At 63.8% G+C, this 115,343-nt stretch carries 79 protein-coding genes and 4 pseudogenes (2 of these 83 cut by a window edge); 42 read left to right on the forward strand and 41 right to left on the reverse strand.

Annotated features, from left to right (window positions below):
• Positions 1-1,740: the 5' portion of an efflux RND transporter permease subunit gene (locus LOY45_RS12070; RefSeq protein ID WP_115086430.1), read on the reverse strand. Its footprint begins 1,440 nt before the window's first position; only the first 1,740 of its 3,180 coding nucleotides appear in the window; the start codon lies at positions 1,738-1,740; its stop codon lies off the left edge, out of view.
• Positions 1,741-1,752: 12 nt separating this feature from the next.
• A complete protein-coding gene (gene mexE / locus LOY45_RS12075; protein ID WP_115086431.1) occupies positions 1,753-2,994 on the reverse strand; it encodes a multidrug efflux RND transporter periplasmic adaptor subunit MexE in 1,242 nt (413 codons plus the stop codon).
• 181 nt (positions 2,995-3,175) lie between these two features.
• Here mexE and LOY45_RS12080 point away from each other — a divergent pair, with 181 nt between their 5' ends.
• Both LOY45_RS12080 and LOY45_RS12085 read left to right on the forward strand, forming a co-directional pair.
• A complete protein-coding gene (locus LOY45_RS12080) occupies positions 3,176-5,419 on the forward strand; it encodes a KAP family P-loop NTPase fold protein (RefSeq protein WP_258579191.1) in 2,244 nt (747 codons plus the stop codon).
• A 79-nt stretch (positions 5,420-5,498) separates the two neighbouring features.
• Positions 5,499-6,584: a hypothetical protein gene (locus LOY45_RS12085; protein ID WP_134062426.1), complete on the forward strand. Its 1,086-nt coding sequence runs from the start codon at positions 5,499-5,501 to the stop codon at positions 6,582-6,584.
• 26 nt (positions 6,585-6,610) lie between these two features.
• Here the strand turns inward: LOY45_RS12085 and LOY45_RS12090 are convergent, their stop codons facing one another.
• The 8 genes from LOY45_RS12090 to LOY45_RS12125 all read right to left on the reverse strand — a co-directional run bounded on the left by LOY45_RS12090 (position 6,611) and on the right by LOY45_RS12125 (position 16,018).
• Positions 6,611-7,942, reverse strand: coding sequence for a di-heme oxidoreductase family protein (locus tag LOY45_RS12090; protein WP_258579192.1), 1,332 nt, complete (start codon positions 7,940-7,942; stop codon positions 6,611-6,613).
• Complete coding sequence (locus LOY45_RS12095) at positions 7,939-9,240, reverse strand: ABC transporter substrate-binding protein (protein ID WP_258579193.1); 1,302 nt, start codon at positions 9,238-9,240, stop codon at positions 7,939-7,941. Before LOY45_RS12095 ends, LOY45_RS12090 begins: the two co-directional genes overlap by 4 nt.
• Positions 9,227-11,269: a TonB-dependent receptor plug domain-containing protein gene (locus LOY45_RS12100; protein WP_258579194.1), complete on the reverse strand. Its 2,043-nt coding sequence runs from the start codon at positions 11,267-11,269 to the stop codon at positions 9,227-9,229. The genes LOY45_RS12095 and LOY45_RS12100 overlap by 14 nt, the downstream gene beginning before the upstream one ends.
• 201 nt (positions 11,270-11,470) lie before the next feature.
• The gene (locus tag LOY45_RS12105) at positions 11,471-11,746 is read right to left on the reverse strand and encodes a hypothetical protein (protein WP_115086434.1); all 276 of its coding nucleotides are present in this window, start codon (positions 11,744-11,746) and stop codon (positions 11,471-11,473) included.
• Between the two features lie 123 nt (positions 11,747-11,869).
• Positions 11,870-13,267: an isochorismate synthase gene (locus LOY45_RS12110; protein WP_115086435.1), complete on the reverse strand. Its 1,398-nt coding sequence runs from the start codon at positions 13,265-13,267 to the stop codon at positions 11,870-11,872.
• Positions 13,264-13,569, reverse strand: coding sequence for an isochorismate lyase (locus LOY45_RS12115; RefSeq protein ID WP_115086436.1), 306 nt, complete (start codon positions 13,567-13,569; stop codon positions 13,264-13,266). Before LOY45_RS12115 ends, LOY45_RS12110 begins: the two co-directional genes overlap by 4 nt.
• A complete protein-coding gene (locus tag LOY45_RS12120; protein WP_275670882.1) occupies positions 13,569-14,360 on the reverse strand; it encodes a thioesterase II family protein in 792 nt (263 codons plus the stop codon). Before LOY45_RS12120 ends, LOY45_RS12115 begins: the two co-directional genes overlap by 1 nt.
• On the reverse strand, positions 14,357-16,018 hold the full coding sequence (locus LOY45_RS12125) for a (2,3-dihydroxybenzoyl)adenylate synthase (protein WP_276543184.1): 1,662 nt from the start codon (positions 16,016-16,018) through the stop codon (positions 14,357-14,359). The genes LOY45_RS12120 and LOY45_RS12125 overlap by 4 nt, the downstream gene beginning before the upstream one ends.
• 227 nt (positions 16,019-16,245) lie before the next feature.
• On the opposite strand from LOY45_RS12125, the gene LOY45_RS12130 reads away from it, so the two are divergent.
• The 10 genes from LOY45_RS12130 to LOY45_RS12175 all read left to right on the forward strand — a co-directional run bounded on the left by LOY45_RS12130 (position 16,246) and on the right by LOY45_RS12175 (position 36,753).
• Positions 16,246-17,139 (forward strand): helix-turn-helix transcriptional regulator, encoded by an 894-nt coding sequence (locus tag LOY45_RS12130; protein ID WP_115086438.1) that lies wholly within the window; start codon positions 16,246-16,248, stop codon positions 17,137-17,139.
• Positions 17,140-17,293: 154 nt separating this feature from the next.
• The gene (locus tag LOY45_RS12135) at positions 17,294-21,616 is read left to right on the forward strand and encodes a non-ribosomal peptide synthetase (RefSeq protein ID WP_258579196.1); all 4,323 of its coding nucleotides are present in this window, start codon (positions 17,294-17,296) and stop codon (positions 21,614-21,616) included.
• A complete protein-coding gene (locus LOY45_RS12140) occupies positions 21,613-27,018 on the forward strand; it encodes a non-ribosomal peptide synthetase (RefSeq protein WP_258579197.1) in 5,406 nt (1,801 codons plus the stop codon). The genes LOY45_RS12135 and LOY45_RS12140 overlap by 4 nt, the downstream gene beginning before the upstream one ends.
• A complete protein-coding gene (locus LOY45_RS12145) occupies positions 27,015-28,052 on the forward strand; it encodes a Gfo/Idh/MocA family oxidoreductase (protein ID WP_258579198.1) in 1,038 nt (345 codons plus the stop codon). Before LOY45_RS12140 ends, LOY45_RS12145 begins: the two co-directional genes overlap by 4 nt.
• Complete coding sequence (locus LOY45_RS12150) at positions 28,049-29,788, forward strand: ABC transporter ATP-binding protein (protein ID WP_115086442.1); 1,740 nt, start codon at positions 28,049-28,051, stop codon at positions 29,786-29,788. Before LOY45_RS12145 ends, LOY45_RS12150 begins: the two co-directional genes overlap by 4 nt.
• Positions 29,785-31,482 (forward strand): ABC transporter ATP-binding protein, encoded by a 1,698-nt coding sequence (locus LOY45_RS12155; protein WP_258579199.1) that lies wholly within the window; start codon positions 29,785-29,787, stop codon positions 31,480-31,482. Before LOY45_RS12150 ends, LOY45_RS12155 begins: the two co-directional genes overlap by 4 nt.
• 167 nt (positions 31,483-31,649) lie before the next feature.
• Positions 31,650-33,743, forward strand: a complete 2,094-nt coding sequence (locus LOY45_RS12160) for a TonB-dependent siderophore receptor (protein ID WP_115086444.1) — start codon at positions 31,650-31,652, stop codon at positions 33,741-33,743.
• Complete coding sequence (locus LOY45_RS12165; protein ID WP_258579200.1) at positions 33,743-34,024, forward strand: hypothetical protein; 282 nt, start codon at positions 33,743-33,745, stop codon at positions 34,022-34,024. Before LOY45_RS12160 ends, LOY45_RS12165 begins: the two co-directional genes overlap by 1 nt.
• A complete protein-coding gene (locus tag LOY45_RS12170) occupies positions 34,021-35,523 on the forward strand; it encodes a PepSY-associated TM helix domain-containing protein (RefSeq protein ID WP_167458883.1) in 1,503 nt (500 codons plus the stop codon). Before LOY45_RS12165 ends, LOY45_RS12170 begins: the two co-directional genes overlap by 4 nt.
• A gap of 12 nt (positions 35,524-35,535) precedes the next feature.
• Positions 35,536-36,753, forward strand: coding sequence for a RhtX/FptX family siderophore transporter (locus LOY45_RS12175; RefSeq protein WP_115086447.1), 1,218 nt, complete (start codon positions 35,536-35,538; stop codon positions 36,751-36,753).
• Positions 36,754-37,042: 289 nt separating this feature from the next.
• Here the strand turns inward: LOY45_RS12175 and LOY45_RS12180 are convergent, their stop codons facing one another.
• Positions 37,043-37,507, reverse strand: a complete 465-nt coding sequence (locus LOY45_RS12180; protein ID WP_115086450.1) for a hypothetical protein — start codon at positions 37,505-37,507, stop codon at positions 37,043-37,045.
• 236 nt (positions 37,508-37,743) lie between these two features.
• Positions 37,744-38,364 carry a DcrB/PsbP domain-containing protein gene (locus tag LOY45_RS12185; protein WP_258579201.1) on the reverse strand — a complete coding sequence of 207 codons (621 nt, stop codon included), beginning with the start codon at positions 38,362-38,364 and terminating at the stop codon, positions 37,744-37,746.
• A gap of 164 nt (positions 38,365-38,528) precedes the next feature.
• On the opposite strand from LOY45_RS12185, the gene LOY45_RS12190 reads away from it, so the two are divergent.
• Positions 38,529-39,242, forward strand: a complete 714-nt coding sequence (locus LOY45_RS12190) for a tellurite resistance TerB family protein (protein WP_258579202.1) — start codon at positions 38,529-38,531, stop codon at positions 39,240-39,242.
• A 142-nt stretch (positions 39,243-39,384) separates the two neighbouring features.
• Positions 39,385-39,939, forward strand: coding sequence for a YdeI/OmpD-associated family protein (locus LOY45_RS12195; RefSeq protein WP_115086453.1), 555 nt, complete (start codon positions 39,385-39,387; stop codon positions 39,937-39,939).
• A 183-nt stretch (positions 39,940-40,122) separates the two neighbouring features.
• Here the strand turns inward: LOY45_RS12195 and LOY45_RS26985 are convergent.
• The 3 genes and pseudogenes from LOY45_RS26985 to LOY45_RS12210 form a co-directional block, all read right to left on the reverse strand.
• A pseudogene (locus tag LOY45_RS26985) lies at positions 40,123-40,285 on the reverse strand (ANT(3'') family aminoglycoside nucleotidyltransferase); the annotation flags it as partial.
• A 90-nt stretch (positions 40,286-40,375) separates the two neighbouring features.
• Positions 40,376-41,764: a hypothetical protein gene (locus LOY45_RS12205; RefSeq protein WP_258579203.1), complete on the reverse strand. Its 1,389-nt coding sequence runs from the start codon at positions 41,762-41,764 to the stop codon at positions 40,376-40,378.
• Between the two features lie 55 nt (positions 41,765-41,819).
• Entirely contained in the window at positions 41,820-42,392 is a 573-nt protein-coding gene (locus tag LOY45_RS12210; protein WP_010223563.1) for a LuxR C-terminal-related transcriptional regulator, read from the reverse strand.
• A gap of 137 nt (positions 42,393-42,529) precedes the next feature.
• Here LOY45_RS12210 and LOY45_RS12215 point away from each other — a divergent pair, with 137 nt between their 5' ends.
• The 3 genes from LOY45_RS12215 to LOY45_RS12225 are packed head-to-tail and all read left to right on the forward strand — an operon-like array spanning position 42,530 to position 46,636.
• Entirely contained in the window at positions 42,530-43,708 is a 1,179-nt protein-coding gene (locus LOY45_RS12215; RefSeq protein WP_115086455.1) for an acetyl-CoA acetyltransferase, read from the forward strand.
• 2 nt (positions 43,709-43,710) lie between these two features.
• On the forward strand, positions 43,711-45,252 hold the full coding sequence (locus LOY45_RS12220) for a class I adenylate-forming enzyme family protein (RefSeq protein ID WP_258579204.1): 1,542 nt from the start codon (positions 43,711-43,713) through the stop codon (positions 45,250-45,252).
• Positions 45,253-45,295: 43 nt separating this feature from the next.
• Positions 45,296-46,636: an MFS transporter gene (locus LOY45_RS12225; RefSeq protein ID WP_134062464.1), complete on the forward strand. Its 1,341-nt coding sequence runs from the start codon at positions 45,296-45,298 to the stop codon at positions 46,634-46,636.
• A gap of 70 nt (positions 46,637-46,706) precedes the next feature.
• On the opposite strand, the gene LOY45_RS12230 is transcribed toward LOY45_RS12225, so the two are convergent.
• Positions 46,707-47,423 carry a CPBP family intramembrane glutamic endopeptidase gene (locus LOY45_RS12230; protein WP_134062466.1) on the reverse strand — a complete coding sequence of 239 codons (717 nt, stop codon included), beginning with the start codon at positions 47,421-47,423 and terminating at the stop codon, positions 46,707-46,709.
• A 208-nt stretch (positions 47,424-47,631) separates the two neighbouring features.
• On the opposite strand from LOY45_RS12230, the gene LOY45_RS12235 reads away from it, so the two are divergent.
• Positions 47,632-48,312 carry a phytanoyl-CoA dioxygenase family protein gene (locus LOY45_RS12235; RefSeq protein ID WP_258579205.1) on the forward strand — a complete coding sequence of 227 codons (681 nt, stop codon included), beginning with the start codon at positions 47,632-47,634 and terminating at the stop codon, positions 48,310-48,312.
• 184 nt (positions 48,313-48,496) lie between these two features.
• On the opposite strand, the gene LOY45_RS12240 is transcribed toward LOY45_RS12235, so the two are convergent.
• The 4 genes from LOY45_RS12240 to LOY45_RS12255 all read right to left on the reverse strand — a co-directional run bounded on the left by LOY45_RS12240 (position 48,497) and on the right by LOY45_RS12255 (position 53,601).
• Positions 48,497-49,939, reverse strand: a complete 1,443-nt coding sequence (locus LOY45_RS12240) for a purine-cytosine permease family protein (protein ID WP_233673459.1) — start codon at positions 49,937-49,939, stop codon at positions 48,497-48,499.
• Positions 49,940-50,224: 285 nt separating this feature from the next.
• Positions 50,225-51,634: an amidase gene (locus LOY45_RS12245; RefSeq protein ID WP_134062472.1), complete on the reverse strand. Its 1,410-nt coding sequence runs from the start codon at positions 51,632-51,634 to the stop codon at positions 50,225-50,227.
• Positions 51,634-52,227 carry a transcriptional regulator BetI gene (betI, locus tag LOY45_RS12250; protein WP_134062514.1) on the reverse strand — a complete coding sequence of 198 codons (594 nt, stop codon included), beginning with the start codon at positions 52,225-52,227 and terminating at the stop codon, positions 51,634-51,636. Before betI ends, LOY45_RS12245 begins: the two co-directional genes overlap by 1 nt.
• Positions 52,228-52,686: 459 nt before the next feature.
• Positions 52,687-53,601 (reverse strand): LysR family transcriptional regulator, encoded by a 915-nt coding sequence (locus LOY45_RS12255; protein ID WP_115086461.1) that lies wholly within the window; start codon positions 53,599-53,601, stop codon positions 52,687-52,689.
• Positions 53,602-53,800: 199 nt separating this feature from the next.
• On the opposite strand from LOY45_RS12255, the gene LOY45_RS12260 reads away from it, so the two are divergent.
• The 6 genes from LOY45_RS12260 to pgm all read left to right on the forward strand — a co-directional run bounded on the left by LOY45_RS12260 (position 53,801) and on the right by pgm (position 63,936).
• Positions 53,801-54,826 carry a zinc-dependent alcohol dehydrogenase family protein gene (locus tag LOY45_RS12260; protein ID WP_115086462.1) on the forward strand — a complete coding sequence of 342 codons (1,026 nt, stop codon included), beginning with the start codon at positions 53,801-53,803 and terminating at the stop codon, positions 54,824-54,826.
• Between the two features lie 518 nt (positions 54,827-55,344).
• Positions 55,345-56,814: a hypothetical protein gene (locus LOY45_RS12265; protein ID WP_233673452.1), complete on the forward strand. Its 1,470-nt coding sequence runs from the start codon at positions 55,345-55,347 to the stop codon at positions 56,812-56,814.
• Positions 56,814-58,217 (forward strand): aminotransferase-like domain-containing protein, encoded by a 1,404-nt coding sequence (locus LOY45_RS12270; RefSeq protein ID WP_115086465.1) that lies wholly within the window; start codon positions 56,814-56,816, stop codon positions 58,215-58,217. Before LOY45_RS12265 ends, LOY45_RS12270 begins: the two co-directional genes overlap by 1 nt.
• Before the next feature lie 84 nt (positions 58,218-58,301).
• On the forward strand, positions 58,302-59,945 hold the full coding sequence (locus LOY45_RS12275) for a VRR-NUC domain-containing protein (protein ID WP_276543182.1): 1,644 nt from the start codon (positions 58,302-58,304) through the stop codon (positions 59,943-59,945).
• Positions 59,942-62,203 carry an ATP-dependent DNA helicase gene (locus tag LOY45_RS12280; RefSeq protein WP_258579206.1) on the forward strand — a complete coding sequence of 754 codons (2,262 nt, stop codon included), beginning with the start codon at positions 59,942-59,944 and terminating at the stop codon, positions 62,201-62,203. The genes LOY45_RS12275 and LOY45_RS12280 overlap by 4 nt, the downstream gene beginning before the upstream one ends.
• Before the next feature lie 95 nt (positions 62,204-62,298).
• Positions 62,299-63,936 carry a phosphoglucomutase (alpha-D-glucose-1,6-bisphosphate-dependent) gene (pgm, locus tag LOY45_RS12285; protein WP_115086467.1) on the forward strand — a complete coding sequence of 546 codons (1,638 nt, stop codon included), beginning with the start codon at positions 62,299-62,301 and terminating at the stop codon, positions 63,934-63,936.
• Positions 63,937-64,046: 110 nt separating this feature from the next.
• Here pgm and LOY45_RS12290 read toward each other — a convergent pair whose 3' ends face one another.
• On the reverse strand, positions 64,047-64,745 hold the full coding sequence (locus tag LOY45_RS12290; RefSeq protein ID WP_115086468.1) for a pirin family protein: 699 nt from the start codon (positions 64,743-64,745) through the stop codon (positions 64,047-64,049).
• Positions 64,746-64,934: 189 nt separating this feature from the next.
• Here LOY45_RS12290 and LOY45_RS12295 point away from each other — a divergent pair, with 189 nt between their 5' ends.
• A complete protein-coding gene (locus tag LOY45_RS12295) occupies positions 64,935-67,445 on the forward strand; it encodes a UvrD-helicase domain-containing protein (protein WP_134062482.1) in 2,511 nt (836 codons plus the stop codon).
• A 118-nt stretch (positions 67,446-67,563) separates the two neighbouring features.
• Here LOY45_RS12295 and LOY45_RS12300 read toward each other — a convergent pair whose 3' ends face one another.
• Positions 67,564-67,776: a cbb3-type cytochrome c oxidase subunit 3 gene (locus LOY45_RS12300; protein ID WP_233673448.1), complete on the reverse strand. Its 213-nt coding sequence runs from the start codon at positions 67,774-67,776 to the stop codon at positions 67,564-67,566.
• An 11-nt stretch (positions 67,777-67,787) separates the two neighbouring features.
• Positions 67,788-69,215, reverse strand: coding sequence for a cytochrome-c oxidase, cbb3-type subunit I (gene ccoN / locus LOY45_RS12305; protein ID WP_115086470.1), 1,428 nt, complete (start codon positions 69,213-69,215; stop codon positions 67,788-67,790).
• A gap of 452 nt (positions 69,216-69,667) precedes the next feature.
• On the opposite strand from ccoN, the gene LOY45_RS12310 reads away from it, so the two are divergent.
• Genes LOY45_RS12310 through LOY45_RS12335 form a run of 6 tightly spaced genes read left to right on the forward strand, consistent with a single transcriptional unit; the run spans position 69,668 to position 76,039 of the window.
• A complete protein-coding gene (locus LOY45_RS12310; protein ID WP_115086471.1) occupies positions 69,668-71,266 on the forward strand; it encodes a phosphopantetheine-binding protein in 1,599 nt (532 codons plus the stop codon).
• Positions 71,253-72,830: a class I adenylate-forming enzyme family protein gene (locus tag LOY45_RS12315; RefSeq protein WP_258579207.1), complete on the forward strand. Its 1,578-nt coding sequence runs from the start codon at positions 71,253-71,255 to the stop codon at positions 72,828-72,830. The genes LOY45_RS12310 and LOY45_RS12315 overlap by 14 nt, the downstream gene beginning before the upstream one ends.
• Before the next feature lie 44 nt (positions 72,831-72,874).
• Entirely contained in the window at positions 72,875-73,801 is a 927-nt protein-coding gene (locus tag LOY45_RS12320; protein WP_115086473.1) for an alpha/beta fold hydrolase, read from the forward strand.
• A gap of 12 nt (positions 73,802-73,813) precedes the next feature.
• Entirely contained in the window at positions 73,814-74,497 is a 684-nt protein-coding gene (rpe, locus tag LOY45_RS12325; protein WP_115086474.1) for a ribulose-phosphate 3-epimerase, read from the forward strand.
• A 44-nt stretch (positions 74,498-74,541) separates the two neighbouring features.
• A complete protein-coding gene (hemE, locus tag LOY45_RS12330; protein WP_115087102.1) occupies positions 74,542-75,618 on the forward strand; it encodes a uroporphyrinogen decarboxylase in 1,077 nt (358 codons plus the stop codon).
• Positions 75,611-76,039 carry a MarR family winged helix-turn-helix transcriptional regulator gene (locus LOY45_RS12335; RefSeq protein ID WP_115086475.1) on the forward strand — a complete coding sequence of 143 codons (429 nt, stop codon included), beginning with the start codon at positions 75,611-75,613 and terminating at the stop codon, positions 76,037-76,039. Before hemE ends, LOY45_RS12335 begins: the two co-directional genes overlap by 8 nt.
• Positions 76,040-76,116: 77 nt before the next feature.
• Here the strand turns inward: LOY45_RS12335 and mobA are convergent, their stop codons facing one another.
• From mobA to LOY45_RS12350, 3 genes are all read right to left on the reverse strand, one after another.
• Entirely contained in the window at positions 76,117-76,692 is a 576-nt protein-coding gene (gene mobA / locus LOY45_RS12340; RefSeq protein WP_115086476.1) for a molybdenum cofactor guanylyltransferase MobA, read from the reverse strand.
• Positions 76,693-76,753: 61 nt separating this feature from the next.
• Positions 76,754-79,882, reverse strand: coding sequence for an efflux RND transporter permease subunit (locus tag LOY45_RS12345; protein WP_134062488.1), 3,129 nt, complete (start codon positions 79,880-79,882; stop codon positions 76,754-76,756).
• Positions 79,883-79,893: 11 nt separating this feature from the next.
• Positions 79,894-81,072 carry an efflux RND transporter periplasmic adaptor subunit gene (locus tag LOY45_RS12350; RefSeq protein ID WP_233673446.1) on the reverse strand — a complete coding sequence of 393 codons (1,179 nt, stop codon included), beginning with the start codon at positions 81,070-81,072 and terminating at the stop codon, positions 79,894-79,896.
• A gap of 156 nt (positions 81,073-81,228) precedes the next feature.
• Between LOY45_RS12350 and LOY45_RS12355 the strand changes: the two genes are divergently transcribed.
• Both LOY45_RS12355 and LOY45_RS12360 read left to right on the forward strand, forming a co-directional pair.
• A complete protein-coding gene (locus tag LOY45_RS12355; protein WP_115086479.1) occupies positions 81,229-81,930 on the forward strand; it encodes a response regulator in 702 nt (233 codons plus the stop codon).
• A 6-nt stretch (positions 81,931-81,936) separates the two neighbouring features.
• On the forward strand, positions 81,937-83,235 hold the full coding sequence (locus LOY45_RS12360) for an ATP-binding protein (RefSeq protein WP_115086480.1): 1,299 nt from the start codon (positions 81,937-81,939) through the stop codon (positions 83,233-83,235).
• 15 nt (positions 83,236-83,250) lie between these two features.
• Here LOY45_RS12360 and LOY45_RS12365 read toward each other — a convergent pair whose 3' ends face one another.
• The 3 genes and pseudogenes from LOY45_RS12365 to LOY45_RS12375 form a co-directional block, all read right to left on the reverse strand.
• Positions 83,251-83,973 (reverse strand): DUF4434 domain-containing protein, encoded by a 723-nt coding sequence (locus LOY45_RS12365; RefSeq protein WP_233673444.1) that lies wholly within the window; start codon positions 83,971-83,973, stop codon positions 83,251-83,253.
• Positions 83,973-85,646, reverse strand: a pseudogene (locus tag LOY45_RS12370) (NfrA family protein); the annotation flags it as partial. The gene LOY45_RS12365 and the pseudogene LOY45_RS12370, both read right to left, overlap by 1 nt.
• Before the next feature lie 233 nt (positions 85,647-85,879).
• Positions 85,880-86,773: a LysR substrate-binding domain-containing protein gene (locus LOY45_RS12375; protein ID WP_233673443.1), complete on the reverse strand. Its 894-nt coding sequence runs from the start codon at positions 86,771-86,773 to the stop codon at positions 85,880-85,882.
• A 98-nt stretch (positions 86,774-86,871) separates the two neighbouring features.
• On the opposite strand from LOY45_RS12375, the gene LOY45_RS12380 reads away from it, so the two are divergent.
• The 3 genes from LOY45_RS12380 (at position 86,872) to yiaY (ending at position 90,263) form a co-directional block, all read left to right on the forward strand.
• Positions 86,872-87,300 (forward strand): PACE efflux transporter, encoded by a 429-nt coding sequence (locus tag LOY45_RS12380; protein WP_115086484.1) that lies wholly within the window; start codon positions 86,872-86,874, stop codon positions 87,298-87,300.
• 180 nt (positions 87,301-87,480) lie between these two features.
• Positions 87,481-89,043 (forward strand): threonine ammonia-lyase, biosynthetic, encoded by a 1,563-nt coding sequence (gene ilvA, locus LOY45_RS12385; RefSeq protein WP_258579209.1) that lies wholly within the window; start codon positions 87,481-87,483, stop codon positions 89,041-89,043.
• 71 nt (positions 89,044-89,114) lie between these two features.
• Positions 89,115-90,263, forward strand: coding sequence for an L-threonine dehydrogenase (yiaY, locus tag LOY45_RS12390; protein ID WP_115086486.1), 1,149 nt, complete (start codon positions 89,115-89,117; stop codon positions 90,261-90,263).
• Between the two features lie 109 nt (positions 90,264-90,372).
• On the opposite strand, the gene LOY45_RS12395 is transcribed toward yiaY, so the two are convergent.
• The gene (locus LOY45_RS12395) at positions 90,373-91,725 is read right to left on the reverse strand and encodes a GntP family permease (protein WP_134062498.1); all 1,353 of its coding nucleotides are present in this window, start codon (positions 91,723-91,725) and stop codon (positions 90,373-90,375) included.
• Positions 91,726-91,824: 99 nt separating this feature from the next.
• Positions 91,825-92,364: a gluconokinase gene (locus tag LOY45_RS12400; RefSeq protein WP_115086487.1), complete on the reverse strand. Its 540-nt coding sequence runs from the start codon at positions 92,362-92,364 to the stop codon at positions 91,825-91,827.
• Between the two features lie 206 nt (positions 92,365-92,570).
• Between LOY45_RS12400 and gntR the strand changes: the two genes are divergently transcribed.
• From gntR to LOY45_RS26995, 3 genes and pseudogenes are all read left to right on the forward strand, one after another.
• Positions 92,571-93,590: an HTH-type transcriptional regulator GntR gene (gene gntR / locus LOY45_RS12405; protein WP_258579210.1), complete on the forward strand. Its 1,020-nt coding sequence runs from the start codon at positions 92,571-92,573 to the stop codon at positions 93,588-93,590.
• A gap of 198 nt (positions 93,591-93,788) precedes the next feature.
• A pseudogene (locus LOY45_RS26990) lies at positions 93,789-94,472 on the forward strand (PAS domain-containing protein); the annotation flags it as partial.
• Positions 94,473-94,577: 105 nt separating this feature from the next.
• A pseudogene (locus LOY45_RS26995) lies at positions 94,578-95,009 on the forward strand (methyl-accepting chemotaxis protein); the annotation flags it as partial.
• On the opposite strand, the gene LOY45_RS12415 reads toward LOY45_RS26995, so the two are convergent.
• The 10 genes from LOY45_RS12415 to LOY45_RS12460 all read right to left on the reverse strand — a co-directional run bounded on the left by LOY45_RS12415 (position 94,984) and on the right by LOY45_RS12460 (position 111,845).
• Entirely contained in the window at positions 94,984-98,295 is a 3,312-nt protein-coding gene (locus LOY45_RS12415) for a transporter substrate-binding domain-containing protein (RefSeq protein WP_258579211.1), read from the reverse strand. The pseudogene LOY45_RS26995 and the gene LOY45_RS12415 overlap by 26 nt on opposite strands.
• Positions 98,296-98,302: 7 nt before the next feature.
• Positions 98,303-98,917 (reverse strand): response regulator, encoded by a 615-nt coding sequence (locus LOY45_RS12420; RefSeq protein ID WP_258579212.1) that lies wholly within the window; start codon positions 98,915-98,917, stop codon positions 98,303-98,305.
• A 291-nt stretch (positions 98,918-99,208) separates the two neighbouring features.
• Complete coding sequence (locus tag LOY45_RS12425; protein ID WP_258579213.1) at positions 99,209-101,455, reverse strand: TonB-dependent siderophore receptor; 2,247 nt, start codon at positions 101,453-101,455, stop codon at positions 99,209-99,211.
• Between the two features lie 183 nt (positions 101,456-101,638).
• On the reverse strand, positions 101,639-104,563 hold the full coding sequence (locus tag LOY45_RS12430; RefSeq protein WP_258579214.1) for a TonB-dependent receptor: 2,925 nt from the start codon (positions 104,561-104,563) through the stop codon (positions 101,639-101,641).
• Between the two features lie 115 nt (positions 104,564-104,678).
• Entirely contained in the window at positions 104,679-105,623 is a 945-nt protein-coding gene (locus LOY45_RS12435; protein ID WP_115086494.1) for a FecR domain-containing protein, read from the reverse strand.
• Positions 105,620-106,132 carry a sigma-70 family RNA polymerase sigma factor gene (locus LOY45_RS12440; protein WP_233673436.1) on the reverse strand — a complete coding sequence of 171 codons (513 nt, stop codon included), beginning with the start codon at positions 106,130-106,132 and terminating at the stop codon, positions 105,620-105,622. The genes LOY45_RS12435 and LOY45_RS12440 overlap by 4 nt, the downstream gene beginning before the upstream one ends.
• A gap of 216 nt (positions 106,133-106,348) precedes the next feature.
• Entirely contained in the window at positions 106,349-107,728 is a 1,380-nt protein-coding gene (locus LOY45_RS12445; protein WP_233673435.1) for a curlin, read from the reverse strand.
• A gap of 16 nt (positions 107,729-107,744) precedes the next feature.
• The gene (locus LOY45_RS12450) at positions 107,745-108,215 is read right to left on the reverse strand and encodes a curlin (protein ID WP_115086497.1); all 471 of its coding nucleotides are present in this window, start codon (positions 108,213-108,215) and stop codon (positions 107,745-107,747) included.
• A gap of 16 nt (positions 108,216-108,231) precedes the next feature.
• Positions 108,232-110,463: an Ig-like domain-containing protein gene (locus LOY45_RS12455; RefSeq protein ID WP_134062526.1), complete on the reverse strand. Its 2,232-nt coding sequence runs from the start codon at positions 110,461-110,463 to the stop codon at positions 108,232-108,234.
• A 35-nt stretch (positions 110,464-110,498) separates the two neighbouring features.
• Complete coding sequence (locus LOY45_RS12460) at positions 110,499-111,845, reverse strand: hypothetical protein (protein WP_115086499.1); 1,347 nt, start codon at positions 111,843-111,845, stop codon at positions 110,499-110,501.
• Between the two features lie 249 nt (positions 111,846-112,094).
• Here LOY45_RS12460 and LOY45_RS12465 point away from each other — a divergent pair, with 249 nt between their 5' ends.
• From LOY45_RS12465 to LOY45_RS12475, 3 genes are all read left to right on the forward strand, one after another.
• Entirely contained in the window at positions 112,095-113,567 is a 1,473-nt protein-coding gene (locus LOY45_RS12465; RefSeq protein WP_115086500.1) for a sensor histidine kinase, read from the forward strand.
• Positions 113,568-113,693: 126 nt separating this feature from the next.
• On the forward strand, positions 113,694-115,190 hold the full coding sequence (locus LOY45_RS12470) for a sensor histidine kinase (RefSeq protein ID WP_115086501.1): 1,497 nt from the start codon (positions 113,694-113,696) through the stop codon (positions 115,188-115,190).
• Positions 115,159-115,343, forward strand: partial view of a sigma-54-dependent transcriptional regulator gene (locus LOY45_RS12475; protein WP_115086502.1) — the beginning only. Its footprint extends 1,243 nt past the window's final position; only the first 185 of its 1,428 coding nucleotides appear in the window; the start codon lies at positions 115,159-115,161; its stop codon lies off the right edge, out of view. The genes LOY45_RS12470 and LOY45_RS12475 overlap by 32 nt, the downstream gene beginning before the upstream one ends.

Raw genomic sequence — 115,343 nt, forward strand, 5'->3', positions numbered from 1 at the left:
GTACTGCTTGTCTTGCGCCGGCACGAAACCGGTCGGCGTCGAAGAAAAGCCCAGCCAGGTCATGATGATCAGGCCACCGTAGACGAACAGGGCGATGCCGCTGCTGCGGATGACCCGGCCGACCGCGCCGACGTAGCCATGGCTGGCCCGGTCGAAGAAGCGGTTGAACGGGCCGAACAGCCAGCCACCGAGCAGGCGCTCAAGCACTTTCGAGAAGCGGTCTTTCGGGGCGTGGTGCTCTTTGAGCAGTACGGCGGCCAGGGCCGGCGACAGGGTCAGGGAGTTGAACGCCGAGATCACCGTCGAGATGGCAATGGTCAGGGCGAACTGCTTGTAGAACTGCCCGGTAAGGCCGGAAATGAACGCGGCTGGCACGAACACTGCGCACAGTACCAGCGCCGTGGCGATGATCGGCCCGGTCACTTCGCCCATGGCCTTTTGCGTGGCTTCCAGCGGCTTGAGGCCCAGGCCGATATTACGCTCGACGTTCTCCACCACGACGATGGCGTCGTCCACCACGATCCCGATGGCCAGTACCAGGCCGAACAGCGACAGGGCGTTGAGCGAGAAGCCGAACAGGTGCATCACCGCAAAGGTGCCGATCAGCGACACTGGTACGGCCACCAGCGGAATGATCGAGGCGCGCCAGGTCTGCAGGAACAGGATAACGACCAGTACCACCAGGATCAGTGCTTCGAACAGGGTATGTACCACGGCTTCGATCGAACCGCGGACGAACACCGTCGGGTCATAGACAATGCTGTAGTCCATGCCTTCGGGGAAGTCCTTCTTCAGCTCGGCCATTTTCCCACGGACCTCATCGGAGATCTCAATGGCGTTGGAACCTGGGCGCTGGAAGATCGGGATGGCCACGGCCGGCTGGTTGTTGAGCAGCGAACGCAGGGCGTACTGGCTGGAGCCGAGCTCGACCCGGGCAATGTCCTTCAGGCGAGTGATTTCGCCATCGGCGCCTGAGCGGATGATGATGTTCTCGAACTCTTCTTCACTGACCAGGCGGCCCTGGGTGTTCACCGACAACTGGAAGCTGGTGGTCCCCGGTGCGGGTGGGGCACCGAGTTGACCGGCAGCCACCTGACGGTTCTGCTCGCGAATGGCCGCAACCACGTCGCTGGCCGTCAGGTTGCGCGATGCGGTCTTGTTTGGATCAAGCCAGACCCGCAGCGAATAGTCGCCCATGCCGAACAGCTGCACGTCACCGACGCCGCCCAGGCGGGCCAGTTCGTCCTTGATGTTAAGGATGGCGTAGTTGGACAGGTAGAGCATGTCGTAGCGGTTGTCCGGCGAGGTCAGGTGCACGACCATGGTCAGGTCGGGTGAAGCCTTGTCGACGGTGATGCCGATCCGCGTCACTTCCTCGGGCAGCTTGGGCTGGGTCCGGGTCACACGGTTCTGCACCTGCACCTGAGCGTTGTCCAGGTCGGTGCCCAGGGCAAAGGTGATGGTCAGGGTCAGCTTGCCATCCGCGGTGGACTGGGAGGACATGTAAAGCATGTTCTCCACCCCGGTAATCGCTTGCTCAAGCGGTGCGGCGACGGTTTCGCCGATCACTTTCGGGTTGGCACCGGGGAAGTTGGCGCGCACCACCACGGTGGGCGGTACCACTTCCGGGTATTCGCTGATCGGCAGCTGGAACAGCGAGATGCTGCCGGCGATCAGGATCAACAACGACAGCACCGCGGCGAAGATCGGCCGGGTAATAAAAAACTTGGAAAAATTCATCGGACTGATCCCTTAACCGCGCGGTGCCGAGGCACTGGCGAGTTTTACGCTGGGGGTGGCCACGGCTTTGCCCTGGACACTGGCCTCGAGCACCTGGCGTTGTTGGGCGAGGGCGGCGATGGTCGCTTCACTGGCCATCGGCGTGTCCTGCGGGTCGACCGGCGAGCCCGGGCGCACCCGTTGCAGGCCCTTGACGACGATGCGGTCATCCTTGCTCAGGCCATTGCGCACGATACGCAGGCCTTCGAGTTTCGGCCCCAGTTCAACGGCGCGATACGCGGCCTTGTTGTCCTTGTCCATGACCAGCACGAACTTCTTGCCAAGGTCGGTGCCCACCGCTTCGTCGTTGATCAGCACCGCCGAGTAGGTGGCGCTGCCGACCAGTTTCAGGCGTGCATACAGACCCGGGGTGAACTGGCCGTCGGTGTTGTCGAACACTGCGCGGCCACGGATGGTGCCGGTCTTGGGGTTGACCTGGTTGTCGACGAAGTTCATCTGGCCCAGGTGCGGGTTGCCGCTTTCGTTCGACAGGCCCAGGTACACCGGGGTGCTCTGGCCGCGCTGGCCGTCGCGCGCCAGCTGGGTGTACTTGAGGTACACGCGCTCGTCGGCGTCGAAGTAGGCGTAGACCTTGTCGGTGGAGACCACGCTGGTCAGCGGCGTCACATCGGCGGTGACGATGTTGCCGGCGGTGAACTGGGCGCGGCTGACCCGGCCGCTGATCGGTGCGGTAACGCGGGTGAAGCTCAGGTTCAGGCGTGCCAGATCGAGTTGGGCCTGGATCGCGGCGACACCGGCACGCGCTTCGGCGGCGGCGCTGGTGCGCGATTCGGCCAGCTCGGCGGAAATCGCGTTGCTGCTGCGCAGGCGCTCGCCGCGCTGGGCTTCGTTTTCGCTGCGGATGGCGGTGGCGCGGGCTTGTTGCAGCTGGGCTTCGAGGCGGCGGACCTCAGCCTGGAACGGACGTGGGTCGATCTGGAACAGCAGATCGCCTTTTTTCACCTGGGCGCCTTCGGTGAAGGCCACCTGGTCGATCTGCCCGGAGACGCGCGGGCGCACCTCGACGGTTTCCGGTGCCTCCAGGCGGCCGGTGAACTCGTCCCATTCGTTGATCGGTTGTTCCAGTACCTTGGCCACGCTGACCTTGGTCGCCGCCGGCGCCTGCACGGCCTCCGGGGTGCGACCGCAGGCACTCATCACCAATACAGCCAATAGAGCAAGGGGGTAACGCAAAGGTTTGAGTGACTGTTCCATGGGGAGTCCGCCAATTTATTGATAGTGGGCGGATTCTGCGATTTGTAACTATTAACAACGAATCGAATGGGGCGAAGGTTATTATCATCGGGAATGATATGAGGGATGTGAGGGCAGCGTTTCGAGGGTATGCTGCTGGATTGATGGCCAGAGGCCATGCAGGGATACCGCCGGAGTAAGAATGCTAGCGCGTGAAGTACAAGTTGCAGTCGAAGGTCACGACAGAGCTGCGCAACAACGCGACGACGATCTGCTCGATCGTTGGAGCATCGCCCGATCGGTTTTGCGCGCCGCCAGTGCAACACCCGCATGGTCGACGCGAATTGCCCTGTGCGGCAGGTGGGGCAGTGGCAAGACCAGTGTGCTGAATTTCATCGAGCGCCAGGCCGAGGAAGAGAATCACCGGCGTTGTCAGGCAGATCGACATTGGGTGGTTGTGCGGTTTTCAGCCTGGAGCGCAACCGAGCAAGGTGGGATAGAAAGTTTTTACCGGGCATTGCTCGGCCAATTGGGCAAACAGCAGATCAAAGTACCCAGGCTGGCCCGATGGGCCAAGGACGCCGCGGCGAAGCTGGGCAGCATGGCCGATGTGGTGAAGGTCGTTGTCGACGAGGGGCTGAAGCTTCTGCCTGGCGCGCCACTGGCGACTACCGCAGCAGGGGGCATGCACAGGTTGTTCGCCTGGCTACCAAAACGGCTAAAAGCAGGTGCCGAAGATTTGCGTGCTTTGCAGGCTGAGCTGCATTCGGTTCAGGTGCTGGTATTTATCGACGACCTCGACCGCATTGACCCCAAATTGATCCCCAGCGTACTGATGAGCCTGAAAGAGTTGCTGGACTGGCCAAGGTTCGTCTTCGTCCTGGCATTTGACCTGGAAGTTGTCAGCAAAGCGCTCAAGGACCATTCGCAAGCCTTCGGCCCTGATGCCCAGCGGTTTCTGGAAAAGATCATTGATATTCGCTTCCACTTGCCGGAACCCGAGGCCGAGCAGGCAGCCAGCCTGGCCTGGTCATTGTATGAGCAGAATTTGGCGTTCATACCCAGGCCGGCCTTTGCCAGGGTCGTCGACTGTATGCCGGGTAATCCGCGGTTGGCTAAAGCGATTGTCCGGGAACTCTGTTTGTACAAGGAGGTGGCCGGAAGGCATGTTAGCCACGAGCTTCGCTGGGAAGTCATTGTTTTGCAGACCATCTTGCGCCATGAAGCGCCGGCAACCGAGGGTGCGCTCACAAGGGCTTTGCAATCCTCAGAAATTGGTCTGAAAGCAAAAACAGACAGCTTTGTAGCTGAATCCATCAAGGCAGGCGAGGTGGGTTTCGAGGCATTACAGCACAAGGTTCAAGAATTCCTTTTGCTGTGTGAGCGCGTGCCCGCAAAGTTGATTGCAAAACAGGCAAAGCTGCTGATCAGCGAGCCCGTTTTCACTGAAAAGGAATACCAGGAATTTCTTCGGTCCTGGAACAAGCAAGAAGACGCCAAGCAGGTGTCTGCATTTATCAGACAGTGCGTTGACATTGCCTTCAAGCGTCCTGGTGATGTGGGCCGTGAGTTTCTGGACCGGGTGCTGACTGACTACGAGGATGCTTCACGGAAAATGATCGATCAGGGCAGTGAAGGGTTGCGCCGGTCGTTTACCGATGCTGCTCATAAGCAGCTTTCGTTACTTGAAACTGCTTGGCGCATGAGTGATCCGGCCATCCAGGAGAGTTGCCAGAGCTTCGACGCCTTCAAGCGCCTGTGGAATCATACGTTGTTGAGCAGAATGCCCTTCCTGTCGGCATCGGTGCCTCGGGACTTTTTGCAACGCGAAGAGCAGTTGCTCGAACGTGCGCTTGAGTTGTGCCGTAGCAAGATCGAGCTGTTCGAGTGGATGCAGGAGATGCTCTATCGACATCCGCTGGAAAAAAGGACGGGTCAACGCCACCTTAAGTTCATCGATAAATTGGCACACTCATTAGCCTCGGTGGCCATTGACAGTACCCTTGAGGCGTTTACCCCAGCCAGAGGCATACAACAAGCGAAAGATCTATCAAGCCGTCAACAGGGTTCGCTGTATTGGCGGATGTTTTCGGTAGATTCGCCACTCTACAGTCAGGCGGGCTTCCAGCGCTTGCTTGAACTGATCAATGCTGTGCCATCCGGCGTAACAGCTCGGGCCGACTTTACCGAAAACGTTGCTGATTATCTGCACACGCTGGCAGGTTATGTAATGACCACCGAGAAAATGGCCACCTACACGACGCAGCATTGCCCCCGCTTGGAGAAGATTGCCGCAGCGGCTTGGGAGGCCTTGCTGGAGACGGCACGAGACTATCAAGATCCTGGTCGGTTGATGGAGAACCACAAATACCTGGCGTGTTACCTTGACCCTGAGCTTATCCCTATACCTGAATGGCTATCACAATGGCACGCAAGTACCTGCTAGTGTTTAGTTTGGTAATATATAGCAATATATACCGCTGCTGATGGGGTGAGGAGTGTATGGGGCTTGGAAGGGTATGGTGATGGATTTGTTGTTGAATGGTATTCGTGGCGTTCTTGAGCTGGGCTATGTTGCAATTGTGCTGCAGTACGCCGGTTTTATGTGTATCGCCGCAATCATTGGTTTTTTGTGGGTGACTCATCGGGTCAAAGCGAACAAGGTCCCGCTCACCGAGAATAGCTTCCAAGCGCTTTATTGGGTCAATCGGCGAGACGTTTTCTTTGTCATCATACTGCTGTCGATTTTTAGTTTTTTAAATGCGACTGTTATTGTCTGTTCCGGAGAGGGCAGCGAGTTTCATAAAAACCTGTCCGCGCACCCAGCAGTTTTGTTGTGCTCGACGGTTATTGTGTTATTGATGGTCATTTTCATGCGCGGGCAGGGGTTTGCCCTTCCCTTGGGCGGCGGGGTGTCGCTGGGTGTCGATGCGACAGAGCTTCAGGCTGGCAAGCCAGTCAAGCGCGTCATGAGTTTTCACCTGAGTTGCGACTTTAAAAAACACCGGTCGTTTGTGCTGGGGAAAGTCCAAAAGGCGGTCAGTGACATTCAAGGGGGCGCCCCTGGGTTCGAGGTGGTATTGAAAAGCTGGTTCCTGGCCAGCAAGCACGGAATGGATGACGCCTTGGTCAGGCAGTTACGACAGCATATGCGCGGCACGCGATCTGCTGTGTTGTCAATTGCTACTGCACTGACATCTCTGATTGTGGCGATGGCTATATATGAACTAGTCAATACCGTTGCTGCGGAGCAGTGTGTTGAGTGGCAGTGTGTGTCGTACGTAAATTTTATTGTATACGTCTGTGGCTGCGTAACGCTGATCGGTATGCTTGACGTGCTTTCCGAGCTGTTTAACGCCCGTAGAAAGATGAAGGAAATAATCAGTAGCTACCAAAAATCGCCTTCACTGGTTAACAACCGCACGGCGTTCAAGAACGGTAATTGTGGCGTCGTCGCAAAGCGAGTGCAGCGTAAAGCCGCTGTGCAGTGTCGGTTCATTGAGCCTGAACCGATGAGCCTGAGAAACTTTCTTTCCATCAGTGTTTTGATGCCCAACGTTATGAACACCTGTGTCGGGGCGGAGGCTGGCGTAATTTTTACCAGACGATGAGAGGGCCTGTAGGGCCCTGCATCAATCTAAAGTGAACGTAAGAACTCCAGTAACATCTGGCGATCTTGCATCGAATAGCCTGCAAATCGCTCCCGCGCCACGGCCCCTTCACCCCCATGCCACAACACCGCCTCCTCAAGCGTACGCGCCCGGCCGTCATGCAGGTACCCGGCGCCGGGGTTGATCCGCTCGATCAGCCCCAGCCCCCACAGCGGCGCGGTACGCCACTCGCGGCCGCTGGCCAGGTAGTCGTCGCGCCCATCGGCCAGGCCCGGCCCCATGTCATGCAGCAACAGGTCGCTGTAAGGTTCGATCTGCCGCGCTGATAACAGCGGGTACAGCGGATGCTGGCCCGTGGTCAGGCGCGGGCGATGGCACTGGGCGCATCCCGCTTCATTGAACAGCCGCTCGCCACGCTGCACCTCGGGATTGTCCAGGCCTCGCCGCGGCGGTGGCGCCAGATGCGCCAGGTAGAAGTGCAGGTCACCCAGTTGCAGGGCATCGAGCTCCGGCGCACCGCCACTGACCGCCTGGCGACAGTCCTGTTGCATCGACGTGCAGTTCTGTTCAGGGTACAGCGGCGAAGTAATCCCCAGGTCGCCGTGCAGGGCGCTGGCAATCTGCTGACGCAGGTCCGGCTGGTTCGATTTGAGGCCGAAGCGCCCGGCCTCAAGGCGCTGGCGCTCGACGCTCCACACCTGGTTGACGCGGCCTTTCACGCCATCAGGTTTAGGCGCGTCGGCCAGCGCTTGCAGGGTGCTGGCCTCGATGGCTTCGAGCAGGCCCAGGCCGAACACCGGTGAGCCAACCCGCATCGAGGTGTGCACGTTATCCAATGGACCATAGTTCAGCTCGCTGAAGCTCAGCCGTGGCGAACGCAGGTCGATGCGCTCAGCATCCGCCAGGGTCACAAACTGCTCTTGCCAGCGGACATGCGCCCGGCCTTCGCCGGCCACGCCGGGAATGGCCGATTCGTTGAGCTGATCACCATAGGCCGGATGCGGCAGTGGCCCGCCATGGGCATCGCGTCCGGGCCGCGACAGCCGCACCAGTAGCGTGCGCAGGGGCTCGTGGTCGCTGGCCGGGGCCTGGCCACGGCCATTTTTCGGGTGGCAGGCAATGCAACTGATGCGGTTGTACAGCGGCCCCAGGCCATCGACCGCTTCGTCCCGCGAGGGCGCGACCACCCAGGCCTGGCGGAACAGACTGCGGCCGTGGAAGAAGCGCTCCCGTTGCAGGTCGTCATCCAGCCCCGGCAAGGGCTGGGCGAAGGCTTCACGGTTGACGGCGGCGTGCTCGGCGCTGGCGGGCAGGCTCACCAGCATGCCGAGCAACAGCCAAAGGCCATAGCGCTTCACAGGCCCATGGCCGCAAGCAGGCGCTCGGCTTGCGCCTGTTGCCTGGCGCTATGGAACTGCCAGGCGATCTCCTCGCGGCCCAGGGCGTCCTGGTCGCTGGCCGGCTGACGTTGCATGCCCTGGTCCTGACGTTGAGCAAACAGCGCCAGCAACGGCGCCGACATGGCTTGCTCCTCGTCGATGGGCGGCACGCTGAGGAACTCGCGCACGGCGGTCAGGTCCCGGCCCTGTGCTTCACCGGCATGCACCCGCGCCCACAACGCGCCGAGGCGCTCATGGGGTTGGCCAAGCCATTGCTCGAACAATGAGGTGATCAGCGCCAGGCGCTCGCGCGAACTGTCGTCGGTGTAGGCATAGGCACCCTGGCGGGCGGCGGCAAAGGGGTCGTGATAGCCCGCTGGCAGATCGGCATAAACGCTGGGGCGCACCGGCAGTTTGCGGATGTCCGGGTCGGCCAGCAGGCGTTGCCCTTCAGGCGACAACACGAAGCGCACAAAGGCCCGCGCGCCCTCGACCTGCCTGGCCTGGCGGGGGATGGCAATATGCGCCGGGTTGAGCCCGCCATGGGCGGGATAGATGAACTCGACCGCTTCGCCATTGCTCACCGCCGAGGCAACGAAGAAGTCGATCGATACGCCCACCGCCGAGCGCCCGCTGGCCACCTCGTCACTGACCAGGGTGCCACCACGGCTGACCAGCCGCGATTGCCCGGCAAGCTCGCTCCACAGGGCCCAGCCCTTGTCCCAGCCGTAGGCCTGCAGGACGATATCCAGCAGTACCGGGGCAAAGCCGACCCGCGCCGGGGCGGGCAGGGCGATGCGCCCGCGCAGGCGGGCATCGAGCAGGTCCGGCCAGTCTCGCGGGGCGGGCATGTTCAGCTTGGCCAGTTCGACCGGATTGATGGCAAAGCCGTAACCGGCAAGCTCGGTGGCCTGATAGCGAGCCGCGCGATCGCGCAGGGCGATGGCGCCAATGCGCGGCGGCAAACCGTCCAGGTCGACACCCAGCGGCTGCCAGCCGGCGTCCCGGGCCAAACGCTTGAAGTTGCCCGGTGACGGCGCCCAGTAGACATCGACCCCGCCCTGATCGGCCTGACGCAAATAGGGCAGGGCATCGAAGCCCTGGCGCCAGAGGATCTGCAGGCGATAGCCGGGGTTGGCGCGCTCGAAGGCTTCTTCGAAGCGCGTCATCATCTCCTCGGGGTAGCTGGTCAACACCACCACCGGCTGCGGCGCTGCCGCCTGGACGCTGGCCGCGCCCAGCAGCAGGGCCAGCAGCCAGGCCTTAGAGCGGCACATTGAACTGTACGAAGTAGCTGCGGCCACTTTCCGGGTACCCCTCGCTGTATGCATAAAGGCGATCGAACAGGTTGCGGATGCCCGCTTCGATGCGTACGTCGTTGCTGAAGCGGTAGCCGCTCTTGAGGTTGTATACCGCGTAGCCGCCGCTCATCTGGCTGCCATCGGACATGTTGTAGCGCCGCGACGCGGCTTCGACGCCGGCGGTGTGGCGCCAGGCATCAAGGTTCAAGCTGGCCGAGGCAAACAGGTTGTGGCGCGGTGTGTCGATCGGGTGCAGCTCGGGGTTGCTGCGGTTTTTCCGGTCCAGGTAGGTGTAGCTGGTGTTGAATTCCCAGGTGCCCAGGTCACCGCGCAGGCCCAGTTCAACGCCCTGGTTACGTGCCTTGGCGATGTTCTGGTACTGGCCGCACGGCGCCGCGCAACCGGCTACCGGGGCGACGGTGACCTGCTGGATGGAGTCTTCGATATTGCTGACGAACAGCGCCGTGTCCAGGGTCCATTGCTGGTTGACCGCGCCGCTGTACCCCAGCTCGTAGTGGGTGGCACGTTCGGATTTCAGGTCGGGGCTGGGGATCACCGTGCCAAAGCGGGTCGAGTAGCGGTCCTTGATGGTCGCAAAGCGGCTCTTGCGGGCCACCGTCAGGCGCACCTGGCCGTTGTGATCGATGTTCAGCAGCGGCCCGGTGTTCATGAACAGGCCCAACTGGCTGTTGACCGCATCATCGCTGCCGGTGGGCTCGTCATACAGGGTCTTGACCCTCGGCGAGGCGGCGCTGGTGCCGAAGTTCTCGGCCTCAAGGCTCTTGCGGTAGTTGTACGACACGCCGCCGACCACGCTGAAAATCTCGTTCAGGCGCAGGGTGTCTTCCACGGCGATGGACTGGGTCTGATCGCGAAAGTGGGTTTGCGGGTCGCTGCCATCGCGCGAGCGGTGCACGTCTTCCTTGAAGTGGTAGGCGATGCCCAGGCGGTTGCCCTCGCTCAGGGCCAGGTCGCCTTCGACCGAGAAACCCGTGGACTCATCATCGTACTTGCTCGGGAAACCAGGCTGCATCGCGCCGGGGATGCCATTGTTGTAGACGAAGCTTTCCAGCGAGTTCTTGAAGGTATCGCGGTACACCCGGGTCTTCAGGCCGTGCTCGCCGAAGCGGGTATTGGTGGCCAGGAACAGGCTGGTCTTGTCCCATTGCGGCCATTGCCACCAGCGCTTGCGCTGGCCGGTGGCGGGCAGGTCGCCGGCGTAGGGCGGCTGGCCCTTGCGGCCTTGCTGCTGGACATAGCCGAGGACGTACTCGTCGGTGTCGTTGGGGGTAAAGCCAAGCTTGAAGCTGAACTTGCCGTCACGCTTGTTGCTGTTTTCCCGGCGACCCTCGCCTTGCTGGTTGTTGGTCGGCTCGAAGTCGTCCGGCAGCATCGTGTAGTCATAGTCGACATAGGACACGCCGCCCTGCATCCACCAATTGCCCTGGTTGGAGCCGAGGTTGGCATAGCTGCGATAAGCGTTGACGTTGCCGTGGTCGGTCAGCTCCAGGCCGCCGCCCACTTCACCTTCGAAGGCCTCGGTGGGCCGTCGGGTGATCAGGTTGATCGCCCCGCCCAGGGTGTTGGGGCCGTACAGCAACGAGGCGAAGCCCTTGGCCACTTCAATGCGCGACAGGTCGTAGGTGGTGAAGCGTCCCAGGTCGATATTGCCGTCGTAGGGTACGTAGGTGGGAATGCCATCGATATAGACCGGCACCTGCAGACGGTCGAAGCCACGCACGTACACCACCTGTTCGGCACGCGCGCCCATGTAGGCGAGATTCACCCCGGGGGCCAGGGCCAGGGCGCGGTCGACGGTCTCGCGGTCGTGCAGGCGCATGTCATCCAGCTCGACGACGCTGCTGCCGGTTGCCAGGGCATCATCCTGCGGTGCGGAAATCTGGATTTCACCCAGGCTGAAGGTTTTTTTCTGCTCGGCCACGGCGGCCTCGGCACTGATCGCGGCCAGGGCGAGCAGCAGGGTACGGGGGGCGAACGGCGTCATGACGCTCCTTTGTTGGCATCGTTATATATTTTATTATATAGCGCGTGGCGCAAAACGGCCGACAGCACCCTCCCCAGGGGCTATCAGGTCGAATCGATCAAGCGAACACGCGCACCGGCAGAACGCCGCAGATACTAGAGCCAGGCGCGGAAATTGACAACGCTATATATAAATTTATATAGCGAATGAATTACAGAATGGCTAGCGCTTGCACTCGGCCAGCACCACTTTGCAGGTGTTGGGCAGGCCGCCGGAACGCCCGGCATAGCGGATGCAGTTGTTCATGGATTTTTGCCGGGCGATCTGCAGGGTCGCGCCCCAGGCCAGGCCGCCTTCGCCGGCAGTGGGGACGGCTTTGGCGTGGCAGTTGGAACCGGCGTTGGCCGCCAGGTAACGTGCTTTGGGTTTGCTCGAACAACCGGCTGTCAGCGCCAGGCAGAGGGCGAGCAGGCAGGTGGTTATGGCGGTGCTGTTCATATCAAAGGCTGTCCGGATCGCCGAAGAGGGCTGTACCCGGGTTGGCCCCCGGTCCACCCAATTATAGGCAGTGGGCAACAATCCCTGTCGGCTATTTTGGCCTGGCAGGGATTGTTGCCACGCTCACGCCTGCAAGGCCAACTGCATGCCGGCCAGCTTGATGCAGGTTTCCTCGTATTCGCTGGCAGGCTCCGAGCAGTGCACGATGCCGCAACCGGCGAACAAACGGGCGTGCTTGCCATTCACCAGTGCCGAGCGCAGGCCGACGATGAATTCGCCGTTGCCCCGGGCATCCAGCCAGCCCAGCGGCGCGGCGTACCAGCCACGGTCGAAACCCTCGAAGCGGCGAATATGCTCCATGGCCTGGCGACGTTCGTGGCCGCCGACGGCGGGTGTCGGGTGCAGCGTCGCGACCACTTGCAGCAGGCCTGCTTGCGGGCGCAGGCGGCCTTCAATCAGCGTGCTCAGGTGCTGGACCCGGCTCAGGCGCTGTATAGCGGGCGTCGACGGTACCTGTAACTGGCTTGCCCACGGGGCCAGGCCACTCTGGATGATCTGCACCACCAGCGCATGCTCGTGGCGGTTCTTCTCGCAGTCCATCAGCGCTTGCGCCAGCTGGGCGTCTTGCTGCGGGTCCGGGTCGCGGCGGATGGTACCGGCCAATGCCTGGGTTTGCAGGCGGCCGTCGTGTAGTTTTACCAGGCGCTCCGGCGAAGCACCGAGGAAGCAGCTCTGCTGCCGGCGAAAGGCGAACAGGTACGCCGAGGGATCGTTGCTGGCCAGGCGTACCAGGGTTCGGCCAGGGCTGATGGCATGGGAGTACTCGCTGATTACTTCACGGGCCAGCACCACCTTTTTCATCGGGCTGTCGCGCAGTACGTCCAGGGCATGGGCGATTTTGCTTTCCCAGCATGCCCGCGGCAGGCACTGGTCACGGGTATGCTGCGGCGGCGCCAAGGTGACCGGCGGCGACAGATAGCGATCCATCAGGCCGTTCCATTCATTGAGCACATGCTCGCAGCGGCTGTCGGCATTGTCCGAGGGGCCGATCCGCTGCTGGCACACCAGCCAGCATTGATCGCCGTCGCGTATCAGCAGCAAGGTCATCAACAGCATCGATGCATCGCCGAAACCTTGCCAGGCGCTGCTGGCCTCGACCTGATGATCGAATCGAAAGCCGCCGCAGAGCGCTGGAGGCTGTGGGCCATGGATCACCGCGCTGTGCAGCCATTGCTGCCATTGCTGCTCCACCATGGCGAAGCGCTGCCCGCCAGCGCCGCTCAGTTCTGCCGCCACGCCCCAGCCGAACAGGCTCTTGCCGCCATCGGCCGCGCGCCAGAACAGGCTCTCGGCGTCGGGCTGGTCGACGCGGCAAAACAGCTCCAGCAGGTCCAGCTCGACGATCGCCAGGGCGTAGCTGGCCAGCACCGGCGCGCCTTGCACGGCGGCGCGCTGGCGAGCCTGTTCGAACACCTGGGTCAGCCCCGCGGTGTGTTCTTCCAGCCGGGTAAAGGCCCTCATGCCGGGACTCTCATGGTGCGCCAGTGCCGTACTTGCTGGGCGATGTACCAGTGGATGATCTGGGCGAACAGGGTTTCGACAAAATGCGCATCCAGCCCGGCTTCTTCGGCCCACTGGCGCCGTTGCGGGAGCATCTGGGCGACGCGCTCGGGTGCGGCGATGCTGCTTTCGGTCGGCTTGAACCGGGCAGCGGCTTTGACGTAAGCCATGCGTTGGCGCATGAGTTCGATGATCTGGTGGTCCAGTGAATCGATGGCGATCCGGATGTCCGGGAGGCCTTCGCAAGCGTCAGGGGATTTCATCAGAGGGATTCCTCAAGGGCGGGCGATGTGAGCGGGCGACGGCCAAGCAGCGTGGCCGCCAGGGCATCGAGCAACGCCTGGCGCTGCTCGATCAGGTAGAAGTGTTCGCCTTGCCAGCGCTGCAGGTGCAGTGGCTGGAGGCTCGCGGCTTGCCAGGCCAAGGCTTCGTCGAGGTCGATCTCCGGATCCTGCTCGGGGTAGAACACCGCGATCCGGCTGCTCAGCGGTTGCGGCGCAGCGCAGCCGTAGGTTTCGACAATGCGGTAGTCATTGCGCAGGCTGGGCATGAACATCTCGCGCAGGGCCGGGTCTTCCAGCAGCGGATTGGGCCGGCTGGACAGGCGCTGTACATCGTCCAGCAGCGCTTGGTCCGGCCCGCTGTGCAACTGCCCGCCACGCTGGCGCTGCGGAGCCGGGTGGGCGGAAACGAACAGGTGGCCGACGGCGATTGCCTGTTGCTCCAAGCGCGTCGCCACCTCATACGCCACCACGGCACCGAGGCTATGGCCGAACAGGGCCAGGGGGCGATCGGCGTAACCGCGCAACGCTTGGCTGGCGGCCTCGGCGAGGCTGTGCATGTCGGTCAGGCAGGGTTCGCTGAAGCGGTCTTCGCGCCCCGGGTACTGGATCGCCAACAGGTCGATATCGGCGGGCAGGGTGCAGGCCCAGTCGCGGAAAAAACTCGCACTGCCGCCGGCATGGGCGAAGCACACCAGGCGCCAGCGCGGCATCGGCGACAATCGATAGGGGCGCACCCAGCGCTCGGTCTGGGTCAGCAGGTCAGCGATCACGAGGCGCTGCTCCCGCGGTTGGCGTCGAGCCAGGCCAGGCGCAGGCTTTCGCGCAGGTCCTTGCGGCTGACCTTGCCGACCCCGGTCTGCGGGAACTGCGGCACAAACTCGATGCGGTCCGGCACCTTGAATGCGGCCAGGCCCTGGCTGCACAGATGCTGCTTGAGAGCAAACGTCGACGGCGCCGGATTGCGGGCGACGATGAAGGCACAGGTGGATTCGCCCAACAGCGCATCGGGCATCGCCACCAGGGCCGCGTCATGCACCTGGGGATGATTGATCAGCAGGTTTTCCACTTCTTCGGCGGCGACTTTCTCGCCGCCGCGGTTGATCTGGTCCTTGTCCCGCCCCTCGACCACCAGGTAACCCTCGGCGGTACGCCGCACCCGGTCGCCGCTGCAATAGAAACCGTCGTCGGTGAAGGCCTTGGCATTGTGTGCCGGTAGGCGGTAATAGCCGCGAATGGTGTAAGGCCCACGCACTTGCAGTTCGCCGACTTCACCGTCGGGCACCGCTTGCCCCTGTTCGTCGACGATGCGCACTTCGTCATCGGCGCTCAGCGGCCGGCCCTGGGTGTGCAGGATCAGCTCCTGGCGGTCATCCAGGCGCGTGTAGCAGAGCAGCCCCTCAGCCATGCCCAGCACTTGTTGCAAGGTGCAGCCGAGTATCGGCGTGACCCGCGCCGCCGCGGTGCTCAGCAGCTTCGCCCCGCCGACCTGGAGCACACGCAGGCTCGACAGATCGGCCTGGCGCTGGGCCTGGGCGTCGAGCCAGAGCATTGCCAGCGGTGGCACCAACGCGGTGACGGTCACCCGCTCTGCGCTGATCAGGGCGAAGCAGGTGTCCGGGTCGGGGCGCCGGCTGCACACCACCCGGCCACCCGCCAGCAAGGTACCGATCACGCCGGGGCAGCACAGGGTGAAGTTGTGCGCCATGGGCAGGGCGGCAAGGTACACGGTGTGCTGGTCCAGGCCGCAGACGGCGCTGCTGGCGCGCACGTTGTAGAGGTATTCAGCGTGCCGGCGCGGAATCAGCTTGGGGGTGCCGGTGGTGCCGCCCGACAGCTGGAAGCAGGCCACTGCCTCGGCCTGACCGGCGTCATGCTCCAGTGCTTCGCTGCGGTACAGCTCGTCTAGGGCGGTGAATTCCTCGGCGACACCCTCGATCACCACGTGTTGCAGGTAGGGGTTGGCGGCGCGCAACTGGCGCGCCATCTGCCGACAGTCGAAGCCTTCCAGCTGATCGCAGCCGATGTAGGCCGTGGCCTGGGCAAAGCTGCAGAAGCCGCCGATCTCATGCTGGCGGTGGGCGGGCAGGGCGAGGATCGGCCGCGCGCCCAGGCGAAACAGGGCAAAACACACTTCGACAAAGGCGCTGCCGTTGGGCAGGTGCACGACCACATTGTCACCGGCCTGCAGGCCAAGGGCACGCAAGCCACCGGCCAGGCGCCGGCAGCGGTCCGCGAGGCTGGCATAACTCAGGTGCAAGGGGCCGTCGGTAATTGCGATTGCTGCAGGGTTGCGGGCAGCGGCAGCGTCGAGGGCCTGGGCGAACGTCTGCTCTTGCCAGTAGCCGGCCTGGCGGTAGCGTTCGGCAAATGCGGCCGGCCAGTCGGGGGCGTCGTCGGAGGCATCTGGCACAGGGATGGAGGTACTCAATGACATGGAATCTCCTATTTGCAGAAATAATTGGCTACAAATGGCTAAATGAGATCTATTATCATTGTCTTTTGCCGAGGGCATCTCAACGCCAAGGCTTTCGGTACCGCGACTTTTTCATTAGATGAAATGCGCAGTGGCTTCAAACAGGGAGGCTCAAGGCTTACAAGCCTCCCGTTACTTCAGGTCAGGCCCCACGTAATGGCCTCAGGAAAAGGGAAAACCCAATGACTATTACGATCATCGCCCCAACTCACCCAGAGAAGCAGGCCGCCCCCAAGGGCAACCAACCCGGAACGGTCTACCTGGAACCGCACATGACCCTGGTCACCGGCACCCTGTGGTCGGAGAGCGAGGCCTGGGTCGAAGACCCGCTGGAGCGTGGTCTCAAGCTGATCCTGGTGCAGAGTGGCGAGTTGTCCTGCCGGATCCCCGGGCACGCCGAGCAATCGATCCGCGGCCCGAGCCTGTGCACCATCGTCAATGACGGCGAGTTCACCTCTTCGCAGATCTACGGCACCTCGACGCCGCTGCGCTACACCATCGTGCAGCTGGACCTGGAGTCTCTCGACCGGCACCTGGGCATGGCCCCGCGCAAGCTGCTGGCCGCCAGGGGGGGCGATCCCTACATGATGGTGCGCCCGGCGCCCCGGGCGATGCAGGCGCTGGCGACGCAGATTGCCACCTGTCCGATGCAGGGCCCCAGCCGCTCGCTGTACCTGGGCGGCAAGGCCCTGGAATTGACCGCCCTGAGTGCGCAGTTCCTGCTGGACGAACGCGCGCAGCCGGAACAGAAGCTGCGCATCACCTCATCGGATGTCGAGCGCGTGCACGCGGCGCGCGATCGGCTGGTGCGCTCGCTGCTGGAGCCGCCAAGCCTGAATGCCCTGGCCGCCCATGTCGGCATGAGCCCACGCAAACTCACCGCAGGGTTTCGCAAGGTGTTTGGCACCAGCGTGTTTGGCTACCTGCACGAACATCGCCTGAGTGAAGCGCACCGCATGCTCAGCGATGAAGAGAGCAACGTCTCGACCGTCGCCTATGGCGTGGGTTACAGCCCGGCGCATTTTTCCATCGCCTTTCGCAAACGCTACGGCGTATCGCCCAGCGAGATCCGCTGACGGCTCGCTGACTCTGAATCGAATGAAAAGGCCTGTGCATCTAAAGCCTTGAGCGCTTCCTGAAAACCTGCTTGCGATAAAGTCTCATTTGATAATGGCTTGCATCTTTGTGAGCCGCGCAGACTTTATTTTCAAGGGTCACAGGAAGCTTTTCATGAGCGAGCTGACAACAGCAGACACCCCCCCGGCCAACCCGCTGCGCCCCTGGCTGATCGAACACCTCGCCCAGTTGCTGGGTGCCACCGTGGATGAAATCGACAGCCTGGGCGACGAGGAAAACCTGCTCGGCTGCGGGCTGGATTCAATTCGCCTGATGTATCTGCAAGAGCGCCTGCGCAGCCACGGGCTACAGGTCGATTTTGCCCAGTTGAGTGCCGAGCCGAGCGTGGCTGCCTGGCTGGCGCTGTTGCGCGGGCAAACCTTGCAACCTACGCTGGCGCCTGCCGTTGCACCTGCATCAGCAGGCGCGGAGAGCTTCGAACTCAGTGCCGTGCAACAGGCCTACTGGCTGGGCCGTGGCGCCGCTGAAGTGCTGGGCAATATCAGTTGTCACGCTTGGCTCGAGTTCGACTGCCAGGGCATCGAACCGCGACGCCTTGAAGCCGCTGTGAGCCTGGTGCAGGCCCGGCACCCGATGCTGCGGGCCAGTTTCAACGAGGGCCGCCAACGCATCCTGGCGTCGCCGACACAGCCAGTGTTTGACCATCAGGACTGGCGCCAACATTCACCACAAGCGGCGCAACCAGCCTGGGCCGAACTGCGCCGCTGGCGCTCGCACCAATGCCTGGCGGTGGAGGCTGGGCAAGTGATGCTGGTGGGCCTGGTGCAGATGCCCGACGGCCGTGACCGGGTCTGGCTGAGTGTCGACCTGCTGGCGGTCGACGTGGAAAGCCTGCGCCTGTTGATGGCGGACCTGGGCCAGGCCTACCAGGCGCCAGCGTTGTTGCCGGCGCCGCCGACCCTGCACTTTGCCGACTATCTGAAGCGCCGTCAGCTACGCCGCGCCGAAGCTTATGCCCGTGACCGCGAGTACTGGTGCCAACGCCTGGCGCAGTTGCCCGATGGCCCGGCGCTGCCGCTGGCCTGCGCGCCCGAGTCGATCCGCGAACCGCGCTTCAGCCGCCAGGCGTTTGTCCTCAGCGGCGCGGAAGCCGAGCGCTTGCAGCGCCAGGCTACCGGCCACGGCCTGACCTTGTCCTGCGTGTTCGCCACCGCCTTCAATGCGGTGTTGGCGCGCTGGAGCGGGCAGTCGAACTTCCTGCTCAACGTGCCGTTGTTCGACCGTCACGATGATCAGCCCGGCATCGATCAGGTAATAGCCGACTTCACCACTTTGCTGCTGGTGGAGTGTCAGGACGCACCGCAATTGCCCTTCGCCGAAGCGGTGCGGCAGTTCCAGCGCAGCCTCCATGGCACCATCGACCGCTCGGCGTTTCCCGCACTGGAAGTGCTGCGCGAAGGCCGGCGCCAGGGCCATCCGCGTTCGGCGCCGGTGGTGTTTTCCAGCAACCTGAGCGAGTCGGGGTTTGTCCCGGCGAGCTTTCGCGAAGTGTTTGGCGACCTGCACGATATGCTCTCGCAAACCCCGCAGGTGTGGCTCGACCACCAGCTGTACCGGGTCGAAGACGGCCTGTTGCTGGCCTGGGACAGCATCAGTGAACTGTTCGCCGACGGCGTGCTCGAGGCGATGTTCCAGGCCTACATCGAGCTGCTGCTGCGCCTTGCCGACAGCGACTGGAGCCTGCCGCAACCGGTACTCCTGCCGCTGGCGCAACAGGCCCGGCGCGCGCGCCAGAACAGCGTCCCGGCGCTCGCCCCGGGGCGTAGCTTGCTGGAAGATTTCTTCCGCCACAGCGGGCAGCGGCCGGAAGACCTGGCGCTGATCTGTGGCGCCCAACGCTGCACCTACGGTGAACTGGCCACGCGTTCGCTACGGGTGGCCGCCGGCTTGCTGGAAGCCGGCATGCGCCAGGGCGAGGCGGTGGAAGTCTGCCTGCCGCGCGGGCTCGGGCAGATCGTCGCGGTGTTCGGCGTGCTGGCGGCCGGTGGCTGCTACGTCCCCGTCGATACTGCGCAACCGCCAGCGCGCCGTAGCCTGATCGAGTCGGCAGCGGGCATAAGCCTGGTGATTGCCGAGGCGCCGCCGACGCTTACGCCTGATAGCCCGTCGTTGCGCTGGCTGGACCTGGCGCGCCTGGAGCAGTCCGCGCCCCTGGCTGCGCCATGCGTGCAGGCGCCGCAGGCCAGCGCCTATGTGATCTACACCTCCGGCTCCACCGGCGTGCCCAAGGGGGTCGAGGTGAGTCATGGCGCGGCAATGAATACCATCGACGCGTTGCAGGCCGAGCTCGGAATCGACCGCGATGACTGCTTGCTGGCGGTGTCGGCGCTGGATTTCGACCTGTCGGTGTTCGACCTGTTCGGCGTGCTGGGGCAGGGCGCCCGCCTGGTGCTGCTGCAACCCGAGGAAACCCGCGACGCGGCGCGCTGGGCGCAATTGATTGCCGAGCACCGGGTGAGCCTGTGGAACTCGGCGCCGGCGCTGCTGGAAATGGCCCTGGGCATTGCTGCGGGCGACTGTCACTACCAGAGCCTGCGGGCGGTGTTGCTGTCGGGCGACTGGATTGCCCTGGACCTCGCCGCACGCTTGCGCCGACAGGCCACAGCGCAGTGCCGGGTGTATGGCCTGGGCGGCGCCACCGAGGCCGGGATCTGGTCGAACCTGCACAGCATCGACGAAGTGCCGGGCCACTGGACCTCGATCCCCTATGGCAAGCCCCTGGCCGGCCAGGCCTATCGGGTGGTCGATGACAGCGGTCGGGATGTGCCCGACCAGGTGGTGGGACAATTGCTGATTGGCGGTGGCAGCCTAGCGCGAGGCTACCGCAACGATCCGCAACTGACCGCGCAACGTTTTCGCAGCGACGAGCGCGGGCGCTGGTACCACACCGGGGATCGCGGGCGCTTCTGGGGCGACGGCACTATCGAGTTTCTCGGCCGTATCGACCAGCAGGTGAAGGTTCGCGGGCAACGTATCGAACTGGGCGAAATCGAGGCAGCGCTGAGCGCCCATCCGCTGATCGACAGCGCCTGCGCGGCGGTATTGCCGGGGACGGTGGCCAGCCTCGGCGCGGTGCTGGTGCTGAACGCAGCGCCGGTCAAGGTCGCCGCGGATGCATGGCAAGGCCGGTCATTGCTGGACGACACGCCGCAAGCTGAAGCCCGGGTTACCGCTGAACTGCTGCAACGTCTGCTGCACGGGCAAGCGTTGCCGGCGCTGCCACTGCTGGACACCTGGCGCCAGTGGTTGCGCGGGCAACCCGCCGAGTCGCTGAGCCTCGGTGATGCATTGGCACAACTGGGCTGGCGGGAGGCCGACCTGCAGGCCATGGTCGGCGCGCTGCAGTCGCTGTTGTGCAGCGAAGGCGGCGCCACGCAGGTGTTGTTCGATCCGTTGTTGGCCCCCCAGGCCATGGCCCTCAACCTGCCGGCCGGGCGCCAGTTGCTGGATGCCATGAGCCAGGCTGTGCAGCAGCAGTGCAGTGCCCAGGCCGGGCCGCTGAGGGTCGCGGTGCTGGATGTGCGCGGCGGGCAGTTGCTCGAGCAATGGCTCGATCACCTGAGCCACTGCGACCTGCAAGTGACCCTGTTCGAAACCAGCCCCGGCCTGCTGGCTGCCACCGCCGGCAAGCGCCAGGGTGCTGCCAGCCAACTGCTGCTGGACAGCCTGTTGCCCGTTGAGCATTGCTGCCAATACGACCTGGTGATCAGCTTCGCCGCCTTGCACGGCTATGCCCAGCCCGCCGACTGCCTGAACCTGGCCCAGGCGCTGCTCAAGCCAGGCGGCCGCCTGCTGCTGGCCGAGCTGTTGCGCGATTCGCCGCTACGCCTGGTCAGCGCGGCACTGCTCGACAGCCGCACACCGGTGTTGGCCGACGCCGTGCAGATCGCGCGCATGCTCGGGCACAGCGGCTTTGCCGACCTGCACTGCCTGTGGCAGAACCCGGCGATGCTGCTGGTCAGCGCCACGGCCGCGGCCGACGCCTTGACCGGCGACAGCCTGCAGCACTGGCTGCAACAGCGCTTGCCGCAAGCGATGCGCCCCGAACACCTCTGGTGCCTGCCGCGTCTGGCGCTCAATGCCAACGCCAAGATCGACCGCAGCCGCCTGCAGGCCTGCATGACTCAGGCGTTGCAACGCCGCCAGCCGGCCAGCAGCGAAGAGGGCGAGCTGAGCCCGGCATTGCAACCTTTGGCCGTGTGCTGGGAGGCGGTGCTGGGACGCCCGGTGCGCAATGCCCAAGGCAGCTTTTTCAGCCTGGGTGGCGACAGCCTGCTGGCTACCCGTCTGTTGGCCAGCGTGCGCGAGCAGATGGGTGTCAGCCTGCGCATGAGTGATTTCTACCTGCAGCCGACATTGGCGGGCATGGCCGCGCTGCTGGCGAGCAGTGCTGCCATTGAGGAGGGCGTGCTATGAGCCTGGATGACCTGTTGCACATCTGTCGTGAACGCCAGATCGAACTCTGGGCCACTGAAGGCCAGCTGCGTTTTCGCGCGCCGCAAGGGGCGCTGGACCCGGCCCTGGCCGAGCGCATCCGCGCCCAGCGTGAAGCACTGATGGTCCATCTGTCGCCACGCGCGCAGTGGCGCTCGCAACCCGGGCAGGCGCTGCAACCTTTTGCCTTGAGCGCGGTGCAGGGCGCCTATGTGCTGGGGCGCAACCCGGCGTTCGACTATGGCGGCAATGCCTGCCACCTGTACGTCGAGTACCCCTGGCCGGCCAATGTCGACATCGAGCAACTGAACCAGGCCTGGAACGCCCTGGTACAGCGCCACCCGATGTTGCGCGCGGTGGTGCACGACAACAGCCGCCAGTGCGTGCAGGCCCAGGTGCCCTGGCAACGCTTGCCGCTGCATGACCTGCGCCAGGCCTCGCCGCTGGCGTTCGAAGCGCATCTGCAGCAGGTGCGCGAGCGCCTGGATCATGCCTGCCATGCCCTCGACCAATGGCCGATCCTGTTGCCGGAAGTGAGCCTGGGCGCGGAACGGGCGATCCTGCATTGTTCGGTGGATTTCACCTTGCTCGATTACGCCAGCCTGCAACTGTTGCTGGTGGAACTGACCCAGCGCTACCTGGAGCCGACGCGGCATTGGCCGGTGCTGGAGGCGACCTATCGCGACTACCTGCAGCATGAACATGAGGTGCGTGAAAGCGCCGCCTGGCAACGGGACAAGGCCTGGTGGCTGGCGCGCCTCGATAGCCTACCCGGGCGTCCGGACCTGCCCCTGAGCGATGACGCCGGGATCGCCTCGCGCCGCTTCGAGCACCACCATGGCGCATTGAGCGCGGCCCAGTGGAACGCCCTCTGTGCCCTGGCCAGCGCCCAGGGCTTAAGCGCTGCGGGCGTCACCCTGGCGGCGTTCGCCGAGGTAATCGGGCGCTGGAGCCAGAGCGCCGATTTCTGCCTGAACCTCACCGTACTCAACCGGCCGGACCTGCACCCGCAACTGGGCCAGGTGCTGGGCGACTTCACCGCCCTGAGCCTGCTGGCGGTGCACGGCGCCAGCGGCGCGAACTTTGTCCAGCGGGCGCGGCGTATCGGCGCGCAGTTGTTCGATGACCTGGATCACAGCCGCTTTACCGGGGTCGAGGTATTGCGCGAGCTGGCACGGGTCCAGGGGCGTGGCGCCGACCTGATGCCGGTGGTGTTCACCAGCGGCATTGGCAGCGTCGAGCGCCTGCTGGGGGATTGCGGACGCTTGTTGCAGCCGCCGAGCTACATGATCAGCCAGACGCCCCAGGTGTGGATCGATTGCCAGGTCAGCGACCAGTACGGTGGTTTGCAGATCGGCTGGGACGTGCGCGTCGGCGTGCTGCCGCAAGGCATGGCCGCGCAGATGTTCGACGCTTATGTCGACCTGCTGCAGCGCCTGTCCGCAGATGCGCAGCTGTGGCAAGTGCGCGGCGACATCGTGTTGACCCAACAACGGCCGCCGCGGCTCTCCGCGCACAAGGCCCTGGACCGCAACATCGCCAGCGGCTTTGCCCGCCAGGCGCTGCGCACCCCGGACGCGCCGGTGATCAGCGACCGCGCCGGGCATTACAGCTACCGTCAGGTTGCCCAGCACGCCGACGCCGTACGCGCGGCGCTGGAGGCGCTTGAGGTAGCGCCCGGCGCGCGGGTGGCGGTGATGCTGCCCAAGAGCGCCTGGCAACTGATGGCGGTGCTGGGTATCAACCAGATGGGCGCCGCCTATGTACCCATTGATATCCGGCAACCGGCCCTGCGCCGCGAAGCCATTTTGCGCGACGCCGGGATTGCCGCCGTCATCAGCCTGGAGGCCGAGGCCTTGCCGGCGGGCCTTGAGCTGCCGCGTATCGCCATCGACAGCCTCGCCGCCGCCAGCCACTGGCCGCCGCGCGAACCGCTGGCGGTGCAAGCCGGTGACCTGGCCTACATCATCTACACCTCCGGCTCCACCGGTACGCCCAAGGGCGTGATGCTCAGCCATGGCGCGGTGGTCAACACCCTCGACGACATCAACCAGCGCTACGGCGTCAACGCCCAGGACCGGGTGCTGGGGCTGGCGGAGCTGAGTTTCGACCTGTCGGTGTATGACTTCTTCGGGGCTACGGCGGTCGGCGCGCAGGTGGTGCTGCCAGACCCCGAACGCGGCGCCGATCCCTCCCACTGGGCACAACTGATGCGTGAGCACGGCGTGACCTTGTGGAACTCGGTGCCGGCCCAGGGCCAGATGCTGATCGATTACCTGGAGACCGAGCCGGCTGTGATTCCCGGGCCGCGTTGCGTGATGTGGTCCGGCGACTGGATCCCCACCACCTTGCCGACCCGCTGGTGGCAGCGCTGGCCCGACAGCCAGCTGTTCAGCCTGGGTGGCGCGACCGAGGCGGCCATCTGGTCGGTAGAGCATCCCATCCGTCCCGCCGACACGGCCTTGCCGAGCATCCCTTATGGCCGCGCCCTCAACGGCCAGACCCTGGAAGTGCTCGACAGCCTCGGCAGGCAATGCCCGCCGGGGGTACGCGGCGAGATTCATATCGGTGGCCTTGGCCTGGCCCTCGGCTACGCCGAAGACCCGCAGCGTACCGCCGAACGCTTCATCATCCATGCCAGCGGACGGCGCCTGTATCGTACCGGGGACCTGGGACGTTACCTGGATGAGGACGGCCTGATCGAGTTTCTCGGACGCCAGGACGATCAGGTGAAGATCCGTGGTCATCGCATCGAACTGGCGGAAATCGACGCCGGCTGGCTGGCCCATCCACAGATTGCAGCCAGCACCACGGTACTGCTGGGCGAGCGCCACGAGCGTTCGTTGTGCAGCTTTGTCACCTTGCAGGCTTCGGCCAGCGATACCCAGCGGGTGGGCGAGGAACTGGCCCGGGTTGTGGCCAAGGCGCGCGACACCCTGGAGCAGGCCGATTTCGGCCCCCGTGAGGAAATTCAGGCCGCCCTGGCGGCGCTGGACCGGGCGGCAGATGCATCGCTGCTGCACTGGCTGGCCGGCAGTGGTTTGCTGGCGTTGGCGCAGGACGTAGAGTTTGCCCCGCTGTGTCAGGCCCTGAAACTGGAGCCAGGCCAGCAACGCCTGTTGCGCCATTGGCTGACCCTGTTGACCGACAGCGGCTTTCTGCAACGCCAGGGCACGGGCTGGCGCTGCGCCGTGGACCCGGGCGAGGTCGATCAAGCAGCAGCCTGGGCGCACTTCGCTGAACGGGCGCCGGCGGGGCTTTGGCCGGTGGAACTGGTGGATTACCTGCGGGGCAGCGCCATGCGCCTGGCCGAGCAACTGGACGGCCGGCTGAGCCCGGCGAGCCTGATGTTCCCGCAAGGCTCGGCACATATTGCCGAAGCCATGTACAGCCGCGGCTTGCATGCACAGGTGCTGCACCAGGCCATGGCCGAGGCGGTGAGCGCGATTGTTGCCCGTGAAGGGCAGCGTAGCTGGCGCATTCTTGAAGTCGGTGCTGGCACTGGCGCGGCCAGTGCCTCGGTCATTCCGGCGCTGGCACCGTTGGTGGCGGCCGGTGTGCAGATCGACTACCTGTTCTCCGATGTTTCCAGCTACTTCCTCAATGCAGCACGGGAACGCTTTGCCGAGTACCCATGGGTGCGCTTCATGCACTTTGACATGAACAAGCCCGCCTGCGAGCAGGGCCTGCATGCAGGCTCGGTGGACCTTGTGCTCAGTTCCGGGGCCTTGAACAATGCCCTCGATACCCCACGCCTGCTGGCCGGCCTGCGCCAGTTGTTGCAAGCCGATGCCTGGCTGGTGATCCAGGAGCTGACCCGCGAGCACCGGGAAATCAGTATCAGCCAAAGCCTGATGATGGAGACGCCCGAGGACTTGCGCGTGGCCAACGGGCAGTTGTTCGTGCACCGGCAACAGTGGCTGGATTGGCTCAACGGTGAAGCAGGGGACCATGCCCAGGCCCTGGCTTCACCGGCCAGTGTGCTGGCGGTGCTGGGCTATGACCTGTTGGTGGCGCGGATGAAAACCGACCGGCCACTGTTGCCTGCCCAGACCTTGCTGACGTTTATTGCCGAGCGGGTGCCGCGTTACATGGTGCCGGCCCAGGTGCGAGTGCTGGACCGCCTGCCGGTGACCGCCAACGGCAAGATCGACCGCCGCGCCCTGACCACGCAGGCGCAGCAGCGCCAATTGGAACCGGTGCGCCAGGTACGGGCCGAGGTGGGTGATGAGCTGGTGCAGCGCCTGATCGGTCACTGGCAGCGAGTGCTCGACTGCAGCGACCTGTCGGCCGAGCAGGATTTCTTCGCCGCCGGTGGTGACTCGCTGCTGATCGCCCAATTGATCGCCGGCGTGCGCGAACAGGAACCCCTGGCCCGTGCGCACCCCTTCGACCGCCTGCTGCGCTGGGCCCTCAGCCAGCCGACCCCGGCCGGCCTGGCGCAGCGCCTGCGCAGCGAATCGTGCACTGAGGCGCCGGCCCCGGAACAACCGGCAACGCCCGCCCTGGATACGACCCGAGCGCCGTTGACCGGGCGCGTGCGGCTGGATGCCCTGAGCGAACTGGCCGCTGGCGAGGGCGTTGCCCGGGTGCTGGTGCATGAGGGCCTCGGCACGTTGCTGCCTTATCGCGGGTTGATCGCGGAACTGGCGGGCAGCGGCCCGCTGCTGGGGCTCGCGGTGCACGACAGCGAGGGCTACCTGCGCCTGCCTGCGCAACACGTGAATGCGACCCTCGGCAAACGCTATGCCCAGGCCTTGTGGGACAGCGGCCGGCGCAGCTTCGACCTGCTGGGGTACTGCTCCGGCGGGCTGGTGACCCTGGAACTGGCCAAGGCATTGCTGCAACTGGGGGCCGAGGTGCGCCAGGTGGACATTGTCTCCAGCTACCGCATTCCCTATCGGGTGGACGATGAGCTGCTGATTCTCTACAGCTTCGCCGCCACCCTTGGCCTGGATGCGCAGGCGCTGGGCTTGCCGTCTGCCGAACAACTGCACGCCGCACTGGCCCAGGGGCTGAAGGATTCGCCGCAGCACCTGGCCGCGGGCAGCCTGAGTGAGGGCCTGCCACATTTCGACGCAGCGCAGCTCAAGTCCCGGGTGCTGGCCGCCGCCCGTGGCATCGCCGATGAGCAGCTGTACCGGGTGTTCGCCCATTCGGTGCGGGCCAGTCACTACAGCGACAGCGCGCCTTATGTCGGCGCCGTGCGCCTGTTCGTGCCGAGCGTCAGCAACCCCTTGATCGCCAATCACCAGGCCAGCCTGCAGGCCTGGTGGCAGGCGGCATCGCTGGCGCCGCTCACCGTGCAGACCCTGCGCGGCAATCACTTCGATTGCCTGAGCGCCGGGCTCAGTCGTCACTTGCTGGAGGAACACCGTCCATGAACAACCCCGTCAAAACCCTGGTGGTGGGCTCGCGCTTCGGCCAGTTCTATGCCGCCGGTGTCGCTGCCGCCGACAACCTCGAACTGGTGGGCGTGCTGGGGCAGGGCAGTCGTCGCTCACAGGCCCTGGCCCGGCACCTGCAGGTGCCGTGTTTCGACGCCCTCGAACAGGTGCCCGACGATACCCGCCTGGCCTGCGTGGCGGTGGGCGGCGCGGCACGCGGCGAGCAGGGCCCGGCCCTGGCGCAAGCGTTGATGGCGCGTGGCATGGATGTGCTGATCGAACACCCGCTGTTGCCCCAGGAGTTGCACGAGCTGTTGCGTACTGCGGCGCGCTTGCAGCGGCGTTGCCTGCTCAACAGCTTCTATCCGCAATTGCCGTGGGTGGCGCGCTTTATCGAGCTCGGCCGGCAGTTGCACCGCCAGCAGGGGATTCGCCACATCGAGGCCAACTGCGCGGTGCAGGTCAGCTACGCGACCCTGGATTTGCTGGCGGCGCTACTGGAGTCGGTGGGGCCGTGGTCGCTGGACAATCTGGCGCCGGCGCTGTCGCCGTGGCGCGATATCAGCCTGGTCATGGCTGAGGTGCCGGTGTCGTTACGCGTGCTCAACGAACTGGCGGCGGCCGATGACGGGCGCATGCAGATGCTCCAGCGCATCAGCCTCGCCACCGACAGCGGCACTCTGCTGCTGGCCTCGCCCCATGGGCCGCTGCTGTGGATGCCGGCGGTACGTGCGCCGAGCGAGGATGTGCACGGGTTGTTCGATCTGACTGGCGCCGCCTTGCCGTGTGTCGAAGTGCTGCAGGACGCCGCCACCGATTGGGGGCAGGTCTATCGCCAGGTCTGGCCACAGGCGGCGGCCAGTGCCCTGCAACCGTTGCTCGACGGCGTCGGCCTGGTGCGTCGGCAACAGCGCAGCCTGGAAGTGGTCGGGCTCTGGCAGCAGGTGACGGCGGCCATCGGCTTTCCCGAAACGCCACCCCAGGCGCTGCCGGCGGCAAGCCTGGCGCAGGCCCTGGAGGGTTGCCGATGAACTTTCTGGGGCCCGAATTGCGGGCATTGTTGCAGCCTTTTCGCGCGCGCTTGTGGCTAGCGGTGGCGGTGCAGGCCATCGCCGGGATCAGTTCGCTGGTGCCGTTGATAGCCCTGGCGCATCTGGCCGACGGCCTGCACCAGGCGCCGCCGTTGGCGCCTGGGGTGATGGGCTGGGTGCTGCTGGCGGTGTTCGGCTCGGCCCTGTGGCTGTGTGGTCAGACCCTGGCACTGCACCTCACCCACAGCGTGGATGCCGACCTGTGCAACCGCTTGCGGGTGCGCCTGGCCGAGCATCTGCAACGCTTGCCCCTGGGCTGGTTCGCGCGGCTGGGGGCCGACGGCGTCACCCGTTATGCCGAACAGGATGTGCGGGCGCTGCACCAACTGGTCGGCCATGCCCCGACCGATCTGGTCAACCTGCTGCTGATTCCTCTGGCCACCCTGAGCTACCTGCTGTGGAGCGACAGCGGTTTGGCGCTCTGGTGCCTGCTACCACTGGGGTTGGGAGTGCTGGGTTACTGGCGGCTGGGCTCGGCGCATTACCGCGAAGATGTCGAACGGCGTAATGCTGCGATCCAGCAGTTGTTCAGCGCTTACAGTCAGTTTGCCGCGAACCTGGGACTGGTGCGCCAGTTTCCGGGTGCGGGCATCCACCGCAGCCTGCAACAGGCGGTGCACCAATTCGACCAACGCTTCAGCCACTGGGTGAGCCGCGCCGGTCATCTCGCTGCGCTGATCCAGGTGCTGCTCGGCGCACCCTGGCTGCTGGCCTGGGTGGTGCTCGGGGCTTTGCTGGCGGGACTGACCGAGGTGGGCGCGGCGCAGTTGTGCGCCTTCCTGTTGCTGGTACGGGCCATGGCCGCGCCAGTGTTGGCGATGGGGCACGGCCTCGATGCCCTCAACAGTGCGCGGGTCAGCGCGCAGCGCCTGCAGGCGGTGTTGAGTACGCCGCCGTTGGCCGAACCCGACGCGCCGCAAGTGCCCAGGGACGCCAGCGTGGAAATGCGTGAGGTGTACTTCGCCCATGGCTCGGTCCCGGTGCTGGCGGCGATCAACCTGCGCCTGGAACCGGGCACCACCACGGCGCTGGTGGGGCCGTCGGGCGCGGGCAAAAGCACCCTGGCCGGGTTGATTGCACGGTTCATGGACGTCGACAGCGGGCAGGTGCTGGTGGGCGGGGTGGATGTTCGCCAGGTCGCCAGCCAGCAACTGCAACGTCATCTGGCGCTGGTGTTCCAGCACGCCGGCGCGCTGCGTTTGTCCCTGGCGCAGAACATCGCCCTGTACCAGCCCGACGCGAGCCTGGCGCAGATTCGCCAGGCCGCGCGGGCGGCGTGCCTGGACAGCCGGATCATGGCCTTGCCCAAGGGCTACGCGAGCATCGCTGGTGACGACGTAAGGCTCTCTGGCGGCGAGCTGCAACGCCTGGCCATCGCCCGCGCGCTGCTCTCGAGCGCGCCGATCATGCTCTTGGACGAGCCGACCTCGGCGACCGATCCGCAAACCGAGCGGGCCTTGCGCACTGCCTTGCATGAGGGGGCGGCCGGGCGTACCCGGCTGATCGTTGCCCACCGGTTGCAGAGCATCTGCCATGCCGAGCAGATCCTGGTGCTGAACGAAGGCCGGATTGTGCAGCGCGGCTGTCACCAGCAGTTGCTGGCCACGGACGGCCTTTACCGTCAGTTGTGGCGTGAACAAATGTCGAGCGCCGATCAAATGGAGCCTGTGTCATGAGTGTTTTTTCGTCCCTGCGCCAACTGCCACTGCGCACCTGGCAAACCCTGCGCGGGGCCTTGATCTGGATGGTGCTGGCCGCCGTGCTCGATGGCCTGGCCGGGCTGGCACTGGTGCCGCTGATGCTGGCCTGGTTCGACCCTGCGGCTACTGATGTGCTGCAGCCTGTGTGGCTATTGCTCGGCCTGACGCTGCTGCACGCCCTGGTCAGCTACATCGCCCAGCGTCGCGGTTACCTGGCCGGGGCGGGGCTGGCGGCGGGGCTGGTGTCGCGTCTGCTGGCGCATTTGCCACGGCTGCCGCTGGGCCGGCAACGTCATCTTGAGGACCTGGTTCGCGGGCCGGTGTTCAATAGCATGAGTATCCCGGCGCACCTGTTGGCGCCCTTGATAACCGCGTTGGTCACGCCGACGGTGGTGGTCCTCGGCCTGTTCGCCATCGCGCCTCGGCTGGCGCTGCTGCTGGCGCTGGCCTACCTGCCGTTGTTCGGCCTGCTGCGCTGGGCCGGGCGGCGCAGCCTGGAGCTGGAGCAACAGCGCCAGGCGGTGGATCGTCATGCCGGGCAACTGCTGCAAGCCTTCGCCGAGCAGCAGCCGCTGATGCGCAGCAGTGCTGATGCCAGTCAGGGCCAGGTAGCCCTGCGCGAGGCCCTGCAGCAACAACATCAGGCGACCCGTTCGCTCAATCGCCGGGCACTGCCCGCCAGCCTGGGCTTTGCCAGCGCAGTGCAACTGGTGTTTTCGGCGGTGCTCGCCGGCGGGGTGCTGGCGGTGGCTGCCGGGCACTTGCCGGGGGCGCTGCTGGTGGCAGTGCTGGTCTTGCTGGTGCGCTTTGTCGAGCCGCTGTCGCAGCTGGCGCAACTGGACCAGGCCTTGCGCATGGCCTGGCAGGCCTTGGCGCAGGTGCTGGGGGTGCTGGGCGAACCAACACTGTTCAGCCCGCAACCCGGCCTGCAACCACGGGATGCCAGCCTTCAGGGCCAGGGTCTGAACAGCTACGGCGAACACGGCGAGCACCTGCTCAAGGACCTCGACCTGCACTGCGCGCCCGGCACTTTCACGGCTATTGTCGGGCCTTCGGGGGCCGGTAAAAGCACGCTGCTGGCCTTGCTTGGCCGCGGGATGGATGCCCAGGCCGGCGAAGTGCGCCTGGGCCAGGTGGACATTCGCCAGTTGAGCGAGCAGACCCTCGCCGCGCAGTTGACCCAGGTGTTCCAGGACAGCGGCCTGTTCGCCGGCAGCCTGCTGTGGAATGTCAGCATGGCGCGGCCACAGGCGACACCGGCGCAACTGCAGCAGGCCGCCGAAGCGGCTGCGCTGGATGAGGTGCTCGCCAGCCTGGCGGATGGCTGGCACAGCGAAGTCGGCCCGGGCGGTGCCTTGCTGTCGGGTGGTCAGCGCCAGCGAGTGGGCCTGGCGCGGGCGCTGCTGTCCGAAGCGCCGATCGTGTTGCTCGACGAACCCACCGCCAGTCTCGATGCGCGCAGCGAGGCGCGGGTCAATCGCAGCCTGCGGGCGTTGCGTGGCCGGCGCACACTGGTGCTGGTGTCGCACAACCCGGCGCTGGTGCGTGACGCCGATCAGATCCTGGTGCTTGAGGCCGGACGCTTGAGCGGCTGCGGCAGCCACGAACAGTTGCTCGCCACCCACCCGTGGTATGCGCAGTTCATCGAGCAGCAGCGTGTCGACGGCTAAGGGCATTGGTGCCGGGCATCAATTGAAAAAGTCACTAAATCGAAAAGTTCGCCCACTCGTTTGAAGGATACTAATGAGAATTATTATCGAAATGGGGCGGGGCAATGTTACATCTGGGAGTCGCAAAGGCAGGACGGGGTGGCCAGCATCGCCGGGCGCATCTGGGGATGGTGCTGGTGCTGGGCTTGAATCCCCTGGCGCTGGCCATTGCTGCAGAGAGTGGCAGCGGGACGCTGCAGCTGGGCAACATCGAGATCACCGGCAAGGACAGCGCAAGTAGCGTGACCGCACCCGGTGTCACCACCATTGGCAAGATGCCGCTCAAGTTGCGCGAGACCCCGCAATCGGTGAGCGTGATCGACCACGAGCGAATCGAGCAACAGAACCTGTTCAGCCTCGATGAAGTGATGCAGCAGGCCACCGGGGTCACTGTGCAGCCGTTCCAGTTGCTGACCACCGCCTATTACGTGCGCGGCTTCAAGATCAACTCCTTCGAGCTCGATGGGGTGCCGGCCTTGCTCGGCGACACCGCCAGTTCACCGCAGGACATGGCGGTGTATGAACGGGTCGAGATCCTGCGCGGCTCCAACGGCCTGCTGCATGGCAGTGGCAACCCGGCAGCCACCGTCAACCTGGTGCGCAAGCGCCCGCAAAAGGACTTTGCCGCCAGCACTACCTTGAGTGGCGGTAGCTGGGACCGTTACCGCGGCGAGATCGACGTCGGCGGGCCGTTGACCGACTCCGGCAATGTGCGTGGGCGGATGGTTGCGGCCTACGAGGACCGTGACTACTTCTACGATATCGGCAAGCAGGACACCCAGCTGCTCTACGGCATCAGCGAGTTCGACCTGAGCCCGGACACCCTGCTGACCCTGGGCGCGCAGTACCAGACCATCGATTCGGTGACCAACATGGCCGGCGTGCCGATGGCCAAGGATGGGTCGAGCCTGAACCTGCCGCGCTCCACTTACCTGGATGTCGACTGGGATCGCTTCAAGTGGACCACGCGCCGGGTGTTCGGCTCGCTGGAACAGCAACTGGACCACGACTGGAAAGCCAAAATCGCTGCCGAGTACCAGGACGCAGATTCCAGCCTGCGCTATGCCGGGGCCTTTGGTGCAATCGATCCGCTTACCGGCGACGGCGGGCATCTGATGGGCGCCGCATACAAGTTCGAGAGTACCCAGAAGAGCGTTGATGCATCGCTCAACGGGCCGTTTACGTTGTTCGGCCGCAGCCATGAGTTGCTGCTGGGCAGCAACTACAGCCAGGGTGAAACCGAACAGCGCATGGCGAACTTCACCACGCCGCTGAACGTGCCGGTGAACGTCTATCGCTGGGACCCGCACAGCGTGCCCAAGCCGGGTATCGGCGCCTATACCTCGCCGGGCTCGACCACGACCACGTCCAAGGGCGTCTACGCGCTGACCCGTTTCAAGCTGCTCGATCCGCTGACCCTGGTGGTCGGCGCCCGGGCCAGCTGGTGGGACCAGGACGCGCCGGGCGATCACTTCAAACCCGGGCGCGAGATCACCCCCTACGGCGGGCTGATCTGGGACTTCGCCCAGGACTGGTCGTGGTACGCCAGCTATGCCGAAGTCTTCCAGCCGCAGACCGGGCAGACCTGGAGCGGTGAACTGCTCAAGCCGGTGGAAGGCAAGACCTATGAGACCGGGATCAAGGGCGAGTTGCTGGAGGGGCGCCTGAACGTTTCCCTGGCAGCGTTTCGCATCGACCTGGAAAACAATCCGCAGGTTGACCCCGAACACCCAGGTGCCGGGCCAAACACCTATTACATCAGCGGCGGCAAGGTGCGCAGCCAGGGCTTCGAGCTGGAAAGTACCGGCTACATCACCCCGGACTGGAGCCTGTTCGCCGGCTATACCTACACCACCACCGAGTACCTTAAAGACACCCGCAGCACTTCGGGCGACCGCTATGCCGAGTTCACTCCCCGGCACATGCTGCGACTCTGGAGCCAGTACGAGCTGCCGTGGCAGGACCGGCGCTGGAGTGTTGGTGCCGGGGTGCAGGCGCAAAGTGATTTCTCTGCGCAATCGGGCGCCGTGTCGATGGAGCAGGGCGGTTATGCGTTGCTCAACGCGCGGGTTGCCTATCGCATCGACGAGCACTGGACGGCCTCGCTCAATGGCAACAACCTGGCCGACCGCAAGTACTACCAGAGCCTGTCCACCCCCAACTGGAACAACCGCTACGGTGAGCCGCGCAGCCTCAACATGACCCTGCGAGGCACGTTCTGATGGCAACCCCCGGCCTCGGGCCATGGCCACTGCGCATCTGTCTTGCGCTGGCCGGCAGTGTGCTGAGCAGCCTGCAACTGGCGGTGCTGCTGGCCCGGCACTATCCCTGGGGCGGCGGGCTTGAGCGGCTCTACGCCGGGATTTTTCTCGGCTTGGGCTTTCTCGTGACGGTGCTGCTGTGGGCGTTACTGGCGCCAGATCGCCAGCGTGTGGTCTATCGCTCCGGCGTCTGGCTGTTGCTGTTCACCCCATGGCTGTTGTGGGAAGGGACCCGGACATGATGGGGGCACCGCGGGCGCTGGTGCAGCGCGTGCATTCCGGCGCTGGAGGCGTGTTTGGCCTGCTGCTGTTCGTGATTCTGCTCAGCGGGGCCTGGAGCATGGCCCATGAAGACTTGCGCACCTGGTTTCGCGGCCCGGCAGCCTTGGCACCAGGGCCAACACTGCCCCTGACGCAGTGGCTGGAGGTGGCGAGCCGGCATGGCCTGACGCCGGAGGCGTTGCACATCCGCTTGCCCGATGGTCAGCGTGCGGTGGTTGAACTATGCGCTTCAGCCAACCAGTGCACTCTGGAACTGGACCCGGCCACTGGCCGGGAGTTGGCGCCGGTAAATGCAGCCGACATCCTCTTCAACCTGCACAAGAGCCTGTTTAGCGGGTTCCCCGGGCGGATCCTGATCAGCCTGCTGGGCGTGGTGTTGTTGCTGATGATCTGGGCGGGCAGCGCGCTGCACAGCGGGCGTTTGCAGGACCTCAAGCGCTTGCGCCGCGACCGCGGCCTGCGGGTGCTGGCCCATGACCTGCACAGCCTGATCGGCCGCTGGGCCGGGCCGTGGCTGCTGTTGTTCGGGGTCACCGGGGCGCTGTCCGGCCTCGGCGCCCTCGGCACGGTGGCCCTGGCTGGGCAGGCGTTTCCCGGGGCCCCGCAGCAAGCGTTCATGCAGTTGCTCGGCGCCCCGCCGCAGGTCGAGCCGCAGGCCGCCACGACCCAGGCGCTCGATCTCGATCAACTGCTGCACAACGACGCGGCGGCGCACCCAGGCTTTGCCGCCCAGAGCGTCACGCTGCATCGCTGGGGTGAACCCGGGGCCTGGGTGGAAGTGGCCGGCATCGAGCAGGGGCTGCCCAGTACCGCCGTGTTCGAGCGGCATGCCTACCGCGGCGATGACGGCCAGCCCCTGGGCACCAGCAGCGCGAGTGGGCGTGGGTTCTGGTTGCAGGCGTTCATTGCGGTGCAGCCGCTGCACTTTGCCGACTATCGCTGGCTGCCCCACGCGGGGCCGCTGTTGCGCGCGGTGCATTTCGGCATGGCATTGGCGGCGGCGGTGCTGGTCCTCAGCGGCCTGTACCTGTGGCTGGAGCGCCGGCGGCTCAAGGCAGGCGCGGGTTGGCAAGTGCTGCTGCGAATGGTCGTCGGTGGCGGCGGCGGGCTGCTGGCTGCCAGCGCTGTACTGCTGTGCGCCGGAGCGCTGGCCAATCTGGGGCTGTTGCCGCCCAGCGTGCTGCCGGGGTGCTTCTGGGGCAGCTGGACCGCCAGCCTGCTGCTGGCGGCGCTCATGCCGCCTCAGCGGCAACCGTTGCGCCTGCTGTTGAGCGTGGCCGGCCTGGCTTACCTGAGCGCCGGCGCCTTGCACCTGGCTGGCAGCCTGGTGCACGCCAACCTGGTCGTCTGGCCGATCGACCTGGTGCTGCTGCTCGGTGGCGCCAGTGCCCTGTGGGCGGTGCGCCGCCTGACTCTTTTTACGCGTACGGCACGGGCTGCCGACGCCAACGCTGTTTGATTGGAGACTCAAATGCTGGATCTGTTGAAACATTGGCGCATGGTGCTGACGTTCGCCCTGTTGTACCTCTCCCAGGGCATTTGCTTCGGCATCGCCATGGATGCCTTGCCCACGCTGTTGCGCCACGACGGTGCTGCACTTGATGCCCTGGCCTTCCTGCCGCTGGTGGGCCTGCCGTGGGTGGTGAAATTCATCTGGGCACCGCAAGTGGACAACCTCTGGAACCCGCGCCTGGGGCGGCGGCGCAGCTGGATCATGCCGATGCAGATCCTGGTGCTGCTGTGCCTGGTGACCCTGGCGAGCATTGGCCTGAGTGTCGACACCGCAGGCTGGGCCGTGGGCCTGCTGATCCTTGCCTCGTTCGCCAGCGCCACCCAGGACATCGCCACCGACGGCATGGCCGCCGAGTATTTCAGTGAGAACATGCTGGCGCGGATCAACGCGATCCAGGTCGGCGGCACCATGTTCGGCTTCTTCGTCGGTGGTGCCGGGGCGCTGTTGCTCAGTGGCCACTTCGGGCAAACCACGGCCTTTGGCCTGTTGGCGCTGGTGCCGTTGGCGAGCCTGTGCTGCGTAGCCTGGCTGCACGTAGCACCCGCGAAGAAAAAACAGCCGGACGTAGCGCACGCGAGCCTGCTGCGCTTTATCAAACGGCCCAAGGCCGTGTCGCTGGTGGTGCTGGCGCTGCTCTCGGCCATGACCGCGGTCTCCGGGTTCGGCTTGTCGAAACTGTTCCTCAACGATGCCGGCTGGTCCTTGCAGGCCATCGGCCAACTGGGCATGAGCGGCGGGGTGGTGACCATCGTCCTGGGTTGCGGCGGTGGTGCCTGGCTGATCCGCGTGCTGGGCTTGTGGCCGGCGTTCATGCTGGCGGTGGCCATGGCCGGGGTGGCCGCACTGGTCTGGCTGCTGCAGGCCAGCGGGGTAGTGGCGACCCAGGTCGGGTTGATCTGGCTGGCGGTAGGGCTGGGCTCGTTTGCCACCGGCGCTAGCTCGGTGGCGATCATGACCGCATCGATGGCGTTTGCCGGGCAAAGCGACCAGGCCGGCACCGACATGACCGCCGTGCAAAGCACCCGCGACCTGGGCGAGATGCTGTCATCCTCGCTGTTGCTGGGGTTGACCGCGCAGGCCGGTTACAGCGGCGGGTTTCTGGCAGGGGCGCTGATGGCGATGGTGGCGTTGCTGGTTGCGCTGAATCTGGCGCGGTATCGGGTTATCGCTGAGTAGGGGGAAGACGGTGGGAGCGGGCTTGCCCCGCGATAGGGTCATGGCCGCGTGATAGACAATGCCCATGGCCCGGATCGCGGGGCAAGCCCGCTCCCACCTGGATGCCATACACCGGCAGCTGAGGGTTGAACTAATGGCCGCTATCGACCCAAAGCGGAAGTAGCTGTATCCCGAGAGCAGACGTTGAGAAAGCCTGTCGACGCGGCGGCTAACGCGTCCGTGCGGGTACCGGATCCCAGTTTTCGCTAGACACTCAAGTCGGTGATTCCGCCTCTTTCAGGCGAGCTGTCTAGAGGGGCCAGTGTGTTCGTAGTCTGGCTAGCTCTCGCCCTAATGCACACAACTCTTTGTTGAACGCGGCCAACTCCGCAAGGCTGTATTCAAAGCATTGCTGCACACCGGAGGGAAGTCCAATGACATTGACGATCTTGTGACGGTGGGCCTCGACACCCCATCGGCCGTGGACCATCTGATTGCGCTGCAGCCGAGCTGCATGCACACGCTCAATCCAGCGTTCATAGGCCGCACGATGTTCGGAGCCGGCCGGTAACCTCTCTGTGACTCGCTTCGAAAGCGTTTCGAGTTTCGTATGGATATTCTGTCCTTCGATCGAATTCGATGTTATTTCCAATTTGTTGCCGTTGTCCAACCACACTAAACAGAGCCCTAGATTCATATCCATGGAAGAGAATGCGAAGAGCATCTGTCCGAGTAACGATGCCGCCTCAGCCTGCATCGCCTCTTGACGGGACATCAGTTGTCCAGCTGTTTCGACCGGGTCAGGCGTTGAAATAGGGTCCAAAGCATTTCTCGCATTCGTAGTCTGGGTGGTGCAGCGTTCAGCACATTATTCCGAAGGCCGCTTTTGGCTGTGGATTCAACCGGTGGATTCAACCCCAGAGCCCTTCGAAACCTGGGGCGATTCTCCGTGCCGAGAGGCCTTGGTTCCGAGCGCTGCCTAAGCATTGCAAGCCTTAGGGCGCTTGCATGCTATTTACCCTGATTTTTGCGAGATTCCGAAACTGGCATCGAGGATTCACCCGCGATTCGCTTGACCAGCGCAGCATGACCGCTGGCTTCGTCGCTGCGGGAAATGACCTGGATGACGGCCATGCGATCGCCGGAGCCTGCGATAAAGGTGCTGTTCAACGTTTTGCCGCCGCCCAGGGTCGCCGTACTGTCGATTTGTCGCACACCCAGGCCGTTGCGGTTAAGGCGCGATTCGCCGGTTTGTCGAAAGTCCGACAGCCCGGCGCTCTGGCGGTCGACGAAACCACTGACGGCGCCGTCGAGGAAGGCATCGTCGTTGTCGCCAGTGCGAGACGCTTCGGGGAGGGGTTTCTCGATCACCATGACCACACGCTTTTCCTGCGCATTGGCATACAGGGTACCCACGGCCCCGGCGCCTTCGCTGTTCTGTTCGTCAGCGCTCAGGGGGCTGGCGATGAAGCCTGCCGGCAGGTTGAAGCTGAACTTGCCGCCGAGCACCGCGACCTTTATTTCAGGTTTCGGCTGGGTGCTGGGTTTGCTGGCGGCATGCAGATTCGACAGGCCCAACAGGCCGACAACGGCCAGGGTCAGCGTCAGGGTTGTTTTGTTGAAAATCGACATACAGCCTCTCGTGGGGCATGGGGCAGGGCGGGGTGGATATGCTCACATAAACCTGCCTGCTCGGTAAGCCCCGGGGTCCCCGTCGGCCAGACGGTCATGGCGGATCGCCTTGAGGGGGCTATCGTTGCTTGTCTGGGCAACAACTACCGACCGAGGGCGGTGCCATGAACACCAGTGATTTACTCGAGCAGTTACTTCGGGCCGGGCAGGGCTCGCAAGCGCAACAAGGGCGCGGCGGCATGTCAGCGCAAGACGGCCTGGGCGGTTTGGGCGGCTTGCTGGGCGGTCTGCTTGGCGGCGGCAGTGCAACGGGTGGCGGTAATGGCCTGGGTGGTTTACTGGGCGGCCTGTTGGGTGGCAGCGCGGGTGGCTCCACCCAGGGGCGCTCCGCTGGTGGCACCAATTACGCGGCCCTGGCGTCGTTGGGCATGATGGCGTTCCAGGCTTATCAAAGCTGGCAGCGCAGCCAGGCGGCAGCCCCGCAACAGGCGCTGCGTACTGTCGATCAATTGTCCGGCCCCGAGGCCGAGGATCACAGCCATGCAATCTTGCGCGCGCTGATTGCGGCAGCCAAGGCTGACGGTCGCATCGACAAGCAAGAAGAAACTTTGATTTACGCTGAAATCAAACGTCACACCAGCGACCCGCAACTGCAGCAATGGCTGGATGAGGAAGTCAGCAAGCCACTCGATGCTGCCCAGGTGGCTCAGTCGGCCCAGGACCCGGCCGTGGCTGCGGAAATGTACCTGGCCAGCGTGATGCTGGTGGATGACCAGCAGGACGCAGAGCGGGCCTACCTTGATGAACTGGCCGGCGCACTGCAAATCGATCCGACATTGCAGGTGCACCTGGAACAGCAGGCCAAGGGCGTCGCCTGACCGGGCTGAGATGCCTGCGCTCTTCATCAATCAGGTGGGAGCGGGCTTGCCCCGCGATTCTGACCATGAAAATTGTCTGTCATGCTGCCATGACCCTATCGCGGGACAAGCCCGTTCCCACCGACTCACGAAGAACGTTGCAATGACAACAATCGATGTGAAATCCCGATTCGAAGCAAAGCTTCTTCGTCCGGCAAAGCCTGGTAATGATACGTCGTGGGCGTTCGTAGTACTGCCAAGAGACGCGAGTGAACAGCTTCCGAGGCGAGGAAGGACGACAGTTGAAGGCACAATCAATGGACACCACTTTCAGGCAACCCTTGAACCGGATGGTCAGCTGAGCCATTGGTTGCAGGTAAGTACAGAGTTACTCGAAGCCGCAGGTGTGGCCGTTGGGGATATCGTTACACTAGCGCTGACCCCAGTGAAGAGTGAACCCGAGCCTGACATCCCGGCAGATTTTCAGGAGGCACTGGTAGCCACTCCTGAGGCTCGTATAGCCTGGAACAATACGACGACCCTCGCACGAGTAGACTGGATACACTGGATTACTTCAGCCAAGCAACTGAAGACGCGCGCAAAACGAATTGGCAGTGCCTGCGATATGCTTGCATCCGGCAAGAAGCAGGTTTGCTGTTTCGACCCGTCCGGCTACTACAGTAAGGCCTTCTGTGCGCCCGAGGCAGAAAGTTTGTAAATGGAACATTCCGTTGAATATGCCTGACAACTATCGACCCGAGGCGGCCTCTCGCTTGGCGCAAAGTCAAAGCCAATAGGACGTTTTTCTCGTCCCCATTCCAGTCTGACTGCGCTTTCCACTGAGCAAAGGTGTCGGTCAATGCCGTCACGAAGTCGGCCGCTGGCACGGCCTCGAAAAGGCACACGGCTTCGGGGCCGTGCAAGGGCGTGCTGTGAAGCCGAAGCTTGCTCATCAGGATAGCGAGGTCGGGGGCGACCATGGCCGATTCAAAGCGGCCGGCCTCTATGTCGTTGCGCAGCCATTCCCCAAACTGCATTTCGCGCTTCGGGGGGTAGCGCCAAGGCCTGAGTTCGCTGAGGAGTGAGGACTCCCTAAATGGAATAGTCCGCACTCTATCACAGGCACTGGTAGGCGCTTTTGACCGACAGCTGTCCTAGCGGACCGACTCCACTCGCCATGTCCAGCGCCCCAACGGGCTGTTCTGCGCCGCCTGCACAAACACCCCGTAGTCTTCGAGATAGTGGTAGCCCTCGGTCCATTCAGAAGTAGCCGTTTTGTGCTTGGAGCAGCTCAGCGGCTTGGCCATGCCTTGCAAGGCGGGGTTTATCTGACTGGCTGGCAGCGCGGCGCCGACCTTGCAGGTGACGGTAGTGGTGAAAGGCCCCGTGGTGGTGGCCTGGACCAGGTCATAGGCCACTTCGCTGTGTTCCGGCAGGCGTTGCCAGTCGCCTGTGAAGCTCAAGCCGATGACGTGCAAGGAGTCTTCTACCTGGTTGCCGTTGTTGCGGTCGAACGAGCGGTTGGCCAGCTCGATCAGGCCGCGGAAAGTCAGCAGCAGCTTGGTGCCCAGCACCGAATCCACTGGCTGCAGCAGCAACTGGCCGCTCTGCGGGTCACGGCTGAAGATGTCCTTGCGCTGCACGCCGGTGATCTTCATGCCGTTGAGCACCAAGGCGTCGTAGCGATAGTGCAAAGCCTGTAGCGTCAAGCGCGGTTCGGGCAGTTGCAGGGTATTGATCGCCGCCAGCACGGCTGGCGCCGTCTTGGGTGTATCCAGCTGTGGCGGCAGTGGCGTGCGCACAGGGGGCATCGCCATCTGGGCCCAGGTGGCAGCGGGCTGGCAGGCAGCTTCGATCAGGCGTTGTTGTCCGCTGTCGGCCTGTGCCTGCGGCATCATTGGGGTGTCCAGATTGACCTTGCCGTTGTACACCCGGCCATTGTCGTCCACCTTGAAGTCGCTCAACGGCTTGAAAGTGCGCTGCTTGCAGTCGATGGCCAGGCGCTCATGCAGTTGTGCAATCTGGCCGTACCCTTTGACTGCTTGATAGTTGGCAAGTTGAATGCTCGTCCAGATCTTGAGTACGCCATCCTCGTGAATCGCGCTGTTACGGTCCAACACCAGCCAGTCTTGAACTGGCGCGGTGTCCAGCGCTCGCCAGTCAGGCACGGCGCGATAGGCGCAGGCATTTTTGAGTTGTTCGCTGCGCTGCAGCACCTGCAACTGTGGTTGCGGAAGGTTGCTGGAATCGTCGTTGTCAGAAAACGCCTGCATGCCCCGTTTGGTGGGATAGAACATGCTGCCGCTGGGCTGGCTGCAGGAGGCGTCAAAGCGGGTGACCCAGGGGTTGCTCGCGGAGGGCGCGATCATGTAGGTGATCTGGTCGCCTTGACGGATGATCGAATCGGGCGCGGCCGGTTCGTCGATCACTTTCTCGAACACTTCAAGGCCAGGGTGCTTGGCCGGTGGTTGCGGCTTGGGCGGGGTGCTGCAGGCGGCGAGGGCGAGCGGCAGGGCTAATGAAAGCGAGAAACGGGCATCCATGCAAAAAAGCTCTTGGTCAAAAAAAAGCGCGATTTTACCTGACCTGCACTGGTGCTCAACTGATGAAGATAATTTTCGACACCAGCTCTGCGCTGTTCTTGGCCTGAAGCTTCTTCATCAGCCGGGCGCGGTGGACCTCCACGGTGCGGTGGGAAATGCCCAGCTTGCGCGCCACTTCCTTGCAGGTCAGGCCATTGACGATATGCAGCGAAATCTCCCGTTCGCGCGGAGTCAGCTGGATGGTCGGCGCCGGCTGGCGATCCAGGCGCTCGAAATGCCAGACCATCAGTTTGAACGGGTCTTCCACCGTCAGGGAAAACCCGTGGGCCCGGGCCCAGAACACCTCGCCGTTGCGATGCTGCATGAAGCGCTCGTCGGAGTAGAAGGCGCCGGGGCCGTTGCGCAGCCAGTGCTCGCTGCGCTCGCCAATGCTCTGGTAGTCGGCTTGGGAGGGATACAGCAGCAGGGTCAGGTGGCCCTGCAAATGCTCGCGCTCGTAGCCGAACAGGCGGACGAACGCCTGGTTGCAGTCGAGCATCCGCCGATGGCCGGTGATCATCTGCGGCGCGGGGGAAACCTGGAAGGCCAGGCGCTCGAGGTCCTGGAAGTGCTGGGCATCTACGGTCATCAGGCATCCTGCCTCGGATTTATCGGCGCGCCCCCTGGGTACTACTTACTGGCGTAAGTAGTTGCCCCAACTAGCGTGTGATTCGGGCGCTGAATCATTGTATGGAATACGCGCTTCAAGGACAGAAGAAAATCACCATGACTCACGACTCCGTATCCATCGTCGCTGCCGCCCACAGCCCTTTCGGTCGCCTGGACGGCCTGAACCTCGAGGACCTGATCGTCAAGGTTACCCGCGAGGTCCTGGCGGACGCTGAGATCGACGCCGCACAAATCGACGCGCTGTTTCTCGGTCACTTCAACTCCGGCCTGGTGGCCGATGGTTTCCCCGCCTCGCTGATGCTCCAGGCCGACCCGCAACTGCGCTTCAAGCCTGCCACGCGCTGCGAGAATGCCTGCGCCTCGGGATCTGCGGCGATCCAGGCCGGGATCAACGCGATCCGCAGCGGTGCCGCCGAGCTGGTACTGGTGGTCGGCGCGGAGAAAATGACCGGCAACAGCACCGTCGAAGTCACCCGCGCCCTGGCCGGCGCCGGCTACCAGAACGCCATGCAGGAGGCCGGCCTGAGCTTCGCCCAGCTGTTCGGCCAGGTGGCGCAACAGTACGCCGAGCGCTACCACAGCCCCTTGGCCTCGATGGCCGCGATCGCGGTGAAGAACCACGCCAACGCCATGGCCAACCCCCTGGCGCAGATGCACCGGGTGATGGACTTCGAGCACTGCAACAACGTGTCCCAGGGCAACCCGCTGATCGCACCGCCACTGCGCCTGACCGACTGCTCGCTGATCAGTGACGGGGCGGCGGCGATCATTCTGGCCTCGCCGCAGCGCGCCCGTTCGATGCGGCGCCAGGTGGCGATCCGCGCCATGACCCAGGTGAACGATTTCCTGCCCTTGTCGCGCCGCGACGTGCTGGCCTTCGAGGGACCGCAACGGGCCATCCAGGGCGCCCTGCGCGAGGCCGGCGTGACCCTGGGCGACCTGAGTTTTGCCGAGGTCCACGACTGCTTCACCATCGCCGAACTGCTGATCTACGAAGCCATGGGCCTGGCGCCCAGGGGCGAGGGGCACCGGGCCCTGGACGAGGGCATCGTGCGCCAGGGCGGGCGCCTGCCGGTGAACCTGTCCGGCGGGCTCAAGGCCAAGGGGCATCCGGTGGGGGCCACCGGGGTCTCGATGCATGCCCTGGGCTTTGCCCAACTGGTCGGTGAACCCATTGGCCTGGGCGTGCCCGGTGCCGAGTTCGGCTTGCTGTTCAACATGGGCGGCATGGCCGTGGCCAACTACGCCAGCGTCCTGCAAGCAGTCAAGGCCTGAGGATGAACATCGCCCATTGGCTGCGCGATGCGGCCCAGCGCTGGCCGCGGCGGCCGGCGCTGTTCGAGGGGTACCGCCAGGTCGCCGACTACCAGGCGTTCGCCGCACAGGCGCGGGCACGCGCCCTGCAACTGCGCGACGAGTACGGCATCGTGCCGGGCGACCGGGTGGCGCTGCTGATGAAGAACAGCTGCGCTTATCTCGAACTGTTGTACGCCATCTGGTGGAGCGGGGCGGTGGCGGTGCCGATCAACAGCAAGCTGCACGCACTGGAAGCCGCCTGGATTGCTGACAACGCCGGGGCCCGGCTGGTCTATACCGATGAGGGCCGGGTGTTCGACAGCGCGTCGCTGCCGGTCGGCTGCCGCGAACTGACCGCACCCGGGGCGGCCGATCAAGGCCCGGTGCCGGGCGATGAACTGCTGGAGCCGCATCCGCGGCAAGACAGCGACCTGGCCTGGTTGTTCTACACCTCCGGTACCACCGGGCGTTCGAAGGGCGTGATGCTGTCCCATGGCAACCTGATCGCCATGTCCTTGTGCTATCCGCTGGACGTGGACCCGGTGACCGCTGAAGACGCGGTGGTTTATGCCGCGCCGATGTCTCACGGTGCCGGCCTGTACAATTTCATCCATGTGCGCTGTGGCGCCCGCCACGTGGTGCCGGCGTCGCGGGGCTTCCAGGCGGCGGAGCTGTTCGAGCTGGCGCAGGCGCTGGGCCAGGTCAGCCTGTTTGCCGCGCCGACCATGGTCAAGCGCATGGTCGACCAGGCCCGGCAGCAGGGCTATGGCGGCGAAGGGATCAAGACCATCGTCTACGGCGGGGCGCCGATGTACCTGGCTGACCTCACCCAGGCCCTGGACACCTTCGGCCCGCGCCTGGTGCAAATCTACGGCCAGGGCGAATGCCCGATGACCATAAGCGCGCTGTCGCGGGAGGCCATCGCCGACCGTGGGCATCCCGACTGGCCGCTGATCGCCGCGTCGGTTGGGCGTGCCCACGCCTGCGTCGAGGTGCGCGTGGTGGATGCGCAAGGCCAGCCCCTGACCCCTGGCGAACCTGGGCAGATCGCCGTGCGCGGGGCGGCGGTGATGCAGGGCTACTGGGACAACCCGCAAGCCACCCGGGAGGCCCTGGTGGACGGCTGGCTGCTTACCGGCGACATCGGTTTCCTCAACGAGCGGGGCTACCTGACCCTTACCGATCGCAGCAAGGATGTGATCATCTCCGGCGGCAGCAATATCTACCCGCGCGAAGTCGAGGAAGTGCTGATGCAGCACCCCGAGGTATTCGAAGTGTGCGTGGTGGGGGAGGCTGACGCTGAGTGGGGCGAGTCGGTGGTGGCCTTCGTGGTCTTGCGCACGCCCCACAGCCTCGATGCGCAGGCGCTCAACCACTGGTTCCTGGCGCGCATGGCCTCGTTCAAGAAACCGAAAAAATACCTGTTTTGCGCCGAGCTGCCGAAGAACAGCTATGGCAAGATTCTCAAGACCCGGCTGCGCCAGTGGTTGCAGGATCCCACCGGGCCCTTGAACAACCTCTGAAGCGCTGCATTACATGGATAGCACCACGACAGGAGTCCCCACTATGGGCGTGTCACCTTCCAACTCCCAGCGCCAGCGGCGCCGGGCCTTCATCGGCGCCACTTCCGGCCACTTGATCGAGTGGTACGACTATGGCGTCTACGGCTTTTTGGCCGTGTACATCGGCAAGGCCTTTTTCGTCTCTGACGATCCCACCAGCAGCCTGCTGGCGAGCTTCGCGGCCTTTGCCCTGAGCTTCTTCATCCGGCCCCTGGGCGGCCTGTTCTTCGGCCCCCTGGCCGACAAGATCGGCCGGCGCAAAACCCTGATCACCGTGCTGGTGATGATGGCCGGCTCCACCTTCCTGCTGGGGCTGCTGCCAACCTACGCCAGCATCGGCATCGCCGCGCCGGTGATCCTGGTGCTGATCCGCTGTGTGCAGGGCTTCTCCGCCGGCGGCGAGATCGGCACCATCACCAGCTTCATTTCTGAATACGCCGGGCCCGGGCGTCGGGGCTTTGCTACCTGTTGGCTGATGGTTACCGCCGTGCTCGGCCTGCTGCTGGGCGGCGCCGTGGCCAACGGCATGACCTGGGCCCTGGGCGCCGAGCTGATGCAGGAGTGGGGTTGGCGCATTCCGTTCCTGATCGCCGGGCCCCTGGGCTTCATCTCGATGTACATCCGCCTGAAGCTTGAAGACAGCCCGGAGTTCCTCGCCCTGGTCGAGGCCGGGCAGACCTCCAAGGCGCCGCTGCGCGAGGTCTGGCAGTGGAAGCGCTCGATCGCCCTGGTGTTCTTCATCATTACCCTGCACAGCTCGATCTTCTACCTGGTGCTGACCTTCGCCTCGACCTACATGTCCAACACCCTCAAGTTCGACAGCGGCACCACCTTGCTCTACGTATTCGTCGCCAGCCTCTCGGCGGCGCTGGTCATGCCCCTGGGCGGCGCCTTCACAGATCGTTACGGGCGCAAGCCGTTCCTGATGGTCATCGGCACCCTGGCGACCCTGGCCATGTACTGGTTCTTCAAGACCGCGCCCGGCGCCACCCCGGCCACCTTGTTCTGGCCGTTGATGGCCGTGGCGATTCTGTTCGGGCTGTACGCATCCTCGACCTACGCGCTGATGAGCGAGCTGCTGCCCACTCGCATCCGCTCCACCGGCATCGCCGTGGCCTACAACATCCCGGTGGCGGTGTTTGGCGGCAGCGCGCCGCTGATCTCCACCTGGCTGATCAAGGTGACCGGGGACATTACTGCGCCCTGGTATTTCTATGTGGCGACCGGGGTTGCGTCGCTGCTGGCGTTGGTGGTGTTGCGCAAGGAGGATTTTGTTGCCTGTGGGCATGAGGTCAGGCGGGAGGAGAGTGCGCCTGGGCTGCGGTTGGTTGATCCGCGGTCTTGAGTCTGCCAGGCGAGGTCGGCCCAGGCCGCCTTGCCCAAGCAAGGCGGCCTTTTCATTGCGTTGTTGGGCTTCAACCAGGAATCTGGATGTAGTTGAGGATCAACGCGATAACCTCGGTCGACGCGTGCAGTAGTACCGGCACGATCAACCCGCCACTGAGTACGCGGCTGATACCAAACACCAGGCTGGCGGTCAGCAGGGTAAACCCCGTCACGTAGTTGTCGTACTGGATATGCGAGGCCGTGAACAGCAGCGTGCTGACCACGATCGCCGCCCATTGCCAGCCTGGCCCGCGGTCGAGTGGGAACAGGCGCATCAGGTAGTGGCGGAACAGCAGTTCTTCGGCAACCGGCGGGAACAGGATCAAGGTGGCGCACAACAGGGCGATCTGGCCGGGGGCGAGGTCGTCGAAGAAGTGCACCAAGAAGCTTTCGCGGGGGACGTTGAGCAGGTACATCCATGCGGCGCAAAGGCCGTAGATGATCACGATGGCGCCAAGGCCATACAGGTACGGGCGCAGGAACTGTTGGCCCATGATCACTTCGCGCAGGCCTTGTTTGCGATGTTGCAGGTACAGTAGGGCGATCAGGCCTATACCGGCCAGGCCCAGGGAGTTGATGTTCTGTTGGTTGGTGGGCATGTTGGGAAAGGACTGGAGCACGATGACCATGATACCCAGGCTGACGATGAGCAGGGCCAGGAGCAGCATGCCGACGCGCTTGAAGATATTGTAGGGCGCAGCGGTGGGCGTGGAGGGTGTTGGGTAGGTGGGCGCGGAGGAATGCACGGGACGGTCCTTGTGTAGGCAATTCGGCGCGCATAATGCTCGGCCTGCAATTGGGTATCAATGGCCTGACCCAGAAATAAAGTATTTGCGCAGCGCGTGGCGACGCCCTTGACCAGCTCCACAACATTCTCCGATCCGTTGATCGCTACAATGTCGCGACAGCCGCACTTCTGCAAGACGCATGGGTGGTAAGGGAATTGAGGACGCTATGACTGACCGCGAACAACTCCATCGAGAGGGCTATGTGCTGCTCCGTCGAGCTATCCCGGCCGAGTGGCTGGGTGACCTTCGTGCCGTGTTCGATGCGGGGGTGAAACCATCGGGCCAATGGCCAGTGCCGCGTGGCATGGGCTGGCGCCATTCGCTGTTGGACTCTGATTCGAGGGTTCAGGCTGTGTGTCGTCTGCCGGAGGTGCTGGCGGCGGTTGGTGAGCTGATCGGAGAACGGTTCTTTCTCTCGCAGGTGGAGGGGCGCGAACCCCTTGCAGGTGGCGGTCATCAGCAGCTGCACCGCGACTTGTCGGCCCAACGGCTGGGCGACATGGTGAGCGCTCTGGCTTATTTCGACGATTATGGTCCCGAGAACGGCGCGACACGTATCGTCCCCGGCAGCCATCGCCCTGAGCAGGGACAGCCGCCATTCGACTTCAGTGACGAGTCCCGGTCTGTGCAGCTTTCGGGCTCCGCTGGCGACATCTTGGTGTTTGATGTCGATTTAGTGCATGCGGGCAGTCTGAACTCAATCGGCGCACGCCGTCGCTCCCTTCTGATTAGCTACTTTTCTGAGTCTCTATACGCGTCACACCTGGAAACAGTGGGCATGCGAAGTGTTCGGATGGACACGACCGATCGGTTCGATCCCTCGGATTTTGCCTTTGGGGCTCTATAACCCGACCTACCTGACGCAAAAGCCGGTTATCCCTGGCAACACAGCCGGCCCGATGCGCTTGGCTATTGCTCCAGCCAACCTGGCGTCGAAGCATCAGGAGCGGCTGAAGTCGACCTCAACCGCTCTAGCGCATCAAAAGCGGGTTCGTCAGCCAAGCACAAGGCCTGCGAGGGACATTCGATTATCAGTGAGCAGTGCCATTTTCCAGGTTGATGTCCAAGGCTCGCACCTGAGTAAGCTCAGACTGGATATTCTGTGAGCGACAAAGCCACAGATACACCAGGGCCGAGACGGCAAGACCTATTGGCATACTGATATCAGCGCCTCCCAACTGCTCTGCGAAATAACCGGTGTACAACCCCGTATTCGAGAATGGCAGCATCACTGCGAAACCAACGATGTACGAGCCAATCCCTCTCCAGTTCCATCGCCCATAAATACCGTTTGGGTTGAATATTTCGCTGATCGAATATTTACCGTGCCGAACAGCGTAGAAATCAACCAGGTTAATCGCCGTCCAGGGCGTGAAGAGATAAAGCAGTACCGCAAGGAAGTCGCCAAACTCCTTAACGAAATTTTCATCGGCCACGTAGGCCAGCAGCATAGCCGAGCTACCGACCACAACCATTGCCAGAATTCTTTTAAGCAGCGTAGAGGTTTGCGTTTTGATCGTATCGATGATGCTTAAAAGCGTGATTGAAGCACCGTAGAAATTCTGAGCCGCACTGGTAATCAAAATGAGCACGGAAATCACCACGAGCGTTTTGCCGAAGCCAGAAAACACCATGTCCCCAACCATGATTAAGCCAGCTGCAAGGTTTTGACCAGGGCTCAGTGCCGCAGCGGCTGCACCAATTAGCATCATCCAAACACCCCCGATCATCGCGCCGAGATACGTCCACCAGAACGAGGCGCGAACACTGACATCCGCTGGTAAATAACGGGAATAATCAGAGACGTAGATTGCCCAGCTCAGTTGATAAGCGGCGGCCACGAAGAATTGGGCAAGGAACGCATTCAAGTTGAAGTCACTTAATGCCAGTTGCCCGCCGGGCACGTCCATAAAAATGACAAGCCCGATCGTCAATGCCAGCATCATCGCGACCATTACGAAAGCTAGCCCGCGCTGAATCTTATGGAAAGAGTTGTAGCCAACGATAGCCATGAAAATTGCCAGCAACGAAAAAGCCATTGCCGAACCTGTTTCAGATACCCCTATTAACTCATGCAGCGTTTGTCCCACCAATAACTGGTTGAATGCGTTATATCCAATGTATGTAACGATCGCGACCAAGTACACTAACAAAGCGCCCAGATAGCCGAACTGGGGGCGGGACTGAATGAGCTGCGGCAATCCCATCTGGGGTCCTTGAGTGGAATGGCCCGCCATGAAGAGCGTACCGAAGGCGCATCCGAGCACGATGGCGATGGCGGACCAGATGAGGTTTGCCCCCATCCCGATACCAATGATCCCGACAGCGAGCGTAGTCAGCTGTGCGCCACCACAAAACCAAATGGGCCACAGATGCCATGCTTTACCGTGTCGCTCCGAGAGTGGAACATGATCGATGGAGCGTACTTCAAAACTGAGTCGTCCAGCTGATGGGGCGTTTTCTTTGGCTAACATGATTACAGTACCTGTTTTTTTTGTGTAGTACAGTTGTTAGGCAGAAAAGTAAATTAGTGGATCTCATCTCAGGCTGCAGGCATTAGCTTCACTGCCATACTGTGAATTCCATTAGTAATATTCTATGCGTTGTGCTGCCAGCGCCCACTAGTTGACTTGTATGCAGAGTTACACACGGATAGAGCGACGACTATCTACCGGCTGAATCTGTGCGGATCACCTTTGGAAAGATCTGATTTATAGCGTTAAAGGTCTCCTATGAAATGGCTTCTCGCAAACCGCACCCTAAAGCGTTGATCCAAAGCTTTTTTCGATTTCGGCCGCAAGCCTCAAGATGGTTTCCTCATCCCCGTACTGGCCAATGATTTGCAACCCGATGGGAATGCCATTGCGCATCACTCCAACCGGAATGCTGATTGCCGGTTGTCCCGTGAGGTTGAAAATCTCGGTGAAGGGCGAAAATGCGTACGCATTGTCGTACCAAACTTGTAATTCCTGCTCTTTTGCCGCAGTGAAACCACCGATAAGAGGGGGCGCTAGAGCAACAGTTGGCGTGATGAGGACATCAATGTCGCGGAACAACCCCGCCATGTTTCGGGACATGCGGTTTTGGACAGCTCTCGCGTTGTGGACATCCAGTGCCGAGCGCGCCTTCGATTGCTCGTACATGGCGTAGGTAACCCATTCAACGTCATTTTTCTCCAAGGGTCGCCCGAGATCCAAAGAGCGCTGGGTCATGAGCGCTTCAATCTCAAGCTGCCAGAACACAGCTGCTGCATCGCCAGCGCCGGTGATATCTGGCCATTTGAAGTCCTGGAGTCGATGACCATCCGCCCCCAGAAAATCGATCACTGCCAAGACAGCACTGTGGATGGAGTCATCAATTTCCGATCCATCAGGTCTTGTGGTAGTGAAGGCGATCTTGAGTGGCGCCGATTTCGCTTGAAGGCTCTCAAGCCAGGAGTTTGGGCCGCAGGGGGCAGCATATGGGGCACCGGCTTCATAGCCCGCCAGCACGTCTAACATGAGCGCAGTGTCACGAACCGTCCGGGTGAGCACATGCTCACAATCCAACCCCCCGACAAATTCTCCGACATGAGGTCCTACTGGGTTGCGGCCACGAGAGGGCTTCAATCCCACCACTCCGCAGACTGAAGCCGGTACTCGGATCGATCCACCACAATCAGTGCCATGTGCAATCGGCACCATCCCGGCGGCAACCGCACAGGCCGACCCGCCACTTGACCCACCTGAAGCGTACTGTGGATTTCGCGGATTTCGGCAGGGGCCGAAATATTCCGGTTCGGTTACGAAATCTCCAGCGAATTCGGGGGTTTTCGTTTTCCCAAGAATGACGGCGCCGGCCTGGCGCAAGCGTCTAACAAATTCGCTATCGATTGTTGCAGGAGGAGCGTCTTTGTACAGACGCGACCCATGCTGGGTGGGAAAACCGCAGACATCGATATTGGTGTCTTTAATCAAGACAGGAAGACCGGCCAACGCACCGACTTTGCGCTGCTGTGCCGATTTGCGAGCGCCCTCGGCATCGACTGAAACCAACGCTCCGAGTTCTGGATCCTGCGATTCAATTTCAGAGATCGCCAAATCCACAAGTTCTGAGGAGGTGACCTGGCCCGAGCCAATTAATTGAACAAGGCTAACCGCATCATTGTTTTTGTATTCATCGCGAGTCATTACTGCACCTTCAGATTGTACCCAAGCAAATTGTTGAGAAACTCGTATGAAAGCTGCCGAGATTCGTTGAGGGTTACCTCGGTTGGATCAACAGCGGCCCGTAGCCAGATGCCATCGATAAAAACCGCGATCATCCTTGCCTTGGATCGAGCCGCAGCAGGGGCCATCGTCTTGGCCAGGGCATGGAACAAAAGCGAGTGGCTTCGCCGAGCCACGATATTTTGAATGCGTTGAAATTGGGCGTGTTGTGGCACCTGAGCCCAGAACGCCAGCCAGGCTGCGACGTTTTCGCGGGTGAGATTCAGCGCACTGACGTTACCGAGTACAAAGGCCTGGACGCGCTCATCGGGCGTGCGAGCTTCGCGTAAGTGATTGAATATCTCGGCGTTAATCCGCTTGTTCAGTTCGCGCAAGGTGGCTTCAAGTAGTGCATTTTTGTCAGAAAAGTAGTGGTGCACTATCCCGTTCGACATCCCGGAGCGGGCACTGACCTGAGCCATACTCGTTCCTGCGAGCCCCTGTTCACCGATCAAGCTCAGCGTTGCTTCAACCAGCTGCTTTTTTCGGATTTCCTGCATTCCTACCTTTGGCATGGCCTGGTCCTTTTTTTTTCATTGGTCGCTCAATGAAAAAAAATTAGCATCACCTTTCCGGGTGGATCAAGAAAAAAAAGGCCCACCAGACCAAACAGCATGGTGATGACGGTTACGCCATTGTGAATGTCGTTTTTACGAATCCGTTGGGGATGGGTGGGAAGATCACCCCATGCAACAGAGAGCAGCAGGCCTTCGCCAGGCCTTGCTTGCGCAGCTTCGGTGATTGATCCAAGTGGTTTACTGTTGAGCTATCGCTGGCTTTCCAGGGAACTCTGCGCAATCCATCGGACAAATGTTGTCAAAGGCTTAATAACGCTCATCGCGTTCAGGAACGCTGGCGCTAGCCGTTAGGTTGCCCGACTCATGTGTCAGAGCTGGTTGCCTTTGTCCGAGCGCCCCAAGCAGCGGAACGCGCAAGAAGGGAGAGCGCTCGAAGGACAGCCTGCGCGACGACGCCTAAAGACTTTCAGGGTCGCCGAAAAACATCTGAATCCGCGACCGCAACCAGCGCTCCCCGGGATCATTATCCTGCGACCCGCGCCAGGCCATGTGCAGCTCGAAGGTCTGCACCTCCAGCGGCGGATCCTCGGCGCGCAGGCCGCCGGCGGCGGTCAGTACTTCGGCGGTGTAGTCGGGCACGGTGGCGATGATGTCGGTGCCGGTCAGCAGGCTGCCCAGGCCGTTGAATTGCGGCACGGCCAGGACCACATGGCGCTTGCGCCCGACCTTTTCCAGGATCTCGTCCATGAACCCGCCCAGGTCGCCGGCAAACGATACCAGCGCGTGGGGGCGGGCGCAGAAGTCGTCCAGGCTCAGGCTCCCCGGCATGCTGTCGGCCCGCAGCACCTTGGGTTTGCTGCGCCGTAGCACCTTGCGCTTGGCGTTGGCCGGCAGGTCGTTGGTCCAGCTCACGCCCACGGAGATTTCCCCCGAGGCCAGCAGCGCCGGCATCAGCAGGTAGTTGACCCGGCGCACCACCAGGACGATGCCCGGGGCTTCGGCGCGCACGCGCTTGAGCAATTGCGGCAGCAGGGCGAATTCGGCGTCGTCCGACAGGCCGATGCGAAACACCGCGGTGCTGGTGGCTGGATCGAAGTCGGCAGCGCGGCTGACCGCGGTGGAGATCGAATCCAGCGCTGGCGAGAGCAGGGCGAAGATCTCCACCGCCCGCGCCGACGGTTCCATGCTGCGCCCGGTACGCACGAACAACGGGTCGTCGAACAGGTTGCGCAGGCGCGACAGGGCGGCGCTGATGGCCGGCTGGCCAAGAAACAGTTTCTCCGCCGCACGGGTCACGCTACGCTCGTGCATCAGGGTCTCGAAGACGATCAGCAGGTTCAGGTCGACGCGACGCAAGTCGTTACGGTTCATCGGCTCGGCTTCACAAGGCGGTTGGGGCAGGGGTGAATCTTACGGGTAAAGGCTGGTACCCTGCACCGCATAAATTGATGGAGGCTTCATTACCATCAATCAATGACAGGCATGTTGACTATTAATGGCCACTGATGGTCTAACCATCAAAGCCCGGATAGAGTTCAGGGCATTAGAGGTTCAATTGGCGAGGTTTGCGATGTCCCGCATGATCCGTTTCCACAAGTTCGGCCCGGCCGAGGTGCTCAAGATCGAAGAGCAGGCCCAGGCGCAACCGGCGGCTGGCGAGGTGCAGATTCGCGTTGAAGCGATCGGCATCAGCTGGTACGACGTGCTCTGGCGGCAGAACCTGGCACCGTCACAGGCACGCCTGCCTGCCGGTATCGGACACGAGATGGCGGGCGTGGTCACGGCCGTGGGCGAGGGTGTCGACGATCTTGCAGTCGGTGACAAGGTCGCCAGCTTCCCGGCCAGCAGTGCCAATGAGCACCCGGTCTACGGTGAAGTCATCGTCATGCCGCGCAACGCCCTGACCCGTTACCCGGAGATTCTTTCGCCGGTCGAGGCCAGTGTGCACTACACGCCGCTGCTGATCGCCTATTTCGCCTTCGTCGACCTGGCGCGGGCCAAGGCCGGGCAAACGGCGCTGATCACCGATGCCAGCCATTGCGCCGGCCCCGCCTTCGTGCAATTGGGTAAAGCCCTGGGTCTGAAGGTCATTGCCGCGACCAAAGAGGCCGATCAGCGCGACTACCTGATCAAGCTCGGCGCCGACCGGGTGATCGTCACCGAAGAGCAGGACCTGCTCATGCAGATCAACAAGTACACCGACAACCGTGGTGTCGACATGGTCCTCGACGGCCTCGGCGGCCCGCAAATGGCCCTGCTCGGTGATGCCCTGGCGCCGCGTGGCAGCCTGGTGCTGTATGGCCTGCAAGGCGGCAACCAAACGCCGTTCCCGGCCTGCGCGGCGTTCCAGAAGAACATCCAGTTCTTCGTCCATTGCATCGGCAACTTCACCGGCAAGCCGGAGCTGGGTATCAGCCAGGACCAGGTGGCGCTGCAGCGTGCCTTGCGTGATATCAACCAGTTCACCGCCGACAAGCTGCTGACCCCGCTGATCATCAAGACCTATCCGTTCGAGAAGGTGGTCGAGGCGCACCGCTACATGGACGAATGCCCTTGCGGCGGCAGGCTGGTACTGGACCTGTCGCTGCCGGCGTAACGCCCGGTCAAATAAGCCACAGCCGCCAAGCCCGAGCATTGACTCGGGCTTTTTTGTGGGTATTTCCCAGGCCTGTTTAGGATGTTTCCGGGGTAACTTTTCCCGATGCGTCCGGCATGCTTGCGCTATGTTTGTGCAATAGGAAAAACAAGAACTGCCTGTCTGATTGGCGACTTTATGTTGGTCGAACCTGAATGGTTTTTTTACCCTGATCTGTATCTTTTATTCGCTGGGCAACGCCCGATAATAGTTCGTCAACTGTCGTCTCACGGAGCGAGGCAAGATGGGTCGTAAGCCAGGGGTTAAAGGTGTCGTGCTGCCAGGCTGGAGGAGGGAAGGACGATGATCAGCAAAAGCTTCTGAAGTGGTTTTTCGTAGGAAGTTGTAGGAAGTTTCTTAGGATTAACTCTGTTTGTCCTTACTTTGCTGATTGAAAGTTCTTCAAAGGAATATTTTTCTTTCAGGTGGCCGTTTCTGAATATCGGGTACGCGTTATGAGCAGCATTCACGACCAAGCCATGCAATACATTTATCAGCAAGTCCTGCAACGCTTGCTGGATCACTTGTCACAAGCCCAAAAGGCGTCCTTGCAGTTGCTGATACAGCGCTTGATAGTCGCCGCCGGCGGTATCGAACGCATCAACGGTTTCAAGTTGATGTTCGCCCATGATGGTAGCCAGAACGCCAGCCATGCACTGGCTTGCTTGCGGGCGGCACAACTGAGCATCGCCGCCCGTACGCCGGGCACTTTTCAGCTGCGTGTCGCGGTGGTGCGCCAGCCCGGCATGAGCACCACGGCGCTGAGCAACCTCGAATACGGGTTTTCCGCATTGTTCCTGCATGATGATCCGCGGGTTGAACTGCTGATGCTCGATGACCAGCAGTTGCTGCCCTTCGACAGCCGTCACAGCCCTTCGCCGAACCAGCAACAAGCCGAGCGTCACGAGCTGCTGTTGTTCGGTCACTTGCTGGCCGGATTGCCGCGCGCCGGCTTTGGCAGCCATGGCTACCTGCGCCTGGCCGATCTGTGCCGCCAAGCGCTGGGCTGGCGCGGCGGCGTCGATGCGATCATCAGTGCCCAGCCGCTGCCTGAGCGCAGGCGTTACCTGGCCTGGAGCCGCAGGGCCCTGCGTGAGGAGGACCTGTTCAGCATCCGGCCAATTCACAGCTGCGCCGCCTCGCTGTGCGAAGGGCTGAGCGAACTGCGCCGGCGCTACCTTGAGCAGTTGTACGGGCAGGTGCAAGGCGTCAGCTCAACGCCGATCGGCGATTACTGCGCGCCGGCGATGCGTTTCATCACCATCGATGACCTGGTACACGACCCCGAGGTCCCCCATGACGAGCGCCTGAACCGCTTTCTGGGTTGTCGCTTTGACGAGCAGTACTTCGCCTGCGACCGCTCGGGCACGGCAAACCCGCTGTTGCTGGCACATTTGCGCGGGCTGCACGCGCAGTTCATCGAAAACAGTGACTACCGTGAGGGCGTTGATGCCCACCTGCGTCAGGCGCGCCAGCAGATGCAGCGCAAGGGGCTGCCACGGGCCCTGCAAAATCGCGTGCTGGGGCGCTGGCAGAATGCCGAGCAGTTGCAGCAGCGGCGCACCCAGGCGGATGAATTTGCCTTGCAGGCCTATGGCCTGAGCGAAGCGCAGCTGGTGTGCCAGCTGTTTGCGCCGTTCGTCTCCCGCGGCATGCGCCTGGAAATCTTTCTGCGCCGCTGTCATCCGGGCATGCTGGTGGCCTTGCCCTATCTGCACAAGGCATTGCAGCAATTACCGGCCCCCGAGCCTGTGGTGCAGTGGATGGTCGATATCAGCGGCCTGAGCCTGCCGCTGCTGCAGATGCTGTACCAGCGAGAGCCGCAAATCTGTGCCCGGCCACGCTCGTTGCTGGCGCGAATCCAGGGCCGCGGGGCGGATCTGCGACACCTGCGCCTGCCGCCCACGGCGTGGTCGTGGCTCATGGCCGAGCAGCCTGGCTGGCGCTGATGAAAACCTCGGACAATGGCGAGTTCGCCTATCGGGCGGTGTATCGCTACCTGGTCGAATTGATTGAGCAGATGGCACCGGGTAGCTACAGCAGATTGCCGTCGTTGCGCGACCTGGCCCAGCGCCTGGATGTGTCGATTTCCACGGTGCAGTACGCCTATTCGTTGCTTGAGCACGAAGGACGGGTGCAGCCGGTGCCCAAGTCGGGCTATTTCGCCAAAGTGCCCAATTCGGACATTCAGCCACGCAGTGGCGGTGATTTGCTTCAGGACCTGCAGCAGCATGGCAACTCACCGCGGATGCTGGTGCTCAGTGGCAGCCAGGCGCAAGCCTTGCAGTCGCTTGAATCCGCTCTGTTGGGCATCGAGCGTCAATTGCTGCGTCAATATCCGCGCCTGGCCGGTGCGCCGCAGCCCTGTGGCGAGCTGGAGCTGCGCACCGCGCTGGCAGCACGTTACACCCGTTCGGCGCAGTTGTACTGGAGTGCCGAGGACGTCTACCTGGCGCTGGATGTGCGCTCGCTGCTGGAAACCACCCTGGCGGCCCTGGAGCTGCACAACAGCGCGGTACTGGTGACCACGCCCTGTTCCTGGCGGTTGTTGCGAGTGTTCCAGGCCGCGCGCATACGGGTCATCGAGCTGCCCCTGGGGCCTGAGGGCGGGCTGGACCTGGAGCGTTTCGCCCGGCTGTTGCGCGACGAGCCGGTGCGTCTGGCCATGCTGGCTTCACGCTTGAGCGTGCCGCACGGCAGCCTGATGCCCGAAGCCGATCGGCAGGCCGTGGCACGGCTGCTTGATCAGCATGGGGTGTGGCTGCTGGAGAACGACCTGGATGCCGAGCTGTGCTATCGGCCAGCCGCTGCAGGCTACCTGCGCGAGCTGGTCGACCCGCAGCGGTTGCTGGTGTTTTCATCGCTGGAGCGCAGTGTCGGTGCCGAGGCGCCGTATGCCTATCTGCTGTCCCGGCAATGGCAGGGCTCCCTGCACCGGCACTTCCTGCTGCGCGGTTTTCGCCTGCCGCCATTGCGCCAGCAAGCGGTGGCACGTTTGTTCAACAAGGGGCGCATCGACCTGCACCTGGAGCAACTGCGCCAGCGTCTGCACGAGCGTTTGAGCCACCTGTACCGGCAAATGCAGCTGCACCTGGGCAGCCAGCTCGATTTCCGGATGCCGGCCGGGGGCGCCTGTATCTGGGCACGGGTGCGGGCACCGGTGGATACCCGGCCATTGTTCCACCGCTTGTTGCAACAAGGCCTGGTGATCGCTCCGGGGGAACTGTTCAGTTTGTCTGGCGACTTCCGCCAGCACCTGCGCCTGGGCTGTCCGGCAGGGCCCCAGGGTGACCTGCAATATGGCCTGAGTGTGCTCAGCGACGAACTGCAGCGCATGCAGAGCGCCTCCTAAACGATCAGCGGTCGCGAGCAGGCTTGCCAAGTAAAGCGATCTGTATGTATAACCAGTGTTTCAGCCCTCTGCCCGTAGCCTGCTGTGATCGCCCATTCCGTCGACGACCCGTTCTATTACCTGCACAACTTCCAGCAAGTGCTCGACTGGATCGAGCTGCGCTATGCCGACCTGCTCGACGATCAGGAGCAGACCTTCATCAGCCGGTTCCGTCAGCAGCCGCAGGCCGCCCGGGCCTTGCTGGTGCGCATGGTGATGCGCAAGGGCCTGCTGTTTCGCCCAAGCAAGCTCGACTACGCCGAAATCGGCTCGACGCCGGCAGCGCTGGCGCCATTGCTGACCGAGGGCTGGGTGGTCGATGACAGCCCGCTGAGCCTTGAGCAGCTGTTCCAGCTGTTGCGCAAGGACGAGCTGGCCAGCGGCTTTGCCGACCAGCTCGAGCGGCCACGGGCGGCCAAGGGTGAACTGCTGGCCCAGTTGCAGTCGCTTGAGCTGCAACCGCGGCCGTTGCAGGAATGGCTGCCGGGCTTCGCCGAACCGATCATCGAACTGCGCCTGCAGGCCTTGTGCGACCGCCTGCGCCTGCTGTTTTTCGGCAACCTGTACCAGGACTGGTCGGAGTTCGTGCTGGCCGACCTTGGCTTGCTGCGCTACGAACAAGTGGCCTTCAGCGACGACTCGCGGGCCTTGCGCAAGCGCAGCGATATCGATGTGGCGCTGGCCTTGCACCAGTGCGCCGAGTTGCTGGAGCAGGGCGTGGCCCTTGAGCAGGTGGTCGAGCACATCGAGTGCCTGGACAGCGACAACCCCTGGTTGCTGCGCCGGCGCTCACGGCTGCTGTATCAGCTCGGCCAGCACAGCGAGCGCCTGGCCGACTGGCAACTGGCCTTGCGCATCTACCCGCGTAGCCAGCATCCGCAGGCGCGCATCCGTCATGTGCGGGTGCTGGAGCGTAGCGAGCAGTGGTCGGCGGCGTTCGAGCTGGCCTCACAGATTGCCCGGCAACCGGCCAATGGCCTTGAGGTCCAGGCCCTGGCGCGGATGTTGCCGCGTTTGCAGCGCAAGCTGGGCGGACCGCCGCAGCCACGGCGAGCCAAGCCGCAGGTCTGCCTGGTCGAGCTGCAGTTGCCGGCCGAACTGGCCGCCCTGGGTGTCGAGCAGGCCGTGCAGTTGCACCTGGGGCAGGGCGGCGGGCAGGTGCATTATGTCGAGAACAGCCTGTTCAACAGCCTGTTCGGCCTGTTGTGCTGGGAGGCGATATTCGCGCCGTTGCCCGGCGCGTTTTTCCACCCGTTCCAGAGCGCGCCGCAGGATCTGCATGACGCCGAGTTTCATGGCCGGCGCAGCGCACTGTTCGCCCGGTGCCTGGGGCAACTGGACGACGGCAGCTACCGGCAGACCATCCGCCGCCATTTCATCAGCAAGCAGGGGCTGCAGTCGCCTTTCGTTTATTGGCAGGTGCTCAGCGAAGAGCTGCTTGAACAAGCCCTGGCCTGCCTGCCAGCAGCGCACCTGAAAAGCTGCTTCGAGCGCCTGCTCGAAGACATCCAGGCCAACCGTTCGGGCATGCCCGACCTGATCCAGTTCTGGCCCGAGCAGCAGCGCTACCGCATGATCGAGGTCAAGGGCCCGGGCGACCGCCTGCAGGACAGCCAGCTGCGCTGGATCGAGTTCTGCGCCGGGCACGGCCTGCCGGTGGAAGTCTGTCACGTGCAATGGGCGCCATGAGCTACAGTGTGGCGGTGCGGGCGCTGTGCGAATTCAGCGCCAAGGTCGGCGATCTCGACCTGCGTTTCACCCCGTCGCCCACGGCCCAGGAGGGCATCAGCGGGCACCGTCGGGTGGTGGCTGGGCGCGCTCAGGGCTATGAGGCCGAAGTCAGTCTCGAAGGCCAGTATGCGGCATTGCAGGTGCGCGGCCGCGCCGACGGTTACGACCCGCGGCTCAACCGTCTCGAAGAAATCAAGACCTACCGTGGCGACCTGGCGCGCCAGCCCGACAACCACCGCCAGCTGCACTGGGCCCAGGCCCGGGTTTACGGCTGGTTGCTGTGCCAGCAGCGCCAGTTGCCGGCGCTGCGCCTGGCGCTGGTCTACCTGAATGTCGACAGCGATGAACAGACCCTGGTCGAGGAGCAGCGCAGCGCCCAGGAGCTCGAGCAGTTTTTCAATGCCCAATGCGCGATCTTCCTGCACTGGGCCGAGCAGCAGTTGCAGCGCCAGGCCTTGCGCAATGAGGGCTTGCAGGCCCTGGCATTCCCCCACGGGCAGTTTCGCCACGGACAGCGCGAACTGGCCGAAACCGTGTACAAGGCGGTCAGCACCGGCCGTTGCCTGATGGCCCAGGCCACCACCGGCATCGGCAAGACCCTCGGCACCTTGTTCCCGCTGCTCAAGGCCATGGTCCCGCAGCAACTGGACAAGATTCTCTTCCTCACCGCCAAGACCCCCGGCCGCGCCCTGGCACTGGAGGCGCTGCAGCAGGTGATGGCCAGCGGCACCCAGCCCGCGCTGCGCAGCCTGGAACTGGTGGCGCGCGACAAAGCCTGTGAATACCCCGGTACCGCCTGTCATGGCGATGCCTGTCCGCTGGCCAAGGGCTTTTACGACCGCCTGCCAGCGGCGCGCCAGGCGGCGCACGCCGTGGCGGTGCTGGACAAAGCGGCCCTGCGCGAGGTGGCCCTGGCCCATCAGGTCTGCCCGTATTACCTGGGCCAGGAGATGGCTCGTTGGGTCGACGTGCTGGTGGCCGACTACAACTACTACTTCGACCAGAGCGCCTTGCTGTTCGGCCTGGCGCAGGTCAACCAGTGGCGCCTGGCGCTGTTGGTGGACGAGGCGCACAACCTGGTCGAGCGGGCCCGACAGATGTACAGCGCCAGCCTCGACCAAGGCCAGTTGCTGGCCCTGCGCAAACTGAAACCCGCGGGGCTGAGCAACGCCCTGGACCGCCTCAACCGTCAATGGAATGCCCTGCACAAGGAACAGCTGGCGCCTTACCGAGTGGTCGACGGCCTGCCTGAAGCCTTGCTCAAAGCCTTGCAGCAGTGCGTCGGGGTGATCCAGGAGCAACTCAACCAGATGCCGAGCGGTATTGATCCGGCGGTGTTGCAGTTCTTCTTTCAGGCGCTGCAGTTCACCCGCGTCAGCGAGTTGTTCGACACACACTTTCTGTTCGATATCAGCAAGCGCCCGGGCCCGGGCAAACGCGCCTTGTCGACCCTGTGCCTGCGCAATGTGGTGCCCGCAGCGCTGATCGGCCCGCGACTGGCGGCGGCGCGCAGTGCCACGCTGTTTTCCGCCACCCTCAGTCCGCGCCACTACTACGCCGACCTCCTCGGCATGCCGCCCGACTGCGCCTGGCTCGAGGTCGCCTCACCCTTTGCCGCCGAGCAATTGCAGGTGCAGGTGATTAGCAGCGTCTCGACCCGTTACCGGCACCGGGAAGCGTCGCTGGCGCCGATCGTCGAGCTGATTGCCGGGCAGTATGGCCGCGCACCGGGCAATTACCTGGCGTTTTTCAGCAGTTTTGAATACCTGCAGCAGGTCTCGACCCTGTTGGCCGCGCGTTATCCGGCCATCCGCCAATGGAGCCAGGCACCAGGCATGGATGAGTTGCAGCGCCAGGGCTTTCTCGAACGTTTTGCTCCCGAGGGCCAGGGCGTCGGTTTCGCCGTGCTGGGCGGCGCCTTTGCCGAAGGCGTCGACTTGCCGGGTACGCGCCTGATCGGCGCCTTTGTCGCCACCCTCGGGCTGCCCCAGGTCAACCCGGTCAATGAACAGATCAAGCAGCGCATGGCCCGGCTGTTCAGCGCCGGGTTCGACTACACCTACCTGTATCCCGGGGTGCAGAAGGTCATCCAGGCGGCGGGCCGGGTGATCCGTGGCACCGAAGACCGCGGCACAGTGCTGCTGATCGATGACCGCTTCGCCGAAGCCCGGGTACAGCGCATGTTTCCGGCCTGGTGGGCGCCGCAGCAGAAATAATCGCGGCCTTGGGGATAGCCACGGTCGCTTGCTGGTCAAAGTGCCAGTAAACTGCGTGTTTTTATCACCCTGAACATCCTTTCTTGAGGTTTTGCATGAAGCTCAGTCCTTTGGCGGGCAAACCGGCCCCAGCCTCCGTGCTGGTGGATATCCCGCAACTGTTGACCGCCTATTACACCGGCCAGCCCGATGCCAGCGTCGCAACCCAGCGCGTTGCGTTCGGCACCTCCGGGCACCGTGGCAGCTCCCTGGACCTGAGCTTCAACGAAAACCACGTGCTGGCGATCAGTCAGGCGATCTGCCTGTACCGTCAGGCCAAGGGTATCGACGGCCCGTTGTTCATCGGCGCCGACACCCATGCGCTGTCGACCCCGGCAGCGGCCAGCGCCCTGCAGGTGCTGGCCGCCAATGGCGTCGAGGTAATGCTGTCCAAGGATGACGAGTACACCCCGACCCCGGCGGTGTCCCACGCCATCATCTGTTACAACCGCGGCCGCAGCAGCGGCCTGGCCGACGGTATCGTCATCACCCCGTCGCACAACCCGCCGCAAAGCGGTGGCTTCAAGTACAACCCGCCCAATGGCGGCCCGGCCGACAGCGATGTCACCAAGTGGATCGAGGCCAAGGCCAACGACCTTCTGGCCGCGGGGCTGGAAGGCGTCAAGCGCATCTCCCATGAACAGGCGCTGGCAGCCAGCACCACCCATCGTCATGACTATGTCGCCAGCTATGTCGCCGATCTGGAAAACGTCATCGATTTCGACGTGATCCGCAGCGCCAACCTGCGCCTGGGCGTCGACCCGCTGGGTGGGGCAGGGGTGCGCTACTGGTCGGCGATTGCCGAGCACTACAAGCTGAACCTGGAAGTGGTCAACACCGAGGTCGATCCGACCTTCCGCTTCATGTGCGTCGACTGGGACGGACAGATCCGCATGGACCCGTCTTCGCCGTATGCCATGCAGGGCCTGATCGGCCTGCGCGAGCGCTTCGACGTGGCCTTCGCCTGCGACCCGGACCACGACCGCCACGGCATCGTTACCCAGAACGGCCTGCTGGCCCCGAACAACTACCTGGCGGTGGCCATCGACTACCTGTTCCAGCACCGTCCGCAGTGGCGCAACGACGCCGCAGTGGGCAAGACTGTGGTCAGCAGCGGCCTGATTGACCGCGTCACCGCGCGTCTGGGGCGTCGCCTGTTTGAGGTGCCGGTGGGCTTCAAGTTCTTCGCCGACGGCCTGTTCGATGGCTCCCTCGGCTTTGGTGGCGAGGAGAGTGCCGGTGCCTCGTTCCTGCGCAAGGACGGCAGCGTCTGGACCACCGACAAGGACGGCCTGATCCCGGCGCTGCTGGCGGCAGAAATCACCGCCCGTACCGGCCGCGACCCGAGCCAGGCCTACGCCGAGCTCACCGCCAAGCTGGGTGAGCCGTTCGCCACCCGCGTCGAGGCCAAGGCCAACCCGCAGCAAAAGGCCCTGCTGAGCAAGCTGGCGCCCGAGCAGGTCAAGTCGACGATGCTGGCCGGCGAGCCGATCGAGCAGATTCTCAGCCATGCACCGGGCAACAACCAGGCCATTGGCGGCCTCAAGGTGATGACCGCCAACGGCTGGTTCGCCGCGCGGCCGTCGGGTACCGAGGACATCTACAAGATCTACGCCGAGAGCTTCATCGATGAAGCGCATCTGCAGCGCCTGGTGGCTGAAGCCCAGGAACTGGTGGATGCGGCGATTGCCTGACCGCTAACAGCATCGCTGGCAAGCCAGCTCCCACAGGTGTTGTAAATATCTGAGAGATATCACCTGACCTGTGGGAGCTGGTCTTGCCAGCGATGGGCCGCATAGCGGCCCTAGGCTACATCGACCAGTACGATCTCACTGTCCTGCACCGCCATCACCCTGAGCACCTGCTCATCCTCGATCGCCACGCCGTCACGGGCTTCGGCGCGCACACCGTTGACTTCAACCAGGCCCTTGGCCGGCACCAGATAGCCACGGCGCCCCGCCTCGAAGCGGTATTCGGCGGTCTCCCCAGCCTGCAAGGTCGCCGCCAGCAGACGAGCATCGGCGCGGATCTGCAAGGCCTGCTCATCGCCCTCACGGCCACTGGCCAGGGTCACGAAGCCTTCGCCGCGCTCGCCCTTGGGGAACGGCCGGGTACCCCAGGACGGCGGCTGGCCAACGCGCTCAGGGATGATCCAGATCTGGAAAATCCGCGTATCGACCTTCTCCAGGTTGTACTCGCTGTGGGTGATGCCGGTACCGGCACTCATCACTTGCACGTCACCGGCCTCGGTACGGCCCTTGTTGCCAAGGTTGTCCTGGTGGCTGATGGCGCCTTCACGCACATAGGTGATGATTTCCATGTCGCGGTGCGGGTGCGGCGGGAAGCCACTGCCGGCGGCGATCAGGTCGTCGTTCCAGACCCGCAGGTTGCCCCAGTGCATGCGCGCCGGGTTGTGGTATTCGGCGAACGAGAAGTGGTGATGGGCGTCGAGCCAACCATGGTTGGCATGGCCAAGGCTCTTGAACGGGCGCAGTTGCAGCATGTTGGCTGTCCTCGAAAGGGAGTGGATGGGGCAGATGATCCATCAAACAATGATCGAAAATAAGCGTAAATTTCGGCTGATTATCATCAGATTTGTCGATATATAGAGCTACGGTGATTTGTGCGCTTCATCGCCTAATTCACTGATCTGCAAGCAATCGGCTGGTGATTTTTGCCCGATGGAGCGAACATGGCCGCTGGTTTTTATTCTGTTGGAGTCGGTGTGTCTGAAGAGCGTCCCAAGCTACCCCTGGAGTTGATTGCGCCTGCGCAGTTGCCGTGGCTGCGTCGCCTCACCGCGCGCCTGCTCGGGCGCAGCCTGAGCCGCTTGCAGGCGCAGCATCGCGATTCCTGGTTCCAGGGCCATGCCAGCGGTCAGCGCACCGGTCACGCCGATGGCCTGCGCGAAGGCTACGAAGAAGGACGGATCGACGGCTACGAGGCCGGGCGCCAGGTCCTGGTGATCCGCGACACTCGCCCCGACGGCCATGGCGTTCCCGGGCTGGACGACGCCCTGTTCGACGACTGGCGCCTGCCGCTGAGCGCCGAGCTCAAAAAGCGTTTCAAGGCCGACGTCGCCCAGCGCCTGCCGGCCCATGCCCAGCCAAGCGCGGCGCAGTGGAAGATGATCTTCAGCGACACGCCGTCGACCTGCGTGATCGCCGGTGCCGGTGCCGGCAAGTCCACCTCGCTGGTGCTGCGCATCCTGTTGCTGCGCCATTACCTGGGCTACGAGCTGGACGCCATGACCGTGGTGACCTTCACCCGCGAATCGCGCAAGGACTTCATCAGCCGCCTGCTGCAGGTGTTTGCCTTGTGGCAGCTCGACCTCAGCCAGGTTCAGGCCCGCGAACTGGTGCGCACCTTCCATTCACGCATCCTGCCGCTGGTGCGCAGCCTGCCGGGTTTCAGCCAGGTGCGCGCGTTCGAGACCCTGGGCAGCGAAATGCCCGGCGGCAGTGAAGCCAACGCCGAGAGCAACCCGTTCGACCTGCGCATCAACGACGCCCAGCGCCAACAGCTCAACCTCTGCTACCGCGACCTGCTGGGCAGCAGCCCGCGCTTTGCCGAGCTGATTGCCAGCCTGCGCCGCGAAGCCCTGCAGCTTAAGGCGCTGGACCGCGATCACCCCGACGTGCAAAAACGCGTGGCGGTGACCCAGCTGTCTGCCAGCCGCGACGAAGAGCTCTGCGACACGATCGAAGACCTGTGGTTTGCCGCGGGCGCCTGGCCGATCAAGGGCATCGAGCCGAGCCGCGAAACGGTCGAGATCAACGGCAGCCGTTTTCACTTCCACGGCCATATCGCCGAGCTGGACGCGTACGTGGTGCTCGGCTTCGACCCCAAGGAAAACCAGCAATACAAGCGCCCAGGGGCCAAGCTGCCGGTGTGGGCGGAGTGGGTGATAAAGCGCACCCTGTTTCAAGCTTTCTGCGATAAGCCTGTGATTTGGCTAGAAAATTACTCCGCTGCCAAGCGCCTGACTTCCTCCCTGGCGGGGGATGCCGTGGCCGGCCCCGGCTTCGATTACAAGGTCAAGGGCGAGCTGGCCGCCGCGCCGCTGCTGGATGCCTTTGTCGGCGCCGCCGGCTTTATCGAGAACCTCGGGCTTGAGGTCAACAAGGCGGTCGGCGCCATGAGCTTCCCGGCGGGTGACAGCGATGCGCTGTTCTTCGAAGCCCTGGGCCTGTACTGGAAAGCCCTGGAAGCGCACCTGCTGGGCCAGTCGCCACCGATCATGAGCTACAACCGCATGTTCGCCCTGTTCGGCGAAAACAATCCGGAGAACCTGCAGCTGTTGCCCGACCCGCTGCTGCGCCCGCTCGCGCACCTGATGATCGACGAGTTCCAGGATGTATCACCGCAGATCGTTTCCTGGCTGCGCGCCTGCCTGCGCGAGATCCGCCGCCGTGGCCCGGCCATGCAGGTCGGGCGGGTGGCGCAGCATTCATCGTTGCTGTGCGTGGGCGACGACTGGCAGTCGATCTACGGCTGGCGCGGCAGTTCGCCCAAGTACTTCATGGAATTCGCCAAGGAATTCCCGGCACCGAGCAGCACCCGGGTGATGCTCGCCGACAACTACCGCAGCCACCAGCACATCATCGATGCCGCCGAGCACATCGTGAAGTCGGCGCCGGCCATCAGCGGCAAGAAGGCCAGGGCCTGTGGCCCGGCGGCCGAGACACCGCTGCCGGTCAAGGTGCTCGAGCGCGACGAGGCCAGTCTCGCCGAGACCCTGCTTGAGCACTACCGCAACGGCGAGTCGGTGATGCTGCTGTACCGCAAGAGCAGCGACAAGGCGGCGATTGCCGACCATTTGCAGGCATTGGTCAACCACGAGGCCGGGTTGCCGGCGGCACAACGGCGCCTGCGCCAGCTGACTTATCACAGCGCCAAGGGGCTACAGGCCGATGCGGTGTTCATGCTCGGCGATTGTCAGCACCTGACCAACTCACCCTACAAGAACCAGGTGTATCGCCAGGCAGGTCTAGGCCGCAACGGCGATGCCCAGGCGTTCGACAACGCGCAGAAGGATGAAGTGTTGCGTCTGGCTTACGTCGCCATTACCCGGGCGGCGAAGCATTGTTACTGGTATGTCGAGAAGCCGACGGCAGAGGCGGCCAACCTGCCACGGGCGTCGAGCCAGGTGGATGGGCGCAAGGTGTTCTTCGAGGATGGGCGGGAAATGGCCAGCAGCTGATTCCGGCGCTGCCTGGATTACGACCGCTGCGCGCTCGATCGCTGGCAAGGCCAGCTCCCACAGGTTGTGCAGACACAGATCCAATGTGGGAGCTGGCTTGCCAGCGATGAGGCGTGAATCAGGCCTTCAGTGCCGCATCCGGCGCCACCGCCGGCACCGGCTTGCCGGTGGCGGCCTCGACGCGACGCGCTACTGCCGGGTCGTCGGCGAAGGGGATCAGGCTGGCCTGATCGTCCACTTCGCCGGTGTGCCGCTGCAGGCAGGCGCTGGTGACCAGGTAGAAGAACAGTACGCCGCTCAGGCAGTAAAGCGCATACAACCAGTCATCCATGTCCGTGCCTCCTAGGCCAGGCTGGCGTTGTTCAGCGCCAGTCTTTCATCGGCCACCCGCACGGTGCGCCAGGTGTTATAGGCCATCAGCAGCATGCCGCTCAAGAAGCACACGCCACCGACAAAGCGCACGATAAAGCCCGGATGGCTGGCCACCAGTGCTTCGACGAACGAGTAGGTGAGGGTGCCGTCGTCGTTGGTGGCGCGCCACATCAGGCCCTGGGCGATGCCGTTGACCCACATCGAGGCGATGTACAGCACGGTGCCGATGGTCGCCAGCCAGAAGTGCAGGTTGATCAGGCCGACGCTGTACATCTGCTCGCGGCCAAACACTTTCGGGATCATGTGGTACAGCGAGCCGAAGGTGATCATCGCCACCCAGCCCAGGGCACCGGCATGCACGTGGCCGATGGTCCAGTCGGTGTAGTGCGACAGGGCGTTGACGGTCTTGATCGCCATCATCGGCCCTTCGAAGGTCGACATGCCGTAGAACGCCAGCGACAGCACCAGAAAGCGCAGGATCGGGTCGCTGCGCAGCTTATGCCAGGCGCCGGAGAGGGTCATCATGCCGTTGATCATGCCGCCCCAGCTTGGCGCCAGGAGGATCAGCGACATGGCCATGCCCAGCGATTGTGCCCAGTCGGGCAGGGCGGTGTAGTGCAGGTGGTGCGGGCCGGCCCAGATGTACAGGGTGATCAGCGCCCAGAAGTGCACGATCGACAGGCGATAGCTGTACACCGGCCGGCCCACTTGCTTGGGCACGAAGTAGTACATCATCCCCAGGAAACCCGTGGTCAGGAAGAAGCCCACGGCGTTGTGGCCGTACCACCATTGCACCATGGCGTCAGTGGCACCGGAGTACACCGGGTACGACTTGAACCAGCTCACCGGAATAGACAGGTGGTTGACCACGTGAAGCATGGCGATCACCACGATGAAGGCACCGAAGAACCAGTTGCCGACGTAGATATGCTTGGCCTTGCGGCGCATCAGGGTGGCGAAGAAGACGATCCCATAGGCGACCCAGACGATGGCCATCCACACCGCGCCGGTAAATTCGATCTCGGCGTATTCCTTGGTGGTGGTCAAGCCCAGGGGCAGGCTCACCAGCATGATCACGATGGTCGCCTGCCAGCCCCAGAAGGTGAAGGCGGCGAGCTTGTCGCTGAACAGCCGCACCTGGCAGGTACGCTGCACGGCGTAATAGCTGGCGGCAAATTGCGCGCTACCGGCAAAGCCGAAGATCACCAGGCTGGTGTGCAAGGGGCGCAGGCGACCGAACGAGGTCCACGGCAGGTCGAGGTTAAGCTCGGGCCAGACCAGTTGCGAGGCGATCCAGACGCCCATGGCCATGCCGACGATACCCCAGACCACCGTCATGATGACGAATTGCCGGACCACCTTGTAGTTATAGGCCTGCGCCTGTTGATGTGTGCTCATGGCTAGTTTCCACAGTTCCTGTATGGCTCGCCCTGCCGTGGGGCAGGGGCACAGGCGCAGACTCTAGGAAGCTGCCGGCATACAAAACAGACTCAGAAACCAGCGTTAACACCGGATCAGATTAAACCCCCGTATTCATTGGCTGATACAGCACCTGTTATGGGCATGGTGTGGCGATTTACCTCTGTTCTGCATTGATCGTGCCGGCAAAAGCGTGTCGCTGTGTCGCACACAAAACCCCGTGGAATTATCTTGACATCACCTTAAACGCGGCCGCAGAATTTCACAAACTTTGCGCGCAAAGTTTTGTGCCGGGCGACAGCACGAGCCCGGCAGTGGTGCGCAACCAACCTTGACGCCATCCCGCTATACGCCCCCCGTGACGGTGCTCTCAAGCCGGGACGGGGTACGCGCGCAGCGGCGGCACACTATAAGAACGAAGGGAGCAACAGATGAAGCTTTCCAAGGAACTGGTCCTCCAGGCAAAAGCGACGTTCGGGACACCGACCTACCTCTACGATGAAGCCGTGCTGCGCAGCAGTTTCAACGAGTTGCGCGATGCATTGCCGGACTGCGTGGACATCTTCTATGCACTGAAGGTCAACCCGAACCTGTCCCTGGTGAAACTGATCCGCTCTTATGGCGGTAACACCGAAGTGTGTTCGCTGGGCGAACTGGAAATTGCCCTCAAGGCCGGCGTCGATCCCCAGGACATCATTTTCCTCGGCCCTTACAAGAAGCCCGAAGAACATCGGCGAGCCCTGGAAGTCGGGGTGTTTGCCATCGTCGTCGAGTCCGAGACCGAACTGCGTAAACTCTCGGCCCTGGCGGGCGAACTGAACTGCGTGGCGCCGGTGGCAATCCGCATCAACCCGAACTTCTCCGCCTCCGGCTCGCCGTGGAAGATGGGCGGGCGGCCGACCCACTTCGGTATCGAAGAAGACACCGCAGTGGCCAACTTCGGCGACTACGCCGCCCTGGCGAACCTGAAGATCAAGGGCATCCACGTCTATAACGGCACCAAGATCCTCGACGCCCAGTCGGTATACGACAACGCCAAGTACATCCTTGGGCTGTACCGCAGCCTGACCCGGCGCTACAACCTGGACATGACCATGGTCGATGTCGGTGGCGGCCTGGGCATCAAGTACTACGAGAACGAGAGCGAGCTTGACACCCGCCAGCTCAAGCAACTGCTGGCGCCGCTGTTCGAAGCCTTCAACCAGCAGTTCCCGCAGACCCGCATCATTGTCGAATCCGGGCGCTTCGTCGCCGGCAAGTGCGGCGCCATGCTGGTGACGGTCGACAACATCAAGGAAAACCACGGCAAGACCTTTGCCGTCACCGATGGCGGCACCAACTGCCATGGTGCCGCCGCAGGCAGTGGCCAGGTGCTCAAGCGCAACTTCCGCATTGTGCATGCCACCGGCAGCACCGGCGCACCGCTGCGCGAGTACCATATCTCCGGGCCGCTCTGTAGTCCCGACGACCTGCTGGCCCGTGACCTGCAGATCGAAACCCTGCACGAAGGCGACATCCTCGCCGTCACCGCCTCCGGCGCCTACGGCCCGTCTGCCTCGCCAACCCTGTTCCACAGCCATGGCCACCCGGCCGAGGTGATCGTCAGCAACGGTCAGTTGTTCCTCGCCCGCGCCAGGCAAACCGCCCTGGACATCCGCGACAGCCATGCCGACGTGCCGCTGGCGGCCATGCTCGCTGGCGCACCGGCGGTTGCCGAACCAACGCCGATCGCCCAGGCCGCCACCCAGCGCCAGCTCGGCGAGATCCTGCGGGTGGTGCTCAAGCTGCCGGAGAACACCGTGATCAGTGCCGATTCGCACCTGCGCGATGACCTGGGCCTGGACTCGCTGACCTCCATGGAGCTGCTGGTCAACCTCGAAGACGACATCGAAGGCTTCTTCGTCAACCCCGACACCATCGCTCCGGGCCACTTCAATACCGTGGCGACCCTGGCCGGTTATATCGATGCCCATCGTCAACCGGCGGCTGTGCGTCGGGCACGTCTCGAGGTGCAGCATGAAGGCGTCTGACGTCCTTTTGCAGCACGTGCTGGACGGCCCCAACGGCTTGCACCCGGACAAGGCGGCGGTCATCTACGCCGATGAAACCTATACCTATGCGCAGCTTGACGAAGCCAGTGGGCGCCTGGCCGCCGGCCTGCAGGTCAATGGCCTGCAACGCCAGGAGCGGGTGGTGGTGTGCCTGGGCAACCGGGTAGAAACCGTCTGTGCCTTCTGGGGTGTGCTCAGGGCTGGCGGGGTGATGGTCAACGTCGGCCTGGAAACGCCGGCCGACAGCCTCGATTACATCATTCGCGATGCCGAAGCCTCGGTGCTGATCACCACCTCGGAGAAATTCGCCAGCCTGCCCGCCTGCACCGCCGAGCTGAGTTACCTCAAAGCCATCGTGCTGCTCGACGGCGAAGCCGACTCACCCGATACCCTCACGGTCGAAAGCCTGCTAGGGCAGGGCGCCGGTGTGCCGCTGCCGTGTGGCAACCTCGACCTGGACCTGGCGGCGATCATCTATACCTCCGGCTCCACCGGCGCGCCCAAGGGCGTGATGCTCACCCACCGCAACATGCTCGCGGCGCTCAATTCGCTGCACACCTACCTGGGTTACCAGGCCAGCGACAATGTGCTGTGCTCGCTGCCGCTGTCGTTCGACTACGGCCTTTATCAGATGATCATGGCCCTGAGCACCGGTGCCACCCTGGTGCTGGAGAAGGAGTTCACCTGGCCAATCTTCCTGATCAAGAAGATTCGCCAGTACCAGATCACCGTGATCCCGTTCGTGCCGACCATGCTCATGCTCCTGCACGAGTATGCGCACAAGCGCGAGGCGACCTTCCCCCAGGTGCGCATGGTGACCAACACCGGCGCGGCATTGAAGCCGACCCACATCGCGCAGATGAAGGGCCTGTTCCCCCAGGCGCTGATCTTCTCGATGTACGGCCTGACCGAGTGCAAGCGCTGCACCTACCTGCCACCGGAAGACATCGACGACAAGCCCGGCAGTGTCGGCATCGCCATCCCCAACACCGAACTGTGGCTGGTGGACGACGAGGGCAGGCGCATCAATCAGCCCCACCAGGTCGGCCAGCTGGTGATTCGCGGCGCCACGGTCATGGCCGGTTACTGGCGCAACCCCCAGGCCACGGCGCAGAAGCTCAAGCCAGGCCCGTACCCGGGGGAAAGCGTGCTCTACACCGGCGACTATTGCAGCCTCGATCAGGATGGCTACCTGTACTTCCAGGGGCGCATGGACCATGTGATCAAGTCGCGCGGGATGAAGGTCAGCCCCAGCGAGGTCGAGAGCTTCCTCTACGCCATCGATGGCGTCGAAGCGGCGGCTGTGGTCGGTATCGAACATGCATCGGTCGGCGAGGGGCTATGGGCATTCGTGACCTTGGGCCAAGGTGTGACCCTGAGCGTGGAACAGTTGCTCGAACGTTGCCGACAGGGCCTTGAGCCACACAAGGTACCCCTGTCGATCAGCGTTGAAGGCAATTTGCCGCGCACCGCCAACGGCAAGTTCGACCTGCGGCAACTGCAGCAGACGGCGCGCGCTGCGCAACTGGCCCTGGCCGGTTGAGCGGCGCCTTTCATGGGTGATTCAGTCATACAGGATGTACGGATATGAGTCTGGGCAACAGAGGTCGCGATCAATCGTTGGACGTCAACGGCAACCATTTCGCCTTGCGCATCTGGGGCAATGAAAGCGGCCACCCGGTGCTCGCCGTGCATGGCTGGCTGGACAACGCGGCATCGTTCGAGCGGATCGCGCCGCTGCTCGAGGAATGCTTCGTGGTGGCCCCGGACCTGGCCGGCCATGGGCGTTCCGAGCATCGCCGCGGTGACAGCGGCTACTACCTGTGGGAGCACGCCGACGACATGAACGCCCTGGTCGAAAGCCTGGGCTGGAAGCGCTTTTCGGTGTTGGGCCACTCCATGGGTACCGGCGTGGCGTCGATTCTGGCGGCGATGAACAAGTCGATCGATTGCATGGTGTTCATCGATGGAATGGGCGCGCCTTTTACCATCGCCGAGGAAGACACCGTCGAGCACCTGAAAAAGTCCCAGCGCCTGCTGCGCCTGGCCTTGCGCACCCGCCTGCATGGTTTTTCGGCGCCGCAGACGGCGCAGTTCGCAAGCCTTGAAGCGGCAATCAGCGAGCGGCGCAACAGCATCGACGGCGCCCTCTGCGCCGAGGGCGCGCGACTGCTGGCCATGCGCGATCTGCTCAGCGTCGGCGACGGTTACCGCTGGCGCCATGACCCGCGCCTGGTGTTGCCCGAAGCCATGCCACTGACCGAGCGCCAGGCCTGCGATTTCCTGCGCCAGATCACATGCCCGCTGCACCTGCTGCTCGGGCGCCAGGGGCTGTTTGCCGGTACCCCGTTCGATAAAAGAAAAAACGCCTTGCCCTGGGCCACCCAGGTGCACTGGCACGATGGCGGTCATCATTTTCACCTGGAGGAGCCCACCACGGCCTTGATCGAGCAGATCAACGCCGCGCTGCTTCAACGTGAAGCGGGGCCGCGGCAACGATTAGTCAATGAGTAATGGAGTACACCCGTGAAAGAGTTCTGGATTGCACCGTCGATTCTGGCAGCCGATTTTGCCCGCCTTGGCGCTGAAGCCGAGCAGGTACTGGCCGCCGGTGCCGATGTCATCCATATCGATGTGATGGATAACCACTATGTGCCCAACCTGACCATGGGGCCGCAGTTCTGCAAGGCACTGCGCAGCCACGGGATTACCGCGCCGATCGATGTGCACCTGATGGTCACCCCGGTGGACGCGATGATCCAGGCCTTCGCCGAGGCCGGCGCCGACTACATCTCGATCCATCCCGAGGCCACCCTGCACCTGGACCGCTCGCTGCAGCTGATCAAGGACCTGGGGTGCAAGGCGGGCCTGGTGTTCAACCCGGCCAGTACCCTGGACGCCGCGAAATACGTGCTCGACAAGCTCGACCTGATCCTGCTGATGTCGGTCAATCCGGGCTTTGGCGGGCAGAAGTTCATCCCTTCGGTATTGCCCAAGATTGCCGCAGCGCGCAAGCTGATCGACGACAGTGGCCGGGCGATCCGTCTGGAGGTGGACGGCGGCGTCAACCTAGAAACCATCGGCCAGGTGGCTGCCGCCGGGGCCGACATGTTCGTCGCCGGAACAGCGATTTTTGCCCAGAGCGATTATCGCGCTACCATCGAGGCCTTGCGCCGCGAGATTGCCCACGCTTTGCCCAACCGCCACTGATAGGCGGTCTTTCCAACGATTCTCGCGAATCCAGTACGAGTTACCTGTCCTTGCACACTACAACCTTAATCAAGGCCTTGCTGCGTCAGCCGACAGCGCATACGCCGGTCTGGCTGATGCGCCAGGCCGGGCGCTACCTGCCCGAGTACCGTGAGCTGCGGGCCCGCGCCGGGTCATTCCTGAGCCTGGCGAAAACCCCGGACTTCGCTACCGAAGCCACCCTGCAACCGTTGCGCCGCTTCAACCTGGACGCGGCAATCGTGTTCTCCGACATCCTCACCGTGCCCGATGCCATGGGCCTGGGCCTGTACTTCGGCGCGGGCGAAGGCCCGCGTTTTCGTCATCCATTGCGTGACGAGCAGGCCATCAAGCGCCTGCGCGTGCCCGAGCCCGAAGCACTGGACTACCTGTACCAGACTGTCGCCCAGGCCCGCCGGGCGCTGGACCCCAAGGTGGCGCTGATCGGCTTTGCCGGCAGCCCCTGGACCCTGGCCTGTTACATGGTCGAAGGCGGTCCGCCGGGTGATTTCCAATTGATCAAGAAGATGCTCTACCGCCGCCCGGAACTGCTCCAGCGCATACTCCAGGTCACCAGCCAGGCAGTGGCGAGCAGCCTCAATGCGCAGATCGAGTCCGGCGCACAGGCAGTGATGATTTTCGACACCTGGGGCGGGGCCCTGGCCGATGGCGCCTACCAGCGTTTTTCGCTGTTCTATCTGCGCGAGGTGCTGGCGCGCCTGCACAAGACCCACCACGGCCAGCGGGTGCCGTCGATCCTCTACACCAAGGGCGGCAGCCCGTGGCTGGCCGAGATGGCCGACAGCGGCGCCGACGCCCTGAGCCTGGACTGGACCTGCGACCTGGGCATGGCCCGGCAGCTGGTGGGCAACAGCGTGGCTTTGCAGGGTAATCTCGACCCCAGCGTCTTGCTGGGCGATGAAGCCTGTATCCGCCGTGAAGTGCAGCGTACCTTGCAGGCCTTCGGGCCGCCGGCCGCGGGCTTTGGCCATGTGTTCAACCTGGGCCACGGGATCTCGCCGGCCACCTCGCCAGAGGCGGTGGCAACGCTGGTGAATGCCGTGCATGAATTCAGCCGTGTGCGCGGAGGTGCCTATGCTTGACCCGACCTTCGACTTCGACCGGATGTTGTGCTTCTCGTTGTACTCGACGGCCAACGCCATGGTCCGTGACTACGCCGAGCCGCTGAAGAAGCGCGGCGTGACCTACCCGCAACTGCTGGTGATGGCCGGGTTATGGGGCCAGGACGATGTCTCGATCAGCGCCCTGAGCGAGCTGACGCTGTTCGACCTCGGCACCCTGACGCCGATCGTCAAGCGCCTGGCCGACAACGGCTTCCTCACCGTCTACCTCGACCCCAATGACCGCCGCCGGCGCAACCTGCTGCTGACCGACAAGGGCCGCGAGCTCAAGGCCGAGGCCGCACAGGTGTTCAGCAACATGGCCTGCAAGATCGACCTGGGCGAGGGGGAGGTGGAACAGGTGCTGGATGTGTGCCACCGGATCCGGTCGCGGTTGCGCTGAAGCTGGCCTCATCGCGGGGCAAGCCCGCTCCCACAGGACCACACAACCTCTGTGGGAGCGGGCTTGCCCCGCGATGACTAGTTGCGCAAAAACTCCGGAGTATTGAAATTGCTCAGGCGCGGGTCTCCCTCGGCGCACTCCAGCGCCCGCACCGGATGCTGGCGCAAGGTGCGCTGCACGCCCCGATCCCCATCAGCCCAGGCCTGCTGAAAATCAGCGCGCAAGGCACGGGGAATCAGGCTGAACATCGGCTGCCAGTAACCACCCTGGCGAACCATCGCCGGTTGCTGCTGGTCATTGGCCAGGCTCATCAGCTCGAGTATCAACGCACTGTCGATCAACGGCGCGTCACAGGCCAGCACCAGCAGCCAGTCATGCCGTGCAACCGCCAGCCCCGCCAATACCCCGGCCAGGGGCCCGGGAAAGTCCGCTTCGGCATCCCCCACCAACTGGTCGGCATAGGGCCGGTAGCGGTCCTGGTTGCGGTTGCAGGAAATGATCAGGTCGTCGGTCAGGGGCCGCACCACGGCGTGGATGTGGGCGATCAGCGGTTGGCCCTGCCAGTCGAGCAGGCCCTTGTCCTGGCCGCCCATGCGCTGGCCGCGGCCACCGGCAAGGATGAGGATGGAGCAGGGAGGAGGGGCGGCGGGCATGGTCAGGGTTCCTGGCGGTATCAGCCGATCACCTTCCCATGCACGCCGCGGTCTGTCCAGATCAGCTGTCGCTGGCCACTGGCGCAGGCGTCTGGCCCTTGGCCCGGCGCTTGCCGGTCAGGCGCATCACCACGACAAAGAACACCGGCACGAACACCACCGCCAAGGTGGCGCTGAGCATGCCGCCGATCACCCCGGTACCGATCGCCTGCTGGCTGGCCGAGCTGGCACCGCTGGCAATCGCCAGGGGCACCACGCCGAGAATGAACGCCAGCGAGGTCATGACGATCGGCCGCAAGCGCAAACGCGCGGCCTTCACGGTGGCGTCGACCAGGTCGTGGCCTTCATCGACCAGGCTCTTGGCGAACTCGATGATGAGGATGGCGTTCTTCGCCGACAGACCGATCAGGGTGATCAGGCCGACCTTGAAGAACACATCATTGGGCATCCCGCGCAGGCTGACCGCAATCACCGCGCCAAGCACGCCCAGCGGCACCACCAGCAGTACCGAGGTCGGGATCGACCAGCTCTCGTACAGCGCCGCGAGGCACAGGAACACCACCAGCAGCGACAGGCCCATGAGGATCGGCGCCTGAGCCCCGGACAGGCGCTCCTGCAGCGACAATCCGGTCCATTCCAGGCCCATGCCCTGAGGCAGTTGATCGACCAGGCGCTGGATCTCGTTCATCGCCTCACCGGAGCTGTGGCCCGGTGCCGGCTCGCCCGACACGGCAATGGCCGGGTAGCCGTTATAGCGGGTCAGTTGCACGGGGCCGGTGATCCACTTGGCCTGGACGAACGCCGACAGGGGCACCATCTTGCCGTTGCTGTTGCGCACGTGAATCTTCAACAGGTCGTCGACCTGGCTGCGCTGGTCGCCTTCGGCCTGCACCACCACGCGCTGCATGCGCCCCTGGTTGGGGAAGTCGTTGACGTAGTTGGAGCCTACCGCGGTGTTGAGCACGTTGCCGATATCGGCAAACGATACGCCCAGGGCGTTGGCCTGTTTGCGGTCGACTTCCAGCTGCACCTGCGGGCTTTCGGCCAGGGCGCTTTCGCGTACGTTGACCAGCACCGGGCTCTTTTCGGCGGCGGCGAGCAACTGGTCACGCGCAGCCATCAGGCCGGCGTGGCCGAGGCCACCACGGTCCTGCAGGCGGAACTCGAAACCGCTGGAGGTACCCAGGCCATCCACCGGCGGTGGCAGCACCGAGTAGGCGATGGCGTCCTTGAGCTGGCTGAAGGCGGCGTTGGCGCGGTCGGCAATGGACTGGGCGCTGTCATCGCTACCGCGCTCGGACCAGTCCTTGAGGGTGGTGAACGCCAGCGCCGCGTTCTGGCCGTTGCCAGAGAAGCTGAAACCGAGAATCAGGGTGCTGTTGCCGACGCCAGGTTCCGTAGCGTTATGCGCCTCGATCTGCGCTGCCACCTGTTCGGTGCGGGCACGGCTGGCCCCCGGCGGCAGCTGGATGTCGGTAATGGTGTAACCCTGGTCTTCGGTGGGCAGGAACGAGGAGGGCAGTTGGCTGAAGCCGTACACCAGCCCGGCTACCAGCACCACGTACACCAGCAGATAGCGGCCGCTGCGCTTGAGCGCCTGGATGACCCAGCGCTGGTAGCCATTGGTCAGGCTTTCGAAGCGGCGGTTGAACCAGCCGAAGAAGCCGGTTTTCTCGTGGTGCGAGCCCTTGGCGATCGGCTTGAGCAGGGTCGCGCACAGGGCCGGGGTCAGGCTCAGGGCGAGGAACGCCGAGAACAGGATCGACACCGCCATCGACACCGAGAACTGCTGGTAGATCACCCCCACCGAGCCTTTCATGAAGGCCATCGGCAGGAACACCGCCACCAGCACCAGGGTGATGCCGACGATGGCGCCGCTGATCTGGCTCATGGCCTTTTTCGTCGCCTCGCGCGGCGCCAGGCCTTCCTCGCTCATGATCCGCTCGACGTTCTCCACCACGACGATGGCGTCGTCGACCAGGATACCGATGGCCAGGACCATGCCGAACAGGGTCAGCACGTTGACCGAGAAGCCCAGCGAGAGCATCACCGCGAAGGTCCCCATCAGCGCCACCGGCACCACCAGGGTCGGGATCAGGGTGTAGCGGATGTTCTGCAGGAACAGGAACATCACCGCGAACACCAGGGCCATGGCTTCGAGCAGGGTGGTGATGACCTGCTGGATCGAGACCTTGACGAACGGCGAGGTGTCGTAGGGGATGTCGAACTTGGCCCCCGGCGGCAGGTAGCGCGACAGCTCGTTGAGCTTGGCTTGCACCAGGGTCGCGGTTTCCATGGCGTTGGCACCGGGCGACAGCTGCACGCTGAAGGCGCTGGTCGGCTTGCCGTTGAGGCGGGTGCCGTACTGGTATTCCTGGCTGCCGATCTCGACCCGGGCGACATCGCCGATGGTCACGGTCGAGCCATCCGGGTTGGCGCGCAGGACGATGTCCTTGAACTCCTGCACGGTGCTCAACTGGCCCTTGATCACCACGTTGGCGGTGATTTCCTGAGTGCCGGTACCCGGCAGATCGCCAATGCTGCCTGGCGCCACCTGGGCGTTCTGCGCCGCGATCGCGTCGTTGACGTCATCCGGGGTCAGGTTGAAGCCAATCAGCTTGGCCGGGTCGATCCAGATGCGCATGGCCCGTTCCGAACCATACAGCTGCGCCTTGCCGACACCCTTGAGGCGGCGGATCTCGTTCATCACGTTCCGGGCGAGAAAGTCGCTCAGGGTGACTTCATCGAGGCTGCCGTCCATGGCGGTGAGGGTCACCATCAGCAGGAAGCCGGTGGAGACTTTCTCCACCTGCAGGCCTTGCTGGGTGACCGGGCGCGGCAGGCGCGACTCGACCACTTTCAGGCGGTTCTGCACGTCGACCTGGGCCAGGTCCGGGTTGGTGCCCGGCTCGAAGGTGGCGGTGATGGTGGCGCTGCCCAGGCTGCTTTGCGAGCTGAAGTAGAGCAGGTTGTCGGCACCGTTGAGCTCTTCCTCGATCAGGCTGACCACGCTGTCGTCGATGGTCTGCGCCGAGGCGCCCGGGTACACGGCGTAGATTTCCACCTGCGGCGGCGCCACGTCGGGGTACTGGGCCACCGGCAACTGCGGGATGGCCAGGGCGCCGGCAAGCAGGATGAACAAGGCAACCACCCAGGCGAAGACCGGGCGGTCAATGAAAAACTGCGGCATGAATCAGGCCCTCACTGGCCGTTGGACTGAACGATGGGGAGGGCGTCCTTGCCCGCGTTGTCGACCTCTACCTGGTCGCCGGCGCTGATGTGCTGCAGGCCTTCGACCACCACCCGGTCACCGGGGGCCAGGCCGTCGCTGACGATCCAGCGGTCTTCCTGCACGCTGCCCAGGACCACCGAACGCTCGCTGATGCGTTGTTCGGCATCCACCAGCATTACCTTCGGATTGCCGGCGCTGTCACGCAGGATGGCCCGCTGCGGCACACTGATGCCTTGCTGCTTGACCGCCTGCTCCAGGCGCACGCGGATGAAGCTGCCCGGCAACAGGTCGAGGTCCGGGTTGGGGAACTCGCTGCGCAGGGTGATCTGCCCGGTGCTCGGGTCGACGCTGATGTCCGAGAACAACAGCTTGCCCGGCAGCGGGTAGGGGGTGCCGTCGTCCTGGATCAGCGTTGCGCTGGCCTGGTCCTGGCCCACCTGCTGCAGCTCACCTGCACGCAAGGCGCGGCGCAGGGCATTGAGCTCGCGGGTCGACTGGGTAACGTCGGCATGGATCGGGTCCAGTTGCTGGATGGTTGCCAGCGGCGTGGTTTCGTTCTGTCCCACCAGGGCGCCTTCGGTGACCAGGGCACGGCCGATGCGTCCGGAAATCGGCGCGGTGACGGTGGCGTAGCCCAGGTTGAGCTTGGCCCGCTCCAGGGCGGCCTTGGCTGCGGCGACATCGGCGTCGGCCTGCAGGAAGGCGGCGCGGGCGTTGTCATGCTCCTGGCGGCTGATCGCATTGATACCGATCAGTTCGCGATAGCGCTGGTCCTGCAAGCGGGCCTGGAACAGCGTGGCTTCGGCGCGGGCCAGGCTTGCGCGGGCGCTGTCGAAGTCGGCCTGGAACGGCGCCGGGTCGATGCGAAACAGCACATCGCCCTGTTTGACGTCGCTGCCTTCACGGTACACGCGCTTGAGCACCACGCCTGCGACCCGCGCGCGCACCTCGGCGGTCCGTGGGGCCAGGATGCGGCCATTGAGCTCGGTGGTGATCGCCAGCGGCTGGACGCGCACGGTCTCGACCTTGACTGCGCTTGGCGGGGCCTTTTCTTCGGCAGGCGATTTATCGTCGCAGGCGCTCAGGGCGAAGGTGATCAACAACAGCGGCACCAGGGCGCGCAGACGGACGGGACTTGTACTGGACATGCGGATCTTCCGAAAATGACCCGGCAATGCTAAGGCAGGCGACCGACGGGCAACAGTTAAGCTGTGTAGGCCATATGTAAAAAAGTGTGAAGCTTTACCCAGCGAGCGCTTGAGCTCTTATATCCTGCCTGACTTTCCCAGCCTGTCAAACTACCCATGCCCAATATTCTCCTGGTCGAAGATGACTGCGCCCTGTCCGAACTGATCGCCAGCTACCTGCAGCGCAACGACTTCAGCGTCAGCGTGATTGCCCGTGGCGATCATGTCCTGGCCGAAGCCCGGCGCAACAAGCCGGACCTGGTGATCCTCGACCTGATGCTGCCGGGCCTCGATGGCCTGCAGGTATGCCGCTTGCTGCGCGCCGAGTCCCAGGCCCTGCCGATCCTGATGCTGACCGCCCGCGATGACAGCCACGACCAGGTGCTGGGCCTGGAAATGGGCGCCGACGACTACGTGACCAAACCTTGCGAGCCGCGGGTGCTGCTGGCCCGGGTGCGCACCTTGCTGCGCCGCAGTTGCATCAATGAACCGCGACTTGAGAGCGACCTGATCGTGGTCGGAGGCCTGCGCATCGACCTGGCCGAGCGCAACGTGTTCTGGCGCGAACAGCCGGTGGAGCTGTCCAGCGGCGAGTTCAACCTGCTGGTGGTGCTGGCGCGCAATGCCGGCGTGGTGCTCAGCCGCGACCGCATCCTCCAGCAATTGCGCGGCATCGAGTTCAACGGCACCGACCGCTCGGTGGACGTGGCGATTTCCAAGTTGCGGCGCAAGTTTGACGACAGCGCCGGCGAAGCGCGCAAGATCAAGACCGTGTGGGGCAAGGGCTACTTGTTCAGCCGCGTCGAGTGGGAGTTCTAGCGGCCCATGCTGAAGATCCTCATCCGCCTGTACCTGATCACCATCGTTGCCTATGCCGGGGCGATCTTCCTGATCCCGGATGCCATCGTCGGCGCCTTTCACCAGCGCTTCATCGCCTACAACCTCGACCAGGCGCGGGGCGTGCAGCGGTTGATCGTCAAGCAGTTCGAGCAGGTGCCGCCCAGTGAATGGCCGGCCAAGGCCAGGGAGCTGGCGGCGGATTTCGCGCCGCTGCAGATCGAGTTGCGCCGCCAGGATCAGATCGGCCTGTCGTACGAGGAGCGTGACCGTCTCAACGCCGGCCAGAACGTCGTGCGCCTGGGGGATTGGGGCTATTACGAAACCGCCCTGGCGCCGCTGGACGACACCTGGCTGGTGGAGCTGAGCAACCCGCCCGACCCGCTGGACATCAGCCTGCTGTCCTGGGTAGTGACCGTCCTGATTGGCGCCGCCCTGCTCGGTTGCCTGCTGTTCTGGGTCTGGCCGCACTGGCGCGACCTCGAACGGCTCAAGGAAACCGCCCGACGCCTGGGCCAGGGCCAGTTGTCGGAGCGCACCCATATTCCGCCGCGCTCGAACATCGGCGAACTGGCCCAGGTGTTCGACACCATGGCCCAGGACGTCGAGCGCCTGCTGACCCAGCAGCGCGAGCTGCTCAATGCCGTGTCCCATGAACTGCGCACGCCACTGACCCGCCTGGACTTCGGCCTGGTGCTGCTGTTCGACGAGGTGCCGCCGAACTGCCGCAAGCGCCTGCTGGAACTGGTCGGGCATGTGCGCGAGCTGGATGAACTGGTGCTTGAACTGCTGTCCTACAGCCGCCTGCAGAACGTCGATCAGGCCCGCGAGCGGGTCGAGGTGTCGCTGCTGGAACTGGTCGACAGCATCCTCGGCAGCTTTGCCGAGGAACTCGATGGCCGCGGCATCGAGTGGCAGGTGCGCGCCGACGACAACCTGCCGCGTTTCATCCTCGACCCGCGCCTGACCGCCCGCGCTTTACAGAACCTGGTGCGCAACGCCATGCGCTACTGCGACGGGCAGATCCTCCTGCGCCTGAGCCTCGACCCCCAGGGCCATTGCCTGCTGACCGTGGAGGATAACGGCATCGGCATCCCCCACGACCAGCGCGAGCTGATCTTCCAGCCGTTCTACCGCCTGGACCGCAGCCGCGACCGCACCACCGGCGGCTTCGGCCTGGGCCTGGCGATCAGCCGCCGGGCCATTGAAGGCCAGGGCGGCACGCTGACGGTGGGGCAGTCGGCGCTGGGTGGCGCGCAGTTCAAGATCAGGCTGCCACGCGGTTGATGGGATGTCCTGGCCTCAGTGTGGAACAAGGGGTGCTTGCGCAGTGACGATATCGATGCTCGCGGGCAGGGCGTCCAGGTAACCCTGGCGTACCAATGGAGCCAGGCGTGAGCTGCCGAGGCCATCCTGCCACCAGACCCGCAGCTTGAGGCTGGCCAGTTGCTCGAGCCAGCGGGCGTTGACTGCCGGGCTCAGGCGTCCGGTACTGAAAGCGCTGATATGCAGGGGCGCATCGAGGCGGCGGTTGAAGGCCTGCAACTGGGTGTATAGCGCCTGGCGGCGATCAGCACTGTGAAAGTGCAGGTCGTCTACCGTCATCGGTAGGTACCAGCCTGTAACAGGCAGTTGCCACTGTTCGCGCACTTTGCGTTGCTGGGCCAGGGACTTGCCCAGCTGGGTTTGCCAGTAAGCCATCAGGCCGACACCGTCCAGTTCGTCGATGTGCTGATCGTAGGCCGCGTCCCGGTACAGCCCCAGCACCAACTGCAGGCCTTGTTCGTGGGCCAGGCGCAAGGTGTTGGCCAGCCATCCCTGGGCGCCCCCGAAGTCGTTGGCGCCGTAGGCGCTCCATTGCACGATCAGGGTCTTGCCGCCCTGGGCCGCGGCGGCTTTCCACAGTGTGCGCCATTGCGCCTGGCTCAGCTGCGCGTCGCGCTCCAGCGGTTGGTAGAACAGGTGTTCGTCAGCCGTTGCCGACAGGCTCAGGGCGAACAGCAGCACAGCGATCAAGCGGCGCATCAAATGGTCAACTCCGCACCCAGCAACAGGCCGTTGGCATGTTCATAAAGATTGCCGCCCAGCGATTGCTGGTATTCGGCGCGTACTTTCAGCGAGCCGCGATAGGCGTTGTAGCGGTCATCGTCGAACCACCACTGCCAGCGCAGGCCCAGACCCGTGCGCAGGTCCTGTCGCCAGTCGTTGCTCGGGTCCTGGCTTGAGAACTCGAGAAAACCGTACGGCATCAGGGTTTGCGCCGTGTCGCTGGGCAGCTTCCAGGTGTGCCCGCGCTGGTAGCGCGACAGCCATTGGTGATCGCCTGCGCGGGTCCACCAGGCGGCGTCGTGGTAAAGGAAGCGCTCGTCCCACTCGTCCTCGTCAGCCCGCCAGTCGTTGCGCCATTTGCCCTGGTCAAGGAACGAGGCGGTCGCGCGCAGCAGCAGGTCGTTACTCGTTTCGGCGTGGCCGCGCAGGTCGCCATAGTTGTCGCCGACCTTGCTCGGGCTGATCAACTGGCCGAGGGTCAGGCCGCCGTACTGGGCATCGTCGATCTGGCGCTGGTGATAAAGCTCGCTGTACAGGTTGATGTTGCGGGTACCGAAGGGCTTGTAGCGCAGGCCGACACCGGTGCCCATGCTGTGCGCGTAGTCGGTGCGGCCAGTGCCTGCGAACAGCACCCGGCCATAGACCGAAAGCGTCCTGCCGTTGCGACTCGGCTCGTCGCCCAGAGCGTGATCCCACATCGCCATTTGCACGTTCTGCGAGGTGCCACGGCGCTCTTTACGGTCATCGCGAACGTTGTCGTTGGTCGGCATCCCGGCGGGTGCCCAGGTGCTTGCCAGGGTAATACTGTCGCGCCGCGACAATGCCTCGTGAACCCGGCGCTGATGGTACGTGCGCGCGGCCAGGCTGCCGAACACCTGGTCACCGTCGACCAGTTCCTGTTCGACATCCAGTACCCGGCGCAGCGCCTTGCGTGCAGCGCGGTTGTTTTCCACTTCGACATAACGCCAGGCCAGGGCTTCGCCGATCCGGTAGTCCTCGGGAAGGGCGCGGGTGGCGCGCTCAAGGTAGGGGATCGAGCGGGCTCGGGTCGCTTGATCTTCGGCGCCTGCCAGGCGCATGCCGTAGTCGGCGCTGTAGCGCGGCTGCTGCGGTGCCAGGCGCACGGCTTCGGCGAGCCAGGCGGTGCTTTGCTGCAGGTGGCCAGATTGCGCTGCGGTTACCGCTGCGGCGTAGTAACGATCGGCGCGGGGCTGCTGCTTGAGGACCTGGCGCTGGTAGTCCATGGCATCCTGCTCCTGGAGTTCGCGCTGGGCGATGGCGGCGCCTAGCGCCCAGTCATCGGCCGTTACAGGCGTTGCCTGTTTCCAATAGGTGTGCGCCAGGTAAGAATTGTCGGCATTCAGCGCACTGCGCGCGGCAGTAAGGCGGGCGCTGGCGGTCCACTCGCTGTCGGCCAGGCTTTTCCAGATCGCCAAGGCGGCAATGGAATCACCCGAGGCTTCCAGGGCTTGGGCCAGCGGCAGGCGGCTGCCGCTGTCGCCGAGGTCTTCGGCGGCCTGGTAGTAGACCACCGCTTCACCGGGGCGCTCGGGCATGGCGCAGTCGCCCAGGGCGCGCAACTGACTGACGTCGACAGGGTAAGCGGGCGTTGTCTGACGCAGTTGCTCGCACGGGCCGCTGTCGGCCAGGCTGGGAGCGGCGTAAAACCACAGCAGGACGCTGGCCAGTTGCATCGGCCCACGCAGGTGCTGGTTGATAGAGTGATGACTGACCCGCTTAGGTAGCGCGGCATCGTCCTGATGCATGTCGAGAACCGCGAGCATGAGCCGGGTCTCCTCCTTCTGCCAAGGGGCTGGGATAGGGGGGTTGCAAGCCGAGAGGCGCAGCAGGGTAATCAATTTGTGCGCGAGTTTGAACGGATTTAATTCGGTGCGGAGCAAATAGCGCTGCCCAGCCAATCCAGAAACGCCCGCAGCGCAGGCTCGCGCTCGCGGCCCGGCAACCACACCGCGCTGTACTGCGCGGCCGGCAAGCGCACCTCAGCGCGCCACGGTTGCAGCAAACCCTGGCGCACGCTGTCGGCCACCAGCACGTTGCTGGCCAGCACCAACCCATAGCCGGCAGCGGCCGCCTGCAGGGCATGGTGCTCATCGTCATAGTGATGAAAACGCGCCCGCAGCAGCCAGTCTTCACACCCGGCCAATGCACACCAGCGGGCCCAGTCGATGACCACGCCACTGACCGAAACCCACGGCACCTCGATCAACGACAGGGGCAGATTGGCAGGCAGCGGCTGCCAGCCGGGCGGGGTGTATACCGAGAAATGCTCGGCCAGCAACGGCAACCGCTGCAACGCCGGGTCAGGATTGAATTCGGCACGCAAGGCCAGGTCGAAACGGTGCTCGCGCTGCAGGTCGACCACCTCGCTGCCGGTCAGCACCCGCACTTGAATGTCTGCGTGGCGGCGATGGAAATCACCCAGCCGCGGGATCAGCCACGCGCTGGCAAAGGCCGCGGTAGTGGTCAAGGTCAGTTGCTGGCGATCGCACGGCGGTTGCAGGGCATCGACGCTGCGCTGCAGGTTGGCCAGGCCCTGGTGCACCTGCAGGTACAGACGCTCGCCGGCTTCGCTGAGCCTGACACCTTGGCTGCTGCGCTCGAACAGCAGCAGGCCGAGGTGCGACTCCAGGCGTTTGATCTGGTGCGACACCGCCGCCGGGGTGACCGCCAGTTCGTCGCTGGCAGCCTTGAAGCCGCCCAGGCGGGCCGCCGATTCGAAGGTGCGCAGGGCAGTCAGGGGCAGTTTGGCGAACACGGTGCTCAAGCCAATTGAGGGAGGCTCAATTTAGCTCAATTGAACCGGCGCCTCAACGCGGCTAGGGTGGGGCTTCATTGACGCTCAGGGAGCCGGACATGCAAGGCAAGGCGCGCAAGATCGTCCAGGCCATTCTCTACGAAACCATCGCCGTGCTGTGCGTGGCGCCGGTCTTGTCCTGGGCCTTCGATGCCGGCATGGCCCACTCCACGGTGCTGTCGCTGATTCTCTCGGCGGTGGCCCTGGCCTGGAACATGTTCTACAACTGGGCGTTCGAGTACTGGGAGGCGCGCCAGGCCCAACGCCAGCGCACGCTGTGGCGGCGTTTTCTCCACGCGCTGGGCTTTGAAGGCGGGCTGGTGCTGATCCTCTTGCCGGTGGTGGCCGGCTGGCTGCAGATCAGCCTGTGGGCGGCGCTGTTGACCAACCTGGCACTGTTCGTGTTCTTCTTCGGCTATGCCTTTGTCTTCCAGTGGGCCTTCGACCGGGTGTTCGATGTGCCCGATTCTGCGCGTGAGCCGGCTTGACTTTGCCCGGGCGGCTGCGCTAGTTTCGTGGGCATGAACACATTCCTGCAGTCGTCTCAGCACAGCATTATTACCGCCATTATCGTTTTGGCGGGCTAGCTGACACTTGCACCGAACCCGCCCTGGAGGCGGGTTCTTTCTCTCTCTCTCCTGGGCACTTAAAAAAACCAGGAGTCACCGATGACCAGCCTTGCCGTTAGCCCCCGTACACCGTCCGCGCCGCTGAACCTGCTGTCCGACTACGTGCGGCGCATTCTTGCGGCCCCGGTTTACGACCTGGCGATCGAAACGCCCCTGCAAGCGGCGCCGGCCCTGTCGCGCAGCCTGGGCAACCAGGTGCTGCTCAAGCGGGAAGACCTGCAACCGACCTTTTCCTTCAAGATCCGCGGTGCCTATACCCGCCTCAGTCGCCTGAGCTCGGCCCAGCGCCAGCGCGGGGTGATCACCGCTTCGGCCGGCAACCATGCCCAGGGTGTCGCCCTGGCGGCTCGCGAGCTGGGCATGCGCGCCACCATCGTTATGCCGACCACCACCCCTGAACTCAAGGTTGAAGGCGTGCGTTCGCGCGGTGGCCAGGTGGTGTTGCACGGCGAAAGCTTCCCCCACGCCCTGGCCCATGCCCTGAAGCTGGCCGACAGCGAAGGCGCGACCTTCGTGCCGCCGTTCGACGACCCGGACGTGATCGCCGGCCAAGGCACCGTGGCCATGGAGATCCTCCGCCAGCAACCGGGCGAGCTGGATGCGATCTTCGTGCCGGTCGGTGGCGGCGGCTTGATCGCCGGCATCGCTGCCTACGTCAAATACCTGCGCCCCGAGGTCAAGGTGATCGGCGTCGAGCCGCATGATTCCAACTGTCTGCAGGCCGCTATGGCCGCCGGCGAGCGGGTGGTGCTGGCCCAGGTCGGCAGCTTTGCCGAGGGCGTGGCGGTGGCGCAGATCGGCGCGCATTGCTTTGAGCTGTGCCGCCACTATGTCGACGAGGTCATCACTGTCAGCAGCGATGAGCTGTGCGCGGCAATCAAGGACATCTACGACGACACCCGTTCGATCACCGAGCCGTCCGGTGCCCTGGCGGTGGCCGGGATCAAGAAGTACGTGGCCCGCGAAGGCGTGCAGGGCCAGACCCTGGTGGCCATCGACTCCGGTGCCAATGTCAACTTCGACCGCCTGCGTCATGTGGCCGAGCGGGCGGAACTTGGCGAGCAGCGCGAAGCGATCATCGCTGTGACAATCCCAGAGCAGCCGGGCAGTTTTCGCGCCTTTTGCCAGGCCCTGGGCAAGCGCCAGATCACCGAGTTCAACTACCGCTACTACCCGGGCAAAGAGGCGCGGCTGTTCGTTGGCGTGCAGACCCATCCGCAAACCGACCCGCGCGACAAGCTGCTGGCCAGCCTGCGCGAGCAGGGCTACACGGTGCTCGATCTGACCGACAACGAACTGGCCAAGCTGCATGTGCGCCACACCGTGGGCGGGCATGCCGGGCCGGGGGCGGACGAGCGCGTGCTGCGCTTTGAATTCCCCGAGCGTCCGGGGGCTTTGCTGGGCTTTCTCGAGCGCCTGGGCAAACGCTGGAACATCAGCCTGTTCCACTATCGCAACCACGGCGCCGCCGAGGCGCGGGTGTTTGCCGCCCTGGAAGTGCCGCAGGACGAACAGGCCAGCCTGCCCGAGGCGCTGGACGCCATGGGCTACCGCTACTGGGACGAAAGCGACAACCCGGCCTACCGGCTGTTCCTCGGCTGACTCAGATCAACACGGAGCAGGGCAGACAGGCGGATCCTCAAGGCAAAGGTACATTGCATGAGGATCTCGCCATGAGCAGCACGTTTTTCATTCCCGCCGTCAACATCATGGGCATCGATTGCCTCGAAGAGGCGATGGCTGCCATTGCCGGATACGGCCTGCGCAAGGCCCTGATCGTCACCGACGCGGGCCTGGCCAAGGCCGGGATTGCCGAGCGCATTGCCGAAATGCTGGCGATGCGCGACATCGACTCGGCGATCTTCGATGGCGCCAAGCCCAACCCGAGCATCGCCAACGTCGAGCAGGGCCTGGCGCTGTTGCAACGCGAGCGTTGCGACTGCGTGATCTCCCTGGGCGGCGGCTCGCCCCATGACTGCGCCAAGGGCATTGCCCTGTGCGCCACCAACGGCGGGCATATCCGTGACTACGAAGGGGTTGATCAGTCGGCCAAGCCGCAGTTGCCGTTGATTGCCATCAACACCACGGCCGGTACGGCCAGCGAAATGACCCGTTTCTGCATCATCACCGACGAAGCGCGCCACGTGAAAATGGCCATCGTCGACCGCAACGTCACGCCACTGCTGTCGGTCAACGACCCGGCCCTGATGGTCGGCATGCCCAAGGGCCTGACGGCGGCCACCGGCATGGATGCGCTGACCCACGCCATTGAAGCCTACGTCTCGACGGCCGCCACGCCGATCACCGATGCCTGCGCCATCAAGGCCATCGAGCTGATCAGCGCCAACCTGCGCCAGGCCGTGGCCGACGGCAGCGACCTCAAGGCCCGGGAGAACATGGCCTACGCCCAGTTCCTCGCCGGCATGGCCTTCAACAATGCCTCCCTGGGTTACGTGCATGCCATGGCCCACCAGTTGGGCGGTTTCTATGACTTGCCCCATGGTGTCTGCAATGCGGTGCTGTTGCCCCATGTGCAACGCTTCAACGCCAGCGTCAGTGCGGCGCGCCTGCGTGATGTGGCCAAGGCCATGGGCGTGGAGGTCGGCGCCATGAATGCCGAGCAGGGCAGCGCTGCGGCCTTGGCGGCGATCGAGAACCTGTCGCGGGCCATTGATATCCCGGCGGGGTTGGCGGTGCTGGGGGCGAAGGAGGCGGACATTCCGACGTTGGCCAGCAATGCCCTGAAGGACGCCTGCGGCCTGACCAACCCGCGGGTGGCCAGTCAGGGGGAGATCGAGGCGATCTTCAAGGCAGCTTTTTGATCTGATGTACTAGCAAGGCGTTGCCTTGCATCGCTGGCAAGCCAGCTCCCACACCGAACCTGTGGGAGCTGGCTTGCCAGCGATGGGCTGCGCAGCAGCCCGCAGATATTCAGACCACCAACGACAGCAGCATGATAAAGATGATCCCGACCACCGACAGGATGGTCTCCATCATGCTCCAGGTCTTGAAGGTCTCGGCCACGGTCATGTTGAAGTACTGCTTCACCAGCCAGAAGCCGGCATCGTTGACGTGCGACAGAATCAACGATCCCGCGCCGGTCGCCAGTACCAGCAACTCACGGTTGACCCCCGGAATCATGCCGATCACCGGCGCGACGATCCCGGCCCCGGTGATGGTTGCCACCGTCGCCGAGCCCGTGGCGATACGAATCACCGCCGCCACCAGCCAGGCCAGCATGATCGGTGAAATCTCGGCCTGCACGGCCATCTGCCCGATCACATTACCCACGCCGGTATCCACCAGCATCTGCTTGAAGCCACCACCGGCACCGACGATCAGGATAATCGCCGCGGTGGGCGCAAGGCTTTGATCGAGCAGCTTCATGATCTGCTGCCGGGAAAACCCGCGCGCCGCGCCAAAGGTGTAGAACGCCAGCAGCAGGGCCGCCAGCAGGGCGCTGATCGGGTGGCCGATCAGGTCCATCCACTGACGGACGATATGCTCGGCCGGCAGTACCACGTCGGCGAAAGTTTTCAGCAGCATCAGGAACACCGGCAGCAGCACGGTGATCAGGGTGATGCTGAAGCTTGGCAGGTTCTGCTGGTCGGACTCGCGGGCGATCTGGTCCATCAGCTCCTTGTTCGGATTGCCCGGGATGTACTTGGAGATGAAGTTACCGTACAGGGGACCTGCGATGATCGCCGTGGGCAGGGCGACGATCAGCCCGTAGAAAATGGTCTTGCCGATGTCGGCATTGAAGATGCCGATGGCCAGCAGCGGCCCCGGGTGCGGCGGCACCAGCCCGTGGACCACCGACAACCCGGCCAGCAGCGGAATGCCGATCTTGATCAGCGACACCCCGGAACGCCGGGCGACGATGAACACCAATGGAATCAGCAATACGAAGCCGATTTCGAAGAACAGCGGAATGCCCACCAGGAAGGCGGCGAACATCATTGCCCAGTGCACTTTCTGTTTGCCGAAAGCGCGGATCAGCGTCTGGGCGATCTGGTCGGCGCCGCCAGAGTCGGCCATCAGCTTGCCGAGCATGGTGCCCAGGGCCAGGACGATGCCGACAAAGCCGAGCACGCCGCCGAAACCGTCCTGGAACGATTTCATCACCTTGGCCACCGGCATGCCGGAGGTCAGGCCGAGAAAGCCGGCGGCCAGGGTCAGGGCGACAAAAGGGTGGACCTTGAAGTGGGTAATCAGCAGCACCAGGCCGATGATGGTGACGACTGCATCGAGCAGCAGGTAGGTATCAGTTGCCAAACCAAACATGGTTCAGTGCCTCGTATTGTCATTTTTGTGGGCGGAACATTTGCAGCGTTTACGGGTCGAGACAGCGCTATCTTGGGTGAGCCGAGAAAACAGCCAGGGTCAGGCCGTTCGCGCCAGCAGCGGTTCACCGCAGGGCTTTAGCCACTGGTCCACCTCGATGGCCAGCTTGTCCACCGGCAGGGTGGCGTCCAGGGGCAGGGTCAGCGGCTCGCCATGAGGCGGTTCGAGGGCGGCGAACTGGCTTTCGATCAGGCTGGCGGGCATGAAGTGGCCGGGGCGGGCCAGTACCCGGCGTTCGGCTTCTTGCGGGGTGAGTTCGAGGAACACGAAGCCCAGGTCCGGCACGGCGTGGCGCAGGGCATCGCGGTAGCGCTTCTTCAGCGCCGAGCACGTGAGGATCGGCCGTGCGCCGCTTTTGAGGGTCCGTTGCAGTTCTTCACCGAGGAGGATCAACCAGCCAGCGCGGTCGTCGTCGTCCAGGGGAATGCCGGCGCTCATTTTCTGGATGTTGGCAGCAGGGTGAAAGGCATCGCCTTCGATCAGGCGGCCGCCGCTATGGCTGGCGATGGCGGCACCGACGCAGCTCTTGCCGCAGCCAGCTACGCCCATTACCACGATTGCGGACAAGGGGGGATTCATCGGTACCTCCTGCAGGGCAAGATAGCGCTATCTTGAAGCGAGACGGCTAATGTCTCGAGCGCTTCCCACCCAGATGTTATTGATCTTGTAAAAGCAGTCTGGATGCTCATTCCTGGGCTCATGCAGTTTTGCATTGCCTGTGGTCTGAGACAGCGCTACCTTAGTGCCCGTTCCCCATTCTTTGCAAGTCGAAAATAAAACCTGTCATGACCCGCATCGGCTCCCGTACTACCGGTCGTCCCACCCTGGCTGAAGTGGCCAGGCTTTCCGGGGTTTCCCCGATTACTGCTTCGCGTGCGTTGCGCGGGGTCAGCACGGTGGCACCGGAGCTGGTCGAGAAGGTCCAGGTCGCCGCCGCCAGCCTTGGCTACGTGGCCAACCCGGCAGCACGGGCACTGGCCTCGGCACAAAGCCAGTCGATCGTGGTATTGATCCCGTCGTTGTCCAACCACCTGTTCATCGACACCCTGGAGGCCATCCACGAGGTGATGCGGCCCCGTGGGCTTGAGGTGCTGATCGGTAACTATCACTACGATATCGCCGAAGAAGAGAACCTGATCCGCAACTACCTGGCCTACCAGCCGCGTGGCATCCTGCTCACCGGTTTTGATCGCAGCGACGTGGCCAAGCAGATGCTGGCCGCCAGTGGTGTGCCCTGTGTGCACATGATGGAGCTGGGCGGTGAGGCCCAGGCCATGTCGGTGGGTTTCTCTCAGCAGGAAGCGGGCAGGGCGGCGGCGCGGCATCTGCTTGAGCGTGGCTGCAAGCGCCCGGGCTTCATCGCCGCGCAGCTTGATCCGCGGGTAATGCAGCGCGCCGAGGGCTTTCGCCGGGCCCTTGCCGAGGCCGGTATGGATGCCCACGCCCGGGAAATGCTGGCGCCGCAGCCTTCTTCAATCGGCCTGGGTGGTGAGCTGTTCGCGCAGTTGCTGCAGCGCCATGCCGACGTCGACGGCATCTTCTTCTGCAACGACGACCTGGCCCAGGGCGCCATTCTCGAAGCCCTGCGCCAGGGCATCAAGGTGCCGCAGCAAGTGGCGATGGTCGGGTTCAACGACTTGCCTGCCTCGGCGCACATGGTCCCGCGCCTGACCTCGATTCGCACCCCGCGCGCCGCCATTGGCCGTTGCGCCGCGCAGGCGCTGTTGGGCCTGCTCGATGGCAAACGTGGGCAAGTGCAAAGCCAGGACCTGGGGTTTGAGCTGATGGTTCGCGAAAGCAGCTGAAACCGCCAGTCGGCGGGCGTTGCACGGTGATGTCATAGTGCTTGCATGGCGCCAATCGCCATCTATGCTCAGCAAATCCCGAGCATGGAGTGTTGCAAAATGTTTGATTTGCATCGTAAGTCCGATCTGGCTGAAATCGAGCGTTGCACCCAGGCCTTGGGCCATATGACTGCCAAGTTGGCGGCGATCAGCCGCTCGATGGCGATGATCGAGTTCAGCCCCGACGGGATCATCCTCGACGCCAACGAGCACTTCTGCAAGACCATGGGCTACGGCGTCGAAGAGATTCGCGGCAAGCACCATCGGATGTTCTGCGACGAAGCCTTCAGCAAGAGCGAGGAGTACCGCCAGCTATGGCGCGATTTGGGTCGTGGTGAAGCGCGCAGCGGCACCTTTGCCCGTGTTGACAAGCAGGGCCGCGAAGTCTGGCTCGAGGCCAGCTACATGCCGGTGCTGGGTGCCCAGCAACAGGTCACCAGCGTGATCAAGGTCGCCTCCGATATCACCCAGCGGGTGCAGCACGAGCACGAGACCGAAAGCCTGATCAACGCGATCAGCCGCTCCATGGCGATGGTCGCGTTCACTCCGGATGGCAAGGTTATCGAAGCCAACCAGAATTTCCTCGACACCATGCATTACCGCCTCGACGAAGTGGTCGGCAAGCACCACAGCCTGTTCTGCCACAAAAGCGAAAGCGAGTCAGCGGCCTACAAGGCATTCTGGGCGTCGCTCAACCGTGGCGAGTACCATTCCCACCGTTTTGAACGGATCAACAAACTGGGGCAGATGGTCTACCTGGAGGCTTCCTACAACCCGATCTTCGACACCCGCGGGCGCCTGTACAAGGTGGTCAAGTTCGCCAGCGATATCACCCGCCAGGTCAGCACCCAGCAGACCGCCGCCGAATCGGCCCACGCCACCTCGGTGCAGAACGACGCCTGCGCACGCAAAGGCTCGCAGGTGGTGCAGCAAACCGTGCAGGTGATCGAGGAAATCTCCCAGGACCTCAACGCCGCAGCGCGCAGCATCGATGCGGTGAGCAAGCAGTCGGAGCTGATCGGGCAGATCGTCCAGACCATCCGCAGCATTGCCGATCAGACCAACCTGCTGGCGCTCAACGCCGCCATCGAGGCAGCCCGGGCCGGCGAGCACGGGCGCGGGTTTGCGGTGGTGGCCGATGAGGTGCGTAACCTCGCGGCGCGCACCAGCAAGGCGACCCTGGAGATTGTCGAGGTGGTGCGGCAGAACCACGACCTGTCGTTGACCGCCGTGGCCAGCATGCAGTCGAGCCTGAGCCGCACCGGCCTTGGCGTGGAGCTGGCCAATGAAGCCGGCGAGGTGATCCTGGAAATCCAGCAGGGCTCGCAGCACGTGGTCGATGCGATCAGCCAGATCAACTCGACCTTGCAGTTGCACTGACCCGCTGGACGAGCTGGCCGTCGAGGGTCTGCAGGCTCAGTTCCAGGTCGTTGGCCAGTGCCTGCAGTTGCTCGATGCCGGCGTCGCCGATGCAGGCTTGCTCGAGCGCTTCGCAGCGCTGCACCACGCCACGGGCCTTGAGCATCTTGGCACCGCCCTTGATGCGGTGGGCCAGGCTGCGCAAGGCATCGCGCGCAGGTGCCGGGCCGAGGGCGCGCAGGGCCTTGAGGTCTTCGCTGTTGCTCAGGGCCAGTTCCCGTAGCAAGCGCTCGACCAGCTGCGGATCACCCAGGGTCAGGTACCTGAGGTTGTCGACGTCGAAGCCGCTGGCATGCGCTTCAAGGGCATCATTGGCCAGCGCCGGCGCGGCCGGGGTGTCGAAACCGGCCAGGTGACGGCGCAGTTCATTGAGGCCGATCGGCTTGAACAGGCAATCGTTCATACCGCTGGCCAGGCAACGTTCGCGCGCCTCGACCTGGGCGTTGGCGGTCAGGCCGAGAATCAGGCAGGCCGGGCGTTGCTGTTGTTGCTCCTCGCTGCGCAGGTGGCGCGACAGCTGGTGGCCGTCCATGCCGGGCATGTGGCAATCGGTGATGACCACATCGAAGTGCCCTTGCAGCCACAGCTCCAGCGCCGCCTGGCCATCGCCGGCCTGGCTGACCTGGTGGCCGAGGACGTGGAGCTGGCGTTCCAGCAGCATCAGGTTGGCGGGGTAGTCGTCCACCACCAGTATGTTCAATGCCCGACCGGCTGCTGCTGGTTCGCTTGCCGGCAGGGTGGCTTGCTGCACGGGCGCCACCGGCAACTGCAGTTCGATGTCGACCCGCGTGCCGCTACCCGGCTTGCTGGTCAGGCCCAGGCGGCCACCCATCAATTCGCACAGGGTGCGGCTGATCACCAGGCCCAGGCCGGTGCCCTGGCGCACCGGTTGGTCGCCCACCTGAGCGAAGTTATGGAACAACCGCGCCTGGTCTTCGGCGCTGAAGCCGACGCCGCTGTCTTCCACGCTCAGCAGTACCCGCCGTAGCTGCCCGGGCTGCTGCGGGCCATAGCGCAGGGTCACTTTCACCTGGCCCTGTTTGGTGAACTTGAGGGCATTGCCGAGCAGGTTCGACAGCACTTGCTTGAGCCGCAGCGGGTCGACCATGACGCCGTCGGCCATGGCCTGCAGGTCGGTCTGCAGGGCCAGGCCCTTGAGCCGTGCATTGCCTTCGAACACCCGGACGGTGGCGGCGACCAGCGAGGTCAGGTTGGTGGCTTCGTCGTTCAGCTCCATGTGCCCGGACTCGATACGGGCGATGTCGAGAATGTCACCGATCAGCGCCAACAGGCCATTGGCCGAGTCGAACGCCACCTGCAGTGAAGCGCGGTCGGCGCGCCCCTGTTCGGCGTCCTTGACCGCCAGCTCGAGCAAACCGATCACCGCGTTCATCGGTGTGCGGATCTCATGGCTCATGGTCGCCAGGAAGGTGCTTTTGGCGCGGCTGGCATCGTCGGCCTGGTCCTTGGCCAGGCGTAGTTCTTCGAGCAGGCGCTTGCTGAACCCCAGTTCGTGTTGCAGCGCTTGCTGGGCTTCGCTGCGCTGGCGGATCAGGTTGCGCAGGTAGCGGTTCCAGAACACCACGGCGGCGATCAGCAAACTGGCGACGATAAGGATCTGCAGGATCAGCGAGCGGTAGTTGTACCAGGGGCTGTCGCTGATCAGTGCGTTGGTGCGCCAGCGGTTGGTCAGTTGTGCCAGTTCGTCGGGCTCGATGCTCAACAATGCCTTGTCGAGAATCGAATGCAGCTCGCCTGCCGAGCGTGCCGTGGAGAAGGCACCGATCACCGGTTGGTCGCCGAACAGCGAGGCGATGCGCAGGCGATCCTTGAACAGCCGGCTGATGAAGTAGGCGGCGTTGATCTGCGAGCTGATGGCTGCATCGGCCTGGCCCTGGGCGACGTACTCCATGAGTGACAGCGGGTTATCGACCTCGACCAGCCGGACCCCGGGGAAGGTTGCCTGCAGCAACGGCTTCAATGGATAGTCGCGGATGATCGCCAGGCGCTTGCCGTTCAGTTGTTCGATGCTCTGCACGGCGTCCGGTTCATCGCGGGTGACCAGCACCCGCGGGCTGAGCAGGTACGGCCGGGTGAAGCTCAAGCGGGTCTCGCGGTGCTTGCTGGGGATGAGGCTGCTGGCGATGTCGGCGCCTCCCTGTTCCAGCAGGGCGATGGTCGCGGCGCCAGGATCGGCTTCGATGAACTCGAACTTCAGGCCCGTACGCAAGCTGATCTGTTCCAGCACGTCGGCGCTGATACCGCGCAGTTGCTGCTGGTCATCGTAAAAGGTCAACGGCGCGTAGTACTTGTTGAACACCACCCTGGCCACCGGGTGCTGCGCGATCCACGCCTGCTCCTGGCGGGTCAGCGGCAGGGCCCCGCGGTTGAGCAGCATGCTGGTGCTGCCGCTGCTCCAGCGGCGCAGGATGTTCAGGCGTTCGGTTTCACTGGTGACGTCCAGTGAACGGTTGAGCAATTGCAGCAGTCGGTCGTTGCCGCGGGCCAGGGCGAAGGCGAAGGTTTCCCGCTCGTGTTTGACGAAGTGGGAGATCTGCACGTTTTCCTGGAAGCTCTTGCCGATCAGGTAATCACTGCTGATGGCATCGCCGAGAAACGCATCGGCCTGGCCCAGCGAAACGGCCGACAAGCCGGCCATGGTCGAGGAGTACAGTTGCAAGCGGGCCTTGGGGAACAGGTGCTGGACCTCTTCATCGGGCAGGTAATGGTCAACCATGGCCAGGCGCAGCCCGTCCAGCTCATCATCGACGGCGCGGGTCTTGCCCTGTGGCGTGACGATCACCGGCAGATCATCGGCATAGGGTTGGCTCAGCACCAGTTGGGCGTCAGCGGCTTCAAAGCCGTTGGAGCTGCCGAGCAGGTCAATGGCCCCGGCGTGCAGGGCGGTGATCGCCTCTTTACGGCTGCTGAAGCGGCGCACTTCAATCGGGATGCTCAACAGTTCGCCGATCAGGCCGGCATAGTCGGCGGTCAGCCCTTCATACTCGCTGTGGCTGACATTGATATCGAAGGGCGGGTAATCCGGGCTGGAGGTCCCCAGGCGCAGCACGGCTTTTTCCTTCAGCCAGCGCCTGTCAGCCGGCGCCAGGGCTACGCCTTCGCCGCCAACGACTGAACGGGCCAGCAACGTGCGTGGCTCACCCGGTTCATTGGCCATGGCGCTGTTGACCAACAACGCCGACAGCAAGCCCAGCACCAGGGCCGGTAGAGCGGGGCGGATGTTCATTGGCGGCTCAGATCACCTGATTGCGATTGGTCAGACCCATGAGCTCGACGAAAGATCCTACCTGTAGCTTCTCCATGATCCGACTTTTGTAGGTGCTGATGGTCTTGGGACTCAGCAGCATGCGCTCACCGATATCGTTGTTCGACAGGCCGGCCGCAAGCATGCGCAGCACTTCCATCTCGCGGTGGGACAGGCTGCTCAGGCGTTCTTCTTCCGAGCCCAGCGGGCCGCGGTTGGCCGACATGTCTGGGAAGGTCGAGTAGCCCTTGACCATGGCTTTCAAGGCGAAGATCAGCGCCTCCAGGTCTTCGTCCTTGTGCACGAAGGCCGAGCTGCCGGCATCCAGGCAGCGACGGGCGAACAAGCCGGCCGGTTGCCCCGTGAGGACCATGATTTTCGGGGTGTTTTCCAGCAGGTGCAGGCGTTTGATCACGCTCAGGCCATCGAGGCCGGGCAGGCCGATATCGAGGATGACCACGTCGGGGCGCAACTCGCGGGCCATCTGTACGGCGGCCACGCCGTCGCCGGTTTCCCCCACGACTTCATAGCGTTCGCGCTCCAGCAACATGCGCACCGCAAGACGAATCGTGGGGTGATCATCGACGATCAGTACCGTAGGCATTGGCGCAACTCCTTGACGAAGAGGGTAAGCCGTTTCCTGAATCATTCAGGAAGACGAATCGGGCCGGAGCCGGCGAGTCGCCAACGATACGTCGAATCAGGTTGCAAAAGTATGGGAAGTATAGAGGCGTTGAAAATTGTGGTAGGTATTGTCGAAAATTCCTACGCGTCAGCTAGATAAAGGCCGCTGCGCGGCCTATCGCCGGCAAGGCCGGCTCCCACAGTTTCGGTGTACACAGATCTATTGTGGGAGCCGGCCTTGCCGGCGATGGCAGCGAAGCTGCCCGCTGACTCAGAACGAAGTAGTAAACGACGCGAAGTACGCCCGGCCCGCTTCGTTGTAGGTCAAGGCTCCGGCTTCATCCGAGTTGCCTTCGCGGTACAGGCGCTTGTCGAACAGGTTGTTCACCCCCACGCGCATGCTCAGGTTCTTGGTGAACTCGTAACCACTGCTGATGCCGACAATGCCATAGGGATCGACATCCTTCTGCACCTTCTTGTCCAGGGTTTCATTGGCCCGGGCGTTGTAGGTCGGTGCTTCCTGCTTGCCGTAGTAGGTGCCGTTGAGCTGGAACGACAGCTTGTCGGTGGCATTCCAGTCCAGGGTCGAGTTGACCGTGTACTCGGGGATGATGCTCAGCGGCTCGCCGGTTTTCTTGTCCTCGGACTCGATCATGTAGGTGAAGTTGGTGTTCCAGTCCAGCGCCGGGGTCAGCTCGACGAACAGGTTGCCCTCGACCCCTTGCACCACGGCCTTGCCGGTGTTTTCCCAGCGCAGGATACGGCGGCCGTTGGGCAGGCGGAACAAGGTCTGGTTGCCGGCCTCGATCTTGTTCTTGTAGTCGTTACGGAAGTAGGTAGCGCTGGTGCGCCAGGTGCCCTTGTCGTAGGCCAGGCCCAGCTCCTTGTTGACGCTGGTTTCCGGGTCGAGGTTGGCGTTGCCCAGCAGGTAGCAGCCGCCTTCGTTGAGCTCGCCGGAGTTGCAGCCGCCGCCACGGCTGTACAGCAGGTAGTCGGGGTTGGCCTGGTACAGGTTCGGGGTCTTGTAGGCGCGGGCGATGCCGCCCTTGATGCTCAGGGCGTCGGTGATCTGGTGCGAGGCGTTCAGGCTCGGGCTCCAGTTGTCGCCATAGTCTTCGTGATGATCCAGGCGCAGGCCGGGGGTGACGATGGTGTTCTCACCGACTTCGATGTTGTCCTCAGCGTACAGGGCAAAGCTGCGTGCGGTGGATTTGGTCTGGGTGCGGTCGAAGTTCGGCAGCTCGGCTCCCGGGTCATAGCTTTGCGGGCGCAGCGAGCCCGGGTCGTTGAGCGACTCGTACAGGTACTCGCCGCCCAGGGTCAGCACCTGCTCAAGGCCCATGCTCAACGGCAGGTTGACCTCGCCGGTGGCCCGGGTGTTGCGCAGACGTGATTCAAAGCGCCCGGCACCGCCCGATGGCGCACCTTCGCCCCAGCCGGCCAGGCCTTCATTGAGGCGGCCGTTGCGGGTCAGGTCGTAGGACAGCGAGGCGGTCGAGGTGCCCCAGTCGTAGTCGCCGCGGTGGGTCACGGCAAAGCTTGAGCGCTGCATGACGTTGGTTTCCTTGCCCACCTGGCTTTCGACGAACTCGCCGCCGGCGTTGAGCATGGTGTCGCCGGCAAAGATGTTGCCCTGGCGGCTGTAGCTCGACTCCAGGTCGACAGTGTTGGCCGGGTCGATCTTCCAGCTCAGCAGGCCGTTGATGTCCTTGTTGCGCACGCCTTCGCGGCCGGCCATCAAGGATTCGGCATAGGCCTGGTGCGCCGAGTTGATCTTCATGTCGTCGGCGTCGGTCTTGTTCAGGTTGCCGTACACGCGAAAGATCAGGCTGTCGGTGAGCGGCCCGCTCAAACTGAAGTTGACCCGCTTGCCGGTGCCTTCGGAATCGTCCTCGGGGAGCATGGTGTACAGGGTCATCGAGCCGCGCAGGTCCTGGGTCGGGCGCTTGGTGATGATGTTCACCACACCGCCCATGGCGCCAGAGCCGTAGCGCGCGGCAGCCGGGCCGCGAAGGATCTCGATGCGTTCGACTTCTTCGGCCGGTACCCAGTTGGTTTCACCACGGGTGTCACGGTCGCCGCTCCAGCCGTAGCGCACGGCGTTGCGCGAGGTGGACGGCTTGCCGTCGATGAGGATCAGGGTGTTCTCCGGGCCCATGCCGCGCAGGTCGATCTGGCGGTTGTTGCCGCGGGCGCCGCTGCTGCTGTTGCCCGTGAGGTTGACCCCGGGCTCGCGGCGAATGATATCGGAGAGGTCGTTGACCGGCGGGCGCTTCTTGATGTCTTCAGCGGTAATGATCGACACGCCGGGCGCCTGCTTGAGTTCCTCTTCGGCAGTGCCCAGCACGCGGGTGTTTTCCAGCTCGATCGCCTGTCGGCTGCCGTCCACTGGCAGGTCGGTGGGCTGCACCTGGACTTCGTCCGGTTGAAGTTCCAGCGGGGCTGCGGCAATCGCCGTGGAACCCAGGGCAGCCAGCAGGGCAATGCTCATGGGGCTGAGGTTGAAGCGCGACACCATGTCAGATTTCTCCTGAAACAAAGGGTGAACGGGCTGGACGGAAAGGCCAGAGTCGCTCGGGAGTCGAGAATGATAAGAATTACCATTCGCAAGTAAACCCTTTAGAAGAAAAATAAAATATTAACGAAGCAGGGCGGTAACACCCTGCTACGCAGGTTGCGACGAGCTACTGGCCAAAGGCCTTTAGAATTGTAGGGATGCTGCTAGGCTTGAGGTACGGCCGGGTGCCGGCATCATGCTTTGCGACATTGGGTCGAGGTAGTACTGGTCGGTAAAGTTGTAAACATTGAAACTGACCTTGAGTTCGTCGCTGACCTGGTAGTCGGCGAAGAAGTCGTAAATGCGCGCTTCCAGGTAATGTTGCTGCGGTGTGGTGGTGCCCACATGCCAGCTCTTGTCCAGCACATACATCGGCCCGCTGGTGTAGCGCATGCGCACGCCAGTAGCCAGTTTCTGCTCGAAGGCCTTGGCCCCCAGCACCAGGTTGACGCTGTAGCGCGGTGGGTTCTGGGTGTTGGTGTAAGAGCCCTGGAAGCCGCCGGTCGTGCAGTTGGGCGTCTCTGACTTGCCACCCTCGCGCAGGGCCTGGGCAAAGGCACGGTCGCAGGTTTCGGCCTTGATGTTGTAGACGTACGAAGCGTCGGCGAACCACCAGTGGCTGTCGTAGTGGCTCTGCAGCTCGACGCCCTGGGTGGTGAAGCTGTCGACGTTGCGGATTTTCAGCTCGCCGTTGAACCCCGGGCGGCCTTTGGGGTTATAGCGGTAATTGCGGGTGACCATGTCGTCGATGGTGTTGTGGAAGTAGGCCAGCTTGACGCCGGCCTGGTCGTTGTCCAGCAGCAGGTTGCTGCCCTTGAACGAGGCACCGACCTCGAAGGTTTTCATCCGCTCCGGGCGCAGGTCGTAGTTGGGTTCTGCCGACCAGCTGCCGAGGGTGGTCTCGAACAGCGACGGCATGCGCATGCCCTGGTTGTACAGGGCATAGGCCATGACGTTGGGGGTAAAGGCATAACTGACGCTGTAGGCCGGGGCGAAGCCGTGGCCGGACGGCTCGGCGTTGTCGGCAAAGCCGGCAAACTCCGCGTTCCACCACGGTGCGTCCGGGTCGGCGCCAGCCGGTGCGGCAAACAGCGCCTGGCGGTTGCGATCATGGATACGATAACCGCTGTAGCGTCCGCCCGCAGTGAAGGTCAGTTCAGGGATCGGCTTGTATTCCAGGGCGGTGCTGAGGCTGTATTCGTGACGGTAGCCATTGCGTTCGATGCGGTTGTTTTCCAGGTCGTCCTGCCAGGGCTTGCGGGTCGGGTCGATGGTTTCATAGAGGTACGAGGCACCATAGGTCAGGGCGTAGTCGCCGGTGCCGGTAACGAAGCGGCTGGTGTTGCTGATGTCGGTGCCGACCTTGAGGTTGCTCAGGTCGGACTTGAGCGATTTGCGGTAGTTCTCGCTTTGCTCGTCCTGGTAACCCTGGCCCCGTTGCGGCGCGGTAAAGCCGACATTGTTGTACATGATGCTGCGGCCGAAGGTCGCCCAGGCATGGCCGTTGAGGTCGATATAGCGCGCCAGGCTGTCGTCCTCGGGGCGCCACTTCAACTCGCTGGTGAGGGTGTGCAGCTTCATGTTGCCGGGCTTGAACTGGATCATCTGGTTGGCGTCGGTGTAGTCGTACACCGGGTCCAGCGTCTCGCGCACGTAGCAACCGGTGCTGTCCCAGCGGTTGTCGCCATCCGGCACCGGTGCATTGATGGCCGAGCACTGCTGGTAATACTCGGGGTTGGCGCGCATCCAGAATTCTTCGTCGTAGCGGTCGATGTCTTTTTTGAAGTCGCCCAGTGGCCAGGTCATCGACGGGCCGGTCCGGCCAATCTGCGAGGGCATGATTTCGCCGAAGCTCGAATCCATGTAGCGGTAGCCCAGGCCCAGTTCCAGGCCGTTGTCGCGGTACAGGGTGCCCTTGAACATGAAGGATTTGTTGTGGGTGCTGGAGTTGAGCACCTCTTCGCCGGGCCAGTAGTTGCGCGCCACGGTGTTGGCATCGACCAGGGCGCCGCCGCTGCTCACCGAGGTGTCGTAGCGCGAGTAGCCGTGCTTGCCGGCGAAGTAGTTGTTGTTGCGTCGCTCGGCGTAGGCGGCGACCACGTCGAAGGCTTCGTCCTTGTGAGCGAAGGCCAGGCTGCGCGACCAGTCGTGCGGGTGCAGCAGGTCGTTGCGCTCGGTGCGTGGGCGTACCCGGTAATCGCTGGGGACATCGGCTGTGCTGTTGTCCGACAGCGAGCCGCGCAGGCGCCAGCCGGTGGTTTGGCCAGGCTTGAGGATGTCATCGACGGTCAGGGTCTGCATCTCGACCGAGCCGCCGATGGCACCGGAAGCGCCGGCGTCCAGGCTCGGGCCCTTGTTAACGGTGACGCTGCTGATCAGGTCCGGGTCGATGTAGGCGCGCTGCGCAGTGCCGGCGTAACCGCGATAGACATCCAGCGATTGCTGGCTGCCGTCGACCTTGACCGGCACCCGGCCCTGGCCCTGGATACCGCGGATGTTCACTTCGATACCGCCACCGTTGCGCCCGTCGGAGGTCTGCACACCGGCGATGCCGGCGAGCATGTCGGCATTGGAGCGGCCGCGAAAGCGCTCCAGTTGTTCCAGGTCGCGGGTTTCCACCGAACGCGGCACGCCGTAGTCCTTGAGCGCGTCGTCCTCTGCCTGGCCCTTGACCCGGGTGGCGCCGAGCTCCAGGGCATCGCTGGCTTGCGCGGCCCTTTCGATCAGCACCCGGCCATCGTCACTGAAGTACGCGCTCAAGCCGCTGCCGGCCAGCAGTTTGCCCAGGGCCTGGGCGGGCGAATAATGGCCCTGCAGGCCCAGCGACGGCTTGCCGGCGGTCAGGCGTGCATCCACCGACAGCAGCAGGCCGGCGCTGGCGGCAAACTGGGTCAGGGCCTGGTCGAGGTTGCCGGGCGGAATCTGGTACAGGCGTTGCTCCTGGCGGGCAGGTTCAGCCTGAACCGGCGTTGCCAGGGTACAGAGTGCAGCGCTGAGCAGGCCGCCGAACAATCCGGTGCGGATCGCCAGGCTCAGGGTGGACGGGCAGGGTGGCAGCAGGTTCGGCATCCCGAAGGCTCCTTTGAGAATGCTTATTGGTTAGCTTTGATGACTAACCCGAACGAGCGCCGCAAACCGACAAAGGTCAGCGCAATTAATTTTGCAAAAGCGGATGGGAGGAGGGTCAACGCGCCTTGACGGTCACCCAGTAGCGGCTCAGGTAGTGCACCTGAATCGGCAGGCTGTCCTGCAGGGCAGTCAGGGTGCGCTCGCTGTCGGCCAGGGCAAACACGCCGGTAATCGGCAGCTCGGCGATTGCCGGCTCGCAGCGGATGATCCCGCGCCGATGCCGGCTCAGCTCATCGAGGAATTGTCCCAGCGGCTGGCGCTCGGCGATCAGCCGGCCGTGTTCCCAGGCGATGCTGTTGCTGTCGGCGGCATGCTGCGGGCCGCAGCCTTGCGCGTTGAACCACAGGCCATTGCCGGCCTTGAGCAACTGCTCATTGCCCGCCTTGGGGCGAATCATCAACGCGCCTTCGAACAGCTCGACACGGCTGCCGCCCTGCACTTCGCGCACGGCAAAGCGGGTGCCCAGCGCCTGCACTTCACCGGCAGGGGTATCGACCTTGAGCGGCCTCGGGTCCCTGGCGCTGCTCAGCAGCAGTTCGCCTTCGAGCAGGCGGATGCGTCTTTCGTGGTTGCTGAACCGGATGTTCACGCTGCTGCGGCTGTTGAGCAGCAACTGGCTGCCATCGGCCAGTTGCAGGCGGCGCACTTCGCCGGCGGCGGTACGCTGATCGGCCATGGCCTCCCGCCAGGGCAGGTGGCGCTGGCCCAGGTAACCACTGCCGCCCACCAGCAGCAAGACGCACAGCTGCCGGAGCAGGGTGCGCCGGCTCTGGCGCTCTTCGAGCACGCTGCGGGCGGTTTGCGCGGGCACCGCGGCGAGGGTCTGCTGCAGGGTTTGCAGGCGTTGCCAGGCGCGCTGGTGCTCCGGGTCTGCCGCTTGCCAGTGGGCAAACGCCAGACGTTGTTGCGCATCCAGCGGCCCGTCCCAGTGCAGCATCAGCCAGTGGCTGGCTTGCTCGACGATCGCCGCGTCGATCGGTGCATCGCTTGCCGGGTTCATTCGCTGTAGAGCACCTGATAGCAGGCCTGGATGGCACGGATCATGTACTTCTGTACCGAACTGACGGTCACCCCCAGGCGCTCGGCGATGTCGGCGTAGCCCAGGCCTTCGAAGCGCGACAACAGGAAGGCGCTGCGCACTTTGGCCGGCATGCTGTCGAGCATCTGGTCGATCTGTTGCAGGGTCTGCAGGATCATCGCGCGGGTCTCCAGCGAAGGCGTCTGCGGTTCGTCCAGGTGAGCGATGCTGGCCAGGTAAGCCTGCTCGATACGTTGCCGGCGCCATTGGTCGATCACCAGGTTGCGCGCCAGTTGCACCAGGTAGCTGCGGCCCTCGTCGTGACCGGGCAGGCGGCCGCTGACCAACAGGCGCAGAAAGGTGTCGTGGGCAATGTCGGCGGCGCGCTCACGGTCGCCCAGGCGCTTGCGCAGCCAGGCCTGCAGCCAGCCGTGGTGATCGCGATAGAGGCCATGGAGCTGTTGCTGGGGGGCGAGGGAGGTAGGAGGCACCCGGAGATCCTGAAACATGAAAGATGCAGTTGCGAATTGTTCGCATTATAGGGGTAAAAAAGGAACCGTGACCACCCTGTCGGTGAGTCACGGTCAAGTGGGGGGAGAATCAGATTGCGGCGGCCGCATCGCTGGCAAGCCAGCTCCCACAAGGTGCATGCGGTCTCTGTGGGAGCTGGCTTGCCAGCGATAGGCTGCGTAGCAGCCTCAACATGGTTACTGCTGCAACACTGTCGCCTGGTTACCCGCACCAAACTGCTGGATGTTCGCGGTCATGTTGGCGCCGCTCTGGTCGACCAGCGCCTGGTTGGCCGAGCCGCCCTGGGTCACGTAGGCGACGTTGACGCCATCGGCCTGCTTGATGCTGGCCTGGTTGTTGTCGCCATACAGCTGCCAGGTGTAGCTCTGGTTGCCGCTACCCGACTGCTCGACCTTGATACTGTTGCCAACGCCGTTGCTCAAGCCCGTGGCGTAGTTGACGGTGCCGCGCTGGTCGGCGATGAGCAGGTTGTCGCTGCCGTTCTGTTCGAAATACAGCTCGTTGTTGCTGTCGGCCTGGGTCAGGTTGGCGCTGTTGCCGTTGCCGGTCTGGTTGATCTCGGCGCGCTGGGCACTGCCGAACTGGCCACCGAGCTTGTCGCCCTTCCAGTTGCTGGCGAGGATCTTGTTGCCATCGCCGGTGGAGGTCACCGTCAGCACATGATTGTCGCCATTCTGGTAGGTGTAGTAGACGTTGCCTTGGCCGTTCTGCAACAGCGTGGTGGTCGACTGCAGCGACTCGTACTGGTCGGCGTAGATGGCGTTGAGGCCGCCGAGCTGGGTGATGCTGGCGATGTTGCCGTCGCCGAAGCTCTGGTCGATCACACTTTCGTTGGTTTGCCCGTACTGGGTCACCGTGGCCTGGCTGCCAAGCTGGGTGTCCTGCCAGACTTCACTGGAGTTGGCGCTGCCGTTCTGGCTGATGGTCACCGTGCCGCCCTGGCCCTCGCGCTGGTCGCCATAGGCCCAGTTGTCGTCGCCGGCCTGGAAGATGCCGATCTGCCCGTTGAGGTGGTTGAGGTGCTCGGCGGCGCTGTAGTTGCCGCTACCGGCCTGGATGCTCAGGGCATTGTTGCCGGCGCCACCGTACTGCTGCTCGACGAAGGCGCGGTTGTTGTCACCGTACTGCAGGGTGGTGCCCTGGCTGCCGGTCTGGGTGTCCTGGTAGACGAACGAGAAGTTGCCGGTGCCTTCCTGGGTCTGCTGGGCGGTGTTCTCGACGCCCAGCGACTGGCTGGCGTGGGTGTTGTTCAGGGCCCCGGCGTTCTGCTGGTTGATCTGGCTGCCGAACTCGAACAATTGCTCGGCGTACCCGGCGTTGTAGTCACCGGCGCCGCTTTGCTGGATCTGGCTGTTGCCGCCTTCCTGTTTGGCGGCGTGGTTGTTGCCCTGGCCCAGTTGGTTCTGGGTGGTGGTACTGAGCGGCGCGGCGATCTGTTTGACCTCGGCGATGTTCTCGGTACCGAACTGGTTCTGGGTCGACAGGCTGTCGTCGGCCATGGCCTGGCCGGCAACGGCCAGGACAATGGCGGCGCTTAAAGGAGCGAGCTTGAACATGGTGGTGCCTCCAGGTTTAACGGTATTGGTTGACCTGCACGCGCTGACCGTTGCCGGCCTGGATCACCGAGCTTGAAAGCCCGCTGCCGGCCTGTTCGATGCTGGCGCTGTTGCTGTTGCCGTACTGCTCGATCTGCGCGCGGTTGTTGCTGCCGCTCTGGCTGATCGAGGCGCTGTTGCCATAGCCCTGCTGGCTGATCGAGGCCATCAGGTCGTTGCCTTGTTGCAGGATGAACGCCTCCTGCGCCCCGCCTTGCTGGACGATGCGCCCGAGCAGGGCCTGGCCGTCCTGGCCGATGGCGGCGCGGTTGCTCTGGCCGTTCTGTTCGACCAGGGCCTGCTGGCCGCTCGAAGGCGCCAGCGCCTGCATCGACATTTCGCCCAGGTCACTGCCCACGGCCAGGTCGGCGTTGTCCATCAGGTCGTCGGCCAGGGCGGCCTGACCGCTCAGGGTCAGGCAAAGCAGCAAGGTGGTCAGGCGCGCCATGGTCGTTCTCCTGTAGTTACTGCACGGTGACCGGCACGGTACGCACGGTGCCCTGGCTGCTGCGCACGGTTGCCGTCGGCGCCGCGGTCGGGATCACCGTGGTGCTGTTGCTCACCGTCAGCCGCCAGCGTCCGGTCAGCGGCACCGCGGTGCTGCCGAGGGTGACCAGGCCGGTCGGGGTGGTGACCTGCACGGTGATGGTGTTGCCGGTGGTCACCGACGAAGTGCCGGAGATGTCCCAGTTGAAGCGGTTGTTGGAGCGCGCGGTGACCGTTGCCGCCGTCACCGCGAAGGTTTCCGCCGCTGGCCGTGGCGACACCTGCACCGTGACCGTGGCCGGTGCCGACAGCGCGCCGAGGCTGTCGCGGGCGACATAGCTGAAGGTGGCGGTAAAGGCCGTGGTCACGGTGGCCGGTGGGGTGTAGGTGACCTGGCTGCCATCGGTGCTCGCCGTGCCGCGTCCGGTCGCAGGCTGGGTGACGCTGGCGACCGTCAACGGCACGTTGCCTTCCGGATCGCTGTCGTTGCCCAGGACGTTGATCGGCAAGGCCACGCCCAGGGTCGCGGCCGTGTCGTTGACGGCAGTTGGCAGCTGGTTCGGGGCGACGTTGACCGTCACTGTGGTTACCGCCGATTGCAGCCCTTTGTTGTCCTGGGCTCGGTAAGTGAAGGTGGCCACCAGCGGCGTGTTGACCACGGCCGGTGGGGTGTAGGTGACCGCGGTGCTACCGTTGAGCACCACGCTGCCCTGGCCGCTGGCCGGCTGGGTAAGCTCGCTGATGCTCAGCGGCACGTCGTCGTCCGGGTCGCTGTCGTTGGCCAGCAGGCTCAGGGTCAGTGGCACGCCGAAGCTGGTACTGCCGGTATCGGCTTGCGCCACCGGTGCCTGGTTATCGGCTTCGACCGGTGCATTGCCGACCACCACCACCGGCTCGCTGTCACTGCCGCCCGCGGCGGATTTCACCGTGACGATTGCCGGTGGCTGGGCCAGGTCGTTGACCGTCAGGGTTTGCAGCGTGCCGGACTTCGACAGCCGGCCGTAACCCTGGGCGACCAGGTCGGGCACCTGCACTTCATCGCTGGAACTGGCTTCGATGCGCAGGCGTTTGTTGGCCCAGTCATAACGGGCGGTGGTGACCTTGACCACATCGCTGAGCTTGCTCGACAGCGCGGTGGGGCGGGTGGCGCCGGTCGGGTCGGTGGCGGTGACCACGATCACCGCGGGCGGTGCGGCGCTGCTCAGGTGATGGGCGAAGAACAGGCCGTTATTGTCGGCCAGCAGGTTGAACTGGCAGGGCGAGGGCGGGGTGCCCGGTACCAGCGCCAGGGTGTCGCGCATGCACAGCGTGGCGTTGTTCGGCGCCTTGGCGAACACCTCCACGCGGGTGCCGGCCGCAGTGCGCCGGTAGCTGGCCCGCTGCAGCTCGGCAGGGGTTTGCTTGCGCGGGTCGAGGACCTTGCCGGAGACCGTGAACAGGTTGGTCTGGAGGGTCCCGGCCGGGCCCTGCATACGCACGAAGTTGGTGTTGTTGGGGCTGCCGGTCACGGCTTCGGTAAGGTTCGGGTCGCCGATGTAGGTTTCGCTGGCGCCGGTATCGGGGTTGATCTCGGTGTAGGGGCCGCCGACGCCGCGCAGGAACGGCCCGACCGCACCGTTGAGTACGCCGCTGAAATCCCCCGGGGCACCGATGCCGATGTCACGGGTGATGTTGATCGCGCGTCGCCCGGCGGTGGTGACGTTGACCGTCTCGACCCCGTACGGGTGGGTGATCACATAGGTACCGGTACGCGGCACCGAGGCACGAATGCGGATGCGCGCGAAGCTTTGCTGGTCGCCGTCCACCGGGTTCTCGCTGGCGAACGCCGCTTCGATGCCGGCGACGTAGACCTCCAGCTCGTAACCGCTGTTGCCCACCTCGGGGATCGCGGTTTCGGCCAGGTACCAGAACATCTCCGGTGGCCAGTTGTCGGGGAACACCAGCGGCAGGCTGTCGTCGTAGACGCCAGGCTCGGGCAGCAGGGTGCACATGTAGTTCGGTGGCACCGAAGCCGGCACCCGCGAACTTGCCGCCCGCGACTGGCACAGTTCCAGCGACAGGTTGCCGTGGTCCTGGTACCACATCGGGTAACGCCCGGTGGCCAGGGTGTAGGGGCCGGGATCGACCGCCTTGAGGCCGGCCCAGGCAGTGCCGGCCAGCGAGAGGGAAAGCCCGGCTGCGCAGAGCGCCAGGCGTGGCCAGTTGTTCATGCTGCCTCCTGCTACGGGACGTGGCGTAAGAGTGTTCATGGCACGAGCACCACTTCTTCGCTGTCGCTACCGCCGTTGGCGCTGGTCACCGTGACCTTGGCGGGCGGAATCGGCGACAGGCCGGTGGTGAGGGTCTTGACCGCGCCATTGCCGCTCAGGGTGCCAATCGTGGCGCCGTTGCCGGTGCGGGCGCTGAGCATCGGCGGGCTGGTTTCGTCGCTGGTGCTGGCGACCAGGGTCAACTGCCCGGAGGCCAGGCTGTACTCGGCGCGCTGGATCACCACCAGGTCGGTCAGCGGCAGGGTCAGGGTGGTGGGCGTGCTGCTGGGGATCGCCAGGTGGTTGTCGGCGGTCACCTGCAGGTTCATCGGCAGGGCCGGGTTGAGCACCGACTGGGCGTACCAGGCGCCGGTGGTGTTGGCCTCGGTGAGGGTGAGGTTGGGGGTCTGGCTGATCAGGGTGGCGCTTGCCGGTGGCGGCGGGGCCTGCACGAAGACGTCCTGCTGGGCGCGCAGGTCGCCGTTCTCGCTGTGGCGCGAGTAGGTGCTGCGCTGGGCGATTACCGGGGTTGGGCGGACGACGTCGGAGAGCTTGCCCGAGACCGAGAACAGCTCGGTGCGCAGGTCCAGGCCGTTGGGCCCTTCGATGCGCACGAAGTTGGTATTGAACGGGCTGCCGGTCACGGCTTCTTCCAGGTTCGGGTCGCCGATAAAGCGCTCGCTGGCGCCGGTGGCCGGGTTGGTTTCGGTGTAAGGGCCGCCAACGCCGCGCAGGAACGGGCCGACATCACCTTTGAGCGCGCCCATGTAGGTCTTCGGCGTGCCGATGCCGATGTCGCGGGTCATGTTGATCGCCCGTCCCCCGGCCGCGGGTACATCGAACACTTCGACGCCGTAAGGGTGGGTGACGATGTAGGTACCGGCGGTGGGGACGTCGACGCGGATACGCACCCGGGCAAAGCTGACCTGGTCGCCGTCGACCACTTCCTCGGCGGCAAAGGCCGCCTCGATGGCGGTGCCGTAGCTCAGGTCGATGCCACGGGCAGCGTCGACGATTGCGGCATCGGCGGTGAACCAGAAGGTCTCGTCGGGGTAGTTGCTGGGGAAGCTGATCGGCTGAGTGTCATCGAACACCCCGGGGGCGGGGTTGAGCACGCACATGTACGACGGCGCACCGGGGGCGCCGGGCACCCGCGAACTGACCGCCTTGGACAGGCACAGATCGAGCACCCGGCCGTGGGTGTCCTGGTACCAGGCCGCAAAGCCGCCAGTGGCCGGCAGGTAAGGGCCGGGGTCTACTTCGAACAGGGCGGCCTGGGCCGGCGTCTGGAGAATGCTCGCCAGGATCAGCAAAGCCAGTGGGTGGGGCGTTGGACGGTGCATGAGTCTTCCCTCTTGCAATCGGGCCCATGGACTTGGGTCGTCTGCACAGGCATCGGCAACATCCGTACCAACAGTTTGTCAGCGGCCTGCAGGCCGCTGCGGGCAAGGCCTGGAGAGCGGTCAACGGGTGCCGGGCGGGTTCACCGTCACGGGGCGTGGGCCCCAGGGTTGGGGGCAAGTGGGGCAAGCCTGCGGGGGAATTCCCCGGGCTGGGCTATAACCTATGGAGCGTTCATTCGGGAGTCAGTGATGAGCAGCCAGCCACGCCTCGATTCGTCATCCTTGCAGGTCGCAAGCCCGGCCCCCGCCGCCGTGCGCAAACCGTTCGACCTGCTGCGCTGGTACGCCTTCGTCAGCCTGGCGATCATTCTTTCGGTGGCGGTCGGCCTGGGGCTGATCTCCAGCCGCTTTGTCATCAACGAAAGTGTCGAACGCGACGCCTTGCTCACGGCCCAGTTCATCCAGGCGATTGCTTCAGCCGAAGTGCGCAGCGTGGCCATCCCCAATGTGCGGACCATGGGCGACCTGCTCGACCCCCGCCTGGACCAGGCCTTTGCCGATGTCAGCCCCGAGGCCCGGCGTGCTGCCCGTGGCGAGTTTCTCGACCACATCGCGCATTTGCCGGACATGCTCCTGGCCAATATCTACGCCCCGGACCGCATGGTGATCTGGTCGACCAACCCGGCCCTGATCGGCAAGATGATCGACGCTGATGACGACCTCGACCAGGCGTTCCTCTACAAGCGGCGGGTATCGGCCAGCTACCACACGGTTGATCAAGCCCGCAGCGAGCAGAAGTTCGTCACCCCGCCCGAGCAACTGTTCATCGAGAACTACATTCCGCTGTTCGACGCCGACGGCGAGAATGTCACGGCCATGGTCGAGATCTACAAGGAACCCCGTGACCTGATCGTGCGCATCGAACGTGGCCTGCTGCTGATCTGGCTGGCGATTGCCGTGGGCGCCGGGGTGGTGTACCTCGGCCTGTTCTGGATCATGCACCGCGCCGCCCGGCAACTGGCCATCCAGCAAAAGCAACTGATCAGCAATGAAACCTTCGTCGCCCTGGGCGAGATGTCTTCGGCCGTCGCCCACAGCCTGCGCAACCCCTTGGCCAGCATCCGCTCCAGCGCCGAGCTGGCCCAGGAGATCGAGGAGGGCCCGGCGCAGAAGAACATCGGCGACATCATCAGCCAGGTCGACCGCATGTCGCATTGGGTGCGCCAGCTCCTGCAATCATTGCGTCCCCTCAGTGATGCAGCCGAACCTGTGGAGTTGCTGCGCATCCTGCAAGACAGCCTGCAGGCATTCGAACCACAACTGCTGCGCCAGGGGGTCAAGGTGCAGATCGACGCCGTGCCGGCGGTGCAGGTGTTCAGCCAGCCGGTACTGCTCGGGCAGATTTTCAACAGCCTGATCGCCAATGGCCTGGAAGCCATGCCCGAGGGCGGTACGTTGCGCATCGAGCCTGTGCGGCACAACCGCCACAGCCTGATCCTGCGCCTGTGCGACACCGGCAAGGGCATGAGCGACCAGCAGCAGCGCATGGCCTTCAAACCGTTCTACAGCACCAAGCAAGGTGGCCTGGGGGTTGGCCTGGTGCTGGTCAGGCGGATCATGGAGAGTTTTGGCGGCACGGTGCGCCTGAGCAGTCGTGAAGGCAAGGGCACCTGTGTGCAGCTGAGTTTCAGGCTGGCCAGGGCCGCCCGTGAACGGCGCTGATACTGCCGTACAGGCATGGCTAAATACTATCACTGCATCTTCGCTCATTAGTATTGATGTCAGGCGCCCCGGATGGCCTGAGCTATACATTTGAAGAAAAAAAGCATCCCGGAAGGAAACCATCCGATGCAGATGCTCAACCGCCAGTTGGCCGATGAAGGCCAGCAATCCCAGGCTGCACAACACAAACCGCCGCGCCAGTTCAACCTGCTGCGCTGGTTCTCCGTGGTCAGCCTGCTGATCATCGCCTCGGTTGCCGTGGGCCTTGGCTACGTGTCGACGCGGTTTGTCGTCAATGACAGCGTCGAGCGTGATGCCATGCTCACCGCCCAGTTCATCCAGGCCATGGCCCAGGCCGAAGTGCGCCATTCGCGTATTGCGCCGGGCACGACCATGGCCGAACTGCTCGACCCGCGCCAGGACAGCCAGCACAGCCAGGTCAGTGCGCAGGTGGCGGCGGCGACGCGCACCGAGTTCCTCGATCATGTCGACAGCCTGCCCGATACCCTGCTGACCAATGTCTACGCCCTGGACCGGACCATTGTCTGGTCGACCAATCCGCAGTTGATCGGGCAGCAGATCGAGGGGGACGCGGACCTGGACGAGTCGTTCGCGTCGAAAGTGCCGGTGTCGGCCAGCTACCACCGGGCCGATGAAGAGCGCGAAGAGCAGAAATTCCAGCGTGAGCCCGAGTACCTGTTCATCGAGAACTACCTGCCGATGTTCGACGCTTCCGGCACCCGGGTGGTGTCGATGGTGGAAATCTACAAGGAGCCCCATGATCTGGTGCGGCGCATCCAGCGTGGGTATGTGCTGATCTGGACCTCGACCATCCTCGGCGGCGCGCTGATCTACTTCGGCCTGTTCTGGATCGTGCGCCGCGCGGCGAGCATGCTGCGCACCCAGGAAACCCAACTGGTGGCCAGCGAGACCTTTGCCGCCCTGGGCGAGATGTCCTCGGCGGTGGCCCACAGCTTGCGCAACCCGCTGGCCAACATCCGCTCAAGCGCGGAACTGGCCCAGGACATCGCCAGCGCACCGGCGCAGAAAAACATCGGCGACATCATCAGCCAGGTTGACCGTATGTCGCGCTGGGTGCGTGATCTGCTGGTGTCGTTGCGGCCGATGAATGACGATGCCGAAGCGGTGGAACTGGTGGCAGCCATCGACGACACCCGCCATGCATTCGCCCAGCAACTGGATCGCAACAAGGTCCAGGTACAGATCGACACACCGGCGCTGGCCTGGGTGGTCAGCCAGCCGGTGTTGCTGACGCAGATCCTCAACAGCCTGTTCGCCAACGCCCTGGAGGCCATGCCCACGGGGGGGCGCTTGAACGTGGCGGTGCAGGTGCTGGAAGACCGCCGGCAGCTGCAACTGACCCTGAGCGATACCGGCAAGGGCATGACCCAGCAGCAGGAACGGATGGTCTTCAAGCCTTTTTTCACCACCAAGCAGGGCGGCCTCGGCGTCGGCCTGGTGCTGGTCAAGCGGATCATGGAACGTTTTGGCGGCTCGGTGAGCCTGGCCAGCCGTGAAGAGGAAGGAACCCGTGTCTGCCTGATTTTCAATGTTGCAGCGGGAGGGGACCATGGAACAGAGCATCCTGGTAGTCGAGGATGATGAAATCCTTGCCGAGAACATCCAGACCTACCTTGAGCGCAAAGGCTTCGAGGTCACTGTCTGCCATAGCGCAGAAGAGGCCCTGGAACAATTGCCACGCTGCCAGCCCGATGCGGTGTTGACCGACAACTCGCTGCCCGGCATGAACGGCCA

It is taken from the genome of Pseudomonas wadenswilerensis (assembly GCF_024749185.1).
In the GTDB taxonomy this organism is placed as follows: domain Bacteria; phylum Pseudomonadota; class Gammaproteobacteria; order Pseudomonadales; family Pseudomonadaceae; genus Aquipseudomonas; species Aquipseudomonas wadenswilerensis.

What these genes read in the sequence shown, in the direction of transcription:
- mexE (WP_115086431.1), bottom strand. Translation starts at nt 2,994, where the DNA reads ATGGAACAGTCACTCAAACCTTTGCGTTACCCCCTTGCTCTATTGGCT.
- LOY45_RS12080 (WP_258579191.1), top strand. Translation starts at nt 3,176, where the DNA reads ATGCTAGCGCGTGAAGTACAAGTTGCAGTCGAAGGTCACGACAGAGCT.
- LOY45_RS12085 (WP_134062426.1), top strand. Translation starts at nt 5,499, where the DNA reads ATGGATTTGTTGTTGAATGGTATTCGTGGCGTTCTTGAGCTGGGCTAT.
- LOY45_RS12095 (WP_258579193.1), bottom strand. Translation starts at nt 9,240, where the DNA reads ATGTGCCGCTCTAAGGCCTGGCTGCTGGCCCTGCTGCTGGGCGCGGCC.
- LOY45_RS12100 (WP_258579194.1), bottom strand. Translation starts at nt 11,269, where the DNA reads ATGACGCCGTTCGCCCCCCGTACCCTGCTGCTCGCCCTGGCCGCGATC.
- LOY45_RS12105 (WP_115086434.1), bottom strand. Translation starts at nt 11,746, where the DNA reads ATGAACAGCACCGCCATAACCACCTGCCTGCTCGCCCTCTGCCTGGCG.
- LOY45_RS12110 (WP_115086435.1), bottom strand. Translation starts at nt 13,267, where the DNA reads ATGAGGGCCTTTACCCGGCTGGAAGAACACACCGCGGGGCTGACCCAG.
- LOY45_RS12115 (WP_115086436.1), bottom strand. Translation starts at nt 13,569, where the DNA reads ATGAAATCCCCTGACGCTTGCGAAGGCCTCCCGGACATCCGGATCGCC.
- LOY45_RS12130 (WP_115086438.1), top strand. Translation starts at nt 16,246, where the DNA reads ATGACTATTACGATCATCGCCCCAACTCACCCAGAGAAGCAGGCCGCC.
- LOY45_RS12135 (WP_258579196.1), top strand. Translation starts at nt 17,294, where the DNA reads ATGAGCGAGCTGACAACAGCAGACACCCCCCCGGCCAACCCGCTGCGC.
- LOY45_RS12140 (WP_258579197.1), top strand. Translation starts at nt 21,613, where the DNA reads ATGAGCCTGGATGACCTGTTGCACATCTGTCGTGAACGCCAGATCGAA.
- LOY45_RS12145 (WP_258579198.1), top strand. Translation starts at nt 27,015, where the DNA reads ATGAACAACCCCGTCAAAACCCTGGTGGTGGGCTCGCGCTTCGGCCAG.
- LOY45_RS12150 (WP_115086442.1), top strand. Translation starts at nt 28,049, where the DNA reads ATGAACTTTCTGGGGCCCGAATTGCGGGCATTGTTGCAGCCTTTTCGC.
- LOY45_RS12155 (WP_258579199.1), top strand. Translation starts at nt 29,785, where the DNA reads ATGAGTGTTTTTTCGTCCCTGCGCCAACTGCCACTGCGCACCTGGCAA.
- LOY45_RS12160 (WP_115086444.1), top strand. Translation starts at nt 31,650, where the DNA reads ATGGTGCTGGTGCTGGGCTTGAATCCCCTGGCGCTGGCCATTGCTGCA.
- LOY45_RS12165 (WP_258579200.1), top strand. Translation starts at nt 33,743, where the DNA reads ATGGCAACCCCCGGCCTCGGGCCATGGCCACTGCGCATCTGTCTTGCG.
- LOY45_RS12170 (WP_167458883.1), top strand. Translation starts at nt 34,021, where the DNA reads ATGATGGGGGCACCGCGGGCGCTGGTGCAGCGCGTGCATTCCGGCGCT.
- LOY45_RS12175 (WP_115086447.1), top strand. Translation starts at nt 35,536, where the DNA reads ATGCTGGATCTGTTGAAACATTGGCGCATGGTGCTGACGTTCGCCCTG.
- LOY45_RS12180 (WP_115086450.1), bottom strand. Translation starts at nt 37,507, where the DNA reads ATGTCCCGTCAAGAGGCGATGCAGGCTGAGGCGGCATCGTTACTCGGA.
- LOY45_RS12185 (WP_258579201.1), bottom strand. Translation starts at nt 38,364, where the DNA reads ATGTCGATTTTCAACAAAACAACCCTGACGCTGACCCTGGCCGTTGTC.
- LOY45_RS12190 (WP_258579202.1), top strand. Translation starts at nt 38,529, where the DNA reads ATGAACACCAGTGATTTACTCGAGCAGTTACTTCGGGCCGGGCAGGGC.
- LOY45_RS12195 (WP_115086453.1), top strand. Translation starts at nt 39,385, where the DNA reads ATGACAACAATCGATGTGAAATCCCGATTCGAAGCAAAGCTTCTTCGT.
- LOY45_RS12205 (WP_258579203.1), bottom strand. Translation starts at nt 41,764, where the DNA reads ATGGATGCCCGTTTCTCGCTTTCATTAGCCCTGCCGCTCGCCCTCGCC.
- LOY45_RS12210 (WP_010223563.1), bottom strand. Translation starts at nt 42,392, where the DNA reads ATGACCGTAGATGCCCAGCACTTCCAGGACCTCGAGCGCCTGGCCTTC.
- LOY45_RS12215 (WP_115086455.1), top strand. Translation starts at nt 42,530, where the DNA reads ATGACTCACGACTCCGTATCCATCGTCGCTGCCGCCCACAGCCCTTTC.
- LOY45_RS12220 (WP_258579204.1), top strand. Translation starts at nt 43,711, where the DNA reads ATGAACATCGCCCATTGGCTGCGCGATGCGGCCCAGCGCTGGCCGCGG.
- LOY45_RS12225 (WP_134062464.1), top strand. Translation starts at nt 45,296, where the DNA reads ATGGGCGTGTCACCTTCCAACTCCCAGCGCCAGCGGCGCCGGGCCTTC.
- LOY45_RS12235 (WP_258579205.1), top strand. Translation starts at nt 47,632, where the DNA reads ATGACTGACCGCGAACAACTCCATCGAGAGGGCTATGTGCTGCTCCGT.
- LOY45_RS12240 (WP_233673459.1), bottom strand. Translation starts at nt 49,939, where the DNA reads ATGTTAGCCAAAGAAAACGCCCCATCAGCTGGACGACTCAGTTTTGAA.
- LOY45_RS12245 (WP_134062472.1), bottom strand. Translation starts at nt 51,634, where the DNA reads ATGACTCGCGATGAATACAAAAACAATGATGCGGTTAGCCTTGTTCAA.
- betI (WP_134062514.1), bottom strand. Translation starts at nt 52,227, where the DNA reads ATGCCAAAGGTAGGAATGCAGGAAATCCGAAAAAAGCAGCTGGTTGAA.
- LOY45_RS12255 (WP_115086461.1), bottom strand. Translation starts at nt 53,601, where the DNA reads ATGAACCGTAACGACTTGCGTCGCGTCGACCTGAACCTGCTGATCGTC.
- LOY45_RS12260 (WP_115086462.1), top strand. Translation starts at nt 53,801, where the DNA reads ATGTCCCGCATGATCCGTTTCCACAAGTTCGGCCCGGCCGAGGTGCTC.
- LOY45_RS12265 (WP_233673452.1), top strand. Translation starts at nt 55,345, where the DNA reads ATGCAATACATTTATCAGCAAGTCCTGCAACGCTTGCTGGATCACTTG.
- LOY45_RS12270 (WP_115086465.1), top strand. Translation starts at nt 56,814, where the DNA reads ATGAAAACCTCGGACAATGGCGAGTTCGCCTATCGGGCGGTGTATCGC.
- LOY45_RS12280 (WP_258579206.1), top strand. Translation starts at nt 59,942, where the DNA reads ATGAGCTACAGTGTGGCGGTGCGGGCGCTGTGCGAATTCAGCGCCAAG.
- pgm (WP_115086467.1), top strand. Translation starts at nt 62,299, where the DNA reads ATGAAGCTCAGTCCTTTGGCGGGCAAACCGGCCCCAGCCTCCGTGCTG.
- LOY45_RS12290 (WP_115086468.1), bottom strand. Translation starts at nt 64,745, where the DNA reads ATGCTGCAACTGCGCCCGTTCAAGAGCCTTGGCCATGCCAACCATGGT.
- LOY45_RS12295 (WP_134062482.1), top strand. Translation starts at nt 64,935, where the DNA reads ATGGCCGCTGGTTTTTATTCTGTTGGAGTCGGTGTGTCTGAAGAGCGT.
- LOY45_RS12300 (WP_233673448.1), bottom strand. Translation starts at nt 67,776, where the DNA reads ATGGATGACTGGTTGTATGCGCTTTACTGCCTGAGCGGCGTACTGTTC.
- ccoN (WP_115086470.1), bottom strand. Translation starts at nt 69,215, where the DNA reads ATGAGCACACATCAACAGGCGCAGGCCTATAACTACAAGGTGGTCCGG.
- LOY45_RS12310 (WP_115086471.1), top strand. Translation starts at nt 69,668, where the DNA reads ATGAAGCTTTCCAAGGAACTGGTCCTCCAGGCAAAAGCGACGTTCGGG.
- LOY45_RS12315 (WP_258579207.1), top strand. Translation starts at nt 71,253, where the DNA reads ATGAAGGCGTCTGACGTCCTTTTGCAGCACGTGCTGGACGGCCCCAAC.
- LOY45_RS12320 (WP_115086473.1), top strand. Translation starts at nt 72,875, where the DNA reads ATGAGTCTGGGCAACAGAGGTCGCGATCAATCGTTGGACGTCAACGGC.
- LOY45_RS12335 (WP_115086475.1), top strand. Translation starts at nt 75,611, where the DNA reads ATGCTTGACCCGACCTTCGACTTCGACCGGATGTTGTGCTTCTCGTTG.
- mobA (WP_115086476.1), bottom strand. Translation starts at nt 76,692, where the DNA reads ATGCCCGCCGCCCCTCCTCCCTGCTCCATCCTCATCCTTGCCGGTGGC.
- LOY45_RS12345 (WP_134062488.1), bottom strand. Translation starts at nt 79,882, where the DNA reads ATGCCGCAGTTTTTCATTGACCGCCCGGTCTTCGCCTGGGTGGTTGCC.
- LOY45_RS12350 (WP_233673446.1), bottom strand. Translation starts at nt 81,072, where the DNA reads ATGTCCAGTACAAGTCCCGTCCGTCTGCGCGCCCTGGTGCCGCTGTTG.
- LOY45_RS12355 (WP_115086479.1), top strand. Translation starts at nt 81,229, where the DNA reads ATGCCCAATATTCTCCTGGTCGAAGATGACTGCGCCCTGTCCGAACTG.
- LOY45_RS12360 (WP_115086480.1), top strand. Translation starts at nt 81,937, where the DNA reads ATGCTGAAGATCCTCATCCGCCTGTACCTGATCACCATCGTTGCCTAT.
- LOY45_RS12365 (WP_233673444.1), bottom strand. Translation starts at nt 83,973, where the DNA reads ATGCGCCGCTTGATCGCTGTGCTGCTGTTCGCCCTGAGCCTGTCGGCA.
- LOY45_RS12380 (WP_115086484.1), top strand. Translation starts at nt 86,872, where the DNA reads ATGCAAGGCAAGGCGCGCAAGATCGTCCAGGCCATTCTCTACGAAACC.
- ilvA (WP_258579209.1), top strand. Translation starts at nt 87,481, where the DNA reads ATGACCAGCCTTGCCGTTAGCCCCCGTACACCGTCCGCGCCGCTGAAC.
- yiaY (WP_115086486.1), top strand. Translation starts at nt 89,115, where the DNA reads ATGAGCAGCACGTTTTTCATTCCCGCCGTCAACATCATGGGCATCGAT.
- LOY45_RS12395 (WP_134062498.1), bottom strand. Translation starts at nt 91,725, where the DNA reads ATGTTTGGTTTGGCAACTGATACCTACCTGCTGCTCGATGCAGTCGTC.
- LOY45_RS12400 (WP_115086487.1), bottom strand. Translation starts at nt 92,364, where the DNA reads ATGAATCCCCCCTTGTCCGCAATCGTGGTAATGGGCGTAGCTGGCTGC.
- gntR (WP_258579210.1), top strand. Translation starts at nt 92,571, where the DNA reads ATGACCCGCATCGGCTCCCGTACTACCGGTCGTCCCACCCTGGCTGAA.
- LOY45_RS12415 (WP_258579211.1), bottom strand. Translation starts at nt 98,295, where the DNA reads ATGAACATCCGCCCCGCTCTACCGGCCCTGGTGCTGGGCTTGCTGTCG.
- LOY45_RS12420 (WP_258579212.1), bottom strand. Translation starts at nt 98,917, where the DNA reads ATGCCTACGGTACTGATCGTCGATGATCACCCCACGATTCGTCTTGCG.
- LOY45_RS12425 (WP_258579213.1), bottom strand. Translation starts at nt 101,455, where the DNA reads ATGGTGTCGCGCTTCAACCTCAGCCCCATGAGCATTGCCCTGCTGGCT.
- LOY45_RS12430 (WP_258579214.1), bottom strand. Translation starts at nt 104,563, where the DNA reads ATGCCGAACCTGCTGCCACCCTGCCCGTCCACCCTGAGCCTGGCGATC.
- LOY45_RS12435 (WP_115086494.1), bottom strand. Translation starts at nt 105,623, where the DNA reads ATGAACCCGGCAAGCGATGCACCGATCGACGCGGCGATCGTCGAGCAA.
- LOY45_RS12445 (WP_233673435.1), bottom strand. Translation starts at nt 107,728, where the DNA reads ATGTTCAAGCTCGCTCCTTTAAGCGCCGCCATTGTCCTGGCCGTTGCC.
- LOY45_RS12450 (WP_115086497.1), bottom strand. Translation starts at nt 108,215, where the DNA reads ATGGCGCGCCTGACCACCTTGCTGCTTTGCCTGACCCTGAGCGGTCAG.
- LOY45_RS12455 (WP_134062526.1), bottom strand. Translation starts at nt 110,463, where the DNA reads ATGAACAACTGGCCACGCCTGGCGCTCTGCGCAGCCGGGCTTTCCCTC.
- LOY45_RS12460 (WP_115086499.1), bottom strand. Translation starts at nt 111,845, where the DNA reads ATGCACCGTCCAACGCCCCACCCACTGGCTTTGCTGATCCTGGCGAGC.
- LOY45_RS12465 (WP_115086500.1), top strand. Translation starts at nt 112,095, where the DNA reads ATGAGCAGCCAGCCACGCCTCGATTCGTCATCCTTGCAGGTCGCAAGC.
- LOY45_RS12470 (WP_115086501.1), top strand. Translation starts at nt 113,694, where the DNA reads ATGCAGATGCTCAACCGCCAGTTGGCCGATGAAGGCCAGCAATCCCAG.